Source organism: Streptomyces diastatochromogenes, assembly GCF_002242805.1.
Taxonomy (GTDB): domain Bacteria; phylum Actinomycetota; class Actinomycetes; order Streptomycetales; family Streptomycetaceae; genus Streptomyces; species Streptomyces diastatochromogenes.
Map to the genome: position 1 here is coordinate 170,515 of NZ_MCGQ01000034.1, position 113,233 is coordinate 283,747.

The 113,233-nt window shown below is 71.1% G+C and carries 100 protein-coding genes, 5 pseudogenes and 2 riboswitches (2 of these 107 running past the window's edge); of the genes and pseudogenes, 34 read left to right on the forward strand and 71 right to left on the reverse strand.

From position 1 onward, the window contains the following. From BEK98_RS33865 to BEK98_RS33880, 4 genes are all read left to right on the forward strand, one after another. Positions 1-2,271: the 3' portion of a sensor histidine kinase gene (locus tag BEK98_RS33865; RefSeq protein WP_208643307.1), read on the forward strand. 996 nt of this gene lie to the left of the window's left edge; 2,271 of the gene's 3,267 nt are visible here — the last part of the coding sequence; its start codon lies off the left edge, out of view; its stop codon occupies positions 2,269-2,271. Positions 2,272-2,281: 10 nt separating this feature from the next. Further along, entirely contained in the window at positions 2,282-2,695 is a 414-nt protein-coding gene (locus BEK98_RS33870) for a roadblock/LC7 domain-containing protein (RefSeq protein ID WP_003993185.1), read from the forward strand. A gap of 96 nt (positions 2,696-2,791) precedes the next feature. Further along, on the forward strand, positions 2,792-3,361 hold the full coding sequence (locus BEK98_RS33875; RefSeq protein ID WP_094220557.1) for a DUF742 domain-containing protein: 570 nt from the start codon (positions 2,792-2,794) through the stop codon (positions 3,359-3,361). Continuing rightward, positions 3,342-3,923, forward strand: coding sequence for a GTP-binding protein (locus tag BEK98_RS33880; RefSeq protein WP_071369867.1), 582 nt, complete (start codon positions 3,342-3,344; stop codon positions 3,921-3,923). The genes BEK98_RS33875 and BEK98_RS33880 overlap by 20 nt, the downstream gene beginning before the upstream one ends. A 151-nt stretch (positions 3,924-4,074) precedes the next feature. Here BEK98_RS33880 and BEK98_RS33885 read toward each other — a convergent pair whose 3' ends face one another. The 4 genes from BEK98_RS33885 to BEK98_RS33900 form a co-directional block, all read right to left on the reverse strand. Continuing rightward, on the reverse strand, positions 4,075-4,269 hold the full coding sequence (locus tag BEK98_RS33885; RefSeq protein WP_094220558.1) for an acyl-CoA carboxylase subunit epsilon: 195 nt from the start codon (positions 4,267-4,269) through the stop codon (positions 4,075-4,077). Between the two features lie 57 nt (positions 4,270-4,326). Continuing rightward, a complete protein-coding gene (locus BEK98_RS33890) occupies positions 4,327-5,922 on the reverse strand; it encodes an acyl-CoA carboxylase subunit beta (RefSeq protein ID WP_094220559.1) in 1,596 nt (531 codons plus the stop codon). 154 nt (positions 5,923-6,076) lie between these two features. Next, positions 6,077-8,395 (reverse strand): polysaccharide lyase 8 family protein, encoded by a 2,319-nt coding sequence (locus tag BEK98_RS33895; RefSeq protein WP_094220560.1) that lies wholly within the window; start codon positions 8,393-8,395, stop codon positions 6,077-6,079. 29 nt (positions 8,396-8,424) lie between these two features. Next, positions 8,425-8,922, reverse strand: a complete 498-nt coding sequence (locus BEK98_RS33900) for a hypothetical protein (protein ID WP_094220675.1) — start codon at positions 8,920-8,922, stop codon at positions 8,425-8,427. Positions 8,923-9,208: 286 nt separating this feature from the next. Here BEK98_RS33900 and BEK98_RS33905 point away from each other — a divergent pair, with 286 nt between their 5' ends. From BEK98_RS33905 to BEK98_RS33915, 3 genes are all read left to right on the forward strand, one after another. Continuing rightward, a complete protein-coding gene (locus BEK98_RS33905; protein ID WP_094220561.1) occupies positions 9,209-9,817 on the forward strand; it encodes a YceI family protein in 609 nt (202 codons plus the stop codon). 239 nt (positions 9,818-10,056) lie between these two features. Continuing rightward, complete coding sequence (locus BEK98_RS33910; RefSeq protein WP_094220562.1) at positions 10,057-10,293, forward strand: hypothetical protein; 237 nt, start codon at positions 10,057-10,059, stop codon at positions 10,291-10,293. A 47-nt stretch (positions 10,294-10,340) separates the two neighbouring features. Continuing rightward, entirely contained in the window at positions 10,341-10,520 is a 180-nt protein-coding gene (locus BEK98_RS33915) for a helix-turn-helix domain-containing protein (RefSeq protein ID WP_094220563.1), read from the forward strand. A gap of 58 nt (positions 10,521-10,578) precedes the next feature. Here the strand turns inward: BEK98_RS33915 and BEK98_RS33920 are convergent, their stop codons facing one another. After that, positions 10,579-11,943, reverse strand: coding sequence for a hypothetical protein (locus tag BEK98_RS33920; protein ID WP_094220564.1), 1,365 nt, complete (start codon positions 11,941-11,943; stop codon positions 10,579-10,581). A gap of 81 nt (positions 11,944-12,024) precedes the next feature. After that, on the reverse strand, positions 12,025-15,036 hold the full coding sequence (locus BEK98_RS33925) for a glycoside hydrolase family 3 protein (protein ID WP_094220565.1): 3,012 nt from the start codon (positions 15,034-15,036) through the stop codon (positions 12,025-12,027). 115 nt (positions 15,037-15,151) lie between these two features. On the opposite strand from BEK98_RS33925, the gene BEK98_RS33930 reads away from it, so the two are divergent. The 4 genes from BEK98_RS33930 to BEK98_RS33945 all read left to right on the forward strand — a co-directional run bounded on the left by BEK98_RS33930 (position 15,152) and on the right by BEK98_RS33945 (position 18,714). After that, positions 15,152-17,017, forward strand: coding sequence for a ricin-type beta-trefoil lectin domain protein (locus tag BEK98_RS33930; protein ID WP_094220566.1), 1,866 nt, complete (start codon positions 15,152-15,154; stop codon positions 17,015-17,017). Between the two features lie 35 nt (positions 17,018-17,052). Continuing rightward, positions 17,053-17,529, forward strand: a complete 477-nt coding sequence (locus tag BEK98_RS33935) for a hypothetical protein (RefSeq protein ID WP_244202100.1) — start codon at positions 17,053-17,055, stop codon at positions 17,527-17,529. After that, positions 17,523-18,023 carry a hypothetical protein gene (locus tag BEK98_RS33940; RefSeq protein WP_244202101.1) on the forward strand — a complete coding sequence of 167 codons (501 nt, stop codon included), beginning with the start codon at positions 17,523-17,525 and terminating at the stop codon, positions 18,021-18,023. The genes BEK98_RS33935 and BEK98_RS33940 overlap by 7 nt, the downstream gene beginning before the upstream one ends. A 76-nt stretch (positions 18,024-18,099) precedes the next feature. After that, positions 18,100-18,714, forward strand: a complete 615-nt coding sequence (locus BEK98_RS33945) for a GPP34 family phosphoprotein (RefSeq protein WP_094220567.1) — start codon at positions 18,100-18,102, stop codon at positions 18,712-18,714. A 6-nt stretch (positions 18,715-18,720) separates the two neighbouring features. Here the strand turns inward: BEK98_RS33945 and cimA are convergent, their stop codons facing one another. The 5 genes from cimA to ureA form a co-directional block, all read right to left on the reverse strand. Then, complete coding sequence (gene cimA / locus BEK98_RS33950) at positions 18,721-20,331, reverse strand: citramalate synthase (protein WP_094220568.1); 1,611 nt, start codon at positions 20,329-20,331, stop codon at positions 18,721-18,723. 300 nt (positions 20,332-20,631) lie between these two features. Continuing rightward, positions 20,632-21,243, reverse strand: a complete 612-nt coding sequence (locus BEK98_RS33960; protein WP_094220570.1) for a TetR/AcrR family transcriptional regulator — start codon at positions 21,241-21,243, stop codon at positions 20,632-20,634. Positions 21,244-21,261: 18 nt separating this feature from the next. Then, on the reverse strand, positions 21,262-22,302 hold the full coding sequence (locus BEK98_RS33965) for an agmatine deiminase family protein (protein WP_094220571.1): 1,041 nt from the start codon (positions 22,300-22,302) through the stop codon (positions 21,262-21,264). A gap of 11 nt (positions 22,303-22,313) precedes the next feature. Then, positions 22,314-24,038 carry an urease subunit alpha gene (locus BEK98_RS33970; RefSeq protein ID WP_094220572.1) on the reverse strand — a complete coding sequence of 575 codons (1,725 nt, stop codon included), beginning with the start codon at positions 24,036-24,038 and terminating at the stop codon, positions 22,314-22,316. Further along, positions 24,035-24,742, reverse strand: coding sequence for an urease subunit gamma (gene ureA, locus BEK98_RS33975; RefSeq protein ID WP_094220573.1), 708 nt, complete (start codon positions 24,740-24,742; stop codon positions 24,035-24,037). The genes BEK98_RS33970 and ureA overlap by 4 nt, the downstream gene beginning before the upstream one ends. A gap of 147 nt (positions 24,743-24,889) precedes the next feature. Between ureA and BEK98_RS33980 the strand changes: the two genes are divergently transcribed. Further along, positions 24,890-26,326 (forward strand): cytosine permease, encoded by a 1,437-nt coding sequence (locus BEK98_RS33980; protein WP_094220574.1) that lies wholly within the window; start codon positions 24,890-24,892, stop codon positions 26,324-26,326. Between the two features lie 113 nt (positions 26,327-26,439). On the opposite strand, the gene BEK98_RS33985 is transcribed toward BEK98_RS33980, so the two are convergent. Beyond that, on the reverse strand, positions 26,440-27,546 hold the full coding sequence (locus tag BEK98_RS33985; RefSeq protein ID WP_094220575.1) for a branched-chain amino acid aminotransferase: 1,107 nt from the start codon (positions 27,544-27,546) through the stop codon (positions 26,440-26,442). A 231-nt stretch (positions 27,547-27,777) separates the two neighbouring features. Further along, positions 27,778-28,821: a 3-isopropylmalate dehydrogenase gene (locus tag BEK98_RS33990; protein ID WP_094220576.1), complete on the reverse strand. Its 1,044-nt coding sequence runs from the start codon at positions 28,819-28,821 to the stop codon at positions 27,778-27,780. A gap of 143 nt (positions 28,822-28,964) precedes the next feature. Here BEK98_RS33990 and BEK98_RS33995 point away from each other — a divergent pair, with 143 nt between their 5' ends. Next, complete coding sequence (locus BEK98_RS33995; RefSeq protein ID WP_094220678.1) at positions 28,965-30,515, forward strand: purple acid phosphatase family protein; 1,551 nt, start codon at positions 28,965-28,967, stop codon at positions 30,513-30,515. Positions 30,516-30,597: 82 nt separating this feature from the next. Here BEK98_RS33995 and BEK98_RS50995 read toward each other — a convergent pair whose 3' ends face one another. After that, positions 30,598-30,729, reverse strand: coding sequence for a hypothetical protein (locus BEK98_RS50995; protein WP_015493350.1), 132 nt, complete (start codon positions 30,727-30,729; stop codon positions 30,598-30,600). Positions 30,730-30,959: 230 nt separating this feature from the next. Beyond that, positions 30,960-31,938: pseudogene (locus BEK98_RS34005) on the reverse strand (LysR family transcriptional regulator). Here BEK98_RS34005 and BEK98_RS34010 point away from each other — a divergent pair. Further along, a pseudogene (locus BEK98_RS34010) lies at positions 31,924-32,840 on the forward strand (NADP-dependent oxidoreductase). The pseudogenes BEK98_RS34005 and BEK98_RS34010 overlap by 15 nt on opposite strands. Positions 32,841-32,865: 25 nt before the next feature. On the opposite strand, the gene BEK98_RS34015 reads toward BEK98_RS34010, so the two are convergent. The 5 genes from BEK98_RS34015 to BEK98_RS34035 form a co-directional block, all read right to left on the reverse strand. Continuing rightward, positions 32,866-33,405 (reverse strand): GNAT family N-acetyltransferase, encoded by a 540-nt coding sequence (locus BEK98_RS34015; protein WP_094220577.1) that lies wholly within the window; start codon positions 33,403-33,405, stop codon positions 32,866-32,868. Then, positions 33,402-34,256 carry an alpha/beta fold hydrolase gene (locus BEK98_RS34020; protein WP_094220578.1) on the reverse strand — a complete coding sequence of 285 codons (855 nt, stop codon included), beginning with the start codon at positions 34,254-34,256 and terminating at the stop codon, positions 33,402-33,404. The genes BEK98_RS34015 and BEK98_RS34020 overlap by 4 nt, the downstream gene beginning before the upstream one ends. Positions 34,257-34,305: 49 nt before the next feature. Continuing rightward, positions 34,306-35,601 carry a cytochrome P450 gene (locus BEK98_RS34025; protein WP_094220579.1) on the reverse strand — a complete coding sequence of 432 codons (1,296 nt, stop codon included), beginning with the start codon at positions 35,599-35,601 and terminating at the stop codon, positions 34,306-34,308. A gap of 380 nt (positions 35,602-35,981) precedes the next feature. Then, entirely contained in the window at positions 35,982-37,613 is a 1,632-nt protein-coding gene (pruA, locus tag BEK98_RS34030) for an L-glutamate gamma-semialdehyde dehydrogenase (protein ID WP_094220580.1), read from the reverse strand. A 39-nt stretch (positions 37,614-37,652) separates the two neighbouring features. Continuing rightward, complete coding sequence (locus BEK98_RS34035) at positions 37,653-38,579, reverse strand: proline dehydrogenase family protein (RefSeq protein WP_094220581.1); 927 nt, start codon at positions 38,577-38,579, stop codon at positions 37,653-37,655. 167 nt (positions 38,580-38,746) lie between these two features. Here BEK98_RS34035 and BEK98_RS34040 point away from each other — a divergent pair, with 167 nt between their 5' ends. After that, positions 38,747-39,946, forward strand: a complete 1,200-nt coding sequence (locus tag BEK98_RS34040; RefSeq protein WP_244202102.1) for a PucR family transcriptional regulator — start codon at positions 38,747-38,749, stop codon at positions 39,944-39,946. A gap of 6 nt (positions 39,947-39,952) precedes the next feature. On the opposite strand, the gene BEK98_RS51000 is transcribed toward BEK98_RS34040, so the two are convergent. Both BEK98_RS51000 and BEK98_RS51005 read right to left on the reverse strand, forming a co-directional pair. Further along, positions 39,953-41,764 carry an Ig-like domain-containing protein gene (locus tag BEK98_RS51000; protein ID WP_094220582.1) on the reverse strand — a complete coding sequence of 604 codons (1,812 nt, stop codon included), beginning with the start codon at positions 41,762-41,764 and terminating at the stop codon, positions 39,953-39,955. A 49-nt stretch (positions 41,765-41,813) separates the two neighbouring features. Beyond that, entirely contained in the window at positions 41,814-42,893 is a 1,080-nt protein-coding gene (locus BEK98_RS51005) for a hypothetical protein (RefSeq protein ID WP_094220583.1), read from the reverse strand. A gap of 517 nt (positions 42,894-43,410) precedes the next feature. Here BEK98_RS51005 and BEK98_RS51380 point away from each other — a divergent pair. Next, positions 43,411-43,599: pseudogene (locus BEK98_RS51380) on the forward strand (ATP-binding cassette domain-containing protein); the annotation flags it as partial. 149 nt (positions 43,600-43,748) lie between these two features. On the opposite strand, the gene BEK98_RS34060 reads toward BEK98_RS51380, so the two are convergent. After that, entirely contained in the window at positions 43,749-44,324 is a 576-nt protein-coding gene (locus BEK98_RS34060; RefSeq protein ID WP_094220680.1) for a TetR/AcrR family transcriptional regulator, read from the reverse strand. Between the two features lie 97 nt (positions 44,325-44,421). Between BEK98_RS34060 and BEK98_RS34065 the strand changes: the two genes are divergently transcribed. After that, the gene (locus tag BEK98_RS34065; protein WP_094220584.1) at positions 44,422-45,966 is read left to right on the forward strand and encodes an MFS transporter; all 1,545 of its coding nucleotides are present in this window, start codon (positions 44,422-44,424) and stop codon (positions 45,964-45,966) included. Positions 45,967-46,132: 166 nt separating this feature from the next. Here the strand turns inward: BEK98_RS34065 and serA are convergent, their stop codons facing one another. From serA to BEK98_RS34095, 6 genes are all read right to left on the reverse strand, one after another. Further along, on the reverse strand, positions 46,133-47,722 hold the full coding sequence (serA, locus tag BEK98_RS34070; protein ID WP_094220585.1) for a phosphoglycerate dehydrogenase: 1,590 nt from the start codon (positions 47,720-47,722) through the stop codon (positions 46,133-46,135). Positions 47,723-47,951: 229 nt separating this feature from the next. After that, a complete protein-coding gene (gene ilvC, locus BEK98_RS34075; protein ID WP_094220586.1) occupies positions 47,952-48,950 on the reverse strand; it encodes a ketol-acid reductoisomerase in 999 nt (332 codons plus the stop codon). A gap of 120 nt (positions 48,951-49,070) precedes the next feature. Then, entirely contained in the window at positions 49,071-49,595 is a 525-nt protein-coding gene (ilvN, locus tag BEK98_RS34080) for an acetolactate synthase small subunit (protein ID WP_094220587.1), read from the reverse strand. Between the two features lie 21 nt (positions 49,596-49,616). After that, positions 49,617-51,467 (reverse strand): acetolactate synthase large subunit, encoded by a 1,851-nt coding sequence (locus tag BEK98_RS34085; RefSeq protein ID WP_208643310.1) that lies wholly within the window; start codon positions 51,465-51,467, stop codon positions 49,617-49,619. A 243-nt stretch (positions 51,468-51,710) separates the two neighbouring features. Continuing rightward, complete coding sequence (locus BEK98_RS34090) at positions 51,711-54,725, reverse strand: putative bifunctional diguanylate cyclase/phosphodiesterase (RefSeq protein WP_167444321.1); 3,015 nt, start codon at positions 54,723-54,725, stop codon at positions 51,711-51,713. Positions 54,726-55,100: 375 nt separating this feature from the next. Beyond that, entirely contained in the window at positions 55,101-56,054 is a 954-nt protein-coding gene (locus BEK98_RS34095; protein ID WP_208643311.1) for a 2-hydroxyacid dehydrogenase, read from the reverse strand. 74 nt (positions 56,055-56,128) lie between these two features. Between BEK98_RS34095 and BEK98_RS34100 the strand changes: the two genes are divergently transcribed. Next, entirely contained in the window at positions 56,129-57,127 is a 999-nt protein-coding gene (locus BEK98_RS34100) for an aldo/keto reductase (RefSeq protein WP_094220591.1), read from the forward strand. 40 nt (positions 57,128-57,167) lie between these two features. Then, complete coding sequence (locus BEK98_RS34105) at positions 57,168-58,328, forward strand: PQQ-dependent sugar dehydrogenase (protein ID WP_094220592.1); 1,161 nt, start codon at positions 57,168-57,170, stop codon at positions 58,326-58,328. A 26-nt stretch (positions 58,329-58,354) separates the two neighbouring features. Here BEK98_RS34105 and BEK98_RS34110 read toward each other — a convergent pair whose 3' ends face one another. The 13 genes from BEK98_RS34110 to BEK98_RS34170 all read right to left on the reverse strand — a co-directional run bounded on the left by BEK98_RS34110 (position 58,355) and on the right by BEK98_RS34170 (position 70,787). Beyond that, on the reverse strand, positions 58,355-58,561 hold the full coding sequence (locus BEK98_RS34110; RefSeq protein ID WP_094220593.1) for a DUF6191 domain-containing protein: 207 nt from the start codon (positions 58,559-58,561) through the stop codon (positions 58,355-58,357). A gap of 37 nt (positions 58,562-58,598) precedes the next feature. After that, a complete protein-coding gene (locus BEK98_RS34115; RefSeq protein WP_094220594.1) occupies positions 58,599-61,673 on the reverse strand; it encodes a helix-turn-helix transcriptional regulator in 3,075 nt (1,024 codons plus the stop codon). Positions 61,674-61,789: 116 nt separating this feature from the next. Next, complete coding sequence (locus BEK98_RS34120; protein ID WP_094220595.1) at positions 61,790-61,981, reverse strand: hypothetical protein; 192 nt, start codon at positions 61,979-61,981, stop codon at positions 61,790-61,792. A 196-nt stretch (positions 61,982-62,177) separates the two neighbouring features. Continuing rightward, positions 62,178-62,735 (reverse strand): hypothetical protein, encoded by a 558-nt coding sequence (locus BEK98_RS34125; protein ID WP_094220681.1) that lies wholly within the window; start codon positions 62,733-62,735, stop codon positions 62,178-62,180. 35 nt (positions 62,736-62,770) lie between these two features. Next, a complete protein-coding gene (locus BEK98_RS34130; RefSeq protein WP_094220596.1) occupies positions 62,771-63,346 on the reverse strand; it encodes a GNAT family N-acetyltransferase in 576 nt (191 codons plus the stop codon). After that, the gene (locus BEK98_RS34135; protein ID WP_094220597.1) at positions 63,324-65,555 is read right to left on the reverse strand and encodes an MMPL family transporter; all 2,232 of its coding nucleotides are present in this window, start codon (positions 65,553-65,555) and stop codon (positions 63,324-63,326) included. Before BEK98_RS34135 ends, BEK98_RS34130 begins: the two co-directional genes overlap by 23 nt. Before the next feature lie 223 nt (positions 65,556-65,778). Continuing rightward, a complete protein-coding gene (locus BEK98_RS34140) occupies positions 65,779-66,117 on the reverse strand; it encodes a hypothetical protein (protein WP_094220598.1) in 339 nt (112 codons plus the stop codon). Between the two features lie 108 nt (positions 66,118-66,225). Beyond that, the gene (gatB, locus tag BEK98_RS34145; protein ID WP_094220599.1) at positions 66,226-67,740 is read right to left on the reverse strand and encodes an Asp-tRNA(Asn)/Glu-tRNA(Gln) amidotransferase subunit GatB; all 1,515 of its coding nucleotides are present in this window, start codon (positions 67,738-67,740) and stop codon (positions 66,226-66,228) included. A 16-nt stretch (positions 67,741-67,756) separates the two neighbouring features. Continuing rightward, positions 67,757-67,996, reverse strand: a complete 240-nt coding sequence (locus BEK98_RS34150; protein WP_020942391.1) for a hypothetical protein — start codon at positions 67,994-67,996, stop codon at positions 67,757-67,759. Continuing rightward, the gene (gatA, locus tag BEK98_RS34155; RefSeq protein WP_094220600.1) at positions 67,993-69,486 is read right to left on the reverse strand and encodes an Asp-tRNA(Asn)/Glu-tRNA(Gln) amidotransferase subunit GatA; all 1,494 of its coding nucleotides are present in this window, start codon (positions 69,484-69,486) and stop codon (positions 67,993-67,995) included. Before gatA ends, BEK98_RS34150 begins: the two co-directional genes overlap by 4 nt. Before the next feature lie 4 nt (positions 69,487-69,490). Beyond that, complete coding sequence (gene gatC, locus BEK98_RS34160) at positions 69,491-69,787, reverse strand: Asp-tRNA(Asn)/Glu-tRNA(Gln) amidotransferase subunit GatC (RefSeq protein WP_018531282.1); 297 nt, start codon at positions 69,785-69,787, stop codon at positions 69,491-69,493. A 100-nt stretch (positions 69,788-69,887) separates the two neighbouring features. Next, positions 69,888-70,379 (reverse strand): cupin domain-containing protein, encoded by a 492-nt coding sequence (locus tag BEK98_RS34165; RefSeq protein ID WP_094220601.1) that lies wholly within the window; start codon positions 70,377-70,379, stop codon positions 69,888-69,890. Positions 70,380-70,415: 36 nt separating this feature from the next. Beyond that, the gene (locus BEK98_RS34170) at positions 70,416-70,787 is read right to left on the reverse strand and encodes a DUF4267 domain-containing protein (RefSeq protein ID WP_094220602.1); all 372 of its coding nucleotides are present in this window, start codon (positions 70,785-70,787) and stop codon (positions 70,416-70,418) included. Positions 70,788-70,874: 87 nt separating this feature from the next. On the opposite strand from BEK98_RS34170, the gene BEK98_RS34175 reads away from it, so the two are divergent. Then, positions 70,875-71,453: a TetR/AcrR family transcriptional regulator gene (locus BEK98_RS34175; protein WP_094220603.1), complete on the forward strand. Its 579-nt coding sequence runs from the start codon at positions 70,875-70,877 to the stop codon at positions 71,451-71,453. Positions 71,454-71,545: 92 nt separating this feature from the next. On the opposite strand, the gene BEK98_RS34180 is transcribed toward BEK98_RS34175, so the two are convergent. From BEK98_RS34180 to BEK98_RS34200, 5 genes are all read right to left on the reverse strand, one after another. Continuing rightward, entirely contained in the window at positions 71,546-73,786 is a 2,241-nt protein-coding gene (locus BEK98_RS34180; RefSeq protein WP_094220604.1) for a putative bifunctional diguanylate cyclase/phosphodiesterase, read from the reverse strand. Positions 73,787-74,045: 259 nt separating this feature from the next. After that, the gene (gene ligA / locus BEK98_RS34185) at positions 74,046-76,241 is read right to left on the reverse strand and encodes an NAD-dependent DNA ligase LigA (RefSeq protein ID WP_094220605.1); all 2,196 of its coding nucleotides are present in this window, start codon (positions 76,239-76,241) and stop codon (positions 74,046-74,048) included. Positions 76,242-76,256: 15 nt separating this feature from the next. Beyond that, positions 76,257-77,264 carry a methionine synthase gene (locus BEK98_RS34190; RefSeq protein ID WP_094220606.1) on the reverse strand — a complete coding sequence of 336 codons (1,008 nt, stop codon included), beginning with the start codon at positions 77,262-77,264 and terminating at the stop codon, positions 76,257-76,259. A 99-nt stretch (positions 77,265-77,363) separates the two neighbouring features. Next, entirely contained in the window at positions 77,364-78,062 is a 699-nt protein-coding gene (locus BEK98_RS34195) for an SDR family oxidoreductase (RefSeq protein WP_094220607.1), read from the reverse strand. 7 nt (positions 78,063-78,069) lie between these two features. Continuing rightward, a complete protein-coding gene (locus BEK98_RS34200; RefSeq protein WP_094220608.1) occupies positions 78,070-78,609 on the reverse strand; it encodes an LOG family protein in 540 nt (179 codons plus the stop codon). Positions 78,610-78,660: 51 nt separating this feature from the next. On the opposite strand from BEK98_RS34200, the gene BEK98_RS34205 reads away from it, so the two are divergent. Together BEK98_RS34205 and BEK98_RS34210 are read left to right on the forward strand one after the other, a co-directional pair. After that, complete coding sequence (locus tag BEK98_RS34205; protein WP_094220609.1) at positions 78,661-78,984, forward strand: DUF427 domain-containing protein; 324 nt, start codon at positions 78,661-78,663, stop codon at positions 78,982-78,984. A 37-nt stretch (positions 78,985-79,021) separates the two neighbouring features. Beyond that, a complete protein-coding gene (locus BEK98_RS34210; protein ID WP_094220610.1) occupies positions 79,022-79,804 on the forward strand; it encodes an alpha/beta fold hydrolase in 783 nt (260 codons plus the stop codon). 9 nt (positions 79,805-79,813) lie between these two features. Here BEK98_RS34210 and mnmA read toward each other — a convergent pair whose 3' ends face one another. Continuing rightward, positions 79,814-80,944, reverse strand: coding sequence for a tRNA 2-thiouridine(34) synthase MnmA (mnmA, locus tag BEK98_RS34215; protein WP_094220611.1), 1,131 nt, complete (start codon positions 80,942-80,944; stop codon positions 79,814-79,816). Positions 80,945-81,004: 60 nt separating this feature from the next. Between mnmA and BEK98_RS34220 the strand changes: the two genes are divergently transcribed. After that, the gene (locus BEK98_RS34220) at positions 81,005-81,688 is read left to right on the forward strand and encodes an N-acetylmuramoyl-L-alanine amidase (protein ID WP_094220612.1); all 684 of its coding nucleotides are present in this window, start codon (positions 81,005-81,007) and stop codon (positions 81,686-81,688) included. Between the two features lie 65 nt (positions 81,689-81,753). Here BEK98_RS34220 and BEK98_RS34225 read toward each other — a convergent pair whose 3' ends face one another. The 3 genes from BEK98_RS34225 to BEK98_RS49190 form a co-directional block, all read right to left on the reverse strand. Further along, positions 81,754-82,923 (reverse strand): cysteine desulfurase family protein, encoded by a 1,170-nt coding sequence (locus tag BEK98_RS34225; protein WP_094220613.1) that lies wholly within the window; start codon positions 82,921-82,923, stop codon positions 81,754-81,756. Positions 82,924-83,081: 158 nt separating this feature from the next. Next, entirely contained in the window at positions 83,082-83,360 is a 279-nt protein-coding gene (locus BEK98_RS34230; RefSeq protein WP_094220614.1) for a DUF4190 domain-containing protein, read from the reverse strand. Positions 83,361-83,392: 32 nt separating this feature from the next. Then, complete coding sequence (locus tag BEK98_RS49190; protein ID WP_094220615.1) at positions 83,393-83,560, reverse strand: hypothetical protein; 168 nt, start codon at positions 83,558-83,560, stop codon at positions 83,393-83,395. Positions 83,561-83,705: 145 nt separating this feature from the next. Here BEK98_RS49190 and BEK98_RS34240 point away from each other — a divergent pair, with 145 nt between their 5' ends. Beyond that, complete coding sequence (locus BEK98_RS34240; RefSeq protein WP_094220616.1) at positions 83,706-84,332, forward strand: TetR family transcriptional regulator; 627 nt, start codon at positions 83,706-83,708, stop codon at positions 84,330-84,332. A gap of 78 nt (positions 84,333-84,410) precedes the next feature. Here BEK98_RS34240 and BEK98_RS34245 read toward each other — a convergent pair whose 3' ends face one another. Together BEK98_RS34245 and BEK98_RS34250 are read right to left on the reverse strand one after the other, a co-directional pair. Continuing rightward, positions 84,411-84,791 carry a hypothetical protein gene (locus BEK98_RS34245; protein ID WP_094220617.1) on the reverse strand — a complete coding sequence of 127 codons (381 nt, stop codon included), beginning with the start codon at positions 84,789-84,791 and terminating at the stop codon, positions 84,411-84,413. A 140-nt stretch (positions 84,792-84,931) separates the two neighbouring features. Beyond that, positions 84,932-85,912 (reverse strand): helix-turn-helix transcriptional regulator, encoded by a 981-nt coding sequence (locus BEK98_RS34250; RefSeq protein ID WP_094220618.1) that lies wholly within the window; start codon positions 85,910-85,912, stop codon positions 84,932-84,934. A gap of 133 nt (positions 85,913-86,045) precedes the next feature. On the opposite strand from BEK98_RS34250, the pseudogene BEK98_RS50295 reads away from it, so the two are divergent. Continuing rightward, positions 86,046-86,449: pseudogene (locus tag BEK98_RS50295) on the forward strand (maleylpyruvate isomerase N-terminal domain-containing protein). A gap of 92 nt (positions 86,450-86,541) precedes the next feature. Beyond that, a complete protein-coding gene (locus BEK98_RS34260; protein WP_094220619.1) occupies positions 86,542-87,132 on the forward strand; it encodes a TIGR03086 family metal-binding protein in 591 nt (196 codons plus the stop codon). A gap of 14 nt (positions 87,133-87,146) precedes the next feature. Here the strand turns inward: BEK98_RS34260 and BEK98_RS34265 are convergent, their stop codons facing one another. Next, positions 87,147-88,010 (reverse strand): thioesterase family protein, encoded by an 864-nt coding sequence (locus BEK98_RS34265; RefSeq protein WP_094220620.1) that lies wholly within the window; start codon positions 88,008-88,010, stop codon positions 87,147-87,149. A 206-nt stretch (positions 88,011-88,216) separates the two neighbouring features. On the opposite strand from BEK98_RS34265, the gene BEK98_RS34270 reads away from it, so the two are divergent. Next, positions 88,217-89,494 carry an alpha/beta hydrolase gene (locus BEK98_RS34270; protein ID WP_094220621.1) on the forward strand — a complete coding sequence of 426 codons (1,278 nt, stop codon included), beginning with the start codon at positions 88,217-88,219 and terminating at the stop codon, positions 89,492-89,494. Here BEK98_RS34270 and BEK98_RS34275 read toward each other — a convergent pair. The 10 genes from BEK98_RS34275 to BEK98_RS34320 form a co-directional block, all read right to left on the reverse strand. Then, positions 89,403-90,062 carry a trimeric intracellular cation channel family protein gene (locus BEK98_RS34275; protein WP_094220622.1) on the reverse strand — a complete coding sequence of 220 codons (660 nt, stop codon included), beginning with the start codon at positions 90,060-90,062 and terminating at the stop codon, positions 89,403-89,405. The genes BEK98_RS34270 and BEK98_RS34275 overlap by 92 nt on opposite strands. A 75-nt stretch (positions 90,063-90,137) precedes the next feature. After that, positions 90,138-91,529 carry a M1 family metallopeptidase gene (locus BEK98_RS34280; protein ID WP_094220623.1) on the reverse strand — a complete coding sequence of 464 codons (1,392 nt, stop codon included), beginning with the start codon at positions 91,527-91,529 and terminating at the stop codon, positions 90,138-90,140. 99 nt (positions 91,530-91,628) lie between these two features. After that, complete coding sequence (locus tag BEK98_RS34285; RefSeq protein ID WP_094220624.1) at positions 91,629-92,978, reverse strand: ABC transporter ATP-binding protein; 1,350 nt, start codon at positions 92,976-92,978, stop codon at positions 91,629-91,631. Beyond that, positions 92,975-94,063 (reverse strand): ABC transporter ATP-binding protein, encoded by a 1,089-nt coding sequence (locus BEK98_RS34290; protein ID WP_094220625.1) that lies wholly within the window; start codon positions 94,061-94,063, stop codon positions 92,975-92,977. The genes BEK98_RS34285 and BEK98_RS34290 overlap by 4 nt, the downstream gene beginning before the upstream one ends. Then, entirely contained in the window at positions 94,060-95,070 is a 1,011-nt protein-coding gene (locus BEK98_RS34295; protein ID WP_094220626.1) for an ABC transporter permease, read from the reverse strand. Before BEK98_RS34295 ends, BEK98_RS34290 begins: the two co-directional genes overlap by 4 nt. A 90-nt stretch (positions 95,071-95,160) precedes the next feature. Continuing rightward, a complete protein-coding gene (locus BEK98_RS34300) occupies positions 95,161-96,909 on the reverse strand; it encodes an ABC transporter substrate-binding protein (protein ID WP_094220627.1) in 1,749 nt (582 codons plus the stop codon). Between the two features lie 27 nt (positions 96,910-96,936). Beyond that, a complete protein-coding gene (locus tag BEK98_RS34305; RefSeq protein WP_094220628.1) occupies positions 96,937-97,935 on the reverse strand; it encodes an ABC transporter permease in 999 nt (332 codons plus the stop codon). Between the two features lie 351 nt (positions 97,936-98,286). Beyond that, a complete protein-coding gene (locus BEK98_RS34310; protein ID WP_425276640.1) occupies positions 98,287-99,078 on the reverse strand; it encodes an enhanced serine sensitivity protein SseB C-terminal domain-containing protein in 792 nt (263 codons plus the stop codon). 155 nt (positions 99,079-99,233) lie between these two features. Beyond that, positions 99,234-100,025 carry an enhanced serine sensitivity protein SseB gene (locus BEK98_RS34315; protein WP_094220630.1) on the reverse strand — a complete coding sequence of 264 codons (792 nt, stop codon included), beginning with the start codon at positions 100,023-100,025 and terminating at the stop codon, positions 99,234-99,236. Positions 100,026-100,098: 73 nt separating this feature from the next. Continuing rightward, entirely contained in the window at positions 100,099-100,764 is a 666-nt protein-coding gene (locus BEK98_RS34320; RefSeq protein ID WP_094220631.1) for an AAA family ATPase, read from the reverse strand. 178 nt (positions 100,765-100,942) lie between these two features. Beyond that, positions 100,943-101,043: riboswitch (glycine riboswitch) on the forward strand. Beyond that, positions 101,044-101,156, forward strand: a riboswitch (glycine riboswitch). A 38-nt stretch (positions 101,157-101,194) separates the two neighbouring features. On the opposite strand from BEK98_RS34320, the gene gcvT reads away from it, so the two are divergent. The 6 genes from gcvT (at position 101,195) to BEK98_RS34350 (ending at position 107,371) form a co-directional block, all read left to right on the forward strand. Next, positions 101,195-102,313 (forward strand): glycine cleavage system aminomethyltransferase GcvT, encoded by a 1,119-nt coding sequence (gcvT, locus tag BEK98_RS34325; RefSeq protein ID WP_094220632.1) that lies wholly within the window; start codon positions 101,195-101,197, stop codon positions 102,311-102,313. Positions 102,314-102,429: 116 nt separating this feature from the next. Then, on the forward strand, positions 102,430-102,807 hold the full coding sequence (gene gcvH / locus BEK98_RS34330; RefSeq protein ID WP_094220633.1) for a glycine cleavage system protein GcvH: 378 nt from the start codon (positions 102,430-102,432) through the stop codon (positions 102,805-102,807). A gap of 14 nt (positions 102,808-102,821) precedes the next feature. Next, on the forward strand, positions 102,822-104,102 hold the full coding sequence (gene glyA, locus BEK98_RS34335; protein ID WP_094220634.1) for a serine hydroxymethyltransferase: 1,281 nt from the start codon (positions 102,822-102,824) through the stop codon (positions 104,100-104,102). Between the two features lie 83 nt (positions 104,103-104,185). Then, the gene (locus tag BEK98_RS34340) at positions 104,186-105,553 is read left to right on the forward strand and encodes an L-serine ammonia-lyase (RefSeq protein ID WP_094220635.1); all 1,368 of its coding nucleotides are present in this window, start codon (positions 104,186-104,188) and stop codon (positions 105,551-105,553) included. 122 nt (positions 105,554-105,675) lie between these two features. Beyond that, complete coding sequence (locus BEK98_RS34345; protein ID WP_208643312.1) at positions 105,676-106,707, forward strand: phosphatidylinositol-specific phospholipase C domain-containing protein; 1,032 nt, start codon at positions 105,676-105,678, stop codon at positions 106,705-106,707. Between the two features lie 106 nt (positions 106,708-106,813). Continuing rightward, positions 106,814-107,371, forward strand: coding sequence for a GH25 family lysozyme (locus BEK98_RS34350; protein ID WP_094220636.1), 558 nt, complete (start codon positions 106,814-106,816; stop codon positions 107,369-107,371). Positions 107,372-107,379: 8 nt separating this feature from the next. Here BEK98_RS34350 and BEK98_RS34355 read toward each other — a convergent pair whose 3' ends face one another. From BEK98_RS34355 to BEK98_RS34370, 4 genes and pseudogenes are all read right to left on the reverse strand, one after another. After that, a complete protein-coding gene (locus BEK98_RS34355) occupies positions 107,380-108,042 on the reverse strand; it encodes an NADPH-dependent F420 reductase (RefSeq protein WP_094220637.1) in 663 nt (220 codons plus the stop codon). 103 nt (positions 108,043-108,145) lie between these two features. Further along, a pseudogene (locus BEK98_RS34360) lies at positions 108,146-108,730 on the reverse strand (FadR/GntR family transcriptional regulator); the annotation flags it as partial. 103 nt (positions 108,731-108,833) lie between these two features. Then, the gene (locus tag BEK98_RS34365; protein WP_094220639.1) at positions 108,834-109,046 is read right to left on the reverse strand and encodes an EF-hand domain-containing protein; all 213 of its coding nucleotides are present in this window, start codon (positions 109,044-109,046) and stop codon (positions 108,834-108,836) included. 59 nt (positions 109,047-109,105) lie between these two features. Next, positions 109,106-110,017, reverse strand: coding sequence for a helix-turn-helix domain-containing protein (locus tag BEK98_RS34370; RefSeq protein ID WP_094220640.1), 912 nt, complete (start codon positions 110,015-110,017; stop codon positions 109,106-109,108). A gap of 46 nt (positions 110,018-110,063) precedes the next feature. On the opposite strand from BEK98_RS34370, the gene BEK98_RS34375 reads away from it, so the two are divergent. Then, positions 110,064-110,711: a GNAT family N-acetyltransferase gene (locus tag BEK98_RS34375; protein WP_094220641.1), complete on the forward strand. Its 648-nt coding sequence runs from the start codon at positions 110,064-110,066 to the stop codon at positions 110,709-110,711. Here BEK98_RS34375 and BEK98_RS34380 read toward each other — a convergent pair. The 3 genes from BEK98_RS34380 to BEK98_RS34390 form a co-directional block, all read right to left on the reverse strand. Further along, positions 110,690-111,877, reverse strand: a complete 1,188-nt coding sequence (locus tag BEK98_RS34380; protein WP_094220642.1) for a YncE family protein — start codon at positions 111,875-111,877, stop codon at positions 110,690-110,692. The genes BEK98_RS34375 and BEK98_RS34380 overlap by 22 nt on opposite strands. Beyond that, entirely contained in the window at positions 111,877-112,683 is an 807-nt protein-coding gene (locus BEK98_RS34385) for a polysaccharide deacetylase family protein (RefSeq protein ID WP_094220643.1), read from the reverse strand. The genes BEK98_RS34380 and BEK98_RS34385 overlap by 1 nt, the downstream gene beginning before the upstream one ends. Positions 112,684-112,816: 133 nt before the next feature. Then, positions 112,817-113,233, reverse strand: the 3' end of a protein-coding gene (locus BEK98_RS34390; RefSeq protein ID WP_167444322.1) for an outer membrane protein assembly factor BamB family protein. It continues 1,116 nt past the right edge of the window; the window shows 417 of its 1,533 coding nt (coding positions 1,117-1,533); its start codon lies beyond the right edge, outside the window; its stop codon occupies positions 112,817-112,819.

A 113,233-nucleotide genomic window follows, 5' to 3' on the forward strand; every position in this document is an offset into this window, starting at 1 on the left:
CTGGCGGCGGGTGGCGTCACCGCCCAGAACTGGTGGGCGGTCAACACGCTCAAGTACAAGGCCTACCGCCAGATCGAGTCGGATCTCTCCGACAAGGCGGTGAACGAGGCCTCCAGCATCGCCGACGACGCCAAGACCTCCGCGATCATCACCGGTGCCGTGGTCGTCGTGGCCCTGCTCCTCGCCTTCATCCTGGCCGGTGCCGTGGCCCGCCAGATGAGCCGCTCGATGCGCCAGCTGCGCAACGCCGCCTTCGGTATCGCCGAGCAGCGCCTGCCGATGCTGGTCGACCAGCTCTCGCGCACCGACCCCGGCCGCGTCGACACCCGCGTCGCCCCGATCCCGATCAACTCGACCGACGAGATCGGCGAGGTCGCCCGCGCCTTCGACCAGGTCCACCGCGAGGCCGTCCGGCTCGCCGCCGAGCAGGCCCTGCTGCGGGGCAACATCAACGCGATCTTCACCAACCTCTCGCGCCGCAACCAGTCGCTGATCGAGGGCCAGCTGACCCTGATCACCGACCTGGAGAACAACGAGGCCGACCCGGACCAGCTGGAGAACCTCTTCCGCCTGGACCACCTCGCGACCCGTATGCGCCGCAACGGCGAGAACCTCCTGGTCCTCGCCGGCGAGGAGCCCGGCCGCCGCTGGGACCAGCCGGTCCCGCTGGTCGACGTCCTGCGCGCCGCCTCCTCCGAGGTGGAGCAGTACGAGCGCATCGAGCTGTCCGGCGTCCCGGAGGCCGAGATCCACGGCCGTGCCGTGACCGACCTCGTGCACCTGCTCGCCGAGCTGCTGGAGAACGCCACGACGTTCTCCTCCCCGCAGACCAAGGTTCGCGTGACCGCCACCCGTCTCCCCGACGGTCGGGTCATGATCGAGATCCACGACAAGGGCATCGGCCTGACCGCCGAGGACTTCGCGGACATCAACCACAAGCTGGCCAACCCGCCGACCGTGGACGCCGCGATCTCGCAGCGCATGGGCCTCTTCGTGGTCGGCCGGCTGTCCGACCGGCACGGCATCCGCGTCCAGCTGCGCCCCTCGGGCGAGCAGGCCGGTACGACCTCCCTGGTCATGCTGCCGGACGCGATCACGCACGGTGGTGGCGGCGAGGTGCCGCTGGACCGCGAGGAGTTCACGGTCTCCCAGATCATCCCGGAGCAGCAGTTCCAGGGTGAGAGCTTCGGTCAGGTGGCGGCGCCGCCGATGCGCACCGCAGCCGAGCTGGGCTTCGACGACAGCCGCTACTCCGAGGTCCCCGACGACATCCGCGACCTGGACCCCGTCGGCCGCTCCCTGATGCGCGAGGAGCGCCGGGCGGCCCTGGAGTCCCAGGGCCACGGCCAGCCGCACGAGACCCCCGAACAGCCCGGGTTCCGGAGCGAGTTCGACGCGCAGCAGGGCTACGACGGCAGCAGCACGGGCTACACCGAGCAGCCGGCGTACCAGGAGCAGCCGCAGCAGGCGTACCAGGAGCAGACGTACGAGGAGCCGTACGAGAAGTCGTACGACGACCAGTACTACGCGCCGAACGGCGGTCTGCCGCAGAACGACGGCTTCGCCTCGAACGGCGCCGGCTACCCCGAGCCCGCGTATGCGGAGCCCGCTCAGGAAGAGCCCGCGCCCGCGCACGCCTCCGCGTCCGACGGATTCGGCTCCTACGAGAGCCCGTCCTACCAGGACGACTGGCCGCAGCAGCCGCAGCAGGACGGCTACCAGAACGGCTACCCGGCCCAGTACGCTCCGGAAGCGGAATCCGCACAGGCCGGTGACGCAGAGCAGCGGAACCGCGTAGGCTTCGACCGTCCGGGAACGGCTTCTCCCGCCTCCCACCAGCTGACCGACGCCGGGCTGCCCCGCCGTGGATCCACCCCGAGCGGCTCCAACGGTTCGAGCGCCGCGGGCGGCACGGCACACGTGCAGCAGGAAGCGCCGGCTCCCGCACCCGGGAACTCCCCGGGGCAGAACGGCGACAGCGGCTGGCGTTCGGCGAACGACGAGCGCTGGCAGCAGGCCTCGCAGCTCCGGAAGCCCAAGGCAGGCGGGGTCACCGCCTCCGGCCTGCCGCGGCGGGTACCCAAGGCCAACCTGGTCGAGGGCACCGCCGAGAGCACCCCTCAGGGAGGCCCACAGGTCTCCCGCGCCCCGGAGGACGTCCGGGGCAGGCTGAGCAACCTGCGTCGAGGCGTCCAGCGCGGACGCAACGCGGGCAGTGAAACGAACGGCCAGGGCTTCGGCCCTGACAGCACCTACAACCAGGAGCGTTAGTGTGAGCCCGATGAGCCAGGCGGCACAGAACCTGAACTGGTTGATCACCAACTTCGTGGACAACACCCCGGGGGTGTCCCACACGGTGGTGGTCTCCGCCGACGGACTCCTTCTGGCGATGTCCGAAGGCTTTCCCCGCGACCGCGCCGATCAGCTCGCGGCCGTCGCATCCGGTCTGACGTCGCTGACGGCAGGCGCCTCCCGGATCTTCGAAGGGGGCGCCGTGAATCAGACGGTTGTGGAGATGGAGCGGGGATTCCTGTTCATCATGTCCGTATCCGACGGTTCGTCACTGGCGGTTCTGGCCCACCCGGAGGCGGACATCGGCCTCATCGGGTACGAGATGGCACTTCTGGTGGACCGCGCGGGCACGGTCCTCACCCCGGATCTCCGCGCGGAACTCCAGGGAAGCCTTCTCAACTAACAGACGAACGGTGCGTATACGTGTCCCGGGGCCGTAAGGTTTCGGGACGCGGCTCCACAGGGATGGGTGCCCGGCACGGTCGGAGGAGGAGAGAAAGTGGCAACACCCCCAGGCGGTTCGAATACGGGCAACTGGTCGTACGGCCCTGCCCAGGGCCAGGGCGACGGTTCCGCGAACCGGTACAACTTCCCCTCCGCCCCGAGCCACCGGCAGCCGTACGCGCCGCAGGGCCCCGGCCCGTCGCCGTACGACCAGCCGCCGGCCCCGCGTATCCAGCCGGTACAGCCCCAGCGCCGCCCCGAGCCGGCGCCGGCCACGGCTGCCAACAACCCCCTGGTGCGTCCGTACGCCATGACCGGCGGCCGGACCCGCCCGCGCTACCAGCTCGCCATCGAGGCACTGGTGCACACCACCGCCGCTCCGCACCAGATGCAGGGCCAGCTGCCCGAGCATCAGCGGATCTGCAACCTGTGCCGGGAGATCAAGTCGGTGGCCGAGATCTCGGCCCTGCTCACGATCCCCCTCGGCGTGGCCAGGATCCTCGTCGCCGACTTGGCGGAGGCGGGCCTGGTCGCCATCCATCAGCCCGGCGGCGACGAGAACGCCGGTGGCCAGCCAGACGTGACACTGCTCGAAAGGGTGCTCAGTGGACTTCGCAAGCTCTAGCGGCGGTCCTTCCCGCTCCACCACCTCCGCGAAGATTGTGGTGGCGGGCGGCTTCGGCGTGGGCAAGACCACGTTCGTCGGTGCCGTCTCGGAGATCAACCCGCTGCGCACAGAGGCCGTGATGACGTCCGCGTCTGCCGGCATCGACGACCTCACCCACACCGGGGACAAGACGACCACCACGGTCGCCATGGACTTCGGCCGTATCACCCTGGACCAGGACCTGATCCTGTACCTGTTCGGTACGCCCGGTCAGGACCGCTTCTGGTTCATGTGGGACGACCTGGTGCGCGGCGCCATCGGCGCGATCGTCCTGGTCGACACCCGCCGCCTGGCCGACTGCTTCCCCGCGGTCGACTACTTCGAGAACAGCGGGCTGCCGTTCGTCATCGCCCTCAACGGCTTCGACGGCAACCAGCCGTACCAGCCGGACGAGGTCCGCGAGGCCCTGCAGATCGGCCCCGACACCCCGATCATCACGACCGACGCCCGCCACCGCGCGGACGCCAAGTCGGCGCTGATCACGCTCGTGGAGCACGCTCTGATGGCGCGCCTGCGCTAGCTCGACCCAGCTCTTCCGAAGGGGCCCTCTCCGCATGGAGAGGGCCCCTTCGTCGTACGACGGTCATACAACGGTCGTACGGCGTCGGCAGACACACCACAGCCCCGCCCTCCCGAAGGAGAGGCGGGGCTGTGGTCACGCGCAAAAAGACTCAGTGCCAGCTGTGCGGTGCCCGGAAGCCGGGCTCGCGCTCCAGGCGGCGCCAGCCGGCCTTGGCACGGCCTCGGTGGGTCTGGGCCGAAGGCGCCGGCTGGGCGGCCGCACGGGCCAGGAGGACGGCCGTGATGGCGGCGACTTCCTCGGGCTCGGCGTGGCCCTTCTCGACGCGGATGTCAGGCGTGTTCATGGATGTAAGTCTCCGTGAGAGAGAGGTCCGCGGGGTTGCCGCGGCGGGTCCGCTCGGTTACTGCGGGGGGTTGCCGTGCTTACGGGAGGGCAGGTCGGCGTGCTTGGACTGCAGCATCGCCAGGGACTTGACCAGGACCTCGCGGGTCTCGGCGGGGTCGATGACGTCGTCCACCAGGCCGCGCTCCGCCGCGTAGTACGGGTGCATCAGCTCGGCCTTGTACTCCTTGACCATCTTCTGCCGCATGGCCTCGGGGTCCTCGGCCTCGGCGATCTGGCGGCGGAAGATGACGTTGGCGGCGCCCTCGGCGCCCATCACGGCGATCTCGTTGGTGGGCCAGGCGTAGGTGAGGTCGGCGCCGATCGACTGGGAGTCCATGACGATGTAGGCACCTCCGTACGCCTTGCGCAGGATGAGCGAAATCCTCGGCACGGTCGCGTTGCAGTAGGCGTACAGCAGCTTCGCGCCGTGACGGATGATTCCGCCGTGCTCCTGGTCGACACCGGGGAGGAAGCCCGGTACGTCCAGGAAAGTCACGATCGGGACATTGAAAGCGTCACACATCTGGACAAAGCGCGCAGCTTTTTCACTCGCCTCGATGTCCAGGACGCCGGCCAGCACCTGGGGCTGGTTGGCGACGATGCCGACCACCTGACCGTCCAGGCGGGCCAGCGCGCAGATGATGTTCCGCGCCCAGCGCTCGTGGACCTCCAGGTACTCGCCGTCGTCGACGATCTCCTCGATGACCTTGGCCATGTCGTACGGCCGGTTGCCATCGGCCGGGACCAGGTCGAGAAGGACGTCGCTGCGGCGGTCCACCGGGTCACCGGACTCGGCCCGGGGCGGGTTCTCGCGGTTGTTCTGCGGGAGGAGCGAGAGGAGGTAGCGCACCTCGGCGATGCAGGTCTCCTCGTCGTCGTACGCGAAGTGACAGACACCGCTCGTCTCGGCGTGCACGTCCGCGCCGCCCAGGCCGTTCTGGGTGATCTCCTCGCCCGTCACCGCCTTGACCACGTCCGGGCCGGTGATGAACATCTGCGAGGTCTCGCGGACCATGAACACGAAGTCCGTCAGGGCGGGCGAGTAGGCCGCGCCGCCCGCGCACGGGCCCAGCATCACGGAGATCTGCGGGATGACACCCGAGGCCTTGGTGTTGCGCTGGAAGATGCCGCCGTAGCCGGCGAGGGCCGAGACGCCCTCCTGGATGCGGGCGCCGGCGCCGTCGTTCAGGGAGACCAGCGGTGCACCGGCCGCGATGGCCATGTCCATGATCTTGTGGATCTTGGTGGCGTGGGCCTCGCCCAGCGCACCGCCGAAGATCCGGAAGTCATGGGCGTAGACGAAGACCGTGCGGCCCTCGACCGTGCCCCAGCCGGTGATGACACCGTCGGTGTACGGCTTCTTCGCCTCCAGGCCGAAACCGGTCGCCCGGTGCCGGCGCAGCTGCTCGACCTCCTGGAAGGAACCCGGGTCCAGGAGCAGCTCGATGCGCTCCCGCGCCGTCAGCTTGCCCTTGGCGTGCTGCGCCTCGGTCGCCTTCTCGCTGGGGCCTGCCACGGCCTGCGCACGGATCTCGTGCAGCTCGGCGACCCGTCCGCGCGCGTCCGTCGGCTCGCCGGTCGGCTCACCCGTCGTCTCTTCCAAAACGGTCATGTAGCGACCTTACGAAGGACACCAAGGAAAGCGAGCCGTCGACTCCGTACAGTCTCCGGCCCGTTTTCCTGGTGCCACTGAACAGAACCACAGCAGCATGCAGCCGTTCCGACTGCTCAGGGGGCGTCGGCGTTGTAGGGAGGCCACAAAGGCATCACCTGAGAGCCACCTCACATTCGTGGGTGGAACATGCCATCCCTGGAGTGACGCGGAGCCTCAGACGGCGTCCCGCCGAGAGGACTTCCACGGCCTCGTCGGTCCGTACGACCGAGCGCACGGGGTGGTCCCAGACGATCTCCAGCGGTGCGCCCGTGCGGGGCGGCTCGCTGACACAGAGGGTAGCGGTCCGGCCCCGGCGCCGGACCAGCAGGCTCGCGCCCGCGGAGGCGGTCAGGGCATCCACCGTACCGGCCTCCCACAGGTTGGCGGCGGTCAGGCCGAGCGCGGGCACGGCGACGGCCTGGCGGCGGGCGTCGTTGGCGAGGACGCACAGCCAGTGACGGTCGGCGGCCCGGGCGGCGACCTCGCCGCGGGAGGCACCCGGCAGCAGGACGTACAGGTACGTGGCGTCGGCGGGGTCGGTGCCGTGGTCGAGCCAGAGGGTCTGCCAGCGGCGGGTGCGCCGCTCGTCCGTGCTGGTGGTGTTGATGTCGGACCAGGCGCCGGTGCGGTCCTCGCGGAGGGTGCGCAGCTCGCCGCCGCAGGGCAGGATCCAGCCGCCGTGGCCCTCCAGATGGGCCCAGCCGGGGCCGTGGACGAGGGTCTGGGTGCCGTTCTCGCCGAGGTTGCGGTTGTCCACGACCGTCTCGACGGGGACGCCGTCGGCGCAGGTGATCCCGGCGCCCAGGCAGACGACGGCGTCGGCGAGGAAGAACCAGGACTTGCGGGCCTCCAGCGTCGATCCGAGCCCCTTGAGGTGCTGGCCCACGGCCGCGTACGCGCCGTCGGTCGCACCGCCGACCCAGCGGACGTCCGGCTTGGGGGCGCCCCACTCACCGCCGGCCCGGTCGGCCAGACGCCTGGTCGACACGGTGGTGCCGGGAAGCCGGTACCAGTCCACGGTCGGCCAGAACCAGTCTGTGTACTGGTCGGACCGGTCACCGCGCCCGGCCGGCCACCAGGAGAGCATGCCGGAGCCCGTGTGCCAGCCACGCGGGTTCTCGCCGTTGCCGCACTCGTAGTGCGCGATGCGGTCGGAGGCCATGGAGAGCGCGGCGGTGAAGCGGGGGCGGCGGTGGACGGCCCGGTCCATGGCCGGAAAGAGGCGGTGCCCGACGGGTTCCGGGCTCGCGGGTACGGCCGCGTCGGCGACGGCGTGCAACCGGGCGAGGTCGGCGACCCCGAACTGACCCGCCGTCAGGATCGGTGTCACGGTGTCTCGTTGGATCCAGCCCTTGATCCGGCCGTACCACCGCTCCCGCTCCGCCTCGCTCGCGCCGCCGGCGAGCAGGGTGACGGCCGCGATCAGGGCCTGGCCGTGGTAGTGGTCACTACGCATGAGGTGCAGGTCGTCGCCGCGCAGGTAACCCCGGCTGATGGCACGGCCGTTGACGCAGTCCATCACCAACCCGTCGTGGATCAGGGGCGCGTAGGCGTGCTCGACGCTGTCCAGGACGTTCTGCCGGGCCGGGTCGGTGACCTCCCAGGGCGACCCGGCGAGCAGGGCGAACAGCCGCCCGAGGCCGTCGAGCAGCACCTGGCCGTACGTGCCGGAGTAGGCGACCCAGGTGTGCTGGACGAAGGAGCCGTCGGCGTAGAGACCGTCGCCCCGGGTGACGTACGGGAAGACCGGTGACAGGGCGTCCCGGGCGAGCGCGACACGGCCGCCGTCCCGGCCCAGGATGCCGCGCAGGGCGACGGATCGGCACAGGTCGACGCGGTTGGCGCCGGTGGAGGTGCCGGAGTACTCGGTGAGCATCGCGTCCGGGATGAAGTGGTCGACGGCCGCGCAGGCCGCCGCGACACGGGCAGCGCCGAGGTGGTCGTACAGGGCGGCCGTGAGGTCCATGAGGAGGCGGGGGCTGCCGATCTGCCATTCCCACCAGTTGCCGTAGCGGGTGGTGGCCGGGTTGTAGACCGTGGCGGAGAGGTGGTCGAGGCCGCGGAGCAGGTCGACGAGGAGGGTGTCGTCGCCGGTGGAGCCGGTGCCGGGCTGGACGTAGGCCTGGGCCATGGTCCACAGGCGGCCGTAGCTGAAGGTGATGCCGGTGGGCGGGTCGAAGGGGTGGCCGGGCCAGAGGGAGGCGGGGGCGGGGGCCATGGTGGCCCGGAAGTCCCGGGCCAGTTCCCCGAGTTGGGCGAGCCGGGAGGCGTACGGCTCGACGGCCGGGTCGTATCCGGTGCCGAGGGCGAGGTCGAGCCAGCGGCGGCGGAGGGGGTCGTAGGGGTCGGCGGCGGGTGCCGCACGGGCCGGGGGTGCCGGGGTGGCGGTGAGGGCGGCGGCCAGCAGCAACGCGCGTCGGGTCATGCCCATATGGCTGGTCACCACCCTCCTCCCCCGGCTCAGCAGCCGCCGCAGTTGTAGTAGAGGACGTCCCAGTGGTTGCCCTCGTCGGCGTAGATGTTGCCGGAGCCGGACTTGTACTGCGGGGCGCCGTCGCCGCGCAGGCCGATATAGGTGAAGTTGTTCTTGATGTACGACGTGACGCAGGTGTTCTTGCCGTAGTCGAGCTTGTAGCCGTTCCAGTGGGAGTAGGTGCCGGAGGCGTGGCCGGTCTCGGTGCCGCCTGTGATGTTCAAGGCGCAGCCACTGGCCCGCTTGAGGGTCTGGGCGCCCTGCGCGGTGGCGAGGTTGAGCTGCTCGAAGGACGTGCAGGTGGAGTTGTTCCGGTCGGAGCAGTTGCCCGAGGAGGACCAGGTGATGCCGACGTCGCGGAACATCTGGGTGGCGGTCGCGTGGCTGATCTTGGTGACGGCGAAGGCGTCGGTGGCGGTACCGACGACGGCGACGCCGGGGGCGACGACGAGGGCGAGCGCGGTCAGGACGGAGCGGACCTTCATGGCCTTCGTGACCTTCGTGGCCTTCATGGGGACCCTTCCTGCGGATGGCCGTGCTTCCTGAGGGGCGGCTGTGCAGGTGGTGCACGCAGATGGTGCCCGAGCCCTTCGCGCGTTCGCCAGAGGGCGCACACGGTGACTCCCGGTTACCGTGAAAACACGATGCGGATGATGTTGAAAACCGAACGGAATAGGTCTACGGTCGGAGTCGTTGGATTCGTTGAACGTTAAACAGAACGCCCCCGCGGCCTCGGCACCGCCGACCGCGCCCGTCCCCAAGGAGCACGTCATGGGCATTTTCGGCCGTAAGGAAAGCACCCCCGCCCCCGCCTCGGCGCCCGCCGCCGTCAGCCCCGACCTGGCCGCGCTGACCGGTGAGTACACGCTCGACCCCGCGCACACCACGATCGGCTTCGTGGCGCGCCACGCGATGGTCACCAACGTCAAGGGCAGCTTCCAGGACTTCACCGGCTCCCTGCACCTGGACGGCACGGACCCCGCCAAGTCCACCGCTACCATCGACGTCCAGATGGAGAGCGTCGACACCGGCAACGCCGACCGTGACGGCCACCTGAAGTCCTCGGACTTCTTCAAGACCGACGAGTTCCCGGCGATGACCTTCCGCTCCACCAAGGCGGAGGCCCTGGGCGGCGACGACTACCGCATCACCGGCGACCTCTCCATCCTCGGCGAGACCAAGCCGATCACCATCGACCTGGAGTTCAACGGCGCCGCGAAGGACCCCTTCGGCAACGAGCGCGTCGGCTTCGAGGGCAAGACCGAGATCCTGCGCTCCGAGTGGGGCCTGACCTGGAACGCGGCGCTGGAGACCGGCGGCTTCCTGGTCTCCGACAAGATCAAGCTGGTCTTCGACATCTCGGCGATCAAGAACGCGTGAACCTCCGGCGGCCGAGCCGGTCCCAAGACTTCCGCACCCTGAACGCGCCCGCCCTCCACTCCCCCGAAAAGGGAGGGCGGGCGTTCGCCTGTGCGTGCCAGGATGGCGCGATGACATCGTCCTCCGGGCAGTACGAACAGACCGACTGGGTCCACCTCGCCTCGTACGAGAATGTGCCGGGGCGGCCCCACCCCGGTCGTTTCCTCCTCGGTTGACTGCGTGACCGCGGCATCGACTGGATGCCGTTCGAAGCGGAAGAGATACGGATCGACCTCATGTGCCGCATCGCCGAGGACGGGCACTGGCACGGCACGCTCGGCCTGAACGTGGACGCCCAGGCGCTGTGGCGGCTCGGGCTCCATCCCGACCAGCCCACTTCCGTCGTCAACGGCCCTTCCCCGCCCGCCTGGTGGCACACCGCCGGAGAGCGTTACGCCTCCCGTCACGCCGTACGCCGTCGCCACGACGGCCGCTGAACCAGCAGCAGGAACCAGGACGCGCCGACGGACAGGGCAGCGCCGCCATGGATCACCTTTCCGATGGGCTGATCGTGCGGGAGACGGGCACGGTGGACCGGCGTCAGTCCGTGCTCATGCTCACCGAGTCGGGGCGGCGGGCGCTGGAGCGGGACGCCTGGCTGGCCGAGGCGCTCGGGACGCTCGGTGGGACCGAGCGGGGGTGCCGGCGCTGGCCGCGGCGGTGAGGGAGCGGCTGGGCACGACCGACGTTCCCGTGCGCCCGGGCTGATGCTCCGCCGCGTCTCAGAAGCCCCCGCCGAAGTCCCCGCCCCCGCCCCCGTCGAAGCCCCCTCCGTCGCCGAAGCCGCCGCCGAAGTCCCCGGGGTCGAAGTCCGCGCCGGACATGTCGCCGCCCTCGTAGCCGCCGCTGCCGAAGTCCCCGCCGCCGAAGTCGCCGTACCCGGTGCCGTAGTCGGCCGCGTACGACGGCGTGGCCATCACGCTGCCGAGCAGGGTGCCGACGAGCAGGCCGGGCAGGATGCCGCCGCCGAAGTAGCCGCCGGCCCAGGGGCCGTAGGCCGGGCCCGCGTCCCAGTAGGGGCGGCGGCCGTAGTCGGTGTCGACCTCGCGGATCACCGGGTCGCGGCCGTCGGCCAGACGGGTGGCGTCGGCCGCGCAGACCGGGACCTCGCGGGGGGAGCCGCCGGGCGGGGTCCAGGCGGCGTCGGTGACCGAGGGACCGTGCCGGGGGTCGAAGAAGCAGGGCGGGCGGCGCTCCGGCAGGGGGCGGCCCTCGCGGCGGGCGGCCAGTTGGGCCAGGGAGAAGCGGCCGTCCTCCAGGGCCTCGGTGACGGCGCGGACATCCTCGGGTTTCCGCGCGTCGGCCATGTACTGCTTGGCTTTGTCGTAGGCGTCCAGGGCCCGTTCGTAGTCCCCGCGCTTGGCGTCGTCGGCGCCCGCCTCGGCCGGGTGGAAGTCCAGCCGGTCGAGTTCCTCGCCGAAGGCGGTGATGTCCTCGTCGACGACCACCCGCAGGCGGTCCAGGGCGGCCCGCTGCTCCTCGGCGTGGCGGCGGCGGTTGCGGCGGACCAGGGTGTAGGCGCCCGCGCCTCCGGCCACCAGCACCGCGGCCGTGATGATCAGTGCCGTGGTGGACACTCCGCCGGCCGAGCTGGAGGAGCCCCAGGACGCGGGGGCGTGGCCGCCCATGTTGGTGAGGGCGCGGTCGGTGAAGTCGGTGAGCTGGGTCTTGGCGCTCTCCCCCTGGACGCTGGTGACGAGGTTCCGCACCGCGCTGTGCGGGAGGACCGAGGAGTCGGCGCGGGCGTCGAAGCGGTCGCCGAGCCGGATGGCGTACAGGCCGGTGACGCCGGTGGCCGTGCGCAGGTCGGTGAAGACGTTCCGGGTGGGGTAGCCGGCCGGCAGGACCGCGATGAACAGGGGTTTGTTCGCGGCCTTGATCTGTTTGGCGAGGGTGTCGGCGTCCCCGGCGGACAGCTGGGCGGAGGCCGCCGGGTCGACGTAGACCGGGTTCTTGCGGAGGGCCTCGGCGATGGTGGAGACGCTGGTGGCCGCCATCGCGCCAGGGGTCAGCACGGTCACGATCACCAGGGTGAGGGCGGCCAGCAGGAGCGCTGGGAGGCTTCGGGTCCGCGGGACGGCCTTCATCCTTCGAAGCTACCCGAAGCCTCCCAAAAGTGGGCATCCTTCCAGATCGGACGGATGACTGACGGATGACCGACGGACGGCCTACGCGGCCCGGTACGCCTCCGTCAGCTTCTGCACCGCCTTTCCGTACCTGCCGGTCAGCAGCAGATGGTCCGCGTCGGCGAAGGGCTTCGCCACGGCCTCGGTGATCCGCTGCCCCACCTTCTCCTGGACGAGCAGCCGCGCCCTGGCGACCAGCTCGCGTCCGGCCCGGTCGGCGCCCGCCCGCTCGGCCGCCGTCGCCGCCAGGGCGAGCGCGCGCAGGGTCGCGGTGCCGCCCTGCGGGACCCGGGTGAGGGTGGTGAGGCCCCAGCCGTAGGGGAACTGCGGGTCGTACGACTCGTCGCCGACGTTGATCGGCAGCTGGGACTCGGACCTGGGCCAGGTGACCGGGAGCTGTCCGGTGAAGGGGCGCCTGCCGTAGAGGACGTCGGCGACACCCTCGCCCTCGGTGCCGGGCAGCCAGGAGGCCACGAGCGCGTCGATCCGGTCGAGCCGGTCGCCGATCAGCTGCGGGCGCCCCGAGACGATCAGCACCGCGCACTTCATGGCCGCGCACACCCGGTCCACGGCGGCCCGGTCGGCGGCGGACAGCTGGAGCGAGTGGCCGTTGCCGACGTCGCCGACGCCCTCGGCGTACGGGGTCTCGCCGACGACGACCACGCCGACGTCGTAGCCGTCGGTCGGTGCGGAGGCGTCCTTGGAGTAGGTGACGTTCCCGCCCGCCGCGCGCATGCCCTGGAGGATGGTCGTGCCCGGGGCGGTGTTCCCGGAGGAGCCCTGCCAGGTGAGGGTCCAGCCGCCGCTCTGGTTGCCGATGTCGTCGGCGTCGGACCCGGCGACGTACACCTTCTCGCTCTTCTTCAGCGGCAGCAGCCCGCCGGTGTTCTTCAGCAGCACCTGGGACTCGGCGGCGGCCTCGCGGGCCACGGCCCGGTGTGCCGGGGAGCCGATCGCGGCGGCGCCGGTCGTGTCGGCGTACGGGTGCTCGAAGAGGCCCAGCTCGAACTTCTGGGTGAGGATGCGGGAGACGGCGTCGTCGATCCGCTGCTCGCTGATCCGGCCGGCCCTCACCTCGTCGACGAGTGTGCCGGTGAAGTCCTTGTAGCCGTACGGCACCATCATCATGTCCAGGCCTGCGTTGACCGAGGTGCGGACGTGGGACGCGTAGTCGCCGGGCAGCTGGTCGATGGCGTTCCAGTCGCTGATGACGAAGCCGTCGAAGCCCATGCGGTTCTTGAGGACGCCGTTGATCATGTCGGCCCGGGCGTGCATCTTCACCGGGCCCTGCCCGTCACCGAGCACGTCCAGGGAGGAGTACGACGGCATGACCGTGCCGATGCCCCGGTCGACGGCGGTTTGGAACGGCGCCAGGTGGACGGCCTCCAGCTGCTGCCGGGTGACCTTGGTGACGCCCTGGTCGATCGTGTACGTCCCCGTGGTCGAGGATCCGTACTGGGTGCCGCCGTCGCCCACGAAGTGCTTGGCGGTGGCGAGGACCTTGTCGTTCCGGCTCAGGTCCCTGCCGTCGGCGCGGCCCTGGAGGCCCTGGATGACCGTCTCCATGGACTGGACGAGGGCCGGGTCCTCGCCGAACGACTCGTAGGAGCGGCCCCAGCGTTCGTCGCGGCTCACGCACAGGCAGGGTGCGAAGTCCCAGGGGATGCCGGTGGCCCGTACCTCGGCGGCCGTCACCGCGCCTGCCCGCTCGGCGAGTTCGGGGTCGCGGGTGGCGCCCATGCCGATGTTGTGCGGCATGACCGTGGCGCCGGCCAGGTTGTTGTGGCCGTGGACCGCGTCGACGCCGTAGATCAGCGGGATCTGGAAGCGGGTCGCCTGGGCGCGCAGCTGGAAGGCGTCGATCATCCTGGCCCACGCCTCGGGGGTGTTGGGCGTGGGGGTCGAGCCGCCGCCGGAGAGGAGTGACCCGAGGGCGTACGTCGCGATGTCGCCGCCGCCCCCGACGGCCCCGCGCTCGGCCTGGGTCATCTGGCCGGCCTTCTCCGCCAGGGACATGCGGGACAGGAGGTCGGCGACGCGCCGCCTGAACGGCAACTTGGCGTCCAGGTACGGCAGTCCGTGCGCGTCGACGACGATCTGCGGGGTCTCGGCGGGTGCCTTGGCGCCGGTGACCGTGAGCTTGAGCGGGACGGTCTCGGCGGACTCGGCGGCCCTGTCCCTGAGGGTGGGCACCTCGATGGTCCGGGAGGCGCCGGAGGCGGTGCCGGCCGGGAAGGTGAGGGTGCCGGAGACCGGGGTGTAGTCCTTGCCCGGTTCGGCGGTGCCGCCGGTGGTCTCGTAGGTGACGGTCACCGGATCGTCGATCGGCGCGGAGCCGGTGGTGGCGACGGTGACCTTCACGGCCGCGTCAGCGCCTTCCCTGACCGGGTACACGGCCGCGTCCGTGGTGACGTTCGCCCGCAGGGACTGGTCGGCCCTGCCGTACAACTCGACGTCGTCCAGGGCGAACCGGCCCTTGGTGCCGGCCGGGAGGGTGACGGCGTAGCCCCACATCGCGGTCAGCCCGAGGACGTGGTCGATGCCGCCGACGGGCTGGTAGTCCGTGCGGTAGACGAAGTCGGTGAAGGGGATCTCGACCTGTTTCCAGCCGGTGAAGTCGTCGGTGAAGGAGGTCGTCCACAGCTCGGAGGCCTCGCCGTTCGCGCCGCCGTCCTTGATCTCGAAGGCGATCTTCCGGCCGTTGTCCTGGCCGTCCCACCAGAAGCGGATGCCCTTGTGGGCGGACCAGTCGTGGGCGGGTTCGGTCGCGGCGAAGTCGTGGGTGAAGCCGCCGTAGCCGCTGATGTCGTAGCTGCCGGTGAGGACCTTGGCGCCCTCGGGGGCGTCGGTGCGGGCGGTCAGTTGCAGGGCCGGCGGGTCGTCGCTGTCGCTGCCCCAGGTGAAGATGCCCTCGGCGGGCTGGGAGGCGAAGGGGACCTCGCCCTCGAAGCGGTCGACGGGGACGGGGGCGGGGTCGTCGGCCGCCTGGGAGGCGGTCGGTGACAGCAGAGCGGTGAGCAAGGCGGCGGAGACGAGCAGGGCGGTTCTTGGCATGGACCATCCTTGGCTCTCGTGGTTCACTCAGGACTTAGATCACGCCGTGAGTTAACTAACGGCCCACAGACCCGTCAAGACGTCACGTCAGACATTCCGGGAAGGGCGACGCCCCATGAGGAGATCCCCCCGCGCGGTCCGGCTGCTGCTGGCCGGACTGCTCTCCACGGCCGGCCTCACCGCGGCCACCACCCCCGCGCACGCGGCCGGTGAGCAGGTCACGGCCTGGCTCACCACCACCGACGACTCGGCCGGACGGCATGTCACCCGCGGCCTCCAGGCGCAGACGCCGTTCGCCTTCCAGTCCGGGACCGGCGGCAGCGGCGAGAACATCACGGTCGACGAGAACACCCGCTACCAGACCTTCACCGGCGGCGGTGCGTCCTTCACGGACACCGCGGCCTGGCTGATGAACAGCAGCGGGGCGCTGTCGCAGAGCACGCGGGACGCGACCATGCGCAAGCTGTTCTCGCCGACGGACGGGATCGGGCTGTCGTTCCTGCGCAATCCGATGGGCGCCTCGGACCTGGCGCGGTACGGGTACACCTACGACGACGTGCCGTCCGGCCAGACCGACCCGAACCTGAACAGCTTCTCCATCGCCCACGACCTCGCGGACGTCGTCCCGCTGACCAAGCAGGCGCTCCAGCTCAACCCCTCCCTGACGGTGATGGCCTCGCCGTGGACGGCGCCGGCCTGGATGAAGGACAGCGGCTCGCTCAACGGGGGCTGGCTGAAGTCGGAGGACTACGGGGCGTACGCCTCCTACTTCGTGAAGTATCTCCAGGCGTACAAGGACCAGGGCGTCAACGTCTCGTACGTGACCCCGCAGAACGAGCCGACCTGCTGTTCCGGGTATCCGTCGATGAGCTGGAACGCGAGCGGGCTGGCGTACTTCATGAAGAACGAGCTGCTGCCGAAGCTCCAGTCGGCGGGCCTGTCCACCAAGGTCCTCGCGCACGACTGGAACTGGGACGTCTACGACTCCTACGCGGCCCAGTCCGTGGACGACGCGGCGATCCGCAACCACCCCAACTTCGGCGGGATCGCCTGGCACGGCTACGGCGGCGACATCGGCAAGCAGACCTCCGTGCACAACCAGTACCCGACGCTGGACGCCTTCGGCACCGAGCACTCCGGCGGCACCTGGATCGCCGACCAGCAGCGCGAGGACATGTCCAACATCATCGACTACACGCGCAACTGGGCGAAGTCGGTGACCAAGTGGTCGCTGGCGGTGGACCAGAACATGGGCCCGCACAACGGGGGTTGCGGCACCTGCACCGGGCTGATCACCGTGCACAACGGGGACGGGGCGAGCGGGACGGTCGACTACACGGTCGAGTACTACACCATGGGCCATCTGACGAAGTTCGTACGGCCGGGAGCCCAGCGCATCGCCTCGACGGCCTCGTCCGCCGTGCCGAACGTGGCGTGGCGGAACCCGGACGGCGGCAAGGCGCTGATCGCGTACAACGATTCCTCCGCCGCCAAGACCGTGACGATCAACTTGGGCTCGCAGCACGCCACTTACTCCCTCCCCGGCAAGACCTCGGCGACCTTCACCTGGTCCGGCACCCAGTCGGGCGGGGGCGGCCAGGGCGGAGCCTTCGTGGGCCTGGCGGGCAAGTGCCTCGACCTGGCGGGCGGTTCGAGCGCGAACGGTACGGCCGTCCAGCTCTACGACTGCAACGGCACCAGCGCCCAGCAGTGGACCGTCCAGACCGACGGTTCGATCCGGGCGCTCGGCAAGTGCCTCGACGTGACGTCGGGGTCGACGGCGGACGGGGCGAAGGCGCAGTTGTACGACTGCAATGGAACCGGTGCGCAGCAGTGGTCGTACAACGCGTCCACCGGTGATGTGGTGAACACGGCGGCTAACAAGTGCCTGGACGTGACGGACAACTCGTCGGCGAACGGGGCGAGGGCACAGATCTGGTCGTGCACGGGGGCCGCCAACCAGAAGTGGCACTTGCAGTAGGGCGGGTCGCGTCCCGCCCTCGGAGGGGGGCGGGCGTGAGACGCAGGGGAGCCGTGCTGGGCGCGGTGGCCGGGGGTCTGCTGCTCGGCGGGTGCAGTCCGGCCGATCTGCCGTTGGCCGCCGTGTGGCTGGACGCCGACGGGAAGCCGGTGGTGAGTGTCCGGCCGTGCGGGGACGACCGGGTGCGCCGGCTGTCGCTGAGCGGCTCCGAGGACGAGGCGTCGGACGACACCTTCTGGAGAACGGCCGGCGCCGGAACCGGGGCCGTCACCTTCCCGCTCTTCTCGCCGCCCCGCTCCTGGAAGGTGGACCGAGGGGGCCCGCAGCGGCTGCTGACCGGCCGCGGCTACTGGTTCTCGGGGACCGTGGGACAGGGCCAGAACGTCGACTACCGCATCGTGGTCACCTTCGCCGCCGACGACCTGACCCGGCTGGAGCCCGGCCAGGTGTGGGCCGACGAGCGGGCCATGAGCCGGGACGCCTTCGACAAACTGGTGGACGACAAGTGCTGAGCAGGCGGAGCAGGGTGACGGCCGCCGTGCTCGGCGGCGTGAGCGGGATGCTGCTGCTCAGCGGCTGCGCGGCGGTCGATCTGCCGCTCGCCGGTGTGCGGGTCGGGGCGGACGGGGTGCCGTACGCCCTGTTCCGGCCCTGTGGCGACGACGGCTACCAGGGGCCCTCGCTCGACGGGCGGGCGCGCCACGGTGGCGGCGGGCCCGTCACCACCGGGTGGGACGTGCGGAAGGAGGGGCTCCACGGGGATGCCGAGTTCCCGCTGTTCGCCCCTCCCGGGGGGTGGAAGGCCCGGCACCGGGGGGTGCAGCGGCTGCTCCCCGGCCACCGGTACACGCTGGGCTTCGGGCACTACGTGACCGGTGACTCGTACAACGGGACCGTGGAGTTCACCACCGAGCAGATCGGCCGGCTCGGGCCCGGTCAGGTGTGGGCCGACGGCCGGGCGATGCGGCTCGGGGCCTTCGAGAAGCTCGCCGAGGACGCGTGCTGATGGGCGGGCGCTCACCGGCTGGGGGACGATGAAGGGAGCCGGCATCCCGCCGGGCGCCTTCCCGAGGGAGTCCGCCATGAGCACAGCGCGGGACCTGTTGATCGTCGCTCTGGACGTCCCGTCCGGTCGGCCCGTCGAGCAGGGGGACCTGTCGCTCGCCCTGGCGGGAGCCGAGCTGGTCGACCTGATGGACGCCGAGGCCGTCAGGCTGGACGACGAGCGCATCGTGCCCGGTCTGCAGCCGGCGACGGGTGACCGGCTGCTGGACGCGGCGGGGGCGGCGCTCGCCCGGCAGGCGCCGTACGAGTCCGTCGAGGACTGGCTGTGGCGCCGCGGGCGCGGTCTGGCCGCCGCCTACGCCGACGATCTGGAGGAGCGGGGGCGGGCGGCCGGCGGAGAACGGCACCACTGGCTGCCCTGGAGGAGCGGGGACGAAGGCGCTCCGGCCGACTCGCCGGAACGCCGTCACGCCACCGACCGCTGGGCCTCCCGTGAGCCCGTGCTCGTCGGTCTCGCGGCCGCCCTGGGGATCCCCGAGGGCGCGCCGGAACAGGCCCCGGAGGACCTTCCCGGCGACGCGACGGTGACCGTCCTGGCTGCCGTCAACGGCGCATTGACGGAGCTGGAGGCCGTGCGGCAGCGGCGGCGTATCGAGAAGGACGCCTTCGACAACGTCTGGCGTGCTCCCTGAGGCCGACTACTCGGCCGGCTCGACCCCGGCGCGCAGCAGGCCGTAGGTGTAGGCGTCCTCCAGGGCCTGCCAGGAGGCGGCGATGACGTTGTCCGCCACGCCGACCGTGGACCACTCGCCCGAACCGTCGGAGGTGGAGATCAGGACGCGGGTGGTGGACGACGTGCCGTGCTTGCCCTCCAGGATGCGGACCTTGTAGTCCACCAGCTCCAGCTTGGCGAGCTGCGGGTAGATCTTCTCCAGGGCGACGCGCAGGGACCGGTCCAGGGCGTTGACCGGGCCGTTGCCCTCCGCGGTGGCGACGATCCGCTCGCTCTTGGCCCACAGCTTGACCGTGGCCTCGTTGGCGTGGGTGCCGTCGGGGCGGTCCTCGACGATGGCCCGCCAGGACTCGACGTCGAAGTACTTCAGGGGCCTGCCCTCGACCTCGGCACGCAGCAGCAGCTCGAAGGAGGCGTCCGCGGCCTCGTACGTGTAGCCCTTCAGCTCACGTTCCTTGACCCGCTCGACGACCCGGCCGACCAGCTCGCGGTCGCCGCCCAGGTCGATGCCGAGCTCCTTGCCCTTCAGCTCGATGGAGGCGCGGCCCGCCATGTCGGAGACCAGCATGCGCATGGTGTTGCCGACCTGCTCGGGGTCGATGTGCTGGTACAGATCCGGGTCGACCTTGATCGCGGAGGCGTGCAGGCCCGCCTTGTGCGCGAAGGCGGAGACGCCGACGTACGGCTGGTGCGTGGACGGGGTGAGGTTCACGACCTCGGCGATGGCGTGGGAGATGCGGGTCATCTCGCGGAGCCGGCCCTCCGGCAGCACCTTCTTGCCGTACTTCAGCTCCAGGGCCGCGACCACCGGGAAGAGGTTGGCGTTGCCGACGCGCTCGCCGTAGCCGTTCGCCGTGCACTGCACGTGGGTCGCGCCCGCGTCCACCGCGGCCAGGGTGTTGGCGACGGCGCAGCCGGTGTCGTCCTGGGCGTGGATGCCGAGCCGGGCGCCGGTGTCGGCGAGGACCGTGGAGACGACCGCCTGGACCTGGGCGGGGAGCATGCCGCCGTTGGTGTCACAGAGGATCACGACGTCGGCGCCGGCCTCCGAGGCGGTCCGTACGACCGCCTTCGCGTACTCGGGGTTCGCGCGGTAGCCGTCGAAGAAGTGCTCGCAGTCCACGAACACCCGGCGGCCCTGCTCGCGCAGGTAGGACACGGTGTCCCGGACCATCTCCAGGTTCTCGTCCAGCGTGGTGCGCAGCGCCAGCTCCACATGCCGGTCGTGCGACTTGGCGACCAGCGTGATCACCGGGGCACCCGAGTCCAGAAGCGCCTTGACCTGCGGGTCGTCGGCTGCCTTGGCACCGGCGCGGCGGGTGGCGCCGAAGGCGACCAGCTGGGCGTTGCGGAAGTCGATCTCCTGCTGGGCGCGGGCGAAGAACTCGGTGTCCCGCGGGTTCGCGCCGGGCCAGCCGCCCTCGATGAAGCCCACGCCGAAGTCGTCCAGGTGCCGTGCGATGGCGAGCTTGTCCGCGACGGTGAGGTTGATGCCCTCGCGCTGCGCGCCGTCGCGCAGCGTGGTGTCGAAGACGTGGAACGAGTCGTCGAGCTCGCTGGTTGCCGTCTCGGTCATGGTCTCAAGGCTCCTGATTGTGGATCTTCGGTCTTACCGGAATGACCGGCTCCACCGTCCCCCCAATACTCCCTCGCGCTCCGTTCCCGGCTGAAGGTGGGCCGGAAAACGAAAAAACCCCTCGCGGGTGCGAGAGGTCTGCGCGCGGGTCGAGGACGACGGTGGCCACCCGTACCTGGTCGTACGTGGTGGTCACTGCGGACCGGCGCGCCTGCTGCCAATAATCATGGCGAACGAGAGCACGGAGGCAGTCTGGCACAGCCCTGCCCCAGGCTCACCGACTGTCTCAGGATGCGGTCGTCAGGCGTCCGGCGCGAGGAGTGCCTGGGCAAGGAACTCCCGGACATGGGAGATCACTTGCTCCCGGTCCGTGCCGCGCAACCCGATGGCGACGTGGATGGAGAAGCCGTCGAGCAGCGCACGCAGCCTCGCCGCGAAGCGGTCGGCGTCGACCGGGCGGAACTCGCCGCGCGAGATGCCCTCGGCGATCAGGGCGACCAGGTCGCGGTGCCAGGCGCCCTCGATGGCGGCCTGCCGCTCGCGGGCGTCGTCGTCGGCGTTCTGCGAGCGGTTCCAGACCTCCAGCCAGAGCGTCCAGTGCGGGTCGCGGTGGCCTTCGGGGACGTACAGGTCGACGTACGCCTCCAGGCGCTCCCGGGGGGAGCCGGGGCGGGTGAGCAGGCGGCCGCGCTCGGCGCCGAGCCGGCCCTCGCTCCACTCCAGGGTCTGCAGCAGCAGCTCGTCCTTGGAGCGGAAGTAGTACAGCAGATGGCCGCTGCTCATCCCGACCTCACGGCCGAGCCCCGCCATGGTGAGCTTCTCCAGACCGCGCTCGGCGATCATGTCCATGGCGGCGACGAGGACCTCCTCGCGCGGCGGCGCGTTCTTGCGCGCACGGGCCGCACCGGCCATCTGCTGCTCCTGTGTGTGTCAGACCTTCGGCTGCTGCTGGGTGATGCAGTGGATGCCACCACCACCGGAGAAGATCGTACGGGCGTCCACCAGGGTGACCGTCCGCTCGGGGAAGAGACGGCGGAAGATCCCGGCGGCGATCTCGTCGCGCGGGTCGTCGAAGCCGCACAGGACGACCCCGCCGTTGCAGAGGTAGTGGTTGATGTAGGAGTAATCGGCCCAGTGGCCGTCGGCCTCCAGGACGGTCGGGGCGGGCACCTCGACCACCTCCAGGTTGCGGCCGCGCGCGTCGGTCGCCGACCTCAGGATGCCGATGACCTCCTTGGTGACCTCGTGGTCGGGGTGGGCCGGGTCCGGCTGGTGGTGGGCGACGACCACACCGGGGCGGGCGAAGGCGGCGACGATGTCGACGTGGCCGAGGGTCCCGAAGCCGTGGGGCGGGTAGTCGCCGGTGAGGCCGCGCGGCAGCCAGATCGCCTTGCGGGTGCCGAGGTGGGCGTGGATCTCCGCCTCGACCTCCGCGCGCGACCAGCCCGGGTTGCGCTCGGGGCCCAGCTGGACCGTCTCCGTCAGCAGCACCGTGCCCTCGCCGTCGACGTGGATCGCGCCGCCCTCGTTGACCAGCTTCGAGGCGTACGTCTTCGCACCCGCGAGATCCGAGACGTACGAGGCGATCTTCGCGTCGTGCTCCCAGCTGGCCCAGTACTGGGCGCCCCAGCCGTTGAACGTCCAGTCCACCGCGGCCAGTTCGCCCTGGCCGTTGGTGAGGAAGGTGGGGCCGATGTCCCGCATCCAGGCGTCGTCCAGCTCGCGCTCGACGGTGTCGACGCCGGGACCGAGCAGCACCTCCGCGTCCGCCGACTGGCCGGGGCCGCACACGACCGTCACCGGTTCGAAGCGGAGGATGGCGCGGGCCACCGATGCCCAGGCCATACGGGACAGGGTGAGGTCGTCCGGGTCCTCGAAGGTGGTGTTGGGACCCGGCCACGCCATCCAGGTGCGCTCGTGCGGGGTCCACTCGGCGGGCATGCGGAAGCCGTCGGCTGCGGGGGTGGTCATGTCGCGGGTCCTTAGAGGAAGTAGAGGCGGTTGAGGGAGACGGAGTCGGCGGGCTCGGAGCGCAGCGGGTCGCCGTCGAGGGTGACCAGGCCGGTGCGCTGGTCGACGTCGACCGCTCCGATGCGGGCGTTCAGGCGCAGGTCGGCGGGGCCGATGCCCCGGGTGCCGCGTACCGCGACCCTGCGGCGCCGGGTGGGCATGGTGTCGTTGCCCTGGTCCACGGCGGCCTGCGCGACGAACGCGACCGAGATGTCCGCGGGTGTGCCGCCGTGCGCGCCGAACTGCGGGCCCAGGACGAGCGGTTCGCAGGTGTCGGTGGCCGCGTTGGGGTCGCCGGTCACGCCGTACGCCGGGAAGCCGGACTTGAGGACGAGCTGCGGCTTGGCGCCGAAGTACTCCGGGCGCCACAGCACGATGTCGGCGAGCTTGCCGACCTCGATCGAGCCGACCTCGTGCGCGAGGCCGTGTGCGAGAGCCGGGTTGATGGTCAGCTTGGCCATGTAGCGCAGGACGCGGGCGTTGTCGTCGGTCTCGCCGTCGCCCTCCATCGGGCCCAGCTCGGCCTTCATCTTGCCGGCCATGGCGAAGGTACGGCGGACCGTCTCGCCCGCGCGGCCCATGCCCTGTGCGTCGGACGAGGTGATGCCGATCGCGCCCAGGTCGTGCAGCACGTCCTCGGCGCCCATGGTGCCGGCCCGGATGCGGTCGCGGGCCATGGCGGCGTCGCCGGGCAGGTCGGTCTTCAGGTCGTGGACGGAGACGATCATGCCGTAGTGCTCGGCGACCGCGTCCCGGCCGAAGGGCAGGGTGGGGTTGGTGGAGGAGCCGATGACGTTCGGCACTCCGGCCATCTTGAGCACGTTGGGCACGTGCCCGCCGCCGCAGCCCTCGATGTGGAAGGCGTGGATGGTGCGGCCCTCCAGCACCCTCAGCGTGTCCTCGACCGACAGGCACTCGTTCAGGCCGTCGCTGTGCAGGGCGACCTGGACGTCGTGCTCCTCGGCGACCCTGAGTGCCGTGTCGAGCGCGCGCGTGTGGGCGCCCATGTCCTCGTGCACCTTGAAGCCGCTCGCCCCGCCCTCGGCCAGGGCCTCGATGAGCGGCGCTTCGTGCGAGGAGGAACCCCGGCCCAGGAAGCCGATGTTGACCGGCCAGGCGTCGAAGGCGCTGAACGCGTGCCGCAGCGCCCAGGGCGAGTTCACGCCGACGCCCCACACCGGGCCGAACTCCTGCCCGATGATGGTGGTCACGCCGGAGGCGAGGGAGGCCTCCATGATGCGCGGCGACAGCAGATGGACGTGGGTGTCGACGGCCCCGGCGGTGGCGATGAGCCCCTCGCCGGACACGATCGACGTACCGGTGCCGACCACGACGTCCACCCCGTCGAGGGTGTCGGGGTTCCCGGCCCGCCCGATCGCGCAGATGCGGCCCTCGCGGATGCCGATGGACACCTTGCGGATGCCCTGTGCCGCGTCGATCACGACGACGTTGCTGATCACGACGTCACAGGTCTCGCGGACGGCGGCGGCCTTCAGGTGCAGCCCGTCGCGGGCGGTCTTGCCGAACCCGGCCAGGAACTCGTCGCCGTACTTCTGCGAGTCGGACTCGACGCGGATCGTCAGACCGGAGTCGCCGAGGCGGATGCGGTCCCCGGCGCGGGGTCCGTGGGTGGCCGCGTAGGCGTGGGGGTCGATGTGGATCGACTCGTCGATCTCGCGTCCCTTCGAGCGGCTCATCGCTCGCCTCCTTCCGGTGTGGCTCCTTGGGTGACTCCGAGATATCCGCAGGCGGCGGCCCTGCGCAGGGCCTCCTCCTTCGCTCCGGGCGCGTCCAGCGGCCCGTCGACCAGTCCGGCGAAGCCGATCGCGATCCGCTCGCCGCCGATCGGGACCAGCCCGACCTCGCCGCTCTCCCCCGGCCCGAACCGCACGGAGGACCCGGCGGGTACGGCGAGCCGCATGCCGTAGGCCTTCTCCCGTACGAAGTCCAGCCGCGGGTTGGCCTCGAAGAAGTGGAAGTGGGAGGTGACGGAGACCGGCACGGTCGCTGTGTTGGTGACCGTGAGCCGGAGCGCCGGCTCGGGCTCGGGGTGCCCGGGGCCCGGCAGCAGCGCGCCAGGACCCTCCGCGCCCGAGCCGGCGCCGATCGGGTCGGAGACCACCGCGAGCCGGGAGCCGTCGTCGAAGACGGCCTCGACGTGCACCTCGGTGACGACGTCGGCGACGCCCGGCAGCACGTCCTCGGGACCGAGGACCGACCGGGCGGCCTCGATGGCCTCCGCGAGCCGCCGGCCGTCCCGCGCGGCCTCGCAGACGGTGTCCGCGATCAGCGCGGTGGCCTCCGGCACGTTGAGCCTGAGACCGCGCGCCCGGCGGGCCCGGGCCAGCTCGGCGGCCCCGAAGAGCAGCAGCCGGTCACGTTCCGTGGGGGTCAGTCTCACGACGCGGCACCTCCTTGCCTTCCACACGTTTGAGCATCACTCTAAACGCACTCTTCATGAAACAGAAGCATTGACCGATGACCACTGTTCACGTCACATTGAACGTCGCTCAAACTCTCAGAGGCGGCCGTCGAAGGAGACTCAGCCATGCCGATCGAACAGCACGGTGTCGACACCATCCCGGACGAGGAACGGACCAGCGGGCCGCGGGACCTGGTCTCGATCCTGCTCGGGTCCAACCTCTGCCTCGGGGTGATCATCTTCGGCTGGCTGCCGCCGTCCTTCGGGCTCGGCTGGTGGGCGTCGGTGACCGCGATCGTGGCGGGCACGGTGATCGGCACGCTGTTCACGGCCCCGCTGGCGCTGGTCTCCCTGCGCACCGCGACCAACCTGTCCACCTCCTCCGGCGCCCAGTTCGGCGTGCGGGGCCGGCTGGTCGGCTCGGTCGTCGGACTGCTGCTGGCCCTCGGCTACACCGCCCTGACCGTGTGGATCGGCGGCGACGTGATGCTGAGCGTGCTCGGCCGGCTGTTCGGGCTGCCCGCGGACGGGGTGTCGTACGCCGCCGTCTACGCGCTGCTCGCCGCGGCGACGGTCGCGGGCGCGGTGTACGGCTACCGGGTGCTGCTCGCCATGTCCCGGGTGCTGGCGATCGGCATGACCACGCTGCTGGTCCTCGGGATCTTCGCCTACGCCCCGCACTTCACGACCTCGGCGCTGCCGGGCGCGGGCGGCTATCTGCTGGGCTCCTTCTGGCCGACCTGGTTCCTGGCGGCGGTGGCGGCGGGGCTGTCCGGACCGATCGCCTTCATCACCCTGCTCGGCGACTACACCCGCTACATCTCCCCCGCCCGAAACTCCAGCCGCCGCGTCCTGCACGCCACCTGGCTCGGGCTGATCCTCGGCCTGCTGGTGCCCCAGCTGTTCGGCACCTTCACGGCGTACGCGGCCCGCGCGGCCACCGACTACGCCGGTCCCCTGGTCTCCGCCTCGCCCACCTGGTACCTGGTCCCGCTGCTGCTGTCCGCCTCCGCGGGCTCGGTCGGCAACGCGGGCCTGATGCTCTACTCCATGGGCCTCGACCTGGACGCGATCCTGCCCCGCGCCTCCCGCGCCCGCGCCACCTACACGGTCGCCATCGTGGCCACGGCCTGCGTCTTCGTCGGCCACTACGCCTGGAACGCCCAGTCCGCGATGACGTCCTTCGTCCTCCTCCTCACCGCCATCGGCACCCCGTGGGCGGTCATCACCCTCATCGGCTTCGCCCGCTGCCGCGGTGTGTACGACGCCGACGCCCTCCAGGTCTTCAACCGCCGCTCACGGGGCGGGATCTACTGGTACCGGGCCGGCTGGAACATCCGCGCCGCCGTGTCCTGGGCGGCCGGCGCGGCGGTCGGCCTGCTGGCGGTGTCCCTGCCGTCGTACGAGGGCCCCCTGCTGAAGCTGACCGGCGGGGTGGACTGCAGCTTCCTGCTGTCGGGCCTCGTGGGCGGGCTGGTGTACCTGCTGCTGACGCTCACCCCGGAACGCGCGAGGGCCGCCGCGGAACCCGACCAAGAGTCCGAGGCGGCCCTGAGCGCGTAGCGCAAAGGGGCGCGGGGCTGTGTCTGATATGCGGCTACCGCCGCGTGGGCGCGACCAGCCACAACGGCGCAGCAGACGAAAGCCGGCCGATCGCGCCAGTCCCCGCCGAGCCATCAGCCGATACGGTGCATCCAGCCGTGCTTGTCCTCGGCCGTACCGCGCTGGATGTCGAGCAGAGCCTGGCGCAGGCGCAGGGTGACCTCGCCGGGCTCTCCGTCCGACTGCTTCCACTCGGCAGAGGCCCGCTTCACCGTGCCGACCGGAGTGATCACGGCCGCCGTGCCACAGGCGAAGACCTCGGTGAGGGTGCCGTTCTCGGAGTCGCGCTGCCACTGCTCGACGGAGACGCGGCCCTCCTCGGACTCGTAGCCGAGGTCGCGGGCGACGGCCAGCAGGGAGTCACGGGTGACGCCCTCCAGGATGGAGCCGGTCAGGGTCGGCGTGACGATCACCGGCTTTTCATTGGATGCAGCCCCGTACACGAAGTACAGGTTCATGCCGCCCAGCTCCTCGACCCACTGGTGCTCGACCGCGTCGAGGTAGCAGACCTGGTCGCAGCCCTTGGCGGCGGCCTCGGCCTGGGCGAGCAGGGACGCGGCGTAGTTGCCGCCGGTCTTCGCGTCGCCCATGCCGCCGGGGACGGCGCGGACGCGGTCCTCGGAGACCCAGATCGACACCGGCTTCACGCCGCCCGGGAAGTAGGCGCCGGCCGGGGAGGCGATGACGAGGAACAGGTACTCGTTGGCGGGCTTGACGCCGAGGCCGACCTCGGTGGCGATCATGAACGGACGCAGGTAGAGGGACTCCTCGCCGCCGTGCGCGGGCACCCAGTCCTTGTCCTGCTGGACCAGGGCGTCACAGGCCTCGATGAACGTCTCGACCGGCAGCTCGGGCATGGCCAGGCGCTTGGCGGAGCGCTGGAAGCGCTTGGCGTTCTGGTCGGGGCGGAACATGGCGACCGAGCCGTCGGGCTGGCGGTAGGCCTTCAGGCCCTCGAAGATCTCCTGGGCGTAGTGCAGGACGTTGGTGGCCGGGTCGAGGGGGATCGGCGCGTACGGAACGAGCTGGCCGTCGTGCCAGCCGCGGCCCTCGGTCCACTTGATCGTCACCATGTGGTCGGTGAAGTGGCGGCCGAATCCGGGGCTGGCCAGGATCGCCTCGCGCTCCGCGGCGGCGAGCGGAAGGGCGGAGGGCTTGAGCTCGATCGTGGGCGTCGTCATGAGTGGTTGTCCTTCACCGGTTGTGTAGTGACGGGCCGCATCCACGCCCACTGCTAGGACGTCCGAGCTTTCCCTCATACCGCGGCTCCGCGTTCGATTATCGCGCGGGGCTCCGGCCGGAAGGGAATCGGGGTGAAAACGGTCCAGGGTTGATGGTGGCACCCGACGACCGCATAGGAAAAGCCGCCGGGTGCGGATGCGACCCGGCGGCTTGCTGTGTAGCGCGGCGGGTCAGCCGGCTACTCGTACGGCGAGCGCGTCGCCGATCTCGGAGGTGGAGCGGGCAGGCTTGCCGACGCGTTCGGTGAGGTCGGCGGCGACCGCCGTGTCGATGCGGTCGGCTTCGGCGTCGTAGCCGAGGTGGCGCAGCAGCAGGGCGACGGACAGGACCGTGGCGGTGGGGTCGGCCTTGCCCTGGCCGGCGATGTCCGGGGCCGAGCCGTGGACCGGCTCGAACATCGACGGGAACTCGCGGCTGGGGTTGATGTTGCCGGAGGCGGCCACGCCGATGCCGCCGGAGACGGCCGCGGCGAGGTCGGTGATGATGTCGCCGAAGAGGTTGTCGGTGACGATCACGTCGAACCGCTCGGGCTGGGTGACCAGGTAGATGGTGGCCGCGTCGACGTGGATGTAGTCGGTCTCGACCTCGGGGAACTCCGCGGCGACCTTGTTGAAGATGTTCGTCCACAGGTGCCCGGCGAAGGTCAGCACGTTGTTCTTGTGGACCAGCGTGAGCTTCTTGCGCGGGCGGGCCTGGGCGCGGGCGAAGGCGTCGCGGACCACGCGCTCGACACCGAAGGCCGTGTTGACGGAGACCTCGGTGGCGACCTCGTGCTCGGTGCCCTTGCGGATGGTGCCGCCGTTGCCCGTGTAGGGGCCCTCGGTGCCCTCGCGGACGACGACGAAGTCGATCTCGGGCTGGCCGGCCAGCGGGGTCGCGACACCGGGCAGCAGCTTCGACGGACGCAGGTTGACGTGGTGGTCGAAGGCGAAGCGGAGCTTGAGCAGGAAGCCGCGCTCCAGGACGCCGGACGGGACACTCGGGTCACCGATCGCGCCGAGCAGAATGACGTCGTGCTGCTTGAGGGCGGCGAGGTCGGCGTCGGTGAGCGTCTCACCGGTGGCGTGGTAGCGCTTGGCGCCGAAGTCGTACTCCTTGGTCTCCAGCTTCACATCCTGCGGCAGGACGGCGGAGAGGACCTTGAGACCCTCGGCCACGACCTCCTGGCCGATGCCGTCACCGGGGATCACTGCGAGATTGAGGCTGCGAGACATGTCGGCACCCTACTCCTCGTCCCAGGTGATGACATGCCCCGTCCGCCATACGGACACCCGTACGGGTTGCGGGTGTCATCCCGTCGGCTGTCGTTCACCCGTATGTGGCACGGGTGTTGGACCCCGGTGGCATCTTCCCCATCATGGAGACCCCCGACTTCGGCATCCCGCGGCAGCTCGCCGAACGCATGAGCATGGCGGAACAGTACGAGTACCTGCACACCCGGCTGGTCCGCCGCCGCACCCTGGTGACGGCGGGCGCGGTGGCGGGCGGCCTGCTGACCGGCTGTTCCTCCGCCTCCGGTACGGCGCGCCCGGCCCCGGCCGCCTCGCGGGTGTCCGGCTCGGTGGTCCGGCCCTTCGGCCGCCATCTGGCCTTCGGCGCCGACCCGAAGACGCAGATGCGGATCTCCTGGCAGCTGCCGTTCGCGGTGCGGCGGCCGTACGTGCGCGTCGGGCTGCGCCCCGACGACCTCGGCCGCCGGATCCCGGCCGAGGTGCGCAGCCTGCACACGCCCGGGGTGCAGGGGGTGCGGCCCGCGGTCGAGCAGTACTACGTGCACGCGGCCCTGGACGGCCTGCGGCCCGGCACGACGTACTACTACGGCGTCGGCCACGACGGCTGGGACCCGGCCGCTCCCGCCCACCGCGCCACCCTCGCCTCCTTCCGCACCGCACCCGCGACCCCGGAGCGCTTCGTCTTCACGGCCTTCGGCGACCAGGGCGTGGGGCAGGCCGCGAACGCCAACGACCACCTCGTGAAGCAGCAGGACCCCGCCTTCCATCTGCACGCGGGCGACATCTGCTATGCCGACGTCAACGGCGCGGGACAGACCGAGGACGGCTACGACCCCACATTCTGGGACCAGTTCCTGAAGCAGAACGACCCGGTCGCCAGGTCGGTGCCGTGGATGGTGACGACCGGCAACCACGACATGGAGGCCTGGTACTCGCCGGACGGCTACGGCGGACAGCTGGCCCGGTTCTCCCTGCCGGACAACGGCTTCGACCCGCACGGGACACCGGGCGCCTACGCGTTCACCTACGGCAACACCGGCTTCGTGGCGCTGGACGCCAACGACGTGTCGTACGAGATCCCGGCCAACTTCGGGAACAGCGGCGGCCGGCAGACCAAGTGGCTGGACGCGAAGCTGGGCGAGCTGCGCGCGACGAAGGGCGTGGACTTCCTGGTCGTCTACTTCCACCACTGCGCGTACTCCACCTCGCAGCACGCCTCGGACGGGGGTGTCCGCAAAAAGTGGCTGCCGCTGTTCGCGAAGCATCAGGTGGACCTGGTGATCAACGGGCACAACCACGTGTACGAGCGGACGGACGCGATCAAGGGCGGTGAGGTCGGCAGGTCCGTCCCGATCGGTGCGTCGACGGATCCGACGCGGGACGGGATCGTGTACGTCACCGCGGGTGGCGGCGGCCGGGACCTGTACTCCTTCCCCTCGGGCGTCAAGGACAGCTACGAGGGTCGGGTCACCCGGCACGACGCCGTGGAGACCTTCCAGTGGGCCAAGGGCAAGGAGCGCGCGCCGGAGACGGCCTCGTGGTCGCGGGTGCGCTACACCGGCTTCTCGCTGCTGAAGGTGGAGGCAGAGCCGGGTCCGTCACCGCGGCTCACGGTGTCGGCACTGGCCGAGGACGGACGGCGGATCGACCACTTCGAGGTGCGGCGCGGCGGCTGAGGCCGCGCCGCACCCATGGGGGTCCCCCCGCTCGAGCGAAGCCGAGAGTGGGGGAGGGTGCGGCTCCCGGATCAGTGGCGGCTCAGTGGCCGGTCTCGCCGCCGTTGTCGCGGCGGTCGAGGGCGCGCTGGAGGGCGGCGGCGGCGTTCTTGCGGTCGGACTCGCTCGTGCGGGACACGTGGCGGACTCGGCGGCGGACGGTCGTCTCGGCCATGGAAATCGACTCCTTCGGCAAACCGGAGTGCGGCAAGGGGGGTTACGAGACGCCGGAGGGCGGGGAGCGGTGCCGCAGGGGTTGCCTGCACGGGGCCCGGCTCACGACCGCCATTCGCTTGATCGAGCGAGACGTTCGGCTCCTACAAAGTTAAGGGAGCGGGCCGCGCCTGTCTCCACAATTACTCGGACTTCCTACTATCTGAGACGGTGGACTGGGTCACACCTGGGTCACACCGCTGTGACCTGCGCTTTCGCTGTACGCGGGTGGAGGGAGCGCAGCTCCCGGACGAGCGCCCGAACGGCGGAGGTCGTGGCCAGTTCCGGGGTGGTGACGTAGCCGACGGAACGGTGCGGCCGCTCCGGTCCGAGGTCGGTGACGGCCACGGAGGGCGGGGCCCCGGTGAGGGAGAGAGCGGGCATGATCGCCATGCCGAGACCGCTGCCCACCATCGACAGCACCGCCCCGTCGTCCTCGGCGCGGACGGTCGCGGCCGGGATCCAGTCCTGGGCGGCCCACCAGTCGCGGGTGTAGGAGCCGCAGTTCTCCATCCAGTCGACCAGCGGGAGGGTGCGCGGGGCCGGGTGTCCGGCCGGGTGGACCAGGGAGTACGGCTCCTCCAGCAGCACGTCGCCGACCAGCCCGGCGGGCAGCGGCGAGCCGCCGCCGAGGGTGGCGATGCCGAGGTCGGCCCGTCCTTCGGCGACCTCGCCGGCGGTGCCGGGACCCAGTTCCCGTACGACGGTGACGCTCACCTCGATGCCCGGGTGCCGTAGCGCGAGCCGCTCCAGGACGGGCGGCAGCAGATGCAGGGCCGCGCTGCGGAAGGCGGCGACGCGCAGCGCTCCGGTGGCCTCGCCGGTGCCCGCGCCCCGGGCGTCGGCGGCCAGCGCATGGAGCATCCGCAGCACGCGCCGCGCATGGGCCGCCGCCCGCTCCCCGGCGGGTGTCGGCCGGGCACCGAACCGGCCGCGCTCGAAGAGGACGACGCCCAGCGATGGGGGTCCCCCCGCTCGAGCGAAGCCGAGAGTGGGGGAGTTCGATGCCGCGCACGGCGTGGGACACGGCGGACTGGGTGGCCCCGAGCCGGGCGGCCGCCGCCGAGAAGCCGCCCTCGTCGGCCACGGCGACGAGGATCCTCAGCTCCTGCGGGGCAAGGTCAGCTGCTGTCACCGGGGGCTCCCACCTGCGTCTATGCGGGCAGCTCATGGATCGCCGCGTTCCATGAGCGCAACCCTCTGCCCGGCCCCGGGTACGGCCCTGCTGGAGAACCTGTACTGGTCCGTGGACCCCTACCACCGCGAAATGATGGACGGCGACTTCGAGTTGAACGCTCCGCTGGAGGGCCGCACCCTGGGCCGGGTCGTCGCCTCCCGCACCCCGGCGCTCCCCGAGGGCGAGATCGTCTTCCACCGGCAGGGCTGGCGCACGCTCCCCCACTGCCTGAAGGGCGTGGGGGGACCCCCACCGTGGTCCGCCCCGAGGAGGTCAGGCGACTCCCCCACCACGCGGGCGTGCCGCTGTCGGCGTACCTGAGCGTGCTGGGCGGCACGGGCCTGACCGCCTACGTCGGCCTCACCCGGATCGCCGGGCTGCGCGAGGGTGACGACGTGTTCGTCTCCGGCGCGGCGGGCGGGGTCGGCACGGCCACCGGCCGCTTCGCCCGGCTGCTGGGCGCGGGCCGCCTGATCGGCAGCGCGGGTTCACCGGAGAAGGGGAAGTACCTGACGGAGCAGGTCGGTTACGACGTGGCCTTCGACTACCACTCCGCCCCGGTCTCCGAACTCCTCGGCGCGGCGATCGGCGCACTGCGGGAGCGGGGCCGGGTGGTGCGGATCGGCACGATCAGCCAGTACAACACCCCGGACGCGCCGCCGGTCGTCTTCAACCACGCGGACGTCGTGGAGAAGAGCCTGCGCATCGAGGGCTTCCTGGTGAGCGGCCACCGGGACGCGCAGGAGGAGCTGTACGACTTCGCCGTACCGCACCTGCGCAGCGGGGCGCTCGCGCTCGACGAGACGGTGGTCGACGGGTTCGAGCTGATCGTGGAGGCGTTCCTGCTGATGCTGCGGGGCGGCAACACGGGGAAGATCCTGATCCGCAAGGCGTGACCGGCCTTACGAGCCTGATATTCCGTCAGGTGACGTCCCCGTCACGCCAGTCGAAGACGAGGGCATGGGCCGGGTCCAGGGGTCCGGCGAGCGCGAGCCTGACGTACACGCCCCCTTCCTCCTCCGGGAGCCGGACGATCCCGTCCGGCGAGAGGGCGCACACCTGCCCGCTCCACTGCTGCCAGCCGCGGGCCGTGTACAGCGGGGCGCCGTCCTCGCTCGCGGAGAGCGCGCCGAGGTCGTAGGCCCGGTCGACGATCCGCTCCAGGGCCCCCATCACCCGCCCGCCGAGCCCGGTCCGGCGCAGATCGGCCCGTACGGCGACGGCCTCCACGTATCCGGTGCGCAGCCAGCGCCCCCGGTGCAGTGTCCGCCGCATCACGACCGAGCCGTGCGCGGCGAGCCCGGCATCGTCGTGGACGAGGGCGTGCATGCCGCCGAGGCCGTGGTCCCAGTCCTCGTCACCGAAGCCCCCGTCGAAGGCCTCGTCGAGGAGGGCGCGGGCGGCGCGGAGGTCGGCGGGGTCGAGGTCGGCGGTGTGGGCGGTGCGCAGAGGAAGGGTCACGGACCAAGCATCCCCAGCCTGAGCGCCTCCCGGAAGCCCTTCGGGTCCTCCGCCCACGGCAGGTGCCCGGCGTCCGGGAGGATCACCCGGCGGGCGTGGGGCAGGGCCTTCGCGAGGGAGTCGACGGCCGTGCGCGGCCGGATGTCCCGGGCACCGTCGATGATCAGCACCGGTACGTCGAGCCCCTCGCAGGCGCTGTACAGCTCCGGGGTGCCCCAGACGCGCTTGCGCTCCTCGTTGAGCACCGTGTTGGACTCGGCGTTGATCCCGAACCACGGGTCGGCCATGCGCCCGGCGGGCTCCAGGGCTCCGTCCCGGTCCTCGAACTCCGCGGACCACTGCAGGACCGCCCGCTCCCGCTCCTCGTCCCGTGTGCGCTCCGCGCGTGCGGTCAACTCCTGCCAGCGGGCCAGGCGTTCGGGGTGGTCGGCGAGGCGGGTGAGGAAGGTGTGGTGGTAGGCGCCGTACCAGTCGGAGTCCGGGCCGATGCCCGTGCCCGCGACGTACACCAGACAGCGCACGCGGTCCGGGTGCGCCAGGGCGTAGCTCAGCGCCAGCTGCGCACCCCAGGAGTGGCCGAGCAGCGCCATCCGCTCCAGCCCGAAGTGCCCTCGTACGGCGTCCAGATCGGCGACGAACCGCTCGCTCGTCCACGGCCCGTCGCAGCGCTCGGAGCGCCCGCAGCCCCGCTGGTCCCAGCGGATCACCGGGGTCACGTCCGCGAGCAGTTCGGCCACGTCACCGAACATGTCCCACAGGCCGGGCCCGCCGTGGCACAGCACCAGCGGGTCGCCCTCGCCGCCCGAGCGTTCCGCCCACAGCCGTACTCCGTCGTCCGTCGTCACCGTCATGGGTCAAGTGTGACCGCTCCCCCTTTTGCAGGGGGATTCCCGAGTGCCCTCAGCTGCGCGAGGTGGCACGCAGGCGCAAGCCGACAGTGGCGAGACCTTCGAAGGTGGCGACCTGGTAGGTGGGTTCCGGTCCGGGCGGCTCGCTCAAGTGGCAGCAGCGGGCGGTCTGCGCGGTCAGGAGCGTCAGCATCGCCATGGCCAGGGCGGCTCCCTCGCAGGCATGCGGCCCGGTACCGAAGGGGAGGAAGATCCCGGGTTCCGCCGACGGGCCCGGATCATCGAGCCAGCGCTCGGGCTGGAACCGGTCCGGCTCGGAGTGTTCCCGTGCGTCGCGGTGGGCGGTGTAGAGGCAGACGAGAACGGTGGACCCGGCGTCGACGGTGTAGTCGGCGAGCTGAGTCTGTCGCGTGGCGCGCCGGGTCAGCAGCCAGCTCGGGGGGTGCAGTCGGAGCACCTCGCGGACCACTGCCTGGGTGTATCGCAGGCTGTCGAGGTGAGCGCTGGTCGTCGCAGCCGGGTCCGCGGGCAGCAGGGCGGCGGCTTCGGCCGCGACGCGGTCCGCCGCCTGGGGGTACCGGGCCAGGTGGAGCAGGACCCATCCGGCTGCCCGGGTAGGTGTCTCGAAGGTGGCGACGGTGATTCCGGGGAGAGTGTCGAGGACGGCCTCTTCCGGCAGTGGGCCATAGCGGGAGGAGGGCCGGAGCATCTGTCCCAGCACGTCGTCTCCGAGCCGGCCCGATGAACGGCGCCGGCGGACGATGGGCCGCAGAGCGTCGGTGAAGGCCACTTGCTGCCGTGTGCGGAACCGCCGCGCCGGTGTGGGGACCCAGTGCGGCCATACCCAGCGCGTGGGGCGTACGAGCACCTCCCGGGCCAGGAAGAGCTGTGAGGCGAAGGGCAGCAGGGTGGGAGCGTCCTCGGAGAAGAGGTAGCGCACGCCGATCTCTGCCAGGGCGTGCCGGACCGGGGGCAGAATCTCGACGTCCTGGCCCGTGGGCCACTGGTCGGCGCATCGAGCGGCACCGAGCGCGATCTCACCGATCCGGGCTGCAACCGCCTGCGCGCGCAGTCCGCGCATGCGGGCGGCGTGAGCGTGGGCGCGCTGCTCAGGCGTCGGTGCTCCGCTCGACCGCTTCAACGGCGGGAAGAGAGGCGAGGGTGCCTTGAGGAAGTCCTGCGGGCGGCGCAGGACTGCTTCACACGGCCCGGCCGTAGCGGCTACGTAGACACCCGGCTCAAGCTGCCAGACGTCCCCGCACTCGTCGGCGCCACGGCGCGCCAGCGCCAGCCGGTCGCGGCTCCAGGCCGCGAAGCCGCCTTCGGGCAACCGCGGCGGCTCGTCCATTCGGCCCATGAGATCGTCCCGGGAGCCGGCGGGTGCCCGGGGGCGCCCGCCGGTAGTGCGGTCAGGTCCAGTCGCCGGCGTACGCGTTCCAGTCGTGTTCCCCGTACGCACCGTAGTGGCGGGTGAAGGACAGCTTGCCGAGCAGCTTGGCGATCATGATGTACTCCTCTCGCCTGTGTGAGGACTCCCAGCCGAGGGTTCAGCAAAGAAGTTCCCTCCAGCACCAAATGCCACGCGTGCCATGTTGCCACATATGACCCATTTGGTGGGTAAGCCATCGGTATGGATATACCGGCTGGCGACCGTCCGGAATTGGAAACGGGCCGGGAAGCCTGCTCGGATGTCAGGCTTCCCGGCCCGTCGCTCGGGGGGGCTGAGGATCAGCCCATATGCGGGTACGTGTAGTCGGTCGGCGCGACCAGGGTCTCCTTGATGGCGCGGGTCAGGGTCCAGCGCAGCAGGTTCTGCGGGGCGCCGGCCTTGTCGTTGGTGCCGGAGGCGCGGCCGCCGCCGAAGGGCTGCTGGCCGACGACGGCGCCGGTCGACTTGTCGTTGATGTAGAAGTTGCCGGCCGCGTAGCGCAGCTTCTCCATCGTGTACGCCGCCGCGGCGCGGTCGTTGGAGATGACCGAGCCGGTGAGGGCGTAGTCGGAGACCGACTCCATCTGCTCCAGCATCTCGTCGTACTTGTCGTCCTCGTAGACGTGGATACCGAGGACCGGACCGAAGTACTCGGTGCGGAAGATCTCGTTCTCCGGGTCGGTGGAGACGATGACGGTCGGGCGGACGAAGTAGCCGACCGAGTCGTCGTAGGTGCCGCCCGCGACGATCGTGCAGGTCGGGTCCTCCTTGGCGCGGTCGATCGCGGCCTTGTTCTTGGCGAAGGCACGGTCGTCGATCACGGCGCCGACGAAGTTCGTCAGGTCGGTGACGTCACCCATGGTCAGGTAGTCGACCTCGGCCGCGAACTCCTCCTTGAAGCCCGAGTTCCAGATGGAGGCCGGGATGTAGGCGCGGGAGGTCGCGCTGCACTTCTGGCCCTGGTACTCGAAGGCGCCGCGGGTGAGGGCGGTCTTCAGGACGGCGCGGTCGGCGCTCGGGTGGGCGACGAGGAAGTCCTTGCCGCCGGTCTCGCCGACCAGACGCGGGTAGGAGCGGTACTTCTCGATGTTGTTGCCGACCGTCTTCCACAGGTACTGGAAGGTCCTGGTCGAGCCGGTGAAGTGGATGCCGGCGAGGTCGCGGTGCTCCAGGGCGACCTTGGAGACCTCGATGCCGTCACCGGTGACGAGGTTGATGACGCCCTTGGGCAGACCGGCCTCCTCCAGCAGCTGCATGAGGAGGACGGCGGCGTGGGTCTGCGTCGGGGACGGCTTCCAGACCACCACGTTGCCCATCAGCGCGGGCGCGGTGGGCAGGTTGCCCGCGATGGCGCTGAAGTTGAAGGGCGTGATCGCGTAGACGAAGCCCTCCAGCGGACGGTGGTCCATGCGGTTCCACACGCCCGGGGAGTTCGCCGGGGGCTGCTCGGCGAGGATCTGGCGGGCGTAGTGGACGTTGAAGCGCCAGAAGTCGACCAGCTCGCAGGGGGTGTCGATCTCGGCCTGCTGGGCGGTCTTGGACTGGCCGAGCATGGTGGAGGCGGCGATGGTCTCGCGCCAGGGGCCGGCCAGCAGCTCGGCGGCGCGCAGGATGATCGCCGCGCGGTCGTCGAAGGACATCGCGCGCCAGGCCGGCGCGGCGGCCAGGGCCGCGTCGACGGCGTCCTGAGCGTCCTGCTGGGTGGCGTTGCGCAGGGTGCCGATGACGGCCTTGTGGTTGTGCGGCTGGACCACCTGGATGGTCTCGCCGGCGCCCATCCGCCGCTCGCCGCCGATGGTCATCGGCAGGTCGATCGGGTTCTCGGCCAGCTCCTTGAGCTTGGCCTCCAGGCGGGCGCGCTCGGGCGAGCCGGGGGCGTAGCCGTGCACCGGCTCGTTGACGGGGGTGGGGACCTGGGTCACAGCGTCCATGAGATCCGTAACTCCTTGTACGTGAGCGGGTGTTCGGGCTCAGCCCTTGCTGACCATGGAGCGGAGGAAGAAGCGCAGGTTGGCCGGCTTCTCCGCGAGACGGCGCATGAAGTAGCCGTACCAGTCGGTGCCGTAGGCGGTGTAGACGCGCATGCGGTGGCCCTCGGCGGCCAGCCGCAGGTGCTCCTCGCCGCGGATGCCGTAGAGCATCTGGAACTCGTACTCGTCCAGTTTGCGCCCGGCCTGGTGGGCCAGTTCCTGGGCGATGGCGATGAGGCGCGGGTCGTGGGACCCGATCATCGGGTAGCCCTCGCCCTCCATCAGGGTCTTCAGGATGCGCACGTAGGCCTTGTCGATCTCGTGCTTCTGCTGGAAGGCGACCTCGGCGGGCTCCTTGTAGGCGCCCTTCACCAGGCGGACGCGGCTGCCGGCCGCGGCGAGGCGGCGGGCGTCGGCCTCGGTGCGGAAGAGGTAGGCCTGGATGACGCAGCCGGTCTGCGGGAAGTCCCTGCGCAGTTCCTCGTGGATGGCGAACATCGAGTCCAGGGTGGTGTGGTCCTCGGCGTCCAGCGTGACCGTCGTGCCGATGGCGGCGGCGGCCACGACGACGGGCCGGACGTTGGCGAGGGCCAGTTCGTGGCCGCCTTCCAGCGCCTGCCCGAACATCGACAGCTTGACGGACATCTCGACCTTCTCGCCCAGCTCCAGGTCGCGCAGCCGGTCGATCAGCTCCAGGTAGGCGTCCCGGGCGGCGGTGGCCTGCTCGGGGGTGGTGATGTCCTCGCCGACGACGTCCATCGTCAGCTCCAGGCCCTTGGCGGTCAGGTCCTTGATGATCGGGACGATGTCGCGCACGGTCTCACCGGGGATGAAGCGGTCCACGACCTGCTTGGTCACCGGGGCCGCCGAGATCAGGCGTCGCATCCGGTCGCTGCGCGACGCGGCGAGAATCACGGGACCCAGCACGGGGCACCTCCACAACAAAAGCACCGAAAGACGGCCGACATCCCACGATTCGGGTACGGCACGGAGAACCACCGTGAAACCTAAGGATCTCTCCGATCGTCGGCCATCGACAGCTGTCACGCATCCGTGCACTGGATCTCAGACAGATGTATGAAGGCGGCGCGGAAATGCGCGAGAATGCCCGGGTGGCGGCGGAATTCAAGGCTGATTACCAGGAGCTGGTGGACGAGATCTCGGAGCTGCTGGGGGCGCCCGCGACCCTGGAGAACCGCGACTTCGAGCTGATCGCCTTCGGCGCGTACGACAGTGAGGGCGACCTCGATCCCTCGGCGCTGGACCCGGTGCGCACCCGGTCGATCCTGACCCGGCGCTCCACGGCGGCCGTGCGGGCGTGGTTCGAGGGCTTCGGCATCACGCGCGCGACGGGACCGGTACGGATCCCGCGGACCCCGGAGGCGGGGGTGAACCGGGGCCGTATCTGCCTGCCGGTACGCCATCGGGGCGTGGTGCTGGGTTACGTCTGGCTCCTGGACTACGACCCCGGCCCCACGGACGCCCAGCTGACCGCCGCGATGCAGGTGACGGGCCGGATCGGTGCCCTGCTCGCCGACGAGGCGCAGGCGGGGGCGGGCTTGAGCCGGGAGCTGCGGGCGGTGCTGACGGCGGAGAGCGGGTGGCAGCGGGACATGGCGGTGGCCGAGTTCCGCACGGCCCTGGGTCCCCGCGCGGACGCCCCGCACACCCTGGTCTGCGTCGCCCCCTGGCCCTCGGCCGACCCGGACGAGGCCCCCTCGGTCCGGACGGTCCCGCACGCCACTGCGCTGTGCACGGTGCCGTGGGGGACGACCGGTCAGAGCCTCGCGATCCTGGTGCGGCTGCGCTCGACGGATGTGGCGGTACCGGCGTCGACGGCGGCCTCGCGGCTGTTGAAGGAGGCGGAGGGGAAGCGGTCGGGCGCGGCCGCGGCCGGTGTCGGCGAACCCCGCTCCGGCCTCGCCGAACTGGGCACGGTCTGGCAGGAGGCCTCCGCCGCCGCGCGCGCCGCGCTGGCCGAGCCGCGGCTGGGGCCCGTGGCCGAGTGGCGGCGCATCGGCCCGTACCGACTGCTGACCGCGCTGCCCCCGGAGGCCGCCCGCGACCCGGCCGTCGCCCTCCTCCTCTCCCCCGCCCACCAGGAACTGGCCCGCACGGCCGAGGTCTATCTGGACCGCGCGGGCCAGGCCGGCCGCGCCGCGGCCGAGCTGGGCATCCACCGCCAGACCCTCTACTACCGCCTCTCCCGGGTGGAGCAGCTGACGGACCTGGACCTGGACGACGGCGAGGACCGCCTGCTGCTGCACATGGCACTCAAGAGGGCGCGGCTCTAGGACCTGTCAGCGGCACTGTCCGGACCGTGGCCCGCTCACCGTGTTGCCACTCTGGTTCAGGGCGGGTTCGTTGCCGTCGCAGGAGAGCGGGCCGTTGACCTGGTTGTCCTCGAACGTGGGGGTGGCCTCGTCGGCCAGCGGGCCGCTGCCGCTGTTGCCGGTGACGCTCACCGCCCCGGTCACCGTGTTGCCGCCGGCCCCGATGCCGCCGGTGTTGGCGTCCAGGGTCAGCGGACCCCGGATGACGTTGCCCGCACAGGTCGTCGCGTCGCCGCCGATCCGTACATAGCCGCTGCTGTGCCTGACGGTGAGGGGCCCGGTGAGCGTGGACCGGCAGACGGTGAGGGCGAGAGCCCCGTCGGCGGTGACGGCTCCGGTGATCCGGGCGTCCGAGACGGCGAGCGATCCGCCGGTCTGCACCGTGACCTTGCCGTCCTGGCTGCCGCCGGGGCCGATGCAGATCGCCTGGTCGGCCGGGACGGTCAGGGTGCCGTGGTGGGCGGTGGTGATGCAGGGCCTGCTGAAGCCGACCGTGAGGTCCGTTGGCCCGTCGGTGGTGCTCGGGGTGAAGCTCTCGTCGCCGCTGTAGGTGGCTGTGATCGTGTGGGAGCCGGGGCGGAGCCCGCCGGTGGTGAAGCGGGCCCGGCCGTCTTCGAGCGGCACGGTCGCCAGCGGGGTCGTGCCGTCCGAGAAGGTCACCGTGCCGCTCGGGGTGCCCGCGGCGGGGTTCGCCGGGGCGGCGGTGGCGGTGAGGGTGACGGGGTGACCGAAGAGCGGGGCGGACGTGTCCGTGGCGAGCGAGACGGTGGTCCCGTAGCGGAAGGAGACGACCGCCTCGCCGGTGCCGTGGTTGACGCCTTGGAGCAGGGAGACCTCGGACGCGGCCGGTGTCGCGTAGCCGCTTCCGCCGCCGCCTCCGGCCCCGTAGAGGTTGCCCGGGTTTCCGCCGCCGGAGCCGCCTCCGCCGCCGAAGTAGCCACCGCCGCCTCCGCCGCCGCCGTTGCCGCCCCGGGCACCGTTGCCGCCGGTGCCGCCGCTGCCGGGGTTGGGCAGGCCGGTGTTGGGGTCGGTGTCGCCGGCGGCGCCTCCCGGGCCGCCGAGGGCGGAGTTGGGGCTGCCGGTGCCGGGCGTGCTCTGGCTTCCGCCGCCACCGGCGACGCCGGAGCCGTCGGGGCCGCCGCCCTGGCCGCCGCCCTGGCCGACCGGGCCGCCGCCGTCCCCGCCGTGCAGGAGCGGCCCGCCGTTGCCCGCGCCTCCGCCGCCGCCGGCCACCAGGACCCGGTCGGCGGCGCCGAAGTCGCCCACCCGCACATCGGAGGCGCCGCCGCCGGAACCGCCGCCGCCGTGGGCGCCCCCGCCGCCGGACCCGTGACCGAATCCGCCGGGTCGGGCGAACTCACCGCGCCGCGAGGTGCCCGGGATGCCGACTGCCCCCACGGTGACCTGGAGTTTCTGGCCCGCGGTGACGGCCAGTCGGGCCCGGGTCTCCCCGCCGAGTCCGCCCGGTGCTCCGGTGTTCGGCGGGTTGGGGGCGACGAAGCCGGCCGCGCTGCCGCCCTCGGCGCCGTACAGGTCGACGCTGATGGCGTCCACGCCGTCCGGCACGGTGAAGGTGTCCGTCCCGGCGGTGCTGTACGTGCAACTGGGCGGCGCGGTGGTGAACAGGCCGCCGGTGCCGCAGGGCGACGCGGGGGCGGCGGTGGAGGAGTCGGCGGGATCGGCCGGGACGGCGGCCCCGGCCGGCAGCGGCGCGAGGACCGCCGCGACCAGGCCGGCCGCGCCGACCGCGGGCAGGAGCGTGGTTCTGAGGAGGCTCAACGGGGTTCCCTGAGGGAGGAGTCGGATCATCGGGGGCGGCGCGGCGGGATCAGACGCCGTCGTCGGCGCACAGGGCCCAGACGTCGGAGGAGGTGCTGGGCGAGCTGCCGCCGCCGGTGTGGGTGAAGGCGGTCCAGTAGGCGGCCGTGGTGGTGCCGTCGGCGACCGGGGTGCCGCCGGAGTCGCTGGGGTAGCTGCCGTTGAGGTGGTCGCCGACGGAGCCGGGGCCGGTGAAGTCGGTCGTGGTGACGCTGCCTCCGCTGATCGCGGCCCCGCCGCTGACGAGCTTGCCGTCGTTCTGGCCGCAGCCGGCGGTCACGGTCTGGCCGCTGGTCGCGGCGGTGGGCCCGCTGACCTCGCTGAAGCGCACCTTGACGGTCGTACCGCCGATGTTGATGTTGTTGCCGCTGCAGATGGCGTAGGCGTAGGTGGTGTTGCCGCTGTTGCCGCCACCGCCGTTCCAGCCGACCGCGGTCCAGGAGTCGGGGTTGGTCTCGCCGTCGGCCGCGGCCTTCTGTCCGTAGTCGTGCGCGGAGTTGTTGAAGGTGGGGAAGCTCGCGATCGGCTTGAGGCTGCCGACGCTCGCGGGCGTGATGCGGGCGCCGCCGCCGAGCAGCCGGGTGTTCGCCGGGCAGGTGGCGGTGACCAGGCCGACCGTGCCGCTGGTGGTCGGAGCGGCGATCTTGTTCATCACCACCTGGGTGTGGTTGATGAGATTGCTGGTGAGGCACAGGGCGTACGGGGTGCTGGAGAAGTCGGCGTTGACCGCTCCCCCGCTGCCGCCGATGCCCAGCCAGTAGGCGACGTCGGTGCCGACGACCCCGGTGGAGCCGGTGTACTCGGTGCTGCCGTCGGGGCTGGGCGAGGTGCCGTTGATCTTGTTGCCGTTGGACGAAGTGCCGGTGCCGATGGCCTGGTTGATGCCGCCGCCGGAGATCAGGCCGCTCGCGCAGTGGGCGTTGGTGCTGATCTCGGAGAACGTGGAGGCGGGGCCGGCCGTGGCGCCGGGGGTCTTCACCGTGACCCCCACGGTGTTGGCGTACGCGACACCTGGCACCGCGAGGGCGAGCGCGGCGGCGATGACCAGGGTCTTTCCTACGGCGAGCCGCCGCAGACGTCTTGTCTTCATCGAGTCCCGCCTTTGGGAATGCCGCTACGGGGAGAGCCCCCGTAGCGGAGGGGCGACGAGCCGGGCGGCCGTCGCGTGGGCCGACTCACTCCCTGTGGGGAGTTGGCTCCGATACCGCGGCAGCGGCGTCTCCCAGGTGTCCTGGGGCGCCCGCCGACCGCTGGAGCATGCGGACCATATCAGCCAGGAAGGGCCGCATCTACAGCGCGATTTGATGGAAATCCCTAGCAGATGCGGCATGCACATCCCGGCCCGACCGCGCCTCGGGTGAACTACACAGACAAGGCCCGGACACACCCGACCCGGCTCGTGCGATGCTCCAGCGGACGGGGGCCGCCGATCTGACGCACGGCGTTCTCGGCGCCTCCCCGGATCCGGCACCTGGGTGCTGCGTCCGTGCCGGCTGGGCTCCGAGTGTCGCTGACGATGATGGGTGCGGCCCTGGGCGTGGCGGTGATACTGGCCGCGGCGCCTGAACGGCCCCTCGGGCTGCGGCAAGTCCTCGAGGGCTCTGGCGGTGCTCCAGCTGCGCCGCCCGGCGAGCGGCCGGGTCCGCTTCGAGGGACGCGAGTTGACCGGCCTTCCGGAACGGGAGCTCCGCCCCCGCGTCCAGCCGGTCTTCCAGGACCCGTACGGCTCCCTCAGCCCCCGCCACCGCATCCGCGACGCCGTCGCCGAGCAGGGCCGCTGGGACCGGGTGACCGGGCAGGCCCGGGTCGCCGAACTCCTCGACCGGGTCGGCCTGGCCCCCGCCCTCGGCGACCGCTTCCGGCGCGTTGGCACTGCCCGTCTGCCACGACCCGGCCGTCGTACGGCACTTCGCGGACCGGGTGGTGGAGATGCGGGACGGCCGGATCAGCCCTTCGCGGCCGCTTCGACGATCTGGCGCAGGCCCTCGGTGAGGGCGTCCCCGTCGGGTGCGGTCTTCGGGTCGAACGTCCACTGTGCGATGAGTCCGGTCATCAGCGTCAGGTAGAACCTGCCGAGCGTGTCCGCCGTCTCGTCGGAGACCTCCTCTTCCGGCACACCCATCAGCAGCGCCACCAGCCCGCGCCCGCCCTCCCGCTGGGCGCGGGCCAAGTGGTCACGCACCTCCGGCAGTTCGATGGTCATGACCTCCATGCTCAGCCGCCACACCGAGCCCGGCTCCCGCATGGTGCCGACGATGTTCGACCACACCCAGCGGAAGCGCTCCAGCGAACCGGGCGCGCCCTCGATCTCGGGGCCGCCCCCCTCGAAGGCGCCGGACATGTTCTCCACGAGGGCGATGTAGGCCTGCGCGAGCAGCGCGTCCTTCGAGCCGTAGTGGTAGCCGATCGAGGCCAGGTTGGTCCCCGACGCCTTCACGATGTCCCGCGCGGTCGTGCGCGCGAAGCCCTTTTCCAGCAGGCAGCGCTTGGCGCCTTCCAGCAGATCTTCACGGTGTCCCATGCGGACCACCCTACCGCCGATCCATACAACCGTCCTATACGCATGAATTATACAAGCGTTCTAGACAAGCGTGTAAGACGCTCGTACAGTTCTCGGCATGACGAACTCGACGAGCACCAACTCCCCTGCCGGGCGCGCCGGTCGACGCGAATGGACCGCACTGGGCGTGCTGATGCTTCCGCTGCTGCTGGTCTCCATGGACGTCTCGGTCCTCTACTTCGCCATCCCGGCGATCAGCGCGGACCTCGAACCGAGCGGCACCCAGCAGCTGTGGATCTTCGACATCTACGCCTTCGTCCTGGCCGGTCTGCTGATGACGATGGGCTCGCTGGGCGACCGCATCGGCCGCCGCAGGCTCCTCCTGATCGGCGCCGCCGCCTTCGGGGCCGCCTCCCTGGTGGCGGCCTACGCGAACAGCGCCGAGACCCTGATCGCGGCCCGCGCCGTCCTCGGCATCGGCGGCGCGACCCTGATGCCCTCGACGATGGCGCTCGTCCGCACGATGTTCACCGACCCCGGGCAGCGCGCGAAGGCGATCGGCATCTGGTCCGGCGTGATGACCGGCGGCATCGCACTCGGCTCCGTGCTGAGCGGTGTCCTGGTCCAGTACTTCTGGTGGGGCTCGGTGTTCCTGGTCAACCTGCCCGCGATGGCGCTGCTGCTGGTCCTCGGCCCGATCCTGCTGCCGGAGTCGAAGAACCCCGCGCCCGGCCGCTTCGACTTCGTGAGCGTGCCGCTGTCCATGGCGGCGGTGCTCCCGGTCGTCTACGGCCTCAAGGAGATCCCGTCCGAGGGCTGGCACCCGCAGTACGTCGTCTCGGTCACCGTCGGCCTGCTCTTCGCAGCCCTCTTCGTCCACCGTCAGCGCACGGCCGCCTCGCCGATGATCTCGCCGGCCCTGTTCCGCGGCCGGGGCTTCGCCCCCGCGGTGGTCCTGAACCTCGTCTCCGCGTTCGCGATGATGGGTTCGGCGTTCTTCACCACGCAGTACCTGCAGTCGGTGCTCGGCAAGAGCGCGATGGAGGCGGCCCTGTGGGCGCTGCTGCCCTCGGTGCCGATCGGCATGGCGGCCCCGATCGCGACCACCCTCGTCCAGAAGGGCGTCAACCGCGCCTACGTGGTCACCGCGGGCTTCGCCATCGCCGCGGCGGGCTACGGCCTGCTGGCCCTGGCCGGCACGGACTCCCTCTGGCTCGTCCTCGCCGCCTGCGGCGTGCTGGCCTCCGGCATCGTCATGGTGATGGCGCAGATGACCGACCTGGCCATGGGTGCGGCCCCGGTGGAGAAGGCGGGCGCCGCCTCCTCCCTGCTGGAGACCGGCCAGGAGTTCGGTGGCGCGCTGGGCATGGCGGTCCTCGGCTCCATCGGTACGGCGATCTACCGCCACGAGATGCCGTCCGCGGCCCCGGCCGAGGCCCACGAGACCCTGGGCGGCGCGCTCGCGGTCGCCGGACAGCTGCCGGGGCGCACGGGTGACGCCCTGGCGACGGCGGCCCGGGAGGCGTTCACCACCGGCATGCACGGCGCGGCCCTCGCGGGAACGGCGGTCCTGGCCCTCGCGGCGATCGGGGCGGCGACGACCCTGCGCCGGATCCAGGTGCGGGAGACTCCGTCGGAGGAGCGCGACGAGGCCGTGGTCTGAGCCCGACTCACAGCACACGAAAGCGCCGGGCGGACTGAGAACCCTCAGTCCGCCCGGCGCTTTACGACCGCGATCAGCCGCATTTCAGCCCGTCCGGCGTTCGAGGACGAGGCCGTTCAGGCCGAAGCGGGGGTCTGGGGGCGGCCACCCCCAGGTACGGCCGACCTCAGCTCAGGTTCACAGACCGAGCCGACGCCGCCCCGATTTCCTCGGCGACCTCGGCCAGAACCCCGGCGGACACCGTGTCGTCGACCGTCAGCACAGCCAACGCCTCCCCGCCGACGCCGGCGCGAGCGACCTGCATACCGGCGATGTTGATGCCCGCCTCGCCCAGGATGCGGCCGACGGTGCCGACGACACCCGGGCGGTCCTCGTAGCGCAGGACGACCATGTGGTCGGCGAGGGCGAGATCGACGTCGTAGTCGCCGACCGCGACGATCTTCTGCACGTGCTTCGGACCGGCCAGCGTGCCGGAGACCGACACCTCCTCGCCGTTGCCGAGCGTGCCGCGCACGGTCACCACGTTGCGGTGGTCGGCCGACTCGGAGCTGGTGGTCAGGCGCACCTCGACGCCACGCTCCTGCGCGAACAGCGGAGCGTTGACGTACGACACCGTCTCGTCGACGACGTCCTCGAAGACACCCTTGAGCGCGGACAGCTCCAGCACCTTGACGTCGTGCTGGGTGATCTCGCCGTAGACCTCGACGTCGAGGCGGACCGCGACCTCGCCCGCGAGCGCGGTGAAGATACGGCCGAGGCGCTCGGCGAGCGGCAGACCCGGCTTGACGTCCTCGGCGATGACACCGCCCTGGACGTTCACCGCGTCCGGCACCAGCTCACCGGCGAGCGCGAGGCGCACCGACTTGGCGACGGCGATACCGGCCTTCTCCTGGGCCTCGTCCGTCGAAGCACCGAGGTGCGGGGTGGCCACCACCTGGTCGAACTCGAACAGCGGGGAGTCCGTGCACGGCTCCTTCGCGTACACGTCCAGACCCGCGCCCGCGACGCGGCCCTCCTTGAGCGCCGAGTACAGCGCCTCCTCGTCGACGATGCCGCCTCGGGCCGCGTTGACGATGCGCACGCTCGGCTTGACCTTGCGCAGCGCCTCGTCGCCGATCAGGCCGAGGGTCTCGGGGGTCTTGGGCAGGTGGACGGTGATGAAGTCGGAGACCTCCAGCAGCTCGTCCAGAGACAGCACCTTGACGCCCATCTGCGCGGCCCGCGCGGGCTGCACGTAGGGGTCGTAGGCGACGACCTTCATGCCGAAGGCGGACATGCGCTGCGCGACGAGGGCACCGATGCGGCCCAGGCCCACGACACCCAGCGTCTTCTCGGCCAGCTCGACGCCCGTGTACTTGCTGCGCTTCCACTCGCCGTTCTTCAGCGCGGCGTTGGCCTGCGGGATGTTGCGGGCGGTGGCGACGATCAGACCGCAGGCCAGCTCGGCGGCCGTGACGATGTTGGAGGTCGGGGCGTTGACGACCATCACGCCGGCCTTGGTGGAGGCGGAGACGTCGACGTTGTCCAGGCCGACGCCGGCTCGCGCGACGACCTTGAGCTTCTTGGCGGCGGCGATGGCCTCGGCGTCGACCTTGGTGGCGGAACGGACCAGGATCGCGTCGACGTCGGCGATGGCGGGGAGCAGTTCGGCTCGGTCGGCTCCGTTGCAGTGCCGGATCTCGAAGTCCGGGCCGAGCGCGTCGACGGTCGCGGGCGACAGCTCTTCAGCGATGAGTACGACGGGTTTCGAGCTCACGTGAGTCCTCACAAGTCCAATGCGGACGGCCGTCCCGACGGCCGCTGGCGGTGGAGGGGGCTAGCCGCGGAAGACGCACGACGCTGTGGGCCTGACGCGTATGTTGTGCAGCAGTGTAGTGGCGTGCCGGAGGGCGTCTTACGCCTCTGCGGAAGGATCACCCGTCCGTGGCTGGACGGGATGGACAAAGGGGGCCGGAGCAGTCTGCCCCGACCCCCTGACGTGGGGCTTACGCCTCCTCGTTCACCCAGCTCATCAGCTTGCGCAGCTGCTTGCCGGTGGTCTCCAGCAGGTGCTCGGAGTCCTGCTGCTTGTACTCGTTGTACTTCTTCAGACCGCCGTGGTACTCGTCCATCCAGGTCTGGGCGAAGGTGCCGTCCTGGATCTCGGCGAGGACCTGCTTCATCTCGGCCTTGGTGGCGTCGGTGATGATGCGCGGGCCGGTCACGTAGTCGCCCCACTCGGCGGTCTCGGAGACGGACCAGCGCATCTTCTCCAGGCCGCCCTCGTACATGAGGTCGACGATCAGCTTCAGCTCGTGGAGGCACTCGAAGTAGGCGATCTCCGGCTGGTAGCCCGCCTCGACCAGGGTCTCGAAGCCGGCCTTGACCAGGGCGGAGGTGCCGCCGCACAGCACGGCCTGCTCACCGAACAGGTCGGTCTCGGTCTCCTCGGTGAAGGTCGTCTTGATGACACCGGCGCGGGTGCCGCCGATGGCCTTGGCGTACGACAGGGCCAGCGGGAAGGCGTTGCCCGTGGAGTCCTGCTCGACGGCGGCGATCGCCGGAACGCCGCGGCCCTCCTCGTACTGGCGGCGCACCAGGTGGCCCGGGCCCTTCGGGGCGACCAGGGCGACGTCGACGCCGGCCGGGGGCTTGATGAAGCCGAAGCGGATGTTGAAGCCGTGGGCGAAGAACAGCGCGTCGCCGTCCTTCAGGTTCGGGGCGATGGACTCCTCGTAGACCTGGGCCTGGATCGGGTCCGGGATGAGGATCATGATGACGTCGGCCTCGGCGGCGGCCTCGGCCGGGCTCACCACGCGCAGGCCCTGCTCCTCGGCCTTGGCCTTGGACTTGGAGCCCTCGTGCAGACCGACACGGACGTCGACACCGGAGTCACGCAGCGACAGGGCGTGCGCGTGGCCCTGGCTGCCGTAGCCGATGACCGCGACCTTGCGGCCCTGGATGATGGACAGGTCGGCGTCAGCGTCGTAGAACAGCTCGGCCACTTTGGGTTCTCTCCTTGGTGTGCAGGTTGTGCGTCCCACCGTATGCCGGTGAGGGGACGGAAAGTCTCGGGGTCTCGGCATACGGGCGACCGGCGCGGCGCCGACCGCCCGTATTCAGCCTTACGCGGATCGGTCGAGAGCGCGCAGCGAGCGGTCCGTGATCGAACGGGCGCCGCGGCCGATCGCGATCGTGCCGGACTGGACCAGCTCCTTGATGCCGTACGGCTCCAGCATCTTGAGCATGGCGGACAGCTTGTCGCTGGATCCGGTGGCCTCGATGGTGACGGCCTCCGGGGAGACGTCGACGGTCTTGGCGCGGAACAGCTGGACGATCTCCACGATCTGGGAGCGGGTCTCGTTGTCCGCGCGCACCTTCACCAGAACGAGTTCGCGCTGAACGGCCTGACCGGGCTCCAGCTCGACGATCTTCAGGACTTCGACGAGCTTGTTGAGCTGCTTGGTGACCTGCTCCAGCGGCAGGGCTTCGACGCTCACCACGATCGTGATGCGGGAGATGTCGGCGTGCTCGGTGACGCCGACGGCGAGCGAGTCGATGTTGAAGCCGCGGCGGGAGAAGAGGGCGGCGATCCGGGCCAGGATGCCCGGCTTGTTCTCCACCAGGACGGAGAGCGTGTGCTTGGACATTTTCTTCTGCGTCTCTCTCGCTCAGTCGTCTTCGTTGTCGCCGAAGTCGGGGCGGACGTCCCGGGCGGCCAGGATCTCGTCGTTGGAGGTGCCGGCGGCGACCATCGGCCACACCATCGCGTCCTCGTGGACGATGAAGTCGATGACGACGGGGCGGTCGTTGATGGAGTTCGCCTCTTCGATGACCTTGTCCAGGTCCTCGGGGCGCTCGCAGCGGATCGCGTAGCAGCCCATGGCCTCCGACAGCTTCACGAAGTCGGGGACGCGGGTGCCGGCGCTCGGCTGCTTGCCGTCCGCCTCCGGGCCGCTGTGCAGCACGGTGTTGGAGTAGCGCTGGTTGTAGAAGAGGGTCTGCCACTGGCGGACCATCCCGAGGGCGCCGTTGTTGATGATGGCGACCTTGATCGGGATGTTGTTCAGGGCGCAGGTGGTCAGCTCCTGATTGGTCATCTGGAAGCAGCCGTCGCCGTCGATCGCCCAGACGGTGCGGTCCGGCTGGCCGGCCTTGGCGCCCATGGCGGCCGGGACCGCGTAGCCCATCGTTCCGGCGCCGCCGGAGTTCAGCCAGGTGGCGGGCCGCTCGTACTGGATGAAGTGCGCGGACCACATCTGGTGCTGGCCGACGCCCGCGGCGAAGATCGTGCCCTCCGGGGCGAGCTGCCCGATGCGCTCGATGACCTGCTGCGGGGACAGCGAGCCGTCCTCGGGCTGGTCGTAGCCGAGCGGGTAGGTCTCGCGCCAGCGGTTGAGGTCACTCCACCAGGCGGTGTAGTCGCCCTTGTGGCCCTCGCTGTGCTCCTTCTGCACGGCCTGGACCAGGTCGGCGATGACCTCGCGGGCGTCGCCGACGATCGGCACGTCGGCGGCGCGGTTCTTGCCGATCTCGGCCGGGTCGATGTCGGCGTGGACGATCTTGGCGTACGGGGCGAAGCTGTCCAGCTTGCCGGTGACGCGGTCGTCGAAGCGGGCTCCGAGGGCGACGATCAGGTCGGCCTTCTGCAGCGCGGTGACGGCGGTGACCGCACCGTGCATGCCCGGCATTCCCACGTGCAGCGGGTGGCTGTCGGGGAACGCGCCGAGCGCCATCAGGGTGGTGGTGACGGGCGCTCCGGTGAGTTCGGCGAGGACCTTCAGCTCGGCCGTGGCCTGCGCCTTGATGACGCCGCCGCCGACGTAGAGGACGGGCCGCTTGGCGGAGGTGATCAGCTTGGCGGCCTCGCGGATCTGCTTGGCGTGCGGCTTGGTCACCGGGCGGTAGCCGGGCAGGTCCATGGTGGGCGGCCAGGAGAAGGTGGTCTTCGCCTGGAGGGCGTCCTTGGCGATGTCGACCAGGACCGGGCCCGGGCGGCCGGTGGAGGCGATGTGGAACGCCTGCGCGATGACCCGCGGGATGTCCTCGGCCTTGGTGACGAGGAAGTTGTGCTTGGTGATCGGCATGGTGATGCCGACGATGTCCGCCTCCTGGAAGGCGTCCGTGCCGATCGACTTCGAGGCGACCTGGCCGGTGATCGCGACCAGCGGCACCGAGTCCATGTGCGCGTCGGCGATGGGCGTGACCAGGTTGGTGGCGCCGGGGCCGCTCGTCGCCATGCAGACGCCGACCTTGCCGGTGGCCTGCGCGTAGCCGGTGGCCGCGTGGCCGGCGCCCTGCTCGTGGCGGACCAGCACGTGACGCACCCGGGTGGAGTCCATCAGCGGGTCGTACGCCGGCAGGATCGCACCGCCGGGGATACCGAATACCGTCTCAGCGCCGACCTCCTCGAGGGAGCGGATGAGGGACTGCGCACCCGTGACGTGCTCGACGGGGGCGGACTGCTGTCCTCCGGATCGGGGCCGCGGCTGCGGATGGGCCCCGGTGGCCTGCTCGGTCATCGGCATTCTCTTCTCGATGCTGAGGGTTTTTGCGAAGTTTGTGCGGTGTACGACTGCGGTACGACTGGTGCCTGTGCAACAAAAAACCCCTCGTGCCGTAGGGCAAGCGAGGGGAGCGCGCCGGTGTGGTCGCTGGGGATTCCGGATCGTTCTCCGGTCGTTCCCAGCTCAGCCGACGCGCTGTCCAAGTACGAGAATTCGGGTGCGCATGGCACTGACCCTCCCCCTGACGCGCACCACGTGTCAAGTGGGTGGGACGGGAGTCTCATTATGTGAACGAAGGGCACTGCCACCTCCGAAGACGGCGGACACACCTCCGGTGTACACCCCCGATCCCCCACCCGCGAACGCCGGCTCGGCCGGGGCGTGCGGCACGGGATAATGACCGGATCCGAGCGCCCGGCGCAGCCGGTACTCGTCCAGCGGCCCCGCGAACGCCATGCCCTGCCCGTGGGTGCAGCCCATCGCGCGCAGCGCGACCACCTGTTCCGGCAGGTCGACGCCCTCGGCGACGGACTGCAGCCCGAGATCGGCGGCGATGCGCAGCAGCCCGCTGGTGATCTTGTGCAGCCGCGCGGACTCCACGACACCGTCGACCAGGCCGCGGTCGAGCTTGAGGATGTCGACGGGGAGCCTTCTGAGGGCCGTGATCGCCGCGTAGCCGCTGCCGAAGCCGTCGAGCGCGATCCGCACCCCGAGCCGGCCGAGCACGGTCAGGCGCCGCTCCAGCTCGTCCAGGGAGGCCCTGGGGTCGGCGTCAGACAGCTCGACGACCAGTGCGCCGGGCGGCAGCCCGTGCCGGGTCAGCAGCGCTTCCACGGAGCCGAGCGGACTCGAGCGTTCCAGCAGCCGCCGGGCACTCGTGCGGACGCACACCGGCACCACGGTCCCGGTGGCGGCCCGCTCGGCGGCCCGCTCCACGGCCTCCTGGAGGATCCATCGGTCCAGCTCGGCCGTCTTGTCGCCGTCCTCGGTCACCCGCAGGAACTCGGCCGGGGTGAACAGCACCCCCTGGGAGGAGCGCCAGCGCGCCTGCGCGGAGACCGAGGTGATCCGGCCGCTCTCCAGGCAGACCACCGGCTGGTGCAGCAGCGCGAACTCGCCGTCGTGCAGCGCGGCGCGCAGCCGGGTGGCCAGCTCCGCCTTGCGTACGACGTCCTGCTGCATCTGCGGCTTGTACAGCTCGACGCGGCCCTTTCCGGCCGACTTCGCGCGGTACATCGCGAGGTCGGCGTTGCGCAGCAGCTCGCCCGCGCCGAGGCCGGGTTCGGCGAAGGCGACCCCGATGGAGGCGTTGACGCGGACATCGTTGCCGCCGATCGCGTACGGCTGGGAGAGGGTCACCCTGAGGCGGTCGGCGAGCTCCAGGATGTTCCGTTCCCGGGCGGCACGGTCACGGGTGCCGTCCCCGACGATCAGGGCCGCGAACTCGTCGCCGCCCAGCCGGGACGCGGTGTCCCCGTGCCGGACCGCGTCCTGGAGTCTGCGGGCGGCCTGGACGAGCAGCTCGTCCCCCGCCTGGTGCCCGATCGTGTCGTTGACGGCCTTGAAGCCGTCCAGGTCGATGAAGAGCACGGCCGTACCGCGCAGGGCGGCGCCCCGGTCGGTGGCGCGACGGCCGGACAGGGCCTGCTGGACGCGCTTGGTGAACAGCGCGCGGTTGGGCAGGTCGGTGAGCGGGTCGTGCTCGGCGTTGTGCTGCAACTGGGCCTGCAGCCGGACGCGTTCGGTCACGTCCCGGCTGTTGAAGATCAGGCCGCCGTGGTGCCGGTTGACGGTCGACTCGACGTTGAGCCAGCCGCCCTCGCCCGAGCGGAAGCGGCACTCGATGCGCGTGGTGGGCTCCTCGGGCGGGCTGGCGGCGAGGAAGCGGCGCACCTCGTGCACCACGCAGCCCAGGTCCTCCGGGTGGATCAGTGCGGCCAGTTCGGTGCCCACCAGTTCCTCGGCGGGCCGTCCGTAGACCCCGGCGGCGGCCGGGGAGACGTACCGGAGGATGCCGTTGGGCGCGGCGATCATGATGACGTCGCTGGAGCCCTGCACCAGGGAGCGGAAGTGGTTCTCCGTCTGCGCCAATTCCTGGGTGAGGGTGATGTTGTCCAGCAGCATGATGCCCTGGCGCATGACGAGCGCCAGCACGACACCACCCGCGGTGATCAGCACGACGTGGTCGGGCCGGCGGCCGTTGAGGACGTTGTACAGGATGCCCAGGGTGCACACGGCGGCGGCGAGGTACGGGGTGAGCGCGGCGAGGGAACCGGTGATCGGCCGCCCGGCCGGGTACCGGGTGTGCTCGCCGCCCGGCGCGGGCACATGGGGGTGGCCGGTGCCGCGCTGGCCGGGCACGTGCTCGTGGACCACGCGCGTGTGCCCGTCCGGTACGCGCCGTTCGTCGTCCTGTGCTCCCCGGCGCCGGGGGGCGGCCCAGGGGGCGTAGGCGAGCAGCAGTGAACCGGCGAACCAGCCCGCGTCCAGCAGCTGTCCGGAGTGGTAGCTGCTGTGCAGCAGCGGCGAGGTGAACAGCGCGTCGCACATCACGGTCAGGGCCAGCGCGCCGATCGCGGTGTTCACCGCCGTGCGGTTGCCCGGGGTGCGGCGGAAGTGGAGCGCGAGCACCATGCTGACGAGCGCGATGTCGAGCAGCGGGTACGCCAGGGACAGCGCGGTGTGCGCGACGCTCGGCCCGTCGAACCGGGCCGCCTGGGCGAGCGCGAGGCTCCACGACAGGGTGAGCAGGGAGCCGCCGATCAGCCAGGCGTCCAGCGTCAGGCAGATCCAGCCCGCCCGGGTCACCGGCCGTTTGGCGAGGACCAGCAGGCCCACGATGGCGGGCGGCGCGAAGCACAGGAAGAACAGGTCGGCGTAGCTCGGGCTGGGCACGGGGCGTTCGAGGACCACCTCGTACCACCCCCAGACCGCGTTGCCCAGGGCCGCCATCGCCGAGGAGAGTGCGAACAGCAGCCAGGCCGGCCGGAAGCGGACCCGCTGGCTGCGAGCGTAGAAGAAGCAGGAGACGGCGGCGGCGCCCGCCGCGGCGGTCAGCCCGAAGTCGCCCATGATCAGCGCGAGCCGGCCTGAACCCCAGTCGAACATGGACCCGATGACGTAGGCGCCGCAGACCACGGCGAGGACGAGCTGATGGACCAGTCGCCTCCCCTCGCCGACGGCCGGCGGACGGGGTGGCAGCGGGGCCCCCGGCGGGTGCGGTGCGCGCAGCGCGCCGTCGAGGGCGGTCGTCACGGAGGGCGGCGCGTTCACCGGGGCCTCCCGGACCGCGCCGCTCCCGGGTCCCGTGGGTCCCGGTGCGCATGCCTCCTGCGACCGCCCGGCCTGCGGTGGTGGCTGCTGTGATGGCTCGTGTGGTGGCCGCGTCTGCGCGCCGCCGTGCGCCAGGGTCGCCGTCGGCGGCTCCGCCGCGTCGGATCGTTCGTCCATAGGCCGTGCATCGCCCGTCGCCCCCCTCACAAATCTGAAATGTCCATCCCCGGCGCCGAACGTCACCGGCGCAGCCCCTGTCGGGACGATACACCAGTATCGTCACTCAGGGACATAGCTTCTCTACGCTCCGTGACGATCAACAGACAGGTGGGCACGGCCCGCGTACGGAAGATTGCGGAGGGTACCGGAACCGGATTACGCCCCTGTTGTGAGGATCACGTTCCGCAGGGGCTCCTGGTTCACGAATCGGTTCAACTGGTCCACGAGCAGCCGCTTGGCGCGCGGCAGGAAGGCCGACGTGGGCCCGCCCACGTGCGGGCTGATGAGCACGCCGGGCGCGTGCCACAAGGGGTGTCCGGGCGGCAGCGGCTCGGGGTCGGTGACGTCCAGGGCCGCCATGACGCGTCCGCTCTCCACCTCCGCGAGCAGCGCCTTGGTGTCGACGACGGCTCCGCGGGCCACGTTGACGAGCAGCGCTCCGTCCTTCATCCGGGCCAGGAACTCGGCGTCCACCAGACCCCGGCTCTCCTCCGTCAAGGGCGTGCAGAGGATCACGACATCGGCTTCCGGAAGCAGTGAGGGCAATTCGGTGAGCGGGTGCACCAGACCGCGCGCCGTGGTGCGCTGGGAGCGCGCGACGCGCGCCACCCGCGCTACTTCAAAGGGCACGAGCCGGTCTTCGACGGCGCTGCCGATGGCGCCGTAACCGACGATGAGAACGTTCTTGTCGGCCAGGGCGGGGTGGAACGCGCTCCGCCAGCGCTCCTCCTGCTGCGCCCGGACGAACTCGGGGATGCCACGCAGGGAAGCGAGGGTCAGGGTCAGCGCGAGTTCGGCCGTGCTCGCCTCGTGCACACCGCGCGCGTTGCACAGCCGCACGCCGGGCACGATCGCCGACAGCCGGGCGGTGACGTCGTCCACGCCCGCGGTGAGCGTCTGGATGACCTGAACGTGGGTCAGATGCTCCAGCGGGCGCACCTTGACCGGCCACCGCTTCATGTACGGCACCACGTACACGGCACAGTCGGCGGGGTCGCCGGGAAACTCCTGGTCGCCGCTCTCGCCCCCGTCCCAGAACAGGTACCGGAGCCCCTCGGGGAGCCCGTCGATCTCGTCCGGCGGGATGGGAAGCCACACGTCTGCACTCATGGCAGGAGGCTATGTCAGTCGTACAGGTGTGCAGAGGTTAGGTTGGGGTCCGGCACAGGGAGGTTCACGAGCAGGTGGAGCGCAGGACGATCGGCGCGGGGGCGCTCGCGGTGGGGGCCGTCGGACTCGGGTGCATGCCGATGAGCTGGGCGTACAGCGGATCCCGGCAGCGGGGCGACGAGTCGCTCAGAACCGTGCACCGGGCGCTGGACCTGGGCTCGACCCTCCTGGACACGGCGGACATGTACGGCCCGTTCACCAATGAGCTGCTGCTGGGACGGGTGCTGAAGGAGCGGCGTGCGGACGCCTTCGTGTCGACGAAGGTGGGGCTGCTCGTGGGCGAGCAGCACATCGTGGCCAACGGCCGTCCGGGGTATGTGAAGCGGGCCTGCGACGCCTCGCTGCGGCGCCTGCAGACGGACGTGATCGACCTCTACCAGCTGCACCGCGCGGATCCCGAGGTCCCGGTCGAGGAGACCTGGGGCGCGATGGCCGAGCTGGTGCAGGCGGGGAAGGTCCGGGCGCTGGGCGTGTGCGCGGTGGGTGCGCGGGGCGGGCGCCGCTCCGGGTCCCGGCTGCACGACACGACGCTGCGCCAGCTCCAGCGGATGCAGCAGGTCTTCCCGGTGAGCGCGGTGCAGGCGGAGCTGTCGGTGTGGTCGCCGGAGGCGCTGGACGGGCTGTTGCCGTGGTGCGCGGCGCGGGGCGTGGGCTTCCTGGCGGCGATGCCCCTGGGCAACGGCTTCCTGGCCGGCACGCTCATCCCGGGCGAGGGCTTCGAGCCGGACGACGTCCGCGCCCGCCACCCCCGCTTCACGGCGGAGATGATGGCGGCCAACCAGCCGATCGTCGCCGGTCTGCGGCGCGTCGCCCGGCGGCACGGCGAGGACGTCACCGCGGCCCAGGTGGCGCTGGCCTGGGTGCTGGCCCAGGGCCGCCAGGTGATCGCGCTGCCCGGCACCAAGCAGCGGCGCTGGGCCGAGGAGAACGCGGCGGCGGCCGCGCTGCGGCTGACCGCACAGGACCTGGCGGAGGTGTCGCGGCTGCCGGTGGCCCAGGGATCCTGGGACTGACAGGGCGAGCCTGTCGCCGGATCACCGCCTCGAAGGGACCATGATCGTGCAACGTCGAGTTGTGACGGCCGTGTCGGCCGCGACCGCGCTCCTGCTCACGGCGGGCTGTTCCGCCGGCAGCGGTGGCTCGCCGGACGGTCGCGGGAGTACGACGTCACCGGGCGCCGCCGCTTCCTCCGCCCGGGCCACGGAGTCGGCCGCTCCGGCCGAGGGCGCGGTGAAGGTGCTGCGCACGGTGGCCGAGGGCCTGAAGTCACCGTGGGGCCTGGCCCCGCTGCCCGACGGCGGTCTGCTGGTCTCGTCCCGTGACGAGGGCACGATCGTCCGGATCGACGAGAAGACGGGCCGGAAGACCGAGCTGGGCCAGGTCTCCGGGGTCTCCCCGGCCGGGGAGGGCGGCCTGCTGGGCATCGCCCTGTCGCCCGACTACGCCTCGGACCACATGATCTACGCCTACTTCACCTCGGCCTCGGACAACCGCATCGTGCGGATGCTCTACGACACACAGAAGCCGGCGGGCGAGCAACTGGGCGCCCCGGACACGATCTTCAAGGGCATCCCCAAGGGAATCATCCACAACGGCGGCCGGATCGCCTTCGGCCCCGACGGGATGCTCTACGCCGGCACCGGCGAGAGCGGCAACCGGGGCCTCGCGCAGGACAGGAAGTCCCTGGGCGGCAAGATCCTCCGGCTGACCCCGGAGGGCGAGCCGGCCCCGGGCAACCCCTTTCCCGGGTCCCCGGTGTACTCGTACGGCCACCGCAACGTCCAGGGCCTGACCTGGGACTCCAGGCAACGCCTGTTCGCCTCGGAGTTCGGCCAGGACACCTGGGACGAGCTGAACGCGATCAGGCCGGGCGGCAACTACGGCTGGCCGGACGCGGAGGGCAGCTCCTCGAAGCCCGGCTTCCAGAACCCGATCGCCCAGTGGCACACCGACGACGCCTCCCCGAGTGGCATCGCCTACGTCGACGGCGTCATCTGGATGGCCGCCCTCAAGGGCCAGCGCCTGTGGCGCATCCCGCTGCAGGGCACCAAGGCCTCGGCGGCCCCCCAGGCCTTCCTCACCGGCCAGTACGGCCGCCTGCGCACGGTGGTCGCGGCGGGCGGCGACAAGGTGTGGCTGGTCACGAGCAACACGGACGGGCGGGGGACGCCGAGGAAGGGGGACGACCGGGTGCTGGAGGTGGAGGTGAAGTAGCTCCCCGGCTCATCCGTGGCTCACTCCTAGTCCCCCGGCTCCTCGTCCTCCGGCTCCGCTTCCGGGGAAGGCGGACCGGGGCGGCGTACGACGACCTTTCCCGAGGCGAGGTCTATGGGTCCCCGGCTCGGGTCGTTGTCCCCGACGTCCTCCCGGGTCAGCTCCAGGCGCTTCTCTTCGTCATGGGTGTGCTTGCGACTGGGCGCGAACAGTTCCTCGAAGGCGTTGAACACGGCTTCTCCCCCTTGCCGGTTTCCTCCAGCGTACGGGTCAGCCCCTCGCTTCGGCGGTGAGCGGTTCGGCCGGGAACAGGCCCAGGCGGTGCGCCACCGCCGCCGCCTCGCCCCGGCCCGCGACGCCGAGCTTGGACAGGATGTTGGAGACGTGGACGCTCGCGGTCTTCGGGGAGATGAAGAGTTCCTCGGCTATCTGGCGGTTGGTGCGGCCGGTCGAGACCAGGCGGAGGACGTCCCGCTCCCGGTTGGTGAGGCCGAGGCTCTCGGCGGGGTCGAGGGCCTGGCGGGGGACGGGGGTCCCCCCGCGCGAGCGAAGCCGAGCGTGGGGGAGGGTGAGGGTGAGCCGGGCGCGCTGGGCGAGCAGGGCGACGGCCTCGGCGAGCGGGTGGGCGCCCAGGTGGTCGGCGACCGCCCCGGCCAGGCGGAGCAGCTCCGTGGCACGGTCGCGTTCGTCGTCGCCGGCGGCCTCTTCGAGCAGGGCCTGGGCGAGCCGGCGGCGGACCCGGGCCAGGTCGTAGGGGCGGTCCAGGCACTCGAAGTCGGTGACCACGTCCGACCAGACCGCGGCGGTGTCGGTGCCGTGGGCCCGGTGCAGTTCGGCGCGGGTCCAGCGCTCGTAGGCGTCCCAGACGGGTGCTCCGGTGGTGAGCTTCCGTGCGGCTTGGGCGAGCCTGTCGAGGACGTCGGCGCGGCCGTCGGCCGCCACGGGCAGGGCGCGGGCGTCGGCCTCGGTGGTGGCGGCGGCCAGCAGCAGGGGCCAGCCGTAGCGCTGGGTGCCGGGCGGGAAGCCGACCGCCAGGGCGCGGTCCAGCTCGACCCGGGCGTCGAGGATCCGGCCCTCCTCGGCGGCGACCCCGATGGCGATGCGAGCGATGGGCAGCAGCTGCTGGGGCATCGGGTCGTGGGTGCCGTAGTGGGCGTGGGAGATGGCCAGCTGGCGGCCGGCCTCGGCGGCGTCGCCCCGGGCGAGGGCGATGTGCGCCAGGCGCAGCGCGCCGGAGCCCCGGGGCTTGGCGCTGGCCGCGGAGCCCAGGGCGCCCGACGCGGCTTCGGCGGCCTCGTCCCACTGGCCGAGCGCGTACAGCGAGTCGGAGAGGTTGCCCCAGATCCACGCCTCGGAGTCCAGCAGCCCGTACTTGCGGGCGAAGGCGATGCCCTCGCGCAGGATGGGCACCGCTTCCCGGGAGCGGCCGACCGACTCCAGCTCGGAGGGCAGGTTCACATGAGCCCGGCCCGCTACATGGGCCACGCCTTCCTGCAGCGCGGTCTCCATGACCCGGGCCGTCTCCGCCAGCCCGGACTCGACGTCACCCGCGTCGACCATCAGACAGCCGAGGGTGATGCGCGCGTTCAGCTCGATCTCACGGGCGCCCACCATCCGCGCGTACTCGACGGCTCGTTCGGCGGCGGCGAAGGCCTCAGGGCCGGGCCGGTGGAGCATGGACCAGCCGGCCACGTTGGCCAGCACGTCGGCGTGCACCTCCGAGGGCGGCAGGCCGCGTACCAGATCCTGGGCGTTGGCGAGTTCCTGCCAGCCGTCGCCCCGGGCCAGGGCCTGGACCAGCCGGGAGCGCTGCACCCAGAACCAGGCGGCGCGCAGCGGGTCCGGCTCGTCCTGGAGGAGCCGCAGCGCCTTCTTGGTGATCTTCAGGGCGCGTTCGCGCTCCCCGCAGAAACGGCCCGCGACCGCCGCCTCCGCCATCAGGTCGAGGTAGCGCAGCGGGGTGGTGGCCGGATCGCAGCCGCACGGAGGGTAGACGTCGGTGTAGTCGACCGGGCGCAGGGCGGCGCGCACCTCGTCGGGGGCGGAGTCCCACAGCTCCATCGCCCGCTCCAGGAGCCGTAGTTGCTCGGTGTAGGCGTGCCGGCGGCGGGCCACGACGGAGGCGTCCAGGACGGCGGGCAGGGCCCGGGCGGCGTCGTGGGCGTGGTACCAGTAGCTGGCCAGGCGCATCACGCGCGCGTCGGCGGGGACGAGGGTGGGGTCGGTCTCGACGGCCTCGGCGTAGCGCCGGTTGAGCCGGGAGCGTTCGCCGGGCAGCAGGTCGTCGGCGACGGCCTCGCGGACCAGGGAGTGCCGGAAGCGGTAGCCGTCACCGCCGGTCGTGGCGGTCAGGATGTTGGCGCCGACGGCCGCCCGCAGCGCCTCGATGAGGTCGTCCTCGGTGAGCTGGGCCACGGCGGCGATCAGCCGGTACTCGACGGTGGAGCCGCCCTCGGCGACGATCCGGGCGACCCGCTGGGCGCTCTCGGGCAGTGCCTCGACCCGGACCAGGAGCAGGTCGCGCAGGGAGTCGGGAAGGCCGGGGCAACAGCCCTGGCAGGCGGCGACGGCGAGTTCCTCGACGAAGAAGGCGTTGCCGTCGGAGCGTTCGAAGATGTCGTCGACCTGGGCCGGGTCGGGTTCGGTGGCGAGGATGCCGGCGATCTGGCGGGCGACCTCCTCGCGGGTGAAGCGGGCGAGTTCGAGGCGGCGGACGGTGCGCAGCCGGTCGAGTTCGGCGAGCAGGGGGCGCATCGGGTGGCGGCGGTGGATGTCGTCGGCGCGGTAGCTGGCGAGGACGAGGAGGCGGCCGGTGCGCAGGGTCCGGAAGAGGTAGGCGAGGAGGTGGCGGGTGGAGGCGTCGGCCCAGTGCAGGTCCTCCAGGACGAGCACGACGGTGTGCGCGGCGGCGACCCGCTCCAGCAGCCGGACGGTGAGTTCGAACAGACGGGCCATGCCCTGCTCGTCGTGGCGGCTGGAGGTGGCCTCCCCCAGCTCGGGCAGCAGCCGGGCCAGTTCCTCCTCCTGTCCGGCGCCGGCGGCGGCGAACTCCTCGGGCAGGGCCTCGCGCAGGGCGCGCAGCGCGGTGGAGAAGGGGGCGAAGGGCAGCCCGTCGGCGCCGATCTCCACACAGCCGCCCACGGCGACGACGGCACCGCGGCGGCAGGCGGCCGCGGCGAACTCCTCGACGAGGCGGGTCTTGCCGACCCCCGCCTCTCCGCCGAGCAGCAGCGCCTGGGGCTCTCCCGCGGCGGCACGGGCGAGCGCGTCTTTCAAGGTGTCCAACTCGTCGGTGCGGCCGACGAACACGGGACTGACGGACCTGGTCTCCACGGGCCCGAGCATCGCACGAGGTCCGGACGGTGGTGCACCCGTTTTCCACAGCTCCGGTGCGATGGTCGTAGGAATCTGGGGCAGAGGACGGCCGACCCCCGTGCGGCCGCCCTCTGCCCTCCCCGCGCTCACGCGGTGCGCGGGAGCCGGTGCCGGCGGGGGCGGTCGGTATGGGTCTCGGCACCCGCGGTGCTGTGCAGTGCGGCCTCCTCCCGGCGGGCGCTGCGGCGGGAGCGCCGGACCTGGCGGGCGAGGCGCTCCTGTGCGGCCTCCTCGCGCAGCTGGGCGGAACGCATCCGGTGGAGTTCGTACTCGAACATGGGCTGTCCTTCGGGAGAGGTGGTTTCGTGCTTCGCTTTCTGCGATGCCTCCACCTTCGTCTCCCAGGGGGGTGCGCCACATCGGGAGAGTTCCGCATCTTCGCGCGCGTGGCGGGCCGTTGACGCGCCTAAGGGGCCTCAGAGGCTCCGTAAGGTACCTACGGATTCCCTAAGGCCCCCTGCGACCTGCGGTTTCTCAGCCCGTCGAGGGCAGGGCGAGGAGCGCGTCGGAATACTTCAGGATGGCCAGGAGCAGGCCGATGACGCCGAGCGAGACGCCCGCCCACGCGACCGACTTGATCCAGGCGGCCTGCGGCCGGCCGGGGGCGCCGAACGCGGGCCGGGCGAGCACGACCACGCCGGTGATCAGCGCGGTCAGCGCGAACAGGCCGGCCCACAGGGCGGTGGTGTGCCAGGCGTCGCCGTAGACCTCCTTGACCTGCGTGGCGACGCTCGCCGTGGACGAGGTCTGGAGCTGGCCGACCAGGGTCTCGCGGGCGGCGGCGACCGTGCCGATCCAGCCGCCGCTGAGCGAGACCAGGCCCAGCGCGGCGGAGACGACGGCTCCGGCGCCCTGGCCGACCCCGGAGGGGGTCTTCTCCTGCGGTGCTTCGTCGGACTCCTGGGTTACCTCGTCGGACTCCTCGGGCTCCTCGGTCAGCTGCTCAGTCGCTTCCTCACCGTCGGTTTCGGTGTCGACGGCCGCCGTCTGCTCGTCGTCGGTCTTGGTGACGTCCTCAGTCTTCGTTGCCATGCCCGGCACCGTACGGACGCTGTCTGAGAGGTCTCTTAATGATCCTTGTGCGTGCCGCGCGCGCGTGCGGCACGCCACTCGGGGGCGAGGACCGACCAGATCTCGATGTCGTGCCGGACGCCCTGGTGAGGGTGGCTCTCCCGGAGCACACCGTCCCGGGTCATCCCCAGCCGCCGGGCGACGTTGATGCTCGGCAGGTTGCCGGACGCCGCGTGCCACTCCACCCGGTGGATGCCCCGCTCCTCGATCGCCCAGTCGACGAGCACCCGCATCGCGCGGGTGATCAGTCCGCGTCCCGTCGCGGCGGGCTCCAGCCAGCAGCCGACCTCGCAGTTGCCCTGCCCGGCGTCGAAGTTCAGCGTCAGCACCCCGCCCACGAGCTTCCCGTCCAGCCAGATGCCGTGGTACGAGGCGGTGTCGGCGGCGCGCATGTCGGCGTATCGCCGCAGCGTGTCCCGCGCGGAGGCCACGTCGGTGGCCTGCGAACCGAAGGGGATGAACTGCCCGATGAACTCCCTGCCCCGGTCCAGGTGCGCGAGGAACTCCTCGGCGTGCCAGACCTCCAGGGGCCGCAGTTCGGCACCGTCGTCACCCAGGGATATCGCGTACATCGCGCTGCTGCTCCTCCCGCAGTTCCTCCACCGGCATCCTGCTGAGCCTCTCATGGGCGGCACGGCACTCGGGCGGCTCGATGCTGATGCGCGGCAGCCGGCGCTCCAGCCAGGCGGGCAGCCACCAGTTGGCGGCGCCGAGCAGGTGCATCAGGGCGGGCACGAGCAGGGTGCGCAGGACGAAGGCGTCGAGCGCGACGGCGGAGGCGAGCGCGATGCCGAACATGGCGATCACCCGGTCGCCGCTGAGCACGAAGGCGAGGAAGACCGAGATCATGATGACCGCGGCGGAGTTGATCACCCGGCTGGTCTCGGCGAGTCCGACGCGCACCGCCCGCCGGTTGTCGCCGGTCTCCAGCCACTCCTCGTACATCCGGCTGACCAGGAAGACCTGGTAGTCCATGGAGAGCCCGAACAGCACCGAGACCATGATCACGGGCAGGAACGGCTCGATGGGGCCCGCCCGGCCGAGGCCGAGCAGTTCGCTGCCCCAGCCCCACTGGAAGACGGCGACGACGATGCCGAAGGCGGCGGCCACGGCGGCGATGTTCATCGCGGCGGCCTTCAGCGGGATGCCGAGCGAGCGGAAGGCGACCAGCAGCAGGAGACAGCCGAGCCCGATGACCACGCCGACGAACAGCGGCAGCTTGCCGACGATCACATCCGCGAAGTCGTCGTAGCTCGCCGTCACTCCGCCGACGTGCACGTCGAGGGAGGTGCCGGTCTCCGCGCGCGGGAGCACCTCGGTGCGCAGCCGGTCGACGAGGTCGCTGGTGCGCTGCGACTGGGGTGCGGAGTCGGGGACGACCGTGAGGTAGGCGGTGTCGCCGCCGGAGTCGTAGGTCACCGGGGTGACCGAGGCGACGCCCCGGGTGGCGCGCAGGGTGGCGTCGAGGCCGTCCAAGGCGAGCTTGTCGTCGCCGCCGTCCACGCGCGTCACCAGCGTCAGCGGGCCGTTCACGCCGGGGCCGAAGCCCTGGGCGAGGAGGTCGTAGGCCTGTCGTGTGGTGGACGAGCGGGGGTCGTTGCCCTGGTCGGAGGTGCCGAGGTGGAGGGAGAGCGTGGGCAGCGCGAGCAGGGCGATGACCGCGACGGCGAGGGAGCCCAGCAGCTTGGGACGGCGTTCCACGAACGCGGACCAGCGGGCGGCGAGACCGGTGGGCAGCTCCGGCTGCGGCCCGCGCCCGGCGAGCCGGCGCCGCTCGCGGCGGCTCAGCGCGCGCGGTCCGATGTACGACAGCAGGGCGGGCAGCAGGGTGACGGAGGCCGCGACGGTCAGGACGACCGTCAACGACGCGGCGACGGCCACCCCGTTGAGGAAGCCCAGGCGCAGTATCAGCATGCCCAGCAGGGCGATGCACACGGTCGCACCCGCGAACACGACCGCGCGTCCGGTGGTGGCGACGGCATGGGTGGCGGCCTCGGTGACGCTCAGGCCTCGTTTCAGACCGCGCCGGTGCCGGGTCACTATGAAGAGCGCGTAGTCGATGCCGACGCCGAGCCCGATCAGCATGCCGAGCATGGGCGCGAAGTCGGCGACGGTCATGGCGTGCCCGAGCAGCCCGATGCCGGCGTACGCCGTGCCCACGCCGATCAGCGCGGTGGCGATCGGCAGCAGCGAGGCGGCGAGCGAGCCGAAGGCGAGGAACAGCACGACGGCGGCGACGACCACGCCGACCACCTCGGCCGTGTGCCCGCGCGCGGACTCGGTGAGCCCGATGGCGCTGCCGCCCAGCTCCACCCGCAGCCCGTCCCGTTCGGCGGCCCTCGCGGTGCGTACGACGGCCTCGGCCTGGGACTTCTTGATGTGCTCGGCCGGCTGGGCGAAGGTGACGGTGGCGTAGGCGGTGTGGCCGTCGGCGCTGATCCGGTGGGCGCCCCGACGGCCGTACGGGCCGGACACGGAGGCCACTCCCGGCAGGTCGGCGATCCGCTTCAGGGTGCGGGTCATGGTCCGCCGCACGCCGTGCGCGCGGACGGTGCCGTCGGTGGTGTGCCAGACGACGGTGTCGCTGTCGCCGCCCAGGCCCGGGAAACCCTCCTCGAGCAGCTGGGTCGCGCGTCCTGACTCGGTGCCGGGGACCTCGTAGTCGTTCGAGTACGCCGAACCGGCAACGGCGGCGGCCGCACTGACCCCGCCACAGGCGAGGAGCCACAGCAGGACGACGATCAGGCGGTGCCGGACACACCACCGTGCGAGGGCTGCCAAGGACGTGCTCCCAGGGGACGATTTGTGGATCTTTGGCCGGGAACCATCGTCCATGAACTGAACAGCCCGCAAAGAACATATGAGCAACGGGGGCCACTCTTGCAGGCGAAAGTGATCGTTTGCCGCGTTCGTGGGCTTATTCACAGGAGTGGGAGGGACGTCACAGGACAATCAGGTGAACTCTGTCGTCCCTGCGGGTACTTTAGGACGCTTTCGCGCCGCCTCAGTCGAACTGGTCGCCGAGCGCCATGACCATCGTCCCCACGATCAGCAGCCACAGCGCGCGGCGGGTACGGCCACGAGAGCCGAGGACGGCGGCGAGGGCGCAGACGGCGGCGCCGAGGGCGTAGGCGGCGGGTACGAGGGCCGGGGCGGAGCCGGTGAGCCGCAGCAGCGCGGCGGCCAGCCCGGCCAGACACAGCAACGACCCGGTGCCGGAGGCGATCCAGCGGGCCCGGCGGGCGTCCGAGACCTCGTCCGCCGGCTCCTCCGCCTCGGTTATGACGGGCTCGGTGTCGGAATCGGCGTCGGAAGCGGCGTCGGAAGCGGTGCGTCCACTCATGGCGGGCGAGCGTAGCGCGTCCGGCTGGGAAACCTGATGCGGGGCGGTAGGCACATGACTGGGGGGACACACCGGATCCGGTGTGTCCCCCCAGGGAGTTCACGAACGTCAGCCCTCGCTGACGCCCAGCTTCTCCAGGATCAGTTCCTTGACGCGGGCCGCGTCGGCCTGACCCCGGGTCGCCTTCATGACGGCGCCGACCAGGGCACCGGCCGCGGCCACCTTGCCACCGCGGATCTTGTCCGCGATGCCCGGGTTGCCGGCGATGGCCTCGTCGACGGCCGTACCCAGCGCCGAGTCGTCGGAGACGACCTTCAGGCCGCGCTTCTCGACGACCTCGTCGGGGGTGCCCTCGCCCGCGAGGACGCCCTCGATGACCTGGCGGGCCAGCTTGTCGTTCAGGTCACCGGAGCTGACCAGCTCGGTGACCCGGGCGACCTGCGCCGGCGTGATCGCCAGCTCGTCCAGCGACGTGCCCGACTCGTTGGCGCTGCGCGCCAGTTCGCCCATCCACCACTTGCGGGCGGAGGCCGCGTCGGCACCGGCGTCGATCGTGGCGACGATCGGGTCCAGCGCACCGGCGTTGAGGATCGCCTGCATGTCGGTGGCCGAGATGCCCCACTCCGCGAGCAGACGGGAGCGGCGGGCCAGCGGCATCTCCGGCAGCGCGGCGCGGATCTCCTCGACCCACGCGCGCGAGGGCGCCACCGGGACGAGGTCGGGCTCCGGGAAGTACCGGTAGTCCTCGGCCTCCTCCTTCACGCGGCCCGAGGTCGTCGACCCGGTGTCCTCGTGGAAGTGGCGGGTCTCCTGGACGATCGTGCCGCCGGACGAGAGGACGGCCGCGTGCCGCATGATCTCGAAGCGGGCCGCACGCTCCACGGAGCGCAGCGAGTTGACGTTCTTGGTCTCGCTCCGCGTGCCGAACTTCTCGCTGCCCTTGGGCATCAGCGACAGGTTGACGTCGCAGCGCATCTGGCCCATCTCCATGCGGGCCTCGGAGACGCCGAGGGCACGGATCACCTCGCGCAGCTCACGGACGTACGCCTTCGCCACCTCGGGGGCACGGTCGCCCGCGCCGACGATCGGCTTGGTGACGATCTCGATGAGCGGGATGCCCGCGCGGTTGTAGTCGAGGAGGGAGTGCTGCGCGCCGTGGATACGGCCCGTGGCACCGCCGACGTGCGTCGACTTGCCGGTGTCCTCCTCCATGTGGGCGCGCTCGATCTCCACGCGGAAGGTCTCGCCGTCCTCCAGCTGCACGTCGAGGTAGCCGTTGAAGGCGATCGGCTCGTCGTACTGGGAGGTCTGGAAGTTCTTCGGCATGTCCGGATAGAAGTAGTTCTTCCGGGCGAAGCGGCACCACTCGGCGATCTCGCAGTGCAGCGCGAGACCGATCTTGATCGCGGACTCGACGCCGGTCGCGTTGACGACCGGGAGCGCGCCGGGCAGGCCGAGGCAGGTCGGGCAGGTCTGCGAGTTGGGCTCGGCGCCCAGCTCGGTCGAACAGCCGCAGAACATCTTGGTCTTGGTGCCGAGTTCGACATGGACCTCAAGGCCCATGACGGGGTCGTACGACGCCAGCGCGTCCTCGTACGACACCAGGTCGGTCGTGGTGGTCACGGTGAAAACTTCCCTCTCAGCCCAGCAGGACGTCGTCGTCGCCCAGCCGCTTCAGCTCGCGGTAGAGGATGGCGAGGCCGGTGACGATCGCGACGGCGGACACGGTGGCGTCGATGAGCCGCAGTGTGTCGTGCTCGGCGCGCGCCTTCTTGATCTGCTTGGCCACACCGAACGCGCCGAACGCGGTCCCGGCCATCGACAGGTACGTGCCGGACTTCGACTTCTTGAAGCCCTTGGCCTTGTTCAGTGCACTCACAGCGACGGAGCCTCCTCGATCAGCGGGTGCCCCCACTTTTCCACGAAGGCGGCCTCTACGGCGGCGCCGACCTTGTACAGCCGGTCGTCCTTCAGCGCGGGGGCGATGATCTGCAGGCCAACCGGGAGGTTGTCCTCCGGGGCGAGACCGCAGGGCAGCGACATGGCCGCGTTGCCCGCCAGGTTGGTCGGGATGGTGCACAGGTCGGCCAGGTACATCGCCATCGGGTCGTCCACGCGCTCGCCGATCGCGAAGGCGGTGGTCGGCGTCGTCGGGGAGACGATCACGTCGACCTGCTCGAAGGCCTTCTCGAAGTCGCGCGTGATGAGCGTGCGGACCTTCTGCGCGGAGCCGTAGTAGGCGTCGTAGTAGCCGCTCGACAGGGCGTACGTGCCGAGCATGATGCGGCGCTTGACCTCGGGGCCGAAGCCCGCCTCACGGGTGAGGGAAGTGACCTCCTCGGCCGAGTGGCCGCCGTCGTCGCCGGTCCGCAGGCCGTAGCGCAGGCCGTCGAAGCGGGCGAGGTTGGAGGAGCACTCGGACGGGGCGATCAGGTAGTACGCCGACAGCGCGAGGTCGAAGGACGGGCAGTCCAGCTCGACGATCTCGGCGCCCAGCTCCCTGAGCAGCGCGACCGACTCGTCGAAGCGCTGGAGCACACCGGCCTGGTAGCCCTCGCCGCGGAACTGCTTGACCACGCCGACCCGCATGCCCTCGACGCTGCCGTTGCGCGCGGCCTCGACCACCGGCGGGACCGGGGCGTCGATGGAGGTGGAGTCGAGCGGGTCGTGGCCGGCGATGACCTCGTGCAGGAGGGCCGCGTCCAGGACCGTACGGGCGCAGGGCCCGCCCTGGTCGAGGGAGGACGAGAACGCCACCATGCCGAAGCGGGAGACCGCGCCGTACGTCGGCTTCACGCCGACGGTGCCGGTGACGGCAGCCGGCTGGCGGATGGAGCCGCCGGTGTCGGTGCCGATGGCGAGCGGGGCCTGGAAGGAGGCGAGCGCGGCGGAGGAACCGCCACCGGAGCCACCGGGGATCTTGGTGAGGTCCCAGGGGTTGCCGGTCGGGCCGTAGGCGCTGTTCTCGGTGGAGGACCCCATGGCGAACTCGTCCATGTTGGTCTTGCCGAGGATGACGACGTCGGCGGCCTTCAGCTTCTTGGTCAGCGTCGCGTCGTAGGGCGGGATCCAGCCCTCGAGGATCTTCGAGCCGACGGTCGTGGGCACGCCCTCGGTGGTGAAGATGTCCTTGAGCGCGAGCGGGACGCCGGCCAGCGGGCCGAGCTTCTCGCCGCGGGCCCGCTTCTCGTCCACGGCACGGGCCTGCGCGAGCGCGCCCTCGCGGTCGACGTGCAGGAAGGCGTGGACCTTCTCGTCCACGGCCTCGATGCGGGCGAGGTGGGCCTCGGTGACCTCGACGGCCGTCAGCTCGCCGGAGGCGATCTTCTCGGCGGTCTGGGCCGCAGTGAGCTTGATGATGTCCGTCATGGGATCAGTCCTCCCCCAGGATCTGCGGCACCTTGAAACGCTGCTGCTCCTGGGCCGGGGCGCCGGAGAGCGCCTGCTCGGGGGTGAGCGACGGACGGACCTCGTCCGCCCGCATGACGTTCGTCAGCGGGAGCGGGTGAGAGGTCGGCGGTACGTCTTGGTCGGCGACCTCGCTGACGCGGGCGACCGCGCCGATGATGTCGTCGAGCTGGCCTGCGAAGTGGTCGAGTTCTTCGGGCTTCAGCTCCAGACGCGCCAGCCGGGCGAGGTGGGCGACCTCCTCGCGCGTGATGCCAGGCATGCAGCGATCCTCTGGGGTGAGTGTGTGTGGTTTGGGGCCAATCCTATGGGGCGGGGCCCCGTGCCCGTGAAACGGTTTGCCGGGGCCTCGTCCGACGAGGTCAGCGGCGCCCCTCCCAGGCCACGCTCTGGAGGTAGTGGTTGTCGTACAGCTCCTGGGCTTCGAGGAGGCTTTCCAGGGTCGCCTCGCCGAGGCGCAGGCGCTGGAGGTGGCGGAAGTACTCGAAGCGCTCCACGCCCGGGGTGATCACGATCAGGATGTCCGCGGTGCTGCCCGGCACGGCGGCGAAGGCGTGCGGCTTGCCGGGCGGCACGATGACCAGGTCGCCGCGCTCGGCGGTGACGATGTCGTCGCCGGAGAGCAGCTCGGCGGCGCCGTCGAGCAGGTAGAACATCTCGGCGGAGTTGTGGTGCAGGTGCGGCCTGGCGCCGTCGGCCCCCTCGCCGAGGGTGACGCGCACGGTGGACAGCGCACCGCCGCTGGCGCTGCTGTCGGCCAGCAGCTTGACCCCGACCGGGGCACCGCCGACCACCTCGGCCTCGGCGTCCCGCACGATCACGGACTCATCGAACTTCGGTACGAACAACGACATTTCCGAACCCCCTGTTGATGACGTGGACGTACGCCCTCAGACCGCGAAGAGCAGTCCGGCACTGATCAGCACAACGACCGCGGTGGCGAAGTGGATCCCGAAGGCGACGGCCTTCGGACCGCCGTTGCGCAGGACTATCAGCGTGTCGCCGAGCGGGACAAGGGCCACGCAGACCATGAACCAGGCCTCGGCCTGCGCGCCGACGAAGGCCAGCAGGGCCAGACCCACCAGGCCGAAGGTGCCGTCCCGGAGGCCCTTGATCGAGAGATAGGCGCCGGCGTCTCCGTCCGGCCGGGCGGGGACGCCGTAGCCGGCCGCGGCGGAGGCGGGCTGGAACAGGAACCGGTACCCGAGGAACACGCAGAACAGGTCGAGTACGACGGCCAGGGTGTACGCGGTGACGGTCATGTCTCTTCTCCTCGCTAGCAGCGCTAGGAACAAGAGCGAAGCTATCAGAGCGTCGACAGAAAGGCTAGCGATGCTAGAATCACGGTCATGACGATCCAGACGCGCCGGGAGCGCGAACGAGCGGAACGCGAGCGGCTGATCGTGACGGCCGCGCGGGAACTGGCGGAGGCGGAGGGCTGGGACGCGGTGACCACACGCCGGCTGGCCGCCGAGATCGAGTACAGCCAGCCGGTCCTCTACAGCCACTTCAAGGGCAAGGACGCGATCATGGCGGCGGTCGCGGTGCAGGGCTGCGCGGACCTGGCGGCGGAGCTGGGGGCCGCGCGCGCGAAGGCGCGGGGCGTGCGGGAGTCACTGGCGGCGGTGGCGGAGACGTACACGTCCTTCGCGCAGCGCCGGCCGGCCCTCTACGACGCGATGTTCACCCACCTGGTGGACCTGCCGTTCGCCACGCCCGAGGCCCCGGCCCCCCTGCGCGAGGCCTTCGGCGAGCTGCTCCACGCGGTCGAGCCGATCGCAGCCGAGGGCGACGACCCCGGCCTCCTCACGGAGACGTTCTGGGCGGGGCTGCACGGCCTGGTGACGCTGATGCGCAGCGGACGACTGCCGGCGGAGGCGCACGAGCGGCGGCTGGCGCTGCTGATCGGCCACTTCGCGGGCAGCTGAAGGCAACTGAACAGCCGCAGCCGCCGACGGCGATCAGCCCCCACAGGAAAGGGCACCCCTCCAGCCAGGTAGGACGGGCGGGGCAGGAAAAGTTACTCGGCAGCCGGCAGAGCGGCCCGCGGTCGCTGCCAGCCACGAGACCCCCGCGCCAGCAGCCACGCCGTCGTCTCCTCCGGCGGCATCGCCGCGGCGACCAGCCACCCCTGCACGGCGTCACACCCGAGATCCCGCAGCCGCTCCCAGGTCTCGTCGTCCTCCACCCCCTCGGCGACGACCAGCAGCCCCAGCGAGTGCGCCAGGTCGACCGTGCAGCGCACGATCTCCGCGTCCTCGGTGTCCACGGCCAGCCGGGCCACGAAGGACCGGTCGATCTTCAGCTCGCTCACCGGCAGCCGCCGCAGGTGCACCAGCGAGGAGTACCCGGTGCCGAAGTCGTCCAGGGACATCTTCACGCCGTGCCCGGTGAGCCCGGCGAGGGTGTCGGCGGCCCGCTGCGGGTCCTCCAGCAGCACATGCTCGGTTATCTCCAGCTGGAGCGCCCCCGCGGGGACCCCGTGCCGGGCCAGCCGGGCGGCGACGGAGCCCGCGAAGCCGGGCGTGTGGACGTCGCGCGGGGAGACGTTCACGGCCACCGGCACCCGCAGCCCCTGGGCCCGCCACCGGGCGACCTGGGCGAGCGCGGTCTCCAGCACGTACTCCGTCAGATGGGGCATCAGCCCCGAGGACTCGGCGATCGCTATGAACTCGTCCGGCGGCACCTTCCCGCGCTCGGGATGCACCCACCGCACCAGCGCCTCCAGGCCGGCGACCTGTCCGTCGAAGCGGACCTTCGGCTGGTAGTGCAGCTGCACCTCGTGCGCGTCCAGCGCCCGGCGCAGATCGCCGAGCAGGCCCAGCCGGTCGGGGGTGTTGGAGTCCCGCTTGGACTCGTAGACCTCGACGCCCGTACGGTCCCGCTTCGCCTGGTACATCGCCACATCGGCCCGCCGCAGCAGCCCCTCGGCGTCCAGCGCGTGGTCCGGGAAGACGGCGACGCCGGCGCTGGCCTCCAGGACGAGGGTGAGCCCGTCGAGGTCGAGCGGGGAGCTGAGGGCGGCGACGAGGCCGCGGGCGATGCGCGTGGCCGACGTGGTGGAGTCGGCGACCGGCAGTAAGACGGCGAACTCGTCGCCGCCGAGCCGGGCGGCCTCCGCGCCGCGCGGCAGGGCGATCCGGAGCCGTTCGGCTATCTGCAGCAGCAGCCGGTCACCGGCGAGATGACCGAGGGTGTCGTTCACCGACCGGAAACGATCGAGGTCGATCAGCATGAGGGCGGCGCGAGCGCCGATGCGCTCGGCATCGTCGAGGGCGGTCCATATCCGCTCCTGCAGCCACTGCCGGTTGGGCAGTCCGGTGAGCGGGTCGCGCAGCTGCTCCTCGGCGCGGGCCCGGGCCATCCACAGCGTGGAGTCGAGAGCTATCAGCGGAATGGCGAAGAGCGGGAGCAGGACCGGCTGGGCGTCGGCGACCACGCACACCAGCGGGGCGATGCCGAGCAGCGCGACGGCGACCAGACCCTGTCTGACCAGGGCGGTACGGGCGACGGTGGGCAGTCCGCCACCACGCGGCGCGTGCAGGTACCACAGCAGGCCGCGGCTGACCGCGAGATAGGCGGCGGCGACGAGCACCACCTCGGGTGCGGTGGTGGCGCTCCAGCTGTCGGGACTCCAGGGGGCCTCGACGGTCGGCACGCGCCCGAAGGAGCCGAGCACCAGGGCGCCGGCGCTGATCCCGAGGATGTCCACCGCGCCGTGCAGCACGCCCTGCCGCCAGCGGTGCCGCCTGGCTATGCCCACCAGGACGACGACGGTGAGGCTGACCATCCCGGCGGGCACCCAGCCGTACAGGAGCAGGACGGCGAGGGTGAGGGCCGCGCCGGAGCCGGTGCCGCCCCACCAGCGGGCGCGGCCGAGCATCACGAGGTGGCCGACGATGGTGCCGGTGAGCACGGCCAGCGACCAGCCGAGCGTGCCGCCCGGGAAGAGCGCGTGGTTGCCGCTGAAGGCGCGGTAGAAGCCCGCGCCCAGGGCGAACCCGGCGGCTGCCACGAGGCCCGCGGGCAGCGCGGGCCAGGACAGGTGCCGTTCGGGGTCGGTGCCGGGCAGCACGGGGGCGGGCTCGATGGCCAGCGGGATCGGTGTGTGTGCCTCGGTCGCGGCGCCCGGTCCGGCAGGGCGCGCCGGGGTGCCCGTGCGCTCGGCGCCCCACCCGGTCCACCGGATCCCCCGCCACGCGCCCGCGCGGCGGCGCAGGCGCAGCCGTGAGTCCGGGGCGGCGCTCTCGGTCGGTTCCATTCCCGTCCCTCTCACAGCCGGCGGTGCCCACGCCACGCGGCCCGATGCCCGACAACCATCAGCGGCTCCGCGTTGAAGAAACCTTCCCCGCGCCCTCGGCGGGCAGGGGGATGCCCCAACCGCAGTTGGGCACGGCAGGCGCACACCTCAACAGTAGGCCGCAGAAGGCTTCCTCGGGCAGCGGTCGTCGACGGTTGCCCGAATGCGCCCGGGCCACCCGTATGCAACTGATATGCGCCGAACGGGTGGCCTTCAACCGCTACTCCCCGGTCGGAAGTGCGACTTCCACCGCCGCCTCGGGGCCCTGCTCCAACAGGACGCCGAAACCGTCCTCGTTCAGAACCGGAACCTTGAGCTGCATGGCCTTGTCGTACTTCGATCCCGGGTTCTCACCCACGACCACGAACGAGGTCTTCTTCGACACCGAACCGGTCACCTTCGCGCCGCGGCTCTGCAGCGCCTCCTTGGCGCCGTCCCGGGTGAAGTTCTCCAGCGTGCCGGTCACGACGACGGTGAGACCCTCCAGCGGGCGCGGCCCCTCGTCCTCGCCGGAGGACTCGTCCTCCAGCGGAACCCCGGCCGCCTTCCACTTGCGGACGATCTCGCGGTGCCAGTCCTCGGCGAACCACTCCTTGAGGGCGGCGGCCACGATCTCGCCGACGCCGTCGGTGTCCTTCAGCTCCTCCTCGGTGGCCGCCTCGATCAGTTCGATCGAACCGAAGGCACGGGCCAGTGCCGCCGCCGCCACCGGCCCGACATGCCGGATGGAGAGCCCGTTCAGGAAGCGGGCGAGCGGACGGGACTTGGCCGCCTCGATGTTCTCCAGCAGCGCGAGGGTGTTCTTCTTCGGCTCGCCCTTCTGGTTGGCGAAGACCGTGACGACCTTCTCCTCGCCCGTCTTGGGATCCCGCTTGGGCAGGCCGCTGTCCGCGTCGAGGACATAGGCCTTGATGGGCAGCAGCTTCTCCACCGTCAGGTCGAACAGGTCGCCCTCGTCCACCAGCGGCGGGTCGGCCGGCTCCAGCGGGCGGGTCAGCGCGGCGGCGGCCACCTGGCCGAAGTGCTCGATGTCCAGGCACTCACGACCGGCGAGGTAGGAGACACGCTCGCGCAACTGGGCCGGGCAGGTACGCGCGTTGGGGCAGCGGAGGTCGATGTCGCCCTCCTTCATGGGCCGCAGCGGCGTCCCGCACTCGGGGCACTCGCTCGGCATCACGAACTCCCGCTCGGCGCCGTCCCGCAGGTCGACCACCGGGCCGAGGATCTCCGGGATGACGTCACCGGCCTTGCGGATCACCACGGTGTCGCCGATGAGCACGCCCTTGGCCTTGACGACCTCCTGGTTGTGCAGGGTGGCGAACTCGACCTCGCTGCCCGCGACCGTGACCGGCTCGACCTGCGCGTACGGCGTGACGCGGCCGGTGCGGCCGACGCCCACCTTGATATCGATCAGCTTGGTGTTGACCTCTTCCGGCGCGTACTTGTACGCGATCGCCCAGCGCGGGGCGCGCGCGGTGGAGCCGAGACGGCCCTGCAGGCGGATCTCGTCCACCTTGACGACGACGCCGTCGATCTCGTGCTCCACGGAGTGGCGGTTCTCGCCGTAGTGGGCGATGAACGCGCGGACGCCGTCGAGGTCGTCGACCACCCGGTTGTGCCGGGAGGTGGGCAGGCCCCAGGCCTTCAGCAGGTCGTAGGCCTGGGAGAGGCGGGTCATGCCCGTGAAGCCCTCCAGGGCTCCGATGCCGTGGACGACCATGTGCAGCGGACGGGTGGCGGTCACCCGCGGGTCCTTCTGGCGCAGCGAACCGGCCGCGGCGTTACGGGGGTTGGCGAAGGGCTTGTCGCCGGCCGCGACCAGACGGGCGTTCAGCTCCTCGAACTTCTCCATCGGGAAGTAGACCTCGCCGCGGATCTCCACGAGGTCGGGGACCTCGTCGCCCTGGAGGCGGTCCGGGATCTCCGTGATCGTCCGGACGTTCGGGGTGATGTCCTCGCCGGTGCGGCCGTCGCCGCGGGTGGCCGCGCGCGTGAGGCGGCCGTGTTCGTAGGTGAGGTTGACGGCGAGGCCGTCCACCTTCAGCTCGCACAGGAAGTGGTACTCCTGCTCGCCCAGCTCGCGCGCGATGCGGTCGGCCCAGGCGGCCAGCTCGTCGTCGTTGAAGGTGTTGTCCAGGGACATCATCCGCTCGCGGTGCTCGACCGCCGTGAACTCCGTCGCGTACGACCCCGCGACCTTCTGGGTCGGCGAGTCCGGGGTGCGCAGCTCCGGATACCGCTCCTCCAGCGCCTCCAGAGTCTTCAGGAGCTTGTCGAACTCCGCGTCGCTGATGACGGGAGCGTCCTTCACGTAGTACCGGAAGCGGTGCTCCTCGACCTGCTCCGCGAGCTGGGCGTGCTTCTCGCGGGCCTCGGCGGGCACCGCCGTCGTCTCCGCTTGCTTGTCGCCGGCCACCGTGTTGTCCTCCCGTTACTCTGGGTTGTCCGCGAGTGATCTCGCCGCCTGGACGCAGTGGGCGAGCACCTGGCGTGCGTAGGCGGGGGAAGCGCCCGCGAGACCGCATACCGGGGTGACCGTGACCGCCTCCGCGAGCAGCCCCGGATGCAGCCCCAGCCTGCGCCACAGCGTCCTGACACCCATGACGCTACCGGCAGGGTCTGACAATGGGCCGTCCGTGCCCGGCACGACACCTGCGAACAGCCGGGTGCCGCCTTCCACGGCCTCGCCGATGGCGTCGTCGTCACGTTCGGTGAGGAGCGAGAAGTCGAAGGAGAGGGCGGCCGCGCCGGCCCTGCGCAGCAGGGCGAACGGGACGTCGGGCGCGCAGGAGTGGACCACGACGGGTTCGTCGCCGTGCACGCCGATGACGTCCCTCAGGGTCGCCTCCACGATCTGCCGGTCCACGGCCCGGTGCGTGCGGTAGCCGCTGGCGGTGCGGACCTGTCCGCGCAGTACGGCGGTGAGGGAGGGCTCGTCGAGCTGGAGGACGAGCCGGGCACCCGGGATGCGGCGCCGTACCTCGGCGAGGTGCAGCCGCAGGCCCTCCGCCAGCGAGCCGGCGAGGTCGCGGCAGGCGCCGGGGTCCGACAGGGCGGACTCGCCGTTCCTCAGCTCCAGGGCGGCGGCCAGCGTCCACGGCCCGACCGCCTGCACCTTGAGGTCGCCCTCGTACCCCTGGGTGAACTCCTCCAGGGCGTCGAGGTCCTCGCCCAGCCAGGACCGGGCCCGCTTGGTGTCGCGGCCGGGCCGGTCGCCGATGCGCCAGCCGCTGGGCTCCACGCGCGCGTACATCTCGACGAGCATTCCGGCGGTACGGCCGATCATGTCGGCGCCGGGGCCGCGGGCGGGCAGCTCGGGCAGAAACGGGAAGTCCTCGAAGCTGCCGGTGGCGGTCTTGGCGGCCTCCCGGGCGTCCCCGCCGGGCAGGGAGCCGACACCGGTGGCGCCCGGGAACCTGAACTCGCTGTTCTCACTCACCTCGGCAGGGTATGCCGACGCACCAGGGGGCTCCGCCCCCTGGACCCCCGCCTATGCCCACCACCCGACTCGGTCGGCAGACAAGCGGGGGCAACACGTTCACCGCCCCGGTCGCACCGTCAGGTCGTTGACCTCCGCGTCGCTCGGGAGGTCCAGGGACATCAGGATCGTCGTCGCCACCGACTCGGGGTCGATCCACTGGGCGGGGTCGTAGTCCTTGCCCTCCTGCTGGTGGACCTTGGCCTGCATGGGGCTGGCCGTGCGGCCGGGGTAGACGGAGGTGACGCGGACGCCGTTGCCGTGCTCCTCGTGGCGCAGGGAGTCGGCGAGGGCCTTCAGACCGTGCTTGGAGGCGGCGTACGCGGACCAGCCGGCGTGGGCGTTGAGTCCGGCACCGGAGTTGACGAAGATCACATGGCCGCGGGCGGCGCGGAGCTGGGGAAGGAAGTGCCGGGTCAGCTCGGCGGGGGCGATCAGGTTGACGTTGAGCTGGTGACGCCAGGACTTGGGGGTCAGCTCGCCGACCTCGCCGAGGTCCACCACTCCGGCGATGTGCAGCAGCGAGTCGACCCGGTCCGGGAGCGACTGGTGGGAGAAGGCCCAGGAGAGCTTGTCGGGGTCGGCCAGGTCGCCCACCAGGGTGCGCGCCCCGGGGAACTCGGCGGCCAGCTCCTTCGCGCGGCCCGCGTCGCGCGCGTGCAGGACGACTTCGTCCCCGCGCGCGTGCAGACGGCGGGCGACGGCCGCGCCGATGCCGGAACCGGCCCCGGTGATCACATGAGTAGCCATGCCCGCCATGCTCGCATCACCGCGCGCCGTACGACTCCTCCAGGTAGGCCAGTGCGGCCGCCGGCTCCTCGGCGAAGAACACCAGGTCGGACAGCGGGCGGGGCAGGAAGCCCTCCTCCTCCATGCGGCGGAACTGTTCGCGCAGGCCGTCGTAGAAGCCGGCCGTGTTCAGCAGCACGACCGGCTTCTCGGTGTGGCCGTGCTTCTTGAGTTCGAGGATCTCGGTGGCCTCGTCGAGCGTTCCGGTGCCGCCCACCATGATCACCACAGCGTCGGCCTTCTCCAGGAGCAGCCTCTTGCGTTCGGCGAGGTCGGCCGCGATGACCATCTCGTCGGTGCCGGGCCGAACCTTCGCCGACAGGAACTCGACCGAGACGCCGAGCAGCCTGCCGCCGGCCTCGTGCACCCCGTCGGCGACCACCTTCATCAGACCGACGTCGGAGCCGCCCCAGACCAGGGTGTGCCCGCCCTTGCCGAGCAGTTCCGCGAACTCGCGCGCGGGGCGCGTGTAACGCTCGTCGAGATCGGCCGCGGAGAGGAAGACGCAGATGTTCATGTCCCCCACCGTACGCGGGAAGAAGTACGGACCCGCGCGCGCTGTTCCTACATGACCTCAGGACACACGATCACCATCGAACAGGGCGAGCAGCACGTGCGCGTGGTGCACGGCGACCAGGTGCTCGCGGAGACCGACCGTCCCCTCGTACTGCGCGAGACGGGCTCGCCCGTGCGGTACTACATACCCGCCGAGGACGTCCGCCTGGACCTGCTCACGCCCTCCGACACCCACACCGTCTGCCCCTTCAAGGGCACCGCGTCCTACTGGTCGCTGCCGGACGCGCCCGACCTGGTCTGGGCGTACCCGGACCCGAAGCCGGACGTGGCCCAGATCAGGGACCACTACTGCTTCTACGAGGCCGACGTGTCGTGACCGCTGAATTCCATGCCGTACGGCAGTCTGCACCGGCATGGACAAGATGACGACTTCCCGCGACGGCACCTCCCTCGCGTACGGAGTGATCGGCCAGGGGCCGACGGTGATCCTGGTGAGCGGCGCGATGTCCACCGGCGGCACCGTGACGCCCCTGGCGCACCGGCTCGCGGACCGCTGCACGGCCGTCGTCTACGACCGCCGGGGCCGCGGCGAGAGCGGTGACACCGAGCCGTACGCGGTGGAGCGCGAGGTCGAGGACCTGGCCGCGCTGATCGAGGCGGTGGGCGGTGCGACCGCGCTGTTCGGGGTCTCCTCGGGCGGTGCGCTGGTGCTGGAGGCGGCAGCGAGCGGCCTGCCGGTTCACCGGGCGGCCGTGTACGAGGTGCCGTTCGCGGACTTCCTGGCGGGCGGTGCCGAGCGGGAGGCCGCGTACAAGGAGCAGCTGAACAAGACGCTCGCGGAGGGGCGGCGCGGGGACGCCGTGGAGCTGTTCCTGCGGCTGACGGGCCTCGGCGAGGAGATGATCCAGGGGGCCCGCCAGTCGCCGATGTGGGCCGGCATGGAGGCCGTCGCGCCGAGCCTGGCGTACGACGACGCGGTCATGGGCGACGGCCTGCTGCCGCGCGCACGGCTGGCCGCGATCTCCGTGCCCGTCCTCGTGGCCGCGGGCGGGGCGAGCCCCGAGTGGATGCTCGGGGCGAACCGCGCGCTCGCGGAAGCGGTACCCGAGGGCACGTACCGCGAGCTGGCGGGTCAGACCCACATGGTGGAACCGGAGGTCCTCGGCCCGGTGCTGGCCGACTTCCTCACCCGCTGAGCGGGCCGGTCACACCGCCGCTGCGGCCGCGCGCGTGGTCGACGCGATCGTGGCCGAGCCGACCACGCGCGTGTCGTCGTACAGCACGATCGCCTGGCCCGGGGCTACGCCGCGGACCGGCTCGGTGAAGCTGACGCGCAGTTCGCCGTCGACCAGTTCCGCGGTGACCTCGGTCTCGCCGCCGTGGGCGCGCAGCTGGGCGGTGTAGGTGCCGGGGCCGGACGGGGCGCTGCCGCACCAGCGGGGCCTGATCGCCGTCAGCGCGGTGACGTCCAGGGCGGCGGCCGGGCCGACCGTCACGGTGTTGGTCACCGGGGAGATGTCGAGGACGTAGCGAGGCTTGCCGTCGGCGGCCGGGGTCCCGATGCGCAGCCCCTTGCGCTGGCCGATGGTGAAGCCGTACGCGCCCTCGTGCGTGCCCACCGTGGCGCCGGACTCGTCGACGATGTCGCCCTCCGCCTTGCCCAGGCGGGAGGCCAGGAAGCCCTGCGTGTCGCCGTCGGCGATGAAGCAGATGTCGTGCGAGTCGGGCTTCTTGGCGACCGCCAGGCCCCGGCGCTCGGCCTCCGCGCGGATCTCCTCCTTGGTGGTGACCGTGTCGCCGAGCGGGAACATCGCGTGGGCGAGCTGCTTGTCGTCCAGGACCCCGAGCACGTACGACTGGTCCTTGGCCATGTCGGAGGCGCGGTGCAGCTCGCGGGAGCCGTCCTCTCCCACGATCACCTTCGCGTAGTGACCGGTGCAGACGGCGTCGAAGCCGAGGGCCAGCGCCTTGTCCAGCAGCGCGGCGAACTTGATCTTCTCGTTGCAGCGCAGGCAGGGGTTCGGGGTGCGGCCGGCCTCGTACTCGGCGATGAAGTCCTCGACGACGTCCTCGCGGAAGCGGTCGGCGAGGTCCCACACATAGAACGGGATGCCGATGACGTCGGCGGCGCGGCGGGCGTCGCGCGAGTCCTCGATGGTGCAACAGCCCCGCGCGCCGGTGCGGAAGGACTGGGGGTTCGCGGAGAGCGCGAGATGGACGCCGGTGACGTCATGGCCGGCTTCCGCGGCCCGCGCGGCGGCGACGGCGGAATCGACCCCGCCGGACATGGCGGCGAGGACGCGGAGAGGGCGGGGGCGCTGCGGGGTGTCAGTCATAGCCCTTCCAGAGTACGGGGGCGCGGGAACCGGGGCCGCCGGATATCCGTTGACGATCACATGGGGGCGACGAGTGGGACGAACGGGGCGACGACCGAGGCGGCGGCGAAGGACGGGGACCGGCGGCTGGGGCGGCGGGCCCTGCTCATCGGCGGGGCCGCGGCCGCCGTGGGCACGGCCGTGCTGGCCCGCGACGAGCTGTCCCGTCTGTGGTGGCGGCTGCCCGGGGTGGAGAAGCCGCGGGTGGCCGGGGCCGTCGACTTCCGGGGCGCGCGCTGGGTGGCGGCCTCACCGGCGAACTACCGGCGGGCGGACCGGCCGGACGACTACCGGATCGACCGGGTGGTCATCCATGTCACCCAGGGCGGGTACGCGTCGGCGGTGAAGGTCTTCCAGGACCCCGCGCACGGCGCCGCGGCGCACTACATCGTGCGCAAGGACGGCCGGATCACCCAGTTGATCCGCGAGCTGGACGTGGCCTTCCACGCGGGCAACCGGGAGTACAACGAGCGCAGCGTCGGCATCGAGCACGAGGGCTTCGTGGAGGACCCCTCCTCCTTCACGGACGCGATGTACACGGCCTCGGCGCGGCTGACGGCCGCGATATGCGGGCGCTACGGCATACCCGTCGACCGGGAGCACGTCATCGGGCACGTGGAGGTGCCGGGGACGGACCACACGGACCCCGGGCGCCACTGGGACTGGGAGCGCTATCTGGGGCTGGTGCGGCGGGCGCGGGCCTGAAGCACGCCCCACCGGGCCTACGCCGGCCCGGCACACAGGCCTTGCGTCGGCCCCGCACACAGGCCTTACGTCAGCCCCGCCGCCCGGGCCCGCTCCACCGCCGGACCGATCGCCTTCGCGAGGGCCTCGACGTCCGCGTCCGTGGAGGTGTGGCCGAGGGAGAAGCGCAGGGTGCCGCGGGCCAGGTCCGGGTCGGTGCCGGTGGCGAGCAGGACGTGGCTGGGCTGGGCGACGCCCGCGGTGCAGGCGGAGCCGGTGGAGCACTCGATGCCCTGGGCGTCCAGCAGGAGCAGCAGGGAGTCGCCCTCGCAGCCGGGGAAGGTGAAGTGGGCGTTGGCCGGGAGCCGGCCCTCGGGTGCCGGGTCGCCGCCGAGGATGGCGTCCGGCACCGCCGTGCGGACGGCGTCGACCAGCCGGTCCCGCAGGGCGCCGATCTCGCGGCCGAACCACTCCCGCTGCTCGGCGGCCACGCGGGCGGCCACCGCGAAGGAGGCGACGGCGGGGACGTCGAGGGTGCCGGAGCGGACGTGGCGCTCCTGGCCACCGCCGTGCAGGACGGGTACGGGGGTGTACTCGCGGCCGAGGAGCAGCGCGCCGATGCCGTAGGGGCCACCGATCTTGTGGGCCGACACCGTCATCGCGGCGAGGCCGGAGGTGCCGAAGTCGACCGGGAGCTGACCGAAGGCCTGGACCGCGTCGGCGTGCAGGGGGACGCCGAACTCGCCCGCGACGTCGGCGAGTTCGCGGACCGGCATGACAGTGCCGATCTCGTTGTTGGCCCACATCACGGTGGCCAGGGCGACGTCGTCGGGGTTGCGGGCGATGGCCTCGCGCAGCGCCTCGGGGTGGACCCGGCCGTGGGAGTCGACGGGGAGGTATTCGACGGTGGCGCCCTCGTGTTCACCGAGCCAGTGCACCGCGTCGAGTACGGCGTGGTGCTCGACGGGGCTGGCCAGGACGCGGGTGCGGGCCGGGTCGGCGTCGCGGCGGGACCAGTACAGGCCCTTCACCGCGAGGTTGTCGGCCTCGGTGCCGCCCGAGGTGAGGACGACCTCGCTGGGGCGGGCGCCCAGTGCCTCGGCAAGGGTTTCGCGGGACTCCTCGACCGTGCGGCGGGCCCGGCGGCCGGAGGCGTGCAGGGAGGACGCGTTGCCGGTGATGCTCAGCTCGGCGGTCAGGGCCTCTGCCGCCTCGGGGAGCATCGGGGTCGTGGCGGCGTGGTCGAGGTAAGCCATGGTGAGCCGATTCTACGGCGCCCTGTTCATCGACCTTGCTGCGAGGTTGGGTACGGTCGTGCGCCTCGCCTGTGCCGCGGCTGGGGCTGGTGGCGGCGCGCCCGGCGGTGGCGGCAGTACAGCCGTGCCCCGTCGTCCTCGGGGCTCTCGGCTGTTGGTCACAGGCTCCACGAAACCGTGTGGGACATCTCCATCGCGATCGCCAGGACCGCCAGGTCCGCCACGCCCAGGGTCAGGCCGAGGTAGGCGCGACCGCGCCGGGACGTGCCGCGCCAGAGGGCCACGGCGGCCAGGGCGATGGCGATCGGGCCGAGGAAGATGTTGAGGACGAGCAGGCCGAGCAGGCCGAGGATGAAGGACGCCACGGCCATTCCGTCGGCGTCCCGCGCCTGCGAGCGGGTGTCGGTGCGGCCGGTGGCCGGTGCGGTGAGTTGCATGGTGCTCAGCTCCTGGAAGTCGTTCCGGAAGGTCAGTTGGCCGAGGCGCCGCTACGGCGGCCGTGGCGCTCGCGGATCGCGAAGACGGCGAGCCAGGCGGCGATGACAGCGGCACCGGCGACGGTGACGGTCAGCGGTACGTGAGCGACGGTGCCCAGCACGACGCCGAACAGCATGAGTGCGACAACGAGGAACAGCATGGGATCAGATCCCCCCTCCGAGATGCCTTGGGTTTGACCCCTGTGAAGTTTCGGTGAACAGTTGTAGTAACACTTGTTCACTGACTTCGAGTCTAGCGCGTCCCGCGGCTTTCCAATTCCAGAGAACAGTTGTTAACTGGATGACATGAGTCACACCCTCGGCATCCGGCAGGCCCAGAAGCAGAAGACCCGGCAGGCTTTCCTGGACGCGGCGCTCGCGCTGCTGGAGGAGCAGAGCCTGAGCAGCCTCGGTCTGCGCGAGGTCACCCGCGCCGTCGGTGTCGCCCCGACCGCCTTCTACCGGCACTTCCGCTCCACCGCCGACCTCGGTGTCGCCCTGGTCGACGAGGCTCTCGGCAGCCTGCACCCGATGGTGCGGACGACGGTGTCCACGGCGGGCGACAGCGAGGAGCGCATCACGCGCGCGATCGAGTTGATCGCGCACCACGTGGACAGCCATCCCGCCCACGTCCGTTTCATCGCCCGCGAGCGGCACGGCGGGGTCCAGCCCGTGCGCGAGGCCATCCAGTCCCAACTGGCCCGGTTCGCCGAGGAGGTGAAGGCCGAGCTGGCCAAGGACCCGCAGGCCGAGGGCTGGAGCGACGACGACCTGCTGATGCTCGCGCACCTCTACGTCGACCAGATGCTCATCACCGCCTCGCTCTTCCTGGAGACGCTGGAGGGATCCGAGGACGAGCGGGAGCGCGTCTCCCAGATCGCCACCCGGCAGATGCGGCTCATCAGCATCGGCCGCCGGCACTGGCTGGACTGACCGGCCGCGGCACACGCGCAGGGGCGGCACGCCCGTCCCACCGAGCGCACCACCCCTGCCGTCGTACGGCCGTACAGATCAGCCCTGCTGGGCCTGTCCCCCGGCCTGCCCACCGGACTGCCCACCGCCCGGACCACCGCAGCCACCACCCTGCCCACCACCGGGACCGCCCTGCCCGCCGCCGGGCGCGCCGCTCGGCATGCCCGAGGGCGCACCGCTCGGCCGGGCCGACGGCGACCCGGTCGGCTTGACGGTGGAGGCGCCCGAAGGCACGCCGGACGGTGCCCCGCTGGGCCGGCGGCCCGTGCCGCCGGTCGGCATGCCGGACGGCGCCTGGCAGGCCTGCTGGCCGGAGGTGCCGCTGGTCGAGGAGGACGAGTCGCCCGAACCGCACGCGGTGAGCAGCAGCGGGGACAGCGCCAGGAGGGCGACGGCGGGGACGAGGCGTGCACGCTTCATGGGAGTCAGCTCCGCGGAAGATGAGGGAATCCTGAGGCGGGCACTCAACCAACGGCGGTTAGGGCGTTCTTGGGCACGCCCTGTGCCTCGCCTGTCGATCGGGTAAAGCGCACCCCAAGTACCGCCGCTCACCTGGACTTTCACCCGCCGCTCGGGGCGTCCCCCTGGTACAAGGCCGTGACAGAACCGACCGCCCGCAGCAGCTCCGCGCGCGCCTCGGGCGGGTCGAGTATCTGCACCTGGTCGGAGAACGCGAGCAGTTGGCGCACGGCGCGCAGCACCGGGTACGACAGCCGGGCGGTGACCCACTCGCTCTCGCCGTCGTCGTCGGGGAGTTCGGTCAGCTGCGCGGCGGCCATGCGCTGGAACATGTCGAGACGCTCGCGCCGGATCCGTACCGTGACGTCGATCCCGTCCTCCGGCCGCTCCTCCACCTGGCGGCGCAACACCTCCCAGACGTCGGCGAGTTCGACACCGGCCCGGCGCCGCACCGGATCGTCCAGCAGGCGTGCCGAGCGCACCCGGTCGGCGCGGAACAGCCGGGGCGCGCCGCGCCGGTCGGCGACCAGGTACCAGACCCCGGCCTTGGCGACCAGGCCGTAGGGGTCCACGGTGTACGTCCGCGGCTCGCGCTCCCCGCTGTGCCGGTAGCGCAGCCTCAGCCGCCGGTCGAGGAAGACCGCGTCCTGGAGCACCTCCAGGTCGACGGCCTGTTGCGGGCCGGTGCGCCAGCGGGTGGCGTCGACCAGGATGCGGCGGCTGGTGACCTCGGCGGCGGGCCGGTGCGGTGCCGGCAGGGCCGCCATCACCTTGCGCAGGGCCGAGCCGAGCGCCGCGTCCAGGCCGAGTGCGGCGTGGGCGCCCTGGGCGGCCAGGATGAACAGGGCGCGGGACTCGTCGGCGGTGAGGCCGGTGACGTCCGTGCGGAATCCGGCGAGGAGTTCGATGCCGCCGTGCCGGCCGCGCTCGGCGTACACGGGGACGCCGGACGCCGACAGCGCCTCGATGTCCCGGTAGATGGTGCGGACCGACACCTCCAGCCGGTCGGCGAGTTCGTGTGCGGGGACACGGCCCCGGGTCTGCAGGAGCAGCAGGATCGACAGCAGCCGGTCGGACTTCACGCCGACAGGATCCCGCCGAGCGGGTGGCCGGAGCAATCGACGACGACGGCGACGGGTCGTCCGGGGAAACCTCACCCCGACACCGACCCGGACCGACCCCCACCGCCCCGCCCCGCCCCGAAGAGAGGCCACCATGACCCCCGATCCCCGCCCCCTGTACACCCGGGCCACCGCACAGGCGGCCGCGCTCATCCGGACCGTACGGCCCGAGCAGCTGACCGGTCCCACGCCCTGCACCGAGTTCGACGTGCGCACCCTGCTGAGCCACATCGCTGATGGCCTGGGAGAGCGACGACCGGATGACGTCACCGGTGCGCGTGCCGTGGCGCGAGATTCCGGGGCGGGCCGCCCTGTAGGCCACCGCTCCCACTCGACCCGGAGCTGGCCGAGTTCTCCCTCGCCGCCGCGCACGAGGCGCTGCCCGAGGGACCGCGCGACGGACGCCCCTTCGAACCGGAGCTGCCGGCAGCCGAAGGTGCCGACAGCTACGAGCGACTGGCCGCCTGGCTCGGCCGCAGGCCGCTCGGCCGAGCCTGACCCGAGCAGGTGGAACACCGAGCCGAAATCCTGACGGAAACTGTCAGGTTATCGAGGGAGCCTCACTGCACCGACCCACAGAGAGGCACCCCATGAACACCATCGACCCGCGTCCCGTCTACACCCGCGCCACCGAGCAGGCGGCCGCGCTCATCAAGACGGTGCGCCCGGAACAGCTCGACGGCCCCACGCCCTGTACCGAGTTCGACGTACGGGCCCTGCTGAGCCACATCGTCGGCGGCACCCGGCGGATCGCCGTGGTCGGCGAGGGCGGTGACGGACTCGCGATCCACCCCTCCGCCGAGGGCGTCGCGGACGACGGCTGGGCGGCCGCCTACGACGAGGTGCGCGTCCGCGTCCTGAAGGCCTGGGGGGCCGACGAGCGGATGGCGAGCCCGGTGCGCGTGCCCTGGGGCGAGGTCCCCGGCCACGCGGCACTCTCCGGCTACGTCATGGAGATCGTCACCCACACCTGGGACCTCGCCGAGGCTCTCGGCCACCGCGAGGAACTCGACCCGGAACTGGCCGAGTTCGCCCTCAGCACCGCCCGCCAGGTACTGCCCGACTCCCGCCCCCGCGACGAGAACACACCCTTCGACACCCGCCACCAGGCACCCGAAGGAGCGGGCGTCTACGAGCAGCTGGCGGCCTGGATGGGCCGCCGCCCCCTCGACCGGGGCTGACGGGCGCGCTCCGGTCAGGCGAGCCGGGCTCGGGCGAGCTGGCGGGACTGGGCGACCAGACGGTCCTCGCTGTCCCAGACCTCCGCGTCCTCCTCCAGGAAGCCGCCGGCCAGGTTGCGCGTGGTGATCGACACGCGCAGCGGGCCGGGGGCCGGGCGGTGGCGGACGTGGACGGTGAGTTCGACCGTGGGCACCCAGCCCTTGAGGCCGATCTCGAAGGCGGTGGGCGGAAGGGCGTCCACCGCGAGGAGGAGGGAGAGCGGGTCGGCGTCGCGGCCGTCGGCGAGGCCGAACCAGGCCCGCATCTCCCCCTTGCCGGAGGGTGCGCCGAGCGCCCAGCCGAGGGTGGCGGGGTCCAGCTTGAGCATCAGCCGGTCGGTGATGGCCGAGCTGCCCGGGATCGGGGCGGGCGAGTCGTCCGGGCCGAAGCACTGCTCCAGCGGGGGGATCGGGGGCGGGGTCGCCGTCGTACGGACGTCGTCGGGGAGGGTGGTGAGGTCGCCGTAGGAGGCGAGGACGCGGATGCGTTCGACCTCGTTGCCCTCGTCGTCGTACTGGAAGAGCGAGGCCTGGCCGGTGGAGAGGGTGCGGCCGGTGCGGACCGGCTCGGTGCGGACGACCGCCGGGCCCGGCTGGGACGCGGTCAGGTAGTGCGCGGAGATGGTGAACGGGTCCGGGTGCGGCAGGGTGTCCGCGAGGGCCCGGCCGAGCACGGCCAGCAGATAGCCGCCGTTGACGGCGTTGATGATGGTCCAGCCGGCGGAGAGGTCGATGTCGTAGACCCCGGGCTCGCGCCGGGTGACCGCCGTGTCGCGGTCGAACTCGCTGTCGCCGATCACGGCCCGCGACGGGGAGGGTGCGGAAGCTGCTTCTGGCATGCCTGAACGGTACAACAGGAAATTACTAAGCGGTAGCTTTGGATGTTGCGGGCAGATGACATGATCCCGCCGGGCGGATGACAGGATGGGCCGAGGCCCCCCTGCCAGGTGCCGAGGCCCCCCTGCCGGGTGAGGTTCCGGCAATTTCTAGGTAAGTGTCCCGACACGTCCACAACCCCGGGCCCCTGTTTCCCCTCTATGGGGGCATGAGCCTCACCGGGACTCCGTTCCTCTACACGACCATCGTGCTCTCCGTGGTCGCCGTCATATTGCCGCTCGTCCTGTGGTCGAGGATGCGGGGGCCCAAGCCCCTGCGCGTCGCAGCCCGGGTGCTGATGCTGCTGTTCGCCCAGGGCACGGCCGTCACGCTGGTCTTCGTACTGGTCAACAACCAGAACAACCTGTACGACAACTGGGCCGACCTGTTCGGCACCGGCAACCACGTCCAGCAGGCCGCCGACCTCGGCCGCGACGGCACCGGCGGCATAGCGCTGAAACGGTTGCCCAAGGTCAAGCAGAACTTCGGGCCGGCCGACGGACCCGGCATGCACGCGGCCGGCGGGGTACGCGTCACCCAGCTCAAGGGCCGGGTCTCCGGTGTGAACGCCGAGGTCTACGTCTGGCTGCCGCCGCAGTACAACGACCCGGCCTACCGCAACAAGAAGTTCCCGGTCGTGGAACTGCTGCCGGGCTACCCCGGCTCGGCGAAGGCCTGGTTCGGGTCGATGAAGGCGCACGAGCAGCTGCTGCCGCTGATGAAGAGCGGCCAGGTGGCGCCCTTCATCCTGGTCGCCCCGCGCACCAACCTGCTGGCCGGCGTGGACACCGGCTGCGCCAACATCCCGGGCCAGGTCAACGCCGACACCTGGCTCAGCATCGACGTGCCGAAGATGGTCATGGACAACTTCCGGGCCCAGCCGGCCCCGCAGGGCTGGGCGGTGGCCGGGTACTCGGCCGGCGCGCACTGCGCGGTCAAGCTGGCCGTGGCGCACCCGGACCGGTACCGGGCCGCGGTGAGCATGTCCGGCTACAACGACCCGATCGGCGAGCGCAATTCCCTCGCCGCCCAGAACCCCACCCTGCGTGCCGAGAACAATCCTTACCTGCTTCTCAAGAAGGCGGCCGTACCGCCCCGGATCGCGCTGTACTTCTCCGGCGAGTCCGGCGACGGCTACCAGGCGGGCGTGGCGCTGGAGTCCATCGCCAAGGCGCCGACGACCGTGCACGTGGTGTTCCTGCCGCGCAGCGCGGGCGGGCACACCATGGCGCTGTGGCGGCCGCAGGTCACCACGGTGTTCCGCTGGCTGACCCTGCAGATGGGCCAGAACCACGCCAGGGGCGCGGACCGGTCCCTCACCGGGTCCAACGGGTCCCTCACCGGGTCCGCCGGCTCTACTCCTCTGACACCGTCGACCGGCGGTTCCACGCGCGCGGCGCTCGCCAGTGGAACCTCATCGCCAGCAGGCGCAGGACGAAAGCGGTGACGACCGCGAGTCCGCTGGTGAACGACGTCAGGACGTCGTAGTGGATGCACAGCACCACCATGGTGGCGCCGACGATCGCCGGGACCGCGTACAGGTCGCGGTCCCAGCGCAGCAGCGAGGGAACCTCGTTGGCGAGCACGTCCCTGAGCACACCGCCGCCGACCGCGGTGGCGAGACCCAGGGTCGCGGACGCGGTCAGGTTGAGGCCGTAGGAGTACGCCTTCGTCGTCCCACTGACAGAGAACAGGCCGAGGCCGGCCGCGTCGAAGACGAGGACCGCCGACTGGATGCGCTCCACGTGCGGATGCAGGAAGAAGACCACGAGCGCGGCGAACAGCGGGGTGAAGAAGTACCCGAGGTCCGTGAAGGCGGCCGGGGGTACGGCCCCGATGATCACGTCGCGGAACAGCCCTCCGCCCAGCGCGGTGACCTCGGCGAGCACGGCGATGCCGAACACGTCGAAGTTCTTCCGGACGGCCAGCAGCGCGCCGGAGATCGCGAACACGAAGATGCCGATGACATCGAGCGTGTGCTGGACGGAGGGACTGAAGAGTTGCTGGAGCTGCACCCTGACATTCTCACCCGTCAAGGGGCGTGAACCTTACAAAGCCAGGCCAGCCAGGCCGGACCGGGCCGATCAGGCCTAGAGGCTCGGCTTCCCTGTCGTGAACAGCCAGGTGTCGAAGAGGTCGTCGAGCTGCTGCCCGCTGATCCGCTCGGCGAGGCGGACGAAGTCGGCCGTGTCCGCGTTGCCGTACCGGTGGAGCCGGGTCCAGGTGGGCAGCAGCTTGAAGAACGCCTGGTCGCCGATCCGTTCCCGCAGTGCCTGGAGGGTCATCGCGCCGCGCTGGTAGACGGCGGAGGCGAACATCGTGTCCCGCTGCGGGTCGGCCACCTTGATCTGCCAGAAGGCCGCGTCGGCGGGGCGGGCGTTGTAGGCGGCGAGGAAGGAGTCGTGGGCCGAGCGGGTGCCCTGGTGCTCCGCCCACAGCCACTGGGCGTAGGTGGCGAAGCCCTCGTTGAGCCAGATGTCCTTCCACTGCGCCACGCTCACCGAGTCGCCGAACCACTGGTGGGCCAGCTCGTGCACGATGGTCGTCTCGTTGCGCACGGCCGAGTAGGCGGGCTTGCTCTGCACCTCCAGCGAGAACCCGGCCTCGGGCATGTCGTCGACGATCGCGCCGGTCTCCTCGAAGGGGTACGGCCCGAAGACCTGCGACCAGTAGTCGGTGGCGGCGGCCGTGACGGCGTACACGTCGACGTTGTTGCTGTTCTTCAGTACGGGGTCGATGGCGACGTAGATCGGGGTGCCGCCCGGGGTGCGGCCGGTCCGCACGTCGAACTTCCCGATGGTGGCGGTGGCGAGATAGGTGGCCATGGGCCTGTTCTCGCGCCAGTGCGTGTACGTCGCGTCGCCCCGGTCGTACGTCGACACGAGCCGGCCGTTGGAGACGCCGGTCAGGCCCTTGGGCGCCTTGATCCGGATGTCGTAGGTGGCCTTGTCGGCGGGGTGGTCGCTGGACGGGAACCAGGTGGAGGCGGCGTTGGGCTCACAGGCGACGAAGACGCCGTCGGCGGTCTTCATCCAGCCGTACTTCGAGCCGAAGACGATGGGGCCGCCGAGGGGCTCGGGTATGCCGCCGTAGGTGACGGTCACGGTGAAGTCCCGGCCCTTGGCGAGGGCTCGGCGCGGAGTGACCGTGACCTCGTCGCCGTCCCGCGTGAACTGGGCGCGTCTGCCGTCGACTTCGACCCTCGTGATCTCCAGCTGCTGCAGGTCGAGGTCGAAGGAGGAGAGGTTCTGGGTGGCGCGCGCGGTGAGGGTCGTACGGCCGTCCAGGCGGCCGGAGTCCGGGTCGTAGGCGATGTCGAGGGCGTAGTGGCGGGCGTCGAAGCCGCCGTTGCCGAGCTGCGGGAAGTAGGGGTCGCCGATGCCGGGTGCGCCCGCGGTGGGGGCGGGGGCGGCAGCGATGACGAGGAAGGAGGCCGCCGCGGTGGCGAGGGTCCCTAAGCGTGCCGAACGGGAGAGTGCCATGGTCGTCCCTTTCGATCGTGTACCGGTCGGTGGACGGACACGGACGACTCTGCACTCTCCCGTTCATGCATGTACATGACTTTGCCCAGTTGTCATGTGCTACTTGTCGGTTGACTCCTGGGAGTCGGTCTCGGGGGCCTCGGCGGTGGCCTCCGGCTCCTCCGACTCGGGTTCCTCGGCAGTCTCGAGCTCCGCCTCGGACACCTCGGCCTCGACCGACGCCTCCTCAGCCGCCTCGGCCGGCTCCGCCGCCGCGACCTCGGCGGCCACCGCCGCCGACGTCTCCGCCGACTCCTCCAGGACCGCTTCACCGACCAGCTCGGAGGCCTCCTTCGCCGCCGTGAGCAGGACCGTGTCCTGCGGGGCCTGGTCGGCGAAGTTCTCCGGGTGGTGGCAGGCGACCCGCTGACCGGGCTTCAGCTCCAGCAGCTGCGGTTCGGTCGTCTTGCAGATCTCCGTCGCCTTCCAGCACCGGGTGTGGAAACGGCAGCCGGAGGGCGGCGCGATCGGCGACGGGACGTCACCGCGCAGCAGGATGCGCTCGCTCTTGGTGCCCCGCCGCTTCGGGTCGGGCACCGGCACGGCCGACATCAGCGCCTTGGTGTACGGGTGCATCGGCGCCTCGTACAGCGAGTTGCGGTCGGCCAGCTCGACGATCTTGCCGAGGTACATCACCGCGATCCGGTCCGAGACGTGCCGGACGACGGACAGGTCGTGCGCGATGATCACGTACGTCAGGCCCAGCTCCTCCTGGAGGTCGTCCATGAGGTTGACGACCTGGGCCTGGATCGACACGTCCAGCGCGGACACCGGCTCGTCCGCGACGACCAGCTTCGGCTTCAGGGCGAGCGCGCGGGCGATGCCGATGCGCTGGCGCTGACCGCCGGAGAACTCGTGCGGATAGCGGTTGTAGTGCTCGGGGTTGAGGCCGACCAGCTCCAGGAGCCGCTGGACCTCCTTCTTCACCCCGCCCTCGGGCTCCACGCCCTGGAGCCGGAACGGCGCCGAGACGATCGAGCCGATGGTGTGCCGGGGGTTCAGGGAGCCGTACGGGTCCTGGAAGATCATCTGGACGTCGCGGCGCATCGGGCGCATCTTCCCGGTGCTCAGCCGCGTGATGTCCCGGCCCTCGAACTCGATCGTGCCGCTGGTCGGGTCCTGGAGCCGGGTGATGACCCGGCCCATGGTCGACTTGCCGCAGCCCGACTCGCCGACGACGCCCAGGGTTTCGCCCTTGCGCACCTCGAAGTCGATGCCGTCGACCGCCTTCACGGCGCCGACCTGGCGCTGCAGGAGGCCCTTCTTGATCGGGAAGTGCTTCGTCAGGCCCGTGACCCTGAGCAGCACCTCACGCTCGGCGGAGCCGCCCTCGGGAGCCGACGCCTGCTGCGGGATCGCGGCCTTCCCGGCGGCGTCCTCGACGGCGTCTGTCTTGTTCGTCTCACTCACAGCTTCGGCGCAATCTCTTCGGTCCAGATCCGCGTACGGTCCTCCGCCGAGAGGTGGCAGGCGGACCAGTGGCCGCCCTCCACCTGCTCCAGCTCGGGACGCACCGTGCGGGTGACGTTCCCCTTGGGCAGGTCCGCGTACGGGCAGCGCGGGTGGAAGGCACAGCCCGAGGGGACGTTGATGAGGCTCGGCGGCGAGCCCTTGACCGGGATGAGCCGGTCGGCCGTGTCGCGGTCGATGCGCGGCATCGAGCCGAGCAGGCCCCAGGTGTACGGGTGCTGCGGCTGGTCGAAGATCTCCCCGACCGGTCCGCGCTCCACGCACCGGCCGCCGTACATCACCAGGACGTCGTCGGCGATCTCGGCGACCACGCCGAGATCGTGCGTGATCATGATGACCGCGGAGCCGAACTCCTTCTGCAGGTCCCGGATCAGGTCGAGGATCTGTGCCTGGACGGTGACGTCGAGGGCGGTGGTCGGCTCGTCCGCGATGAGCAGTTCGGGGTTGTTGACCAGCGCCATCGCGATCATGGCGCGCTGGCGCATACCGCCGGAGAACTCGTGCGGGTAGCCGTCGATGCGCTTGGCGGGCTCGGGGATGCCGACCCGGTCGAGCATCTCGATGGCGCGCGTGCGGGCCACCTTCTTGCTGACCTTGTTGTGGACCCGGTAGGCCTCGACGATCTGGGTCCCGACCTTGTAGTACGGGTGCATCGCGGACAGCGGGTCCTGGAAGATCATCGCCATCTTGCGGCCACGCAGCCGGCGCACCTCGTCCGGGTCTGCACCGATCAGCTCCTGGCCGTCCAGCCACACCTCGCCGGAGACCGTGGCGTTCGCCGCGCGGTGCAGGCCCATGACACCGAGGGACGTCACGGACTTGCCGGAGCCCGACTCGCCCACGATGCCCAGGGTCTGGCCGCGCCGCACGTCGAAGCTGACGCCGTCCACCGACTTGACCAGACCGTCGTCGGTGTTGAAGTGGATGCGCAGATCGCGAACGGAGAGGAACGCGTCTTGGGCGTCGGAAGGGGCGGCGACGTCCGTGGCCGGTTCGCCCAGTGCCGCCTTTTCGAGCTTGCTCACGAGTACCTCACGCGGGGGTCGATGGCTGCGTACACCAGGTCGACGACCAGATTGGAGAAGACGATGAAGAAGGCGGCGACCAGGGTCACGGCCATCACGATGGGCAGGTCGTTGTCCCGGATGGCCTGGATCGAGTACGCACCGATGCCCTGGAGCGAGAAGACCGTCTCGGTCAGCACCGCGGTACCGATGAGGGTGCCGAAGTCGATGCCGAAGATGGTGACGATCGGGGTGAGGGTGGCGCGCAGGCCGTGCTTGACGACGACCGTGCTCTCCCGCAGACCCTTGGCCCGGGCCGTCCGGATGTAGTCCTCGCTCATCGTCTCGAGCATGCCCGCCCGGGTGAGCCGGGCGTAGGTGGCGGAGAAGAGGAACGCGAGGCTGACCCAGGGCAGGAACAGGTGCCAGGCCCACTCACCCGGGTTCTGGGTGAAGGGCACGTAGTCGGTGCTGTCCCAGATGGGCCACTGGTAGATGAACAGGACGTTGATGATCTGGCCGGTGAAGAAGATCGGGAGCGAGACGCCGGCGAGCGCGATGAACATCGAGATGCGGTCGACGGGCTTGCCCTTGCGCAGCGCCGAGATGACGCCGGTGGTCACACCGAAGATCAGCCAGATCACGGCCGCGCCGACGGCCAGCGAGAAGGAGACCGGGATGCGCTGCGTGAGCTGCGGCCACACCTCGACGTGACTCTTGAAGGAGTACCCGAAGCAGGGAGCGCTGCAATGCGTCGCGTCGGGGCCGAATTTGTAGTCGGCGCCTACGAACAGGCCCTTGATGTAATCCCAGTACTGGATGTAGATGGGCTGGTCGAAGCCCAGGTTCTTCTTGATCGCGGCGATGGACTCGGGGTTGGCGTCCTTGCCGACGTACTGGGTGGCCAGCTGGGTAGCCGTCTGGCCGCCCAGGCGGGGGACCAGGAAGAAGATTGCGAAGGTGACTGCGCTGACCACCAGCAGCAGCACCAAAGCGCCGAAGACGCGTCGGATGATGTACGCAGCCACAGCTGTCCGGCTCCGGGGGGCCGGGACGGAGTGTGTCCGTCCCGGCCGCCCGGTGCCTTCACCTGCCTTTCAGGGGTATCCGGCCTGCTGTTACTTGGAGGAGCCCAGCAGCGTGTAGTCGTACATGCCGAGGTACGCCTGCGTGACCGTGACGTTGGTCGCGGACGTAGGCCTGATCAGCAGGTTCTTGCGGTAGATGATCGGGACGACCGAGGCGTTGTCCAGCACCATCTTGTCGATGTCACCCCAGGCCTTGGTGCGGGCCGCGGAGTCGGTGTTGGAGATCGCGTCGGCCAGGGCCTTGTTGATCTTCGGGTCGTTCAGCTCCATCAGGTTGTTGCCGCCCGAGGGCTTGATGGCCGAACCGTCGACGATCTGGTCCAGGAAGCCGTAGCCGGTCGGCCAGTCGGCGCCCCACGCCATCATCATCATGCCGAGCTTGTGCTGGTGGACGTAGCTCGGGACACCGACGAAGTTGGAGAAGTACTTGCCGGAGGGGAACTGCTTGATGTCGGCGTTGATGCCGACGGCCTTCAGCGAGTTCTGGATGGCCGTGGCGGCCGCCACCTCGGCGGGACGGTCGGAGCGGGCGGTCAGCGTGGTGGAGAAGCCGTTCGGCTTGCCGCACTGCTTCAGCTCGTCCTTGGCCTTGGCCGCGTCACCCTTGTGGCCCGGCGTGGCGTAGTTGTCGAACTTGGTGTAGCCGTTGACCGACGGCGGCAGCAGCGTCGTGGCCACGTCACCCTTGGGCGCACCACCCATGGCGTCGACCGCCGACTGCTTGTCGACAGCCCACTGGACGGCCTTGCGGCAGTGGACGTTGTCGAACGGGGCGACGTGCACGTTCAGCGCCATGTAACCCGTGGCACCCGCGTACGAGTTGTCCGTCTGCGGGGCGTACTTGCCGTTCAGGATCTTCGGCTGCGTCTGCGGCTGCACACCGGCGCCGGCGATGTCGGCCGTGATCTTGTCGGCGAGCAGGTCGTTGTCGACCGTGACCGGGTTGACCTTGAACTTGACGTTGATCTTGTCCGGCAGCGCCTTGCGGATCGGGTCCGTCTTCGGGTCCCAGTTCGGGTTGCGGACGAGGGAGGCGCTGGCGCCCTCCTCGTACGAGGCGAACTTGTAGGGGCCGGAGGACACGATGTGCTGGACGTACTTCGCGCCGTCGTCCTTCGCCTGCGGCACGGGGGCCGTCTGGGAGAAGGTCGCCAGGTAGTCGAAGTCGGCGAACGGCTTGGCCAGGTGGAAGACGATCGTCTGGTCGTCCGGGGTCTCGATCGAGTCGATACCCTTCTTGTCCTTGTACGGGCCCTTGTACTTGTCGCCGCCCTTCAGGTACGCCTTGAAGTACGTGGGACCGTTGGACAGGGCCTCCGGCGCGAAGTTGGAGCGCTCGACCGCGTACTTGACGTCCTTTGACGTGATCGGCGTGCCGTCGTCGAACTTCAGGCCCGAACGCAGGTGGTACGTCCAGGTCTTGGCGTCCTTGCTGGCCTTGCCGAGGGAGTCGGCGAGGTCGGGGACGACGGTCAGGCCGTCCTTGCCGGCAGCCGGCTTGAACGTGACCAGCGTACGGGCGTACAGACGCGAGAAGTTCTGCACGAAGCCGTAGTACGTGTTGCCCGGGTCCAGGGAGTCCGGAACGTCGGAGTCCTCAAGGTTGACCGTCCCCCCCTTCTTGCTCGACGCGTTGACGATGGAGTTCAGCGCCGCGTCCTTCTTGCCGGCGCCACCACCGTTGTTGTCGTTGCTGTCTTTACCGCCGCCGCACGCGGCAGCGCCGAGCGAGACCGCCAGGACCGTCGCCACGGCGGCGGTAACCCTTCTCGTCTTCACGTGAGGAATGCCCCCTCGATCGTTGGATCACTTGCTGCGAGGGTCGAGCGCGTCACGCAGCCCGTCACCCAGCAGGTTGAATGCCAGGACGGTGATGAAGATCGCCAGTCCGGGCACGAACATGAACTGCGGATCTGCGGTGTAGAGATCCACAGCGTTGCTGAGCATTCCGCCCCAAGAAGCCTGCGGCGGCGCGATACCGACTCCGAGGAAGCTCAGCGCGGCCTCGAAGAGGATGTTCGTCGGGATGATCAGCGTCGAGTAGACGAGGATCGGCGCGACGAGATTGGGGAGCAGTTCGCGGAACAGGATGTACGGGCCGCGGGCGCCCAGGCTGGTGGCGGCCTCCACGAACTCGCGCCGCGCGAGGCTCATCGTCTGGGCGCGCACGATACGGCCGATGTACGGCCAGCTGAAGAAGCCGATCACGAAGATCAGCACGCCGATACGCAGCGACAGCCCGTTGAACCCGAAGAAACCGTCCTGCACAGAGGCCGAGATGGCGATGGCGAACAGCAGCAGCGGGAACGCCAGGAAGGTGTCCATCAGCCGGCTGATGACGCTGTCGACCCAGCCGCCGTAGTAGCCGGCGACGACGCCGAGCACGGTACCGATGATCACGGACAGCAGGGTGGCGCCCCCGGCGACCAGCAGCGAGACCCAGGAGCCCTCGATGATGCGGGCGAGCATGTCACGGCCGTACTGCGGCTCCACGCCCAGCGGGTGGGCCCAACTCATACCGCCCCAGCTGCCCTTGGGGGCCAGCAGAGCCGGATCGATGAGGTCCTGGTGGAACTGGTTGGGGTCCAGCCCGAAAGCCCACTCGATCGGCTTCGCGAGCACCGCCATCAGCACGAGCAGGATGACGACGACGCCGCCCGCCACGGCCAGCTTGTCCCGTTTGAACCGGGTCCAGGCGATCTGTGAAAGTGAACGCCCTTCGATCTGGGCTTTCTTGACCCCGGCGAGCACAGCCTCGGGCGGGGTCTCGGCCTCAGCTCCGGTGGTCTCGATCGGTGCGGTCACAGTGACCCGACCCCTCTCGCCGGTGGTGACCGGCCTGCGCCTGCCGCGGTTTGCGGCTTTGTCGACTTGCACTCAGACACATGGCCTCGACCTCGTGTCTGAATCCGGAGTCTTCAGCGTGGCCGCGATCACCCGCCAGAGTTGGCGGAGAAAGTATGCGCAACCGTGATGCTGTCCTGGGGATTCCGTTATCCGATCAGTGGGTAACGGCCACCGGACAACGGACACTTGGGACAGAACGACGATTTTGCGCGGTTCGGAGGGATCGGCGCTCTTCTACGCGCGCAGAAGTGTGCAGAGACGGTAAATTCTGCAACCCGGTCCACGAACAGGCCCGCGCGGGCCCGTTGATCAGTAGCCGCCGTGCACCGGAGGCGGGTAGCCGTAGCCGGCGGCCGGGGAGCCGGTGGGCGGGGCCTGCAACTGCGGCTGGGGCGGGGGCGGGGCCGCGTGGGCCTCGCGGTCGTAGAACGGGCGGGCGCCGGCCCGCATCCACATCACGACCGGGTCGTAGTCGTCGGTCATCGCGACCGTCGACACCGGCAGCCCGTCCGGGACCGCGCCGACCGACTGCTGCATCATCGCCCGCACCGAGTCCACCGCGGCCGGCGAGGTGTCGTACACGTCCAGGCCGATGGCGAGGTACGGCGCCCCGAGCGCGGGCTGCACCCAGGCGCGGCGCAGCGAGCGCAGGGCCGGGGTGCGGTGGGCGTTCTGCGCGAGCAGGGCGTAGAACTGCGGGATCTCGATGCCGGGTTCGGACAGGCGCAGCGGGCCGGCGGGCTGGCGGTCCAGGCCGGTGGCGATGCGGCGCAGATCCAGCCAGGGGATGCCGACGCCGCCGCCCGGGGCGTGCGGGTTGAGCCAGAGGCCGAAGTGGTCGGGGTAGAGGGTGCGGGCCACGTCCAGGCCGTCGACCACTTCATAGGAGCGGTTCCAGCCGCTCGCCGAGAGCTCCTGGGCGGAGGTCACACAGGGGGCGTAGCTGAAGCCGTCGACCTCCATGTTTCCGTACTGGGCGTCGGGCGAGCCGGCCTGGCCGTGCCACAGCAGCATCCAGATCTGGCCGGAGGAGGGGGTGGCGAGGGCGCGCAGCAGTGCCTCGTAGGCGTCGTAGCGCCCGGGGGTGACCTGGCGCAGCATGTGCTCGACGCTGCCGCTTGGGCTCGCGCTCACCTGTCTTGCCCTTCTTTGAAGTGGCCCGCGTGTGGAGACAGCTTAAGCGCCCACTGGGTCGGGGCCTTGGGTTCGGTCGCGGGTGCGGGTGCGTGGTGGCTTGTCGCGCCCCGCGTCGGCTTCTAGTGCCCGTACTGATAGAAGGGGCGCACGTTTGTCTTCAGCCAGTCGCCTACCGGGTCCTCGGCCACGTCGAGGAGGACCAGGTTGACCGGCCACTTGACCGGGACTTTGCCGAGGGCCTTGCCGAGGGCCTCCAGGGGCAGGGCGCGCAGGTCGCCTTCCCACTGGGAGAGTTCCACGCCGACGAACATCACGGGCTCGGCCGTCTCTACGGCGGCGAGGCAGCGGCGGGCGGTGAGGACCACGCCGGTCGCGGCGAACTCGGCGGAGGCAGCGGCCAGGAAGTCGACCGGGTCGTCCTGCCAGTCGGGCTCGAAGAGGCGGACCCGGCCGCCGGAGTTGGGGCCGTCCAGTGGGGTGCGGCCCGCGCGGCACAGGTCGGCCACCGCCTCGGGCGGGAGCGGTATGCCGACCACGCCGCCGGGGTTGACGGCGATGCCGACCTGCGGGGGCAGGCCGCGGGCGAACTCCACCGCCGGGGCGATGGTGTACGACATATGGGAGCCGGTCGCCTGGTGGAGCTGTTCCTCGGAGCTGAAGACCGGGACGAACACCTGGCCCTCGATGTCCATCGTGGGCAGGTCCAGCGGACCGCTCTGCGGGCCGCCGCCGCTCGGCAGCGGGATCCAGAAGAAGCTCCGGCCCAGCACCTCGATGATCCGGCCGCCCGCGGAGGGTATGCCGAGGGAGGCCGAGAGCACCTCCTCCAGCTCGTTGCCGGGCCAACCGCCGTGCGGGTGGGGGTGCGCCTGTGCCGGGAAGTCCGCGGGAATGTCCGCCGGGAAGTCCATCTGTCTACCGCCTGCTGGGAACCATGCTGTGGATCAGAAGGCTAGCGGGTGCCTGTGACAGGGGCCGGGCCGATCAGCCCGGGAAGGCTATGCGGTGCAGGACGTCCGCCGCGTCCCGGTCCAGCAGCACCGCCGAGCCGCAGCCGGCGGGCAGCTCGCCGTGCTCCACCGCGCGCAGCAGCCGGGCGGTCGTACGGCGGTGGCGGCCGAAGGCGTAGCGGGACACGCCGCGGCCGCGCTCGCGCTGGCCCTCGCGGGCGGTGCCGGGGGTGACGTCGAGGAGGAGCAGGTGCAGGGTGCCGCCGCGGCGGCGGGCCTCGCGGGCGAGCCAGGCGCGCACCCAGGGCTGGGTGCCGCAGTCGTGCACCACGACTCCCTCGCCGGTGCGCAGGGCGCGGCGCAGTCCGGCGAAGTGGGCGAGGCGGACCAGGGGGCGGTAGAGGGCGTAGGGGAGGAAGCGGGGCGCGCGGGCGTCCCAGCGGTCGCGGGTGTCCTGGGAGTCGATGCGGTGGCCGGGGACCGCGCGCCGCATCAGGGTGGACTTGCCGCTGCCGGGCAGGCCGGTGATCACCACCAGGTCGGTGGGCCCGAAGAGCAGGGCGTGCGGACTGCGCCCGCCGCGCTCGCGCAGGTCGCGCACGACCGGGGCCGGGCGGTCGGCGCAGCGCTCGCGGGCCGGGGCGGAGGGCTGCTTCGGCACCGCGATGCCGGTGGCGGCGTAGGCAGTGGTCCTGTTCACCGTGATCGTCCTCCCCTGTGGGCCTCGGTCATCTCTTGCCCATCGAATGTAAAGAGAAGGTAATGCGCCGTGTCCAGTGGTTCGGTGCGCGTACTGCCACAGGTCGGTTACAGATGCGGCCCTGACGGGTGAGGGTGCGGCGTGCAATGATGTGCCCGCCAACTGCATACCGGCCGTTTGAATCCGCGCGGGAGAGTCCCCAGCAGCAGCCTTCGCTGGGGCGCCGAAGGAGCAAGTCCCTCCCTTGAATCTCTCAGGCCCCGTTACCGCGCGGGCGAGGCACATCTGAAAAGCGGGCCGCTGTGTCAGTGGCTCCACCCAAGGTGCAAGCCGTGATCGTCCCTGTGGCGGTCTCGGCGAACCTCTCAGGTTCCGATGACAGATGGGGAGGAACGACCTCGCCCGTCATGCCCTGGGAGACGACCGCCCGATGAGCAGTACAGAACTCCGTCACACCGCGCTGGACGCACTCCATCGCTCGCTCGGTGCGACGATGACCGACTTCGCCGGCTGGGACATGCCCCTGCGCTACGGCTCCGAGCGCGACGAGCACCTCGCGGTGCGCACGAAGGCCGGCCTCTTCGACCTCTCCCACATGGGCGAGATCACCGTGACCGGCCCCGAGGCGGCCGCCCTCCTGAACTTCGCCCTGGTCGGCAACATCGCCTCCGTCGGCGTCGGCCGCGCCCGCTACACCATGATCTGCCAGGCCGACGGCGGCATCCTGGACGACCTGATCGTCTACCGGCTCGCCGAGACCGAGTACATGGTGGTCGCCAACGCCTCCAACGCCCAGGTGGTGCTGGACGCGCTGACCGAGCGTGCCGCGGGCTTCGACGCCGAGGTGCGCGACGACCGTGACGCGTACGCGCTGATCGCGGTCCAGGGCCCCGAGTCCCCCGGCATCCTGAAGTCCCTCACCGACGCCGACCTGGACGGCCTGAAGTACTACGCGGGCCTGCCCGGCACGGTCGCCGGTGTCCCCGCCCTGATCGCCCGCACCGGCTACACCGGCGAGGACGGCTTCGAGCTGTTCGTGAAGCCCGAGCACGCCGTGGAGCTGTGGCAGGCGCTGACCAAGGCCGGCGAGGGCGTCGGCCTGGTGCCCTGCGGCCTGTCCTGCCGGGACACCCTGCGCCTGGAGGCGGGCATGCCGCTGTACGGGCACGAGCTGACCACGTCGCTGACCCCGTTCGACGCCGGGCTGGGCCGGGTGGTGAAGTTCGAGAAGGAGGGCGACTTCGTGGGCCGCGAGGCGCTCACCGAGGCCGCCGCCAAGGCCGAGGCGAACCCGCCGCGGGTGCTCGTCGGCCTGATCGCCGAGGGCCGCCGGGTGCCGCGCGCCGGGTACGCCGTCGTCGCGGGCGGCGAGGTGATCGGCGAGGTCACCTCCGGCGCCCCCTCCCCCACCCTGGGCAAGCCGATCGCCATGGCGTACGTCGACGCGGCACACGCGGCGCCGGGCACCGAGGGCGTCGGCGTGGACATCCGGGGCAGCCACGAGCCGTACGAGGTCGTGGCGCTGCCGTTCTACAAGCGCCAGAAGTAGACACTGGGCGCGGTCCGTACCGAGTACGTGACCCTGCGCACACTTCCCCTGCTCACCAGCAGTTCCAGTAGTCCCCCATTCATCAGCACTCCCGCGCGTACAGGAGAATTCAGGCCATGAGCAACCCCCAGCAGCTGCGCTACAGCAAGGAGCACGAGTGGCTGTCGGGCGCCGAGGACGGCGTCTCGACGGTCGGCATCACGGAGCACGCGGCCAACGCGCTCGGCGATGTCGTCTTCGTCCAGCTCCCGGAGGTCGGTGACACCGTGACCGCGGGCGAGTCCTGCGGCGAACTGGAGTCGACCAAGTCGGTCAGTGACCTGTACGCCCCCGTGACCGGTGAGATCACCGCCGTCAACCAGGACGTCGTCGACGACCCGTCGCTGGTGAACTCGGCCCCCTTCGAGGGCGGCTGGCTGTTCAAGGTACGCATCACGGACGAGCCGGCCGACCTGCTCTCCGCCGACGAGTACACCGCTTTCACCGCCGGCTGAGGAGTCGTAGCCGTATGACTGTCCTGAACACGTCCCTGCACGAGCTGGACCCGGAGATCGCCGCCGCGGTCGACGCCGAGCTGAACCGCCAGCAGTCGACCCTGGAGATGATCGCCTCCGAGAACTTCGCGCCGCTCGCGGTGATGGAGGCCCAGGGCTCGGTCCTGACCAACAAGTACGCCGAGGGCTACCCGGGCCGCCGCTACTACGGCGGCTGCGAGCACGTCGACGTCGCCGAGCAGATCGCCATCGACCGGATCAAGGAGCTGTTCGGCGCCGAGTATGCCAACGTGCAGCCCCACTCCGGCGCCTCCGCGAACCAGGCGGCGCTGTTCGCGCTGGCCCAGCCCGGGGACACCATCCTCGGCCTGGACCTGGCGCACGGCGGCCACCTGACCCACGGGATGCGGCTGAACTTCTCCGGCAAGCAGTTCAACGTGGTCGCTTACCACGTGGACGTCGAGACCGGCCTGGTCGACATGGCCGAGGTCGAGCGCCTGGCCAAGGAGCACCGCCCGAAGGTGATCATCGCGGGCTGGTCGGCGTACCCGCGTCAGCTGGACTTCGCCGAGTTCCGCCGGATCGCCGACGAGGTCGAGGCGTACCTGTGGGTCGACATGGCGCACTTCGCGGGCCTGGTCGCCGCGGGTCTGCACCCGAACCCGGTGGAGTACGCGGACGTCGTCACCTCCACCACCCACAAGACGCTGGGCGGACCGCGCGGCGGCATCATCCTCGCGAAGAAGGACTTCGCGAAGAAGCTGAACTCGTCCGTCTTCCCGGGCTTCCAGGGCGGCCCCCTGGAGCACGTGATCGCGGCCAAGGCGGTCTCCTTCAAGGTCGCCGCCTCGGAGGACTTCAAGGAGCGCCAGCGCCGTACGGTGGAGGGTGCGCGCATCCTCGCCGAGCGGCTGACCTCGGCCGACGCCCGCGAGGCCGGCGTGAACGTGCTCTCCGGCGGCACGGACGTGCACCTGATCCTGGTCGACCTGCGCGAGTCCGAGCTGGACGGCCAGCAGGCCGAGGACCGTCTCCACGAGGTCGGCATCACGGTCAACCGCAACGCCGTCCCGAACGACCCGCGTCCCCCGATGGTCACCTCGGGCCTGCGGATCGGCACGCCCGCCCTGGCGACCCGCGGCTTCACGGCCGAGGACTTCGCCGAGGTCGCGGACGTGATCGCCGAGGCACTCAAGGCGCCCTCTCCCTTCGGGGAGGCCGACGCGGAAGGCCTGAAGGCCCGGGTCAAGGCCCTGGCCGACAAGCACCCGCTGTACCCCGGTCTGAACAAGTAGTTCCTTTTCGAGAGGTGCCCCACACACTGGAAGGTGAGTGGGGCACCCTCCCCCCGCACCACCCCCGCATTGAGGAGTTCCCCGTGGCCATCTCGGTCTTCGACCTGTTCTCGATCGGCATCGGCCCGTCCAGCTCCCACACGGTCGGCCCGATGCGCGCGGCGCGCATGTTCGCGCTGCGCCTGCGCAACGAAGGGGTGCTGGAATCCGTCGCGTCCATACGCTCCGAGCTGTACGGCTCCCTCGGCGCGACCGGCCACGGCCACGGCACGCCCAAGGCGGTGCTGCTCGGCCTGGAGGGCGCCTCGCCGCGCACGGTGGACGTGGAGACGGCGGACGAGCGGGTGGAGGCGATCAAGGAGGCGGGCCGGATCTCGCTCCTCGGCGAGCACGAGATCCCCTTCTCCTACGACGACGACCTGATCCTGCACCGCCGCAAGGCGCTCCCGTACCACGCCAACGGCATGACGCTGTGGGCGTACGACGCCGCGGGCACGGAACTGGTCTCCAAGACGTACTACTCGGTCGGCGGCGGCTTCGTCGTGGACGAGGACGCGGTCGGCGCGGACCGCATCATGCTGGACGACACGGTCCTGAAGTACCCCTTCCGCACCGGCGACGAGCTGCTCCGCCTGACGAAGGAGACGGGCCTGTCGATCTCCTCGCTCATGCTGGAGAACGAGCGCGCCTGGCGCACCGAGGACGAGATCCGGGCGGGCCTGCTGGAGATCTGGCGGGTCATGCAGGCGTGCGTGTCGCGCGGCATGTCCCGTGAGGGCATCCTGCCGGGCGGCCTGAAGGTGAAGCGCAGGGCGGCCGTCACGGCCCGCCAGCTGCGCGCCGAGGGCGACTCGCTGGCGCACGCGATGGAGTGGATCACCCTCTACGCGATGGCGGTGAACGAGGAGAACGCGGCCGGCGGCCGCGTGGTCACGGCGCCCACGAACGGCGCCGCCGGCATCATCCCGGCCGTCCTCCACTACTACATCAACTTCATCCCCGGCGCCGACGAGGACGGCGTGGTCCGCTTCCTGCTCGCGGCCGGCGCCATCGGCATGCTGTTCAAGGAGAACGCTTCCATCTCCGGCGCCGAGGTCGGCTGCCAGGGCGAGGTCGGCTCGGCCTGCTCGATGGCGGCCGGCGCCCTCGCGGAGGTGCTCGGCGGTTCCCCCGAGCAGGTCGAGAACGCGGCCGAGATCGGCATGGAGCACAACCTCGGCCTCACCTGCGACCCGGTCGGCGGCCTGGTCCAGATCCCCTGCATCGAGCGCAACGGCATGGCCGCGGTGAAGGCCGTCACGGCCGCACGCATGGCCATGCGCGGCGACGGCTCGCACAAGGTGTCCCTGGACAAGGTCATCAAGACCATGAAGGACACGGGCGCGGACATGAGCGTGAAGTACAAGGAGACGGCTCGGGGCGGGCTGGCTGTGAACATCATCGAGTGCTGAGACGGCTGGACGCCGCCGTACGCACTGCATCCGGAGGCTGATGTTCCCCCCGGGTCTACCGCACAGTAACCGCTTTCTCCTACGCTGCCGCCAACTCGGCGACAGCGAAGGGAAATTGACCCATGCGGGTTCTGGGGCGGATGGCGGCGCTCGTGGGCGCGGCGGCGATGCTGGTGGCGATACCGGGCAACGCCCGGGCGGCGTCGCCGAAGTTCTCCGAGACGACGACGATCGGCACGCACAACGCGTACGAGAAGGGCAAGTACACGTACTGGGCGCAGGCGTTGGACTCGGGGGCCTCGCTGCTGGAGCTGGACGTGTACGCGGACAGTGTCAGCAGGCGGTGGCGGGTGAGCCACGACAAGCCGCTGGCCAACGACAACAACTGCGAGTACGCGGACGAGCCGAGCGAGCTGTACAGCAAGGACCGCAACCAGGACCTCGGCAGCTGCCTGGACAACATGGCGGCCTGGAACCAGCTCCACCCGGACCACGCCCCGATCGTCGTCAAGGTCGAGATGAAGGCCGGCTTCAACAACGACGCCGGGCTCGGCCCCGACGAGTTCGACACCCTGGTGTCGAAGAAGCTGGGCAGCAGCGTCTACAAGCCGTCCGACCTGCTGGGCGGTTCGTACTCCTCGCTGGACGCCGCCGCGAAGGCGAACGCCTGGCCCACCCGTGACGCGCTCAAGGGCAAGTTCGTCTTCGAGCTGATCCCCGGCACGGTCGAGGAGAGCAACCCCCTCGACTCGTACTGGACGGACGAGGAGTACGGCGACCACCTGCGCGACCTGTACGCGGCGGGGAGGATCGGCGAGGCGCAGGCCTTCCCGGCCGTGCTCGGCGCCGCGAACGGCGACCCGCGCACCAGCCGTTACGACGCCTCGATCCGCCCCTGGTTCGTGTTCTTCGACGGTGACGCGGCGACGTACGTGAACAGCGGCTACGACACGTCCTTCTACTCGACGAACCACTACATCCTGATCATGACGGACGCGTACGGCGTGTCCCCGGCGATCTCCTCCACCAACCCCACGGACGCCGAGGTCGCCGCCCGGCTGGCCCTGCTGGCCAAGGACCACGCGAGCATCATCACCTCGGACTGGTCGGCCAAGTCGGCGTCGGTACTGGGGTCGGTGGCGACGCGGGGCTGACATCGCGGCCGACATTTCGGGTGCAGCGGCCGAACTCCCGTGTCAAGGTGGGGTGTACAAGCGTCAACTCCTGTCACCCCACTGACACCCAAGGGAGTCCCCCCTCATGCTGCATGGCATCGACGTCAGCGCGTTCCAGTCGTCGTCGTACGACACGGACGGCCTCTCCTTCGTCTTCATCAAGGCGACGGAGGGGCGTTCGTACGTCAACCCGAGACTCACGGCCCAGACCAAGCACGGCCGCGACGCGGGACTCGTCGTCGGCTTCTACCACTTCCTGTGGCCGGGCCACGTCACCGCCCAGGCCGAGTACTTCGTCGAGCACGCCCCGGAGAAGGCGGGCGACCTGCTCGCCGTCGACTGGGAGACGACCAGCGACGGCACGCACGCCAGCAACGCGGAGAAGGACCTGTTCATCCGGACGGTGAAGGAACTCCGGCCCCACAACAAGGTGTTGCTCTACGCCAACCGGGAGTACTGGCTCAACGTGGACGTCACCTCCTACGCCGGCGACGGCCTGTGGATCGCCGACTACGTGAGCGCGGGCCACCCCCGCATCAAGGCCAAGTGGCGCATCCACCAGTACAGCAGTGAGCCGCACGACAAGGACGTGGCCGCGTTCGCGGACCGGGACGCGCTGCGGGAGTGGGCCGCGGGGGACTGAGGCCGGAGTCAGCCGCGGAAGTCCGCCGGCCGCTCCGGGGAGGCCTCCGCCAGGGCCTTCTGTACGGCCTCCAGGCCCGCTTGCAGGCCGTACACCGGGGTGCCCGGCTGCTGGCGCCAGGAGTCGTCGAGGCCGCCCGCGTCGATCGTGTCGAAGCCCAGTTCGTCGATGAGGTCGCGGACGACCCGCTTGGCGGCCTGGTCGTCGCCGGCCACCGGCAGGGCCAGCCGCTCGGGGTCGCCGGCCGGGCGGGGGCGGTCCAGGATGTCCTGGGCGTAGGTGCCGTTGAAGGCCTTGATCACGGGGTGTCCGAGGTGCCGTTCGGTCCAGCGGCTCTCGGTCAGGCCCTCGTCCTCGATGCCGGCGATCCGGCCGTCGCGCTGCTGCGGGTAGTAGTTGTTGGTGTCGATCACGGCGACGCCCTCGGCCGCGCCGTCCAGCAGGCCGGAGGGGAGGTCGGGGACCCTGTTCAGGGGGACGGTGACCACGACGACCTGGGCGCCCTTCGCGGCCTCCGTCGCCGGGACCGGGGTCGCGCCGGTCTCCTCGGCCAGCTCCTTCAGCGTCTCGGGGCCTCGGGAGTTGGCCACGGACACGTCGTGGCCGAGGGCGGTGAGCCGCCGGGTCAGGTTGCCGCCGATGTTGCCCGCGCCGATGATGCCGATCTTCATGACTGACCTTCCGATGATCGATGCATGTGCATGATTCATCGGCGACAACCTCAGGGGCCCCGGGACTATTCCGGACACTGCGGCAGACGTGGCTGCCCGCGCCCTACTCCCCCGCCTCCCGCCCCGCACGCAGCAGATCCAGCGTCCGCCCCAGCTCCTCGCGCAGTGCCTCGGCGGCAGCCCGCGCGTCGCCCGCCACGACCGCTCGGACGAGGGCGTCGTGGGTGTCGTCGCCGGTGTTCGGGTCGTGTGCGCGCAGGCCGGTCAGGGCGAGGAGGTCGATGAGGCCGGCTCGCAGGGAGGGGATGAACTCCTCGAACAGGGCGGTCAGGAGTGGGTTGTGCGCGGCCGTGACCACCGCCGCGTGCAGGGCGATGTCCACGTCGACGAAGGCCGCGTCGCCCGCCGCCGAGGCCGTGCGGCGGCCCTCCAGCGCGGCGGTCAGGGTGGTGACGTCCTCCGCGGTGCGGCGCTCGGCCGCGAGTGCGGCGGCCTGTACCTCGACGCCCATGCGGACCTCGTAGACGTCCGTCACGGCGGCCCGGCGCAGCCGCGTGGGCCAGTCCTCGACGGGTTCGGTCGCGAGGACGAAGACACCGGAGCCGTGGCGCGGCTGGACGAGCCCGGCGCCGGCCAGCGCGCGCAGGGCCTCGCGGACCGTGGAGCGGCCCACGCCCAGCTCCTTCGCGCTGTCCGCGGTGAACCGGGCGACGCCGCGATGACGGTCGTCGCGCGCACCGCATGACGAAGGGGGTGCCCCTCCGCACGGACGGGCACCCCCTCGGTCACGGTCACTTGTTCAGGTGGGCCCAGAACTCGTCGAACGACAGGACCTTGTCGCCGTTGAGGTCGCGCTGCTTGATGATGGCCTCGGCGACCGACTCGGTGACGTTCCAGTCGCCCCCCTGCGCCAGGGCGTGCGCGAACTCCGCCGCGGTGATGAATCCGTCACCGTCCGCGTCGATCCGCTGGAACTGCTTGCGTGCTTCCTCGATGTCCGCCACCGATCCGCCCCTTTTGCTCGTGTTTCTCATGCCGTGCTGGCGTACTGACGCAGGTCAGATTAACGGCCCGCTCGAACACGGAGTGCGGCGACCACCCACGCGAAGTCCTCGGCGTGCGGAGGTGCGGGCTGCCGGTTCACGACGGCGAGCAGTTCGCGGTAGCGGGCGACCCGCTCGTTGAAGCCCGCCGTCATACGGTCCAGCACGGCGGTCCGGTCCGCGTCGCCGAACAGGTCCCGCAGCACCTCCTCGGCCTCGGGCGCCGCCGGGGCGATGCCGCGCTCCCGCGCCGGGCCCACCAGCTCCACCAGCCGCCTGGCGAACCACAGGGACTGCCCGCGCGGCGCGTCGGGCCCCCGGTCGGCGGCGTTGAACTCGACCGCCCGGCGCATCTGCGCCCGGAACTCCGGGTCCTGGAGCATCTCGGCCAGCTCCACCCAGGCGTCGACCTGCTCCGGCGTCGGGTTCTCCGCCAGGTCCACGGCGGTGCGCCGCATCCGCTCCCGGATGTCCGGGTCGATCGTGTCGAGGCCGTGCAGCGTCTCGGCCACGAACTCCTCCATGATCCGCTGCCGCTCGGCAGCCGACAGTCGGGCCAGTTTGTTCGTCAAGGTCATCTCCTCCGCGGTCGAACCTCGTCGTGCCACGCTCGACAGCACCGCCCGCGTCACCTTCAGTGACCGGATCTGCGCGTCCAGCGCCGCCACATGGGTGGCCGCGACCTCGGCCACGGTCCGCTCGCCGGTCAGCACCCGGCGCACGTCCTCTAGGCCGAGCCCCAGCTCGCGCAGGGTGCGGATCAGCTCCAGGCGGGCCACGGACGCGGCGTCGTAGAGCCGGTAGCCGCCCGCGGACCGGCCCACCGGGGGCAGGACGCCCTCGTCGGACCAGTAGCGGATGGTGCGAACCGTCAGGCCGGTGGCCCGGGCCAGCTCGCCGATGGTGAAAAGTCCGGTGCCGTCGTCGATCACGTCTGCGAGTCTGGGCCTTCCAGTCGGTGGAGACTCAAGGAGCGGTGTGGAGACCTTGCGGGACATTCTCGACGCGGCGGCGCAGGGCGTCTTCCCACCGGCGGACGGCGGTACGACGGTCGTGCCCCAGCCCTCGCCCCGGGACGCCGGTGTCCTGGCCTTCACGGCCCACTCGGTCGTGTTCACCGACGAGGATCCGGACTGGGTGCACGAGACGCTGCGCGCGGTCACCGAGGAGTGCGACGCGCTGGCCGCCACGATGAACGCGCGCTTCCTGACCGCGCTGATGGACCGCACGGGGCGCCGTACGGACACGATCGACGTGATGGTCGTCGGGTCACCGCTGCCGGGCCGTCCGGCGCTCGCGCTGCGGGAGATCGCCGACCCGTCCCATCCGCGGGTGGTCAGCTCGCGCCTGCGGCGCGACGACGTCCGGGTGTGGGCCGCGGACGGCGGAGTGCTGGTGCTGGGGCGCGGGGTGGCGGGCCGGCTGGAGGCGGCGGTCGAGGTGGACGACGCGGTACGGCACCGGGGGCTGGGCCGGGCCCTGGTGACGGCGGCGCGGCAGCTGGCCGGCGAGCCGGTGTGGGCCCAGGTGTCGGCGGGGAACGCCCGCAGTCTGCGGGCGTTCCAGGCGGCCGGGTACCGTCCGGTGGGCTCTGAGGTGCTGCTTCAGCGGAAGATACCGGTGTGACCCAGCGAGTAGCGGCCCGGCTGCGGGTAGACGGCGAGGCCGTGCGGCCCGCTGCCGACCCTGATGCGGGCCAGTTCGGTGCCGGTGCCGGTGTCGATGGCGTACACCTCGGAGTTGTAGCGGCCGGAGAGCCAGAGCACCTTGCCGTCGGCGGAGACCCCGCCCATGTCGGGGCTGCCGCCACCGGGCAGGTGCCACTTCTTGGTGAGCCGGTTCTTGGTGAAGTCGAAGACGGAGATGGTGCCTTCGCCGCGGTTGGAGATGTACATCTCCCGGGAGTCCCGGCTGATGTACAGCCCGTGGGCGCCCTTGCCGGTGGGCAGGAACTCCGGCTTGTCGAAGGCGTCGCCGTTCACGATCCACATGCCGTTGGCGACCATGTCGGCGATGTAGAACAGCCTGCCGTCCGGGGAGACCTTGACGTCCTGCGGCATCGCCCCGCGCAACGGCAGCTTCTGGTGGGCGACGACCTCCATCCGCGCGGTGTCGACCTTGAGGAGTTCGCCGCTGAACTCGCAGGAGACGATGAAGTAGCGGCCGTCGAGGGAGTAGTCGGCGTGGTTGACGCCGTAGCAGCTGACCGGGACGGCCTTCACGACCTTCATGGTGTGTGCGTCGCGGAAGACGAGCTGACGGTCCATCGAGGCCATGACGATCGCGTACTTGCCGTCGGGCGTGAAGTACAGGTTGTACGGGTCGTGCACGGCGACCGGCTTGCCGGCCTTCCCGGTCCTCGGGTCGATGGGGGTGAGGCTGTTGCCTAGGTCGTTGTTGACCCAGAGGGTCTTCAGGTCCCAGGACGGCACCACGTGCTGGGGCTGCCGGCCGACCGGGATGGTCTCGATGATCCGGTAGGTCTTCGGGTCGATGACCGTGACGGTGTCGGAGTTGGTGTTGGGGACGTACACCCGGGAGGGGAAGTCCCGGACCGCCGGCGAGAGCTGGTTCGGCCGGTCGGCCGCGTAGACGTCGGTCGGGTCCAGCACCGGGGGCATCCCGGGCAACCCGTTCACCTGCTCCTTGTTCACCTGCGGCCGGGCAGGCGCCTTGCTGGCGAGGGCCTCGTTCTCTTTGTGCTGGGCGCCACCGCTGCACGCGGACAGCAGCGCCAGCGCGGTGAGGGCGGCTCCGGCGGCCAGGAGGCGGGCGGCTTTCGTGGTTCGCATCAGCTCAGCAGCTCCGTGGTGGTGACCGCGCGCAGGTGGCGGCGGTCGAGTTCGTGGAGTACGGCGGGGAGGGCGGCGACCGTGTCCGGGTAGCCGAAGTGCAGGCTCACCACCGATCCGCTGCGCACTTCGGCGAGAACCTTGCGGGTGACGGCGTCGGCGCCGGGGCGGGTGTAGTCGAGCGAGTCGACGTCGTACGACAGCACGTGCGGGTAGCCCGCCGCGCGGGCGAGCCGGGTGACCAGCGGGGAGGCGGTCGGGGAGCGGGAGGGCCGGAACCAGGTGCCGATCGACCCGGTGAGCCGCTTCAGCCGGTCCGCGCAGTCGGTGATCTCCTTGCGGGCCTCGGCCTCGGCCAGGGCGTTGACGGAGATGTGCCGTTGGGTGTGGTTGCCGAGGTCGTGGCCGCCGTCGAGGATGCGGCGGGCCAGGCCCGGGTGCTGGTCCAGCCAGGTGCCGACGGCGAGCACGGTGAGCCGCGCGCCGCGCTGTTCGGCCGTGCTGAGCAGGGACTCGGCGAGGTCGGGGTCACCCTGGCCGTGGAAGGTGAGGGCGACCTGGGCGCGGGTGCGCGGGCCGTGGGTGATCTGGGCGGGTTGGCCGGCGTAGGCGCGGGGGGCGGGGGCGGTGTGGGACGTGCCCGCAGGATGGCCGGACGCGCGGGCGGGCGAGGCGGACCCGGGGGTCGCGGCGGGGGGCGGCGCGTCCTGGCCGGTACCGCACCCTGCGGCAAGCGCGCCCCCGGCGGCGAGCCCGGCGCCCGCGCGCAGCACCCCGCGTCGGTTGGTCGTGGTCACCCGCACCATTTAAGGGGCGTTGGGTAAGAAAACCACCGATTGGTCCGATCGAGGGGCGATTTCGGGTCGCCGTCGTCACCGGATCCCGCGCACACGGGCGTGCCCGGCCCACAGGAGGGTCGGGCACGTCCGTGGAGCGGTGCTACGCGGTGCCGAAGGCCACCAGGTGCCCGTCCCTGGTGGCCACGTAGACCCGGCCGCCGTCGGTGGCGGGCGGCGTCCACTTGGACGCCGTCTCGATCGGGAAGGAGCGGCGCAGCTGCAGGACGCCGTGGACCGGCACCGGGTCGTAGACCCGCAGCGCGCTGGCGGATTCGGATTTGTTGACGGTCCAGACCAGGGCGGAACCGGGCGTCGTCCCGTTGGAGGTGATCACGGGAGAGGACGAGCCGTAGCCGAAGTTCTCGGCGCTGGTGCCGACATAGGTCAGGACCGGGGTGCCGGCGCTGTTCACCGAGTACTTCAGCGCACGAAGCGGCGAGCGGCCGGTGCCGGTGTCGGTGGCCACCGTGTACACATAGCCGCCGTCGCCGCCCCAGACGCCGGGGTGGCCCCAGAT

What these genes read in the sequence shown, in the direction of transcription:
- BEK98_RS33870 (WP_003993185.1), top strand. Translation starts at nt 2,282, where the DNA reads ATGAGCCAGGCGGCACAGAACCTGAACTGGTTGATCACCAACTTCGTG.
- BEK98_RS33885 (WP_094220558.1), bottom strand. Translation starts at nt 4,269, where the DNA reads ATGAACACGCCTGACATCCGCGTCGAGAAGGGCCACGCCGAGCCCGAG.
- BEK98_RS33890 (WP_094220559.1), bottom strand. Translation starts at nt 5,922, where the DNA reads ATGACCGTTTTGGAAGAGACGACGGGTGAGCCGACCGGCGAGCCGACG.
- BEK98_RS33895 (WP_094220560.1), bottom strand. Translation starts at nt 8,395, where the DNA reads ATGGGCATGACCCGACGCGCGTTGCTGCTGGCCGCCGCCCTCACCGCC.
- BEK98_RS33900 (WP_094220675.1), bottom strand. Translation starts at nt 8,922, where the DNA reads ATGAAGGTCCGCTCCGTCCTGACCGCGCTCGCCCTCGTCGTCGCCCCC.
- BEK98_RS33905 (WP_094220561.1), top strand. Translation starts at nt 9,209, where the DNA reads ATGGGCATTTTCGGCCGTAAGGAAAGCACCCCCGCCCCCGCCTCGGCG.
- BEK98_RS33910 (WP_094220562.1), top strand. Translation starts at nt 10,057, where the DNA reads ATGCCGTTCGAAGCGGAAGAGATACGGATCGACCTCATGTGCCGCATC.
- BEK98_RS33915 (WP_094220563.1), top strand. Translation starts at nt 10,341, where the DNA reads ATGGATCACCTTTCCGATGGGCTGATCGTGCGGGAGACGGGCACGGTG.
- BEK98_RS33920 (WP_094220564.1), bottom strand. Translation starts at nt 11,943, where the DNA reads ATGAAGGCCGTCCCGCGGACCCGAAGCCTCCCAGCGCTCCTGCTGGCC.
- BEK98_RS33925 (WP_094220565.1), bottom strand. Translation starts at nt 15,036, where the DNA reads ATGCCAAGAACCGCCCTGCTCGTCTCCGCCGCCTTGCTCACCGCTCTG.
- BEK98_RS33930 (WP_094220566.1), top strand. Translation starts at nt 15,152, where the DNA reads ATGAGGAGATCCCCCCGCGCGGTCCGGCTGCTGCTGGCCGGACTGCTC.
- BEK98_RS33945 (WP_094220567.1), top strand. Translation starts at nt 18,100, where the DNA reads ATGAGCACAGCGCGGGACCTGTTGATCGTCGCTCTGGACGTCCCGTCC.
- cimA (WP_094220568.1), bottom strand. Translation starts at nt 20,331, where the DNA reads ATGACCGAGACGGCAACCAGCGAGCTCGACGACTCGTTCCACGTCTTC.
- BEK98_RS33960 (WP_094220570.1), bottom strand. Translation starts at nt 21,243, where the DNA reads ATGGCCGGTGCGGCCCGTGCGCGCAAGAACGCGCCGCCGCGCGAGGAG.
- BEK98_RS33965 (WP_094220571.1), bottom strand. Translation starts at nt 22,302, where the DNA reads ATGACCACCCCCGCAGCCGACGGCTTCCGCATGCCCGCCGAGTGGACC.
- BEK98_RS33970 (WP_094220572.1), bottom strand. Translation starts at nt 24,038, where the DNA reads ATGAGCCGCTCGAAGGGACGCGAGATCGACGAGTCGATCCACATCGAC.
- BEK98_RS33980 (WP_094220574.1), top strand. Translation starts at nt 24,890, where the DNA reads ATGCCGATCGAACAGCACGGTGTCGACACCATCCCGGACGAGGAACGG.
- BEK98_RS33985 (WP_094220575.1), bottom strand. Translation starts at nt 27,546, where the DNA reads ATGACGACGCCCACGATCGAGCTCAAGCCCTCCGCCCTTCCGCTCGCC.
- BEK98_RS33990 (WP_094220576.1), bottom strand. Translation starts at nt 28,821, where the DNA reads ATGTCTCGCAGCCTCAATCTCGCAGTGATCCCCGGTGACGGCATCGGC.
- BEK98_RS33995 (WP_094220678.1), top strand. Translation starts at nt 28,965, where the DNA reads ATGGAGACCCCCGACTTCGGCATCCCGCGGCAGCTCGCCGAACGCATG.
- BEK98_RS50995 (WP_015493350.1), bottom strand. Translation starts at nt 30,729, where the DNA reads ATGGCCGAGACGACCGTCCGCCGCCGAGTCCGCCACGTGTCCCGCACG.
- BEK98_RS34020 (WP_094220578.1), bottom strand. Translation starts at nt 34,256, where the DNA reads ATGACGGTGACGACGGACGACGGAGTACGGCTGTGGGCGGAACGCTCG.
- BEK98_RS34025 (WP_094220579.1), bottom strand. Translation starts at nt 35,601, where the DNA reads ATGGACGAGCCGCCGCGGTTGCCCGAAGGCGGCTTCGCGGCCTGGAGC.
- pruA (WP_094220580.1), bottom strand. Translation starts at nt 37,613, where the DNA reads ATGGACGCTGTGACCCAGGTCCCCACCCCCGTCAACGAGCCGGTGCAC.
- BEK98_RS34040 (WP_244202102.1), top strand. Translation starts at nt 38,747, where the DNA reads ATGCGCGAGAATGCCCGGGTGGCGGCGGAATTCAAGGCTGATTACCAG.
- BEK98_RS51005 (WP_094220583.1), bottom strand. Translation starts at nt 42,893, where the DNA reads ATGAAGACAAGACGTCTGCGGCGGCTCGCCGTAGGAAAGACCCTGGTC.
- BEK98_RS34060 (WP_094220680.1), bottom strand. Translation starts at nt 44,324, where the DNA reads ATGGGACACCGTGAAGATCTGCTGGAAGGCGCCAAGCGCTGCCTGCTG.
- BEK98_RS34065 (WP_094220584.1), top strand. Translation starts at nt 44,422, where the DNA reads ATGACGAACTCGACGAGCACCAACTCCCCTGCCGGGCGCGCCGGTCGA.
- ilvN (WP_094220587.1), bottom strand. Translation starts at nt 49,595, where the DNA reads ATGTCCAAGCACACGCTCTCCGTCCTGGTGGAGAACAAGCCGGGCATC.
- BEK98_RS34085 (WP_208643310.1), bottom strand. Translation starts at nt 51,467, where the DNA reads ATGACCGAGCAGGCCACCGGGGCCCATCCGCAGCCGCGGCCCCGATCC.
- BEK98_RS34095 (WP_208643311.1), bottom strand. Translation starts at nt 56,054, where the DNA reads ATGAGTGCAGACGTGTGGCTTCCCATCCCGCCGGACGAGATCGACGGG.
- BEK98_RS34105 (WP_094220592.1), top strand. Translation starts at nt 57,168, where the DNA reads ATGATCGTGCAACGTCGAGTTGTGACGGCCGTGTCGGCCGCGACCGCG.
- BEK98_RS34115 (WP_094220594.1), bottom strand. Translation starts at nt 61,673, where the DNA reads ATGCTCGGGCCCGTGGAGACCAGGTCCGTCAGTCCCGTGTTCGTCGGC.
- BEK98_RS34120 (WP_094220595.1), bottom strand. Translation starts at nt 61,981, where the DNA reads ATGTTCGAGTACGAACTCCACCGGATGCGTTCCGCCCAGCTGCGCGAG.
- BEK98_RS34125 (WP_094220681.1), bottom strand. Translation starts at nt 62,735, where the DNA reads ATGGCAACGAAGACTGAGGACGTCACCAAGACCGACGACGAGCAGACG.
- BEK98_RS34130 (WP_094220596.1), bottom strand. Translation starts at nt 63,346, where the DNA reads ATGTACGCGATATCCCTGGGTGACGACGGTGCCGAACTGCGGCCCCTG.
- BEK98_RS34140 (WP_094220598.1), bottom strand. Translation starts at nt 66,117, where the DNA reads ATGAGTGGACGCACCGCTTCCGACGCCGCTTCCGACGCCGATTCCGAC.
- gatA (WP_094220600.1), bottom strand. Translation starts at nt 69,486, where the DNA reads ATGACGGACATCATCAAGCTCACTGCGGCCCAGACCGCCGAGAAGATC.
- gatC (WP_018531282.1), bottom strand. Translation starts at nt 69,787, where the DNA reads ATGCCTGGCATCACGCGCGAGGAGGTCGCCCACCTCGCCCGGCTGGCG.
- BEK98_RS34165 (WP_094220601.1), bottom strand. Translation starts at nt 70,379, where the DNA reads ATGTCGTTGTTCGTACCGAAGTTCGATGAGTCCGTGATCGTGCGGGAC.
- BEK98_RS34170 (WP_094220602.1), bottom strand. Translation starts at nt 70,787, where the DNA reads ATGACCGTCACCGCGTACACCCTGGCCGTCGTACTCGACCTGTTCTGC.
- BEK98_RS34175 (WP_094220603.1), top strand. Translation starts at nt 70,875, where the DNA reads ATGACGATCCAGACGCGCCGGGAGCGCGAACGAGCGGAACGCGAGCGG.
- BEK98_RS34180 (WP_094220604.1), bottom strand. Translation starts at nt 73,786, where the DNA reads ATGGAACCGACCGAGAGCGCCGCCCCGGACTCACGGCTGCGCCTGCGC.
- BEK98_RS34195 (WP_094220607.1), bottom strand. Translation starts at nt 78,062, where the DNA reads ATGGCGGGCATGGCTACTCATGTGATCACCGGGGCCGGTTCCGGCATC.
- BEK98_RS34200 (WP_094220608.1), bottom strand. Translation starts at nt 78,609, where the DNA reads ATGAACATCTGCGTCTTCCTCTCCGCGGCCGATCTCGACGAGCGTTAC.
- BEK98_RS34205 (WP_094220609.1), top strand. Translation starts at nt 78,661, where the DNA reads ATGACCTCAGGACACACGATCACCATCGAACAGGGCGAGCAGCACGTG.
- BEK98_RS34210 (WP_094220610.1), top strand. Translation starts at nt 79,022, where the DNA reads ATGGACAAGATGACGACTTCCCGCGACGGCACCTCCCTCGCGTACGGA.
- mnmA (WP_094220611.1), bottom strand. Translation starts at nt 80,944, where the DNA reads ATGACTGACACCCCGCAGCGCCCCCGCCCTCTCCGCGTCCTCGCCGCC.
- BEK98_RS34220 (WP_094220612.1), top strand. Translation starts at nt 81,005, where the DNA reads ATGGGGGCGACGAGTGGGACGAACGGGGCGACGACCGAGGCGGCGGCG.
- BEK98_RS34225 (WP_094220613.1), bottom strand. Translation starts at nt 82,923, where the DNA reads ATGGCTTACCTCGACCACGCCGCCACGACCCCGATGCTCCCCGAGGCG.
- BEK98_RS34230 (WP_094220614.1), bottom strand. Translation starts at nt 83,360, where the DNA reads ATGCAACTCACCGCACCGGCCACCGGCCGCACCGACACCCGCTCGCAG.
- BEK98_RS49190 (WP_094220615.1), bottom strand. Translation starts at nt 83,560, where the DNA reads ATGCTGTTCCTCGTTGTCGCACTCATGCTGTTCGGCGTCGTGCTGGGC.
- BEK98_RS34240 (WP_094220616.1), top strand. Translation starts at nt 83,706, where the DNA reads ATGAGTCACACCCTCGGCATCCGGCAGGCCCAGAAGCAGAAGACCCGG.
- BEK98_RS34245 (WP_094220617.1), bottom strand. Translation starts at nt 84,791, where the DNA reads ATGAAGCGTGCACGCCTCGTCCCCGCCGTCGCCCTCCTGGCGCTGTCC.
- BEK98_RS34260 (WP_094220619.1), top strand. Translation starts at nt 86,542, where the DNA reads ATGAACACCATCGACCCGCGTCCCGTCTACACCCGCGCCACCGAGCAG.
- BEK98_RS34265 (WP_094220620.1), bottom strand. Translation starts at nt 88,010, where the DNA reads ATGCCAGAAGCAGCTTCCGCACCCTCCCCGTCGCGGGCCGTGATCGGC.
- BEK98_RS34270 (WP_094220621.1), top strand. Translation starts at nt 88,217, where the DNA reads ATGAGCCTCACCGGGACTCCGTTCCTCTACACGACCATCGTGCTCTCC.
- BEK98_RS34280 (WP_094220623.1), bottom strand. Translation starts at nt 91,529, where the DNA reads ATGGCACTCTCCCGTTCGGCACGCTTAGGGACCCTCGCCACCGCGGCG.
- BEK98_RS34310 (WP_425276640.1), bottom strand. Translation starts at nt 99,078, where the DNA reads ATGCTGCGCCAGGTCACCCCCGGGCGCTACGACGCCTACGAGGCACTG.
- BEK98_RS34315 (WP_094220630.1), bottom strand. Translation starts at nt 100,025, where the DNA reads ATGGACTTCCCGGCGGACATTCCCGCGGACTTCCCGGCACAGGCGCAC.
- gcvT (WP_094220632.1), top strand. Translation starts at nt 101,195, where the DNA reads ATGAGCAGTACAGAACTCCGTCACACCGCGCTGGACGCACTCCATCGC.
- gcvH (WP_094220633.1), top strand. Translation starts at nt 102,430, where the DNA reads ATGAGCAACCCCCAGCAGCTGCGCTACAGCAAGGAGCACGAGTGGCTG.
- glyA (WP_094220634.1), top strand. Translation starts at nt 102,822, where the DNA reads ATGACTGTCCTGAACACGTCCCTGCACGAGCTGGACCCGGAGATCGCC.
- BEK98_RS34345 (WP_208643312.1), top strand. Translation starts at nt 105,676, where the DNA reads ATGCGGGTTCTGGGGCGGATGGCGGCGCTCGTGGGCGCGGCGGCGATG.
- BEK98_RS34350 (WP_094220636.1), top strand. Translation starts at nt 106,814, where the DNA reads ATGCTGCATGGCATCGACGTCAGCGCGTTCCAGTCGTCGTCGTACGAC.
- BEK98_RS34355 (WP_094220637.1), bottom strand. Translation starts at nt 108,042, where the DNA reads ATGAAGATCGGCATCATCGGCGCGGGCAACATCGGCGGCAACCTGACC.
- BEK98_RS34380 (WP_094220642.1), bottom strand. Translation starts at nt 111,877, where the DNA reads ATGCGAACCACGAAAGCCGCCCGCCTCCTGGCCGCCGGAGCCGCCCTC.
- BEK98_RS34385 (WP_094220643.1), bottom strand. Translation starts at nt 112,683, where the DNA reads ATGGTGCGGGTGACCACGACCAACCGACGCGGGGTGCTGCGCGCGGGC.